General features: G+C 69.7%; 102 protein-coding genes and 1 riboswitch (1 of these 103 running past the window's edge). Of the genes, 34 read left to right on the forward strand and 68 right to left on the reverse strand.

The window, feature by feature from the left end; translation table 11 throughout:
- The coding region (locus tag Q9R47_RS12910) for a serine/threonine-protein kinase (RefSeq protein ID WP_311233603.1) at window positions 1-1286 on the reverse strand (1286 nt) is incomplete at its 3' end.
- A 165-nt stretch (window positions 1287-1451) separates the two neighbouring features.
- On the opposite strand from Q9R47_RS12910, the gene Q9R47_RS12915 reads away from it, so the two are divergent.
- Entirely contained in the window at window positions 1452-2351 is a 900-nt protein-coding gene (locus tag Q9R47_RS12915) for a 23S rRNA (adenine(2030)-N(6))-methyltransferase RlmJ (protein WP_311233604.1), read from the forward strand.
- A gap of 90 nt (window positions 2352-2441) precedes the next feature.
- On the opposite strand, the gene Q9R47_RS12920 is transcribed toward Q9R47_RS12915, so the two are convergent.
- The 4 genes from Q9R47_RS12920 to ahcY form a co-directional block, all read right to left on the reverse strand.
- On the reverse strand, window positions 2442-3146 hold the full coding sequence (locus tag Q9R47_RS12920; protein ID WP_311233605.1) for a septal ring lytic transglycosylase RlpA family protein: 705 nt from the start codon (window positions 3144-3146) through the stop codon (window positions 2442-2444).
- Window positions 3147-3344: 198 nt separating this feature from the next.
- On the reverse strand, window positions 3345-4193 hold the full coding sequence (gene metF / locus Q9R47_RS12925; RefSeq protein WP_311233606.1) for a methylenetetrahydrofolate reductase [NAD(P)H]: 849 nt from the start codon (window positions 4191-4193) through the stop codon (window positions 3345-3347).
- Window positions 4190-5191: a TlyA family RNA methyltransferase gene (locus Q9R47_RS12930; RefSeq protein WP_311233607.1), complete on the reverse strand. Its 1002-nt coding sequence runs from the start codon at window positions 5189-5191 to the stop codon at window positions 4190-4192. Before Q9R47_RS12930 ends, metF begins: the two co-directional genes overlap by 4 nt.
- A 356-nt stretch (window positions 5192-5547) precedes the next feature.
- Window positions 5548-6978, reverse strand: coding sequence for an adenosylhomocysteinase (ahcY, locus tag Q9R47_RS12935; RefSeq protein ID WP_311233608.1), 1431 nt, complete (start codon window positions 6976-6978; stop codon window positions 5548-5550).
- 69 nt (window positions 6979-7047) lie between these two features.
- A riboswitch (S-adenosyl-L-homocysteine riboswitch) is annotated at window positions 7048-7135 on the reverse strand.
- Window positions 7136-7396: 261 nt separating this feature from the next.
- Here ahcY and Q9R47_RS12940 point away from each other — a divergent pair.
- The 8 genes from Q9R47_RS12940 to Q9R47_RS12975 all read left to right on the forward strand — a co-directional run bounded on the left by Q9R47_RS12940 (window position 7397) and on the right by Q9R47_RS12975 (window position 17654).
- The gene (locus tag Q9R47_RS12940) at window positions 7397-8428 is read left to right on the forward strand and encodes an acyltransferase (protein WP_311233609.1); all 1032 of its coding nucleotides are present in this window, start codon (window positions 7397-7399) and stop codon (window positions 8426-8428) included.
- Window positions 8429-8589: 161 nt separating this feature from the next.
- Complete coding sequence (locus Q9R47_RS12945) at window positions 8590-10230, forward strand: peptide chain release factor 3 (protein ID WP_311233610.1); 1641 nt, start codon at window positions 8590-8592, stop codon at window positions 10228-10230.
- Between the two features lie 14 nt (window positions 10231-10244).
- Window positions 10245-11666 carry a hypothetical protein gene (locus tag Q9R47_RS12950; RefSeq protein WP_311233611.1) on the forward strand — a complete coding sequence of 474 codons (1422 nt, stop codon included), beginning with the start codon at window positions 10245-10247 and terminating at the stop codon, window positions 11664-11666.
- Window positions 11667-11695: 29 nt separating this feature from the next.
- Window positions 11696-12049, forward strand: coding sequence for an EamA family transporter (locus tag Q9R47_RS12955; RefSeq protein ID WP_311233612.1), 354 nt, complete (start codon window positions 11696-11698; stop codon window positions 12047-12049).
- Window positions 12046-13056: a glycosyltransferase family 2 protein gene (locus Q9R47_RS12960; protein WP_311233613.1), complete on the forward strand. Its 1011-nt coding sequence runs from the start codon at window positions 12046-12048 to the stop codon at window positions 13054-13056. Before Q9R47_RS12955 ends, Q9R47_RS12960 begins: the two co-directional genes overlap by 4 nt.
- Entirely contained in the window at window positions 13053-14843 is a 1791-nt protein-coding gene (locus tag Q9R47_RS12965) for a glycosyltransferase family 39 protein (protein WP_311233614.1), read from the forward strand. Before Q9R47_RS12960 ends, Q9R47_RS12965 begins: the two co-directional genes overlap by 4 nt.
- 46 nt (window positions 14844-14889) lie before the next feature.
- Complete coding sequence (locus Q9R47_RS12970; protein WP_311233615.1) at window positions 14890-16764, forward strand: hypothetical protein; 1875 nt, start codon at window positions 14890-14892, stop codon at window positions 16762-16764.
- Complete coding sequence (locus Q9R47_RS12975; RefSeq protein WP_311233616.1) at window positions 16764-17654, forward strand: HAD hydrolase family protein; 891 nt, start codon at window positions 16764-16766, stop codon at window positions 17652-17654. The genes Q9R47_RS12970 and Q9R47_RS12975 overlap by 1 nt, the downstream gene beginning before the upstream one ends.
- Before the next feature lie 66 nt (window positions 17655-17720).
- Here Q9R47_RS12975 and Q9R47_RS12980 read toward each other — a convergent pair whose 3' ends face one another.
- The 8 genes from Q9R47_RS12980 to Q9R47_RS13015 all read right to left on the reverse strand — a co-directional run bounded on the left by Q9R47_RS12980 (window position 17721) and on the right by Q9R47_RS13015 (window position 24838).
- Entirely contained in the window at window positions 17721-18689 is a 969-nt protein-coding gene (locus tag Q9R47_RS12980) for a tripartite tricarboxylate transporter substrate binding protein (protein WP_311233617.1), read from the reverse strand.
- A 109-nt stretch (window positions 18690-18798) separates the two neighbouring features.
- Window positions 18799-19200 (reverse strand): hypothetical protein, encoded by a 402-nt coding sequence (locus Q9R47_RS12985; protein ID WP_311233771.1) that lies wholly within the window; start codon window positions 19198-19200, stop codon window positions 18799-18801.
- A 309-nt stretch (window positions 19201-19509) separates the two neighbouring features.
- Window positions 19510-20247, reverse strand: coding sequence for an amino acid ABC transporter ATP-binding protein (locus Q9R47_RS12990; protein WP_311233618.1), 738 nt, complete (start codon window positions 20245-20247; stop codon window positions 19510-19512).
- Between the two features lie 33 nt (window positions 20248-20280).
- Window positions 20281-20949 (reverse strand): amino acid ABC transporter permease, encoded by a 669-nt coding sequence (locus Q9R47_RS12995; protein WP_311233619.1) that lies wholly within the window; start codon window positions 20947-20949, stop codon window positions 20281-20283.
- A gap of 1 nt (window position 20950) precedes the next feature.
- Window positions 20951-21679, reverse strand: a complete 729-nt coding sequence (locus Q9R47_RS13000) for an amino acid ABC transporter permease (RefSeq protein ID WP_311233620.1) — start codon at window positions 21677-21679, stop codon at window positions 20951-20953.
- Window positions 21680-21805: 126 nt separating this feature from the next.
- Window positions 21806-22708, reverse strand: a complete 903-nt coding sequence (locus tag Q9R47_RS13005; protein ID WP_311233621.1) for an amino acid ABC transporter substrate-binding protein — start codon at window positions 22706-22708, stop codon at window positions 21806-21808.
- A 119-nt stretch (window positions 22709-22827) separates the two neighbouring features.
- Complete coding sequence (locus Q9R47_RS13010) at window positions 22828-23718, reverse strand: amino acid ABC transporter substrate-binding protein (RefSeq protein ID WP_311233622.1); 891 nt, start codon at window positions 23716-23718, stop codon at window positions 22828-22830.
- Window positions 23719-23899: 181 nt separating this feature from the next.
- A complete protein-coding gene (locus Q9R47_RS13015; RefSeq protein ID WP_311233623.1) occupies window positions 23900-24838 on the reverse strand; it encodes a LysR substrate-binding domain-containing protein in 939 nt (312 codons plus the stop codon).
- Between the two features lie 203 nt (window positions 24839-25041).
- Here Q9R47_RS13015 and Q9R47_RS13020 point away from each other — a divergent pair, with 203 nt between their 5' ends.
- The 3 genes from Q9R47_RS13020 (at window position 25042) to Q9R47_RS13030 (ending at window position 28005) form a co-directional block, all read left to right on the forward strand.
- Window positions 25042-25614, forward strand: a complete 573-nt coding sequence (locus Q9R47_RS13020; RefSeq protein ID WP_311233772.1) for a TRAP transporter small permease — start codon at window positions 25042-25044, stop codon at window positions 25612-25614.
- Window positions 25611-26909, forward strand: a complete 1299-nt coding sequence (locus Q9R47_RS13025) for a TRAP transporter large permease (protein ID WP_311233624.1) — start codon at window positions 25611-25613, stop codon at window positions 26907-26909. Before Q9R47_RS13020 ends, Q9R47_RS13025 begins: the two co-directional genes overlap by 4 nt.
- Window positions 26910-26973: 64 nt before the next feature.
- Window positions 26974-28005 (forward strand): DctP family TRAP transporter solute-binding subunit, encoded by a 1032-nt coding sequence (locus Q9R47_RS13030; protein ID WP_311233625.1) that lies wholly within the window; start codon window positions 26974-26976, stop codon window positions 28003-28005.
- Between the two features lie 67 nt (window positions 28006-28072).
- Here the strand turns inward: Q9R47_RS13030 and Q9R47_RS13035 are convergent, their stop codons facing one another.
- Entirely contained in the window at window positions 28073-29893 is a 1821-nt protein-coding gene (locus tag Q9R47_RS13035; protein ID WP_311233626.1) for an ABC transporter ATP-binding protein/permease, read from the reverse strand.
- 41 nt (window positions 29894-29934) lie between these two features.
- On the opposite strand from Q9R47_RS13035, the gene Q9R47_RS13040 reads away from it, so the two are divergent.
- On the forward strand, window positions 29935-30381 hold the full coding sequence (locus tag Q9R47_RS13040; RefSeq protein ID WP_311233627.1) for an acyl-CoA thioesterase: 447 nt from the start codon (window positions 29935-29937) through the stop codon (window positions 30379-30381).
- Between the two features lie 91 nt (window positions 30382-30472).
- On the opposite strand, the gene Q9R47_RS13045 is transcribed toward Q9R47_RS13040, so the two are convergent.
- From Q9R47_RS13045 to Q9R47_RS13120, 16 genes are all read right to left on the reverse strand, one after another.
- Complete coding sequence (locus Q9R47_RS13045) at window positions 30473-31039, reverse strand: polymer-forming cytoskeletal protein (RefSeq protein ID WP_311233628.1); 567 nt, start codon at window positions 31037-31039, stop codon at window positions 30473-30475.
- A gap of 184 nt (window positions 31040-31223) precedes the next feature.
- Entirely contained in the window at window positions 31224-32237 is a 1014-nt protein-coding gene (locus Q9R47_RS13050) for a tripartite tricarboxylate transporter substrate-binding protein (RefSeq protein WP_311233629.1), read from the reverse strand.
- Window positions 32238-32439: 202 nt separating this feature from the next.
- Window positions 32440-33213, reverse strand: a complete 774-nt coding sequence (locus Q9R47_RS13055; protein WP_311233630.1) for an enoyl-CoA hydratase — start codon at window positions 33211-33213, stop codon at window positions 32440-32442.
- A 30-nt stretch (window positions 33214-33243) separates the two neighbouring features.
- Window positions 33244-34071 carry a thioesterase family protein gene (locus Q9R47_RS13060; RefSeq protein WP_311233631.1) on the reverse strand — a complete coding sequence of 276 codons (828 nt, stop codon included), beginning with the start codon at window positions 34069-34071 and terminating at the stop codon, window positions 33244-33246.
- 198 nt (window positions 34072-34269) lie between these two features.
- Window positions 34270-35469 (reverse strand): acetyl-CoA C-acyltransferase, encoded by a 1200-nt coding sequence (locus Q9R47_RS13065; protein ID WP_311233632.1) that lies wholly within the window; start codon window positions 35467-35469, stop codon window positions 34270-34272.
- 45 nt (window positions 35470-35514) lie between these two features.
- On the reverse strand, window positions 35515-36036 hold the full coding sequence (locus tag Q9R47_RS13070; protein ID WP_311233633.1) for a DUF4442 domain-containing protein: 522 nt from the start codon (window positions 36034-36036) through the stop codon (window positions 35515-35517).
- 8 nt (window positions 36037-36044) lie between these two features.
- Window positions 36045-38447, reverse strand: coding sequence for a 3-hydroxyacyl-CoA dehydrogenase NAD-binding domain-containing protein (locus Q9R47_RS13075; RefSeq protein WP_311233634.1), 2403 nt, complete (start codon window positions 38445-38447; stop codon window positions 36045-36047).
- 133 nt (window positions 38448-38580) lie between these two features.
- Window positions 38581-39015, reverse strand: coding sequence for a DUF2147 domain-containing protein (locus tag Q9R47_RS13080; RefSeq protein WP_311233635.1), 435 nt, complete (start codon window positions 39013-39015; stop codon window positions 38581-38583).
- 53 nt (window positions 39016-39068) lie between these two features.
- The gene (locus Q9R47_RS13085; RefSeq protein ID WP_311233636.1) at window positions 39069-40874 is read right to left on the reverse strand and encodes an acyl-CoA dehydrogenase C-terminal domain-containing protein; all 1806 of its coding nucleotides are present in this window, start codon (window positions 40872-40874) and stop codon (window positions 39069-39071) included.
- A gap of 70 nt (window positions 40875-40944) precedes the next feature.
- Window positions 40945-41595 carry a TetR/AcrR family transcriptional regulator gene (locus Q9R47_RS13090; RefSeq protein ID WP_311233637.1) on the reverse strand — a complete coding sequence of 217 codons (651 nt, stop codon included), beginning with the start codon at window positions 41593-41595 and terminating at the stop codon, window positions 40945-40947.
- A gap of 171 nt (window positions 41596-41766) precedes the next feature.
- Window positions 41767-42444 (reverse strand): nucleoid occlusion factor SlmA, encoded by a 678-nt coding sequence (gene slmA, locus Q9R47_RS13095; RefSeq protein WP_311233638.1) that lies wholly within the window; start codon window positions 42442-42444, stop codon window positions 41767-41769.
- 65 nt (window positions 42445-42509) lie between these two features.
- On the reverse strand, window positions 42510-43970 hold the full coding sequence (locus Q9R47_RS13100; RefSeq protein WP_311233639.1) for an ATP-binding protein: 1461 nt from the start codon (window positions 43968-43970) through the stop codon (window positions 42510-42512).
- Between the two features lie 85 nt (window positions 43971-44055).
- Window positions 44056-44778, reverse strand: a complete 723-nt coding sequence (locus Q9R47_RS13105; protein ID WP_311233640.1) for a response regulator transcription factor — start codon at window positions 44776-44778, stop codon at window positions 44056-44058.
- A 33-nt stretch (window positions 44779-44811) separates the two neighbouring features.
- On the reverse strand, window positions 44812-45702 hold the full coding sequence (gene argB, locus Q9R47_RS13110) for an acetylglutamate kinase (RefSeq protein WP_311233641.1): 891 nt from the start codon (window positions 45700-45702) through the stop codon (window positions 44812-44814).
- A 130-nt stretch (window positions 45703-45832) separates the two neighbouring features.
- A complete protein-coding gene (locus Q9R47_RS13115) occupies window positions 45833-46936 on the reverse strand; it encodes a glycosyltransferase (RefSeq protein WP_311233642.1) in 1104 nt (367 codons plus the stop codon).
- Window positions 46933-47640 carry a glycosyl transferase gene (locus tag Q9R47_RS13120; RefSeq protein WP_404977145.1) on the reverse strand — a complete coding sequence of 236 codons (708 nt, stop codon included), beginning with the start codon at window positions 47638-47640 and terminating at the stop codon, window positions 46933-46935. Before Q9R47_RS13120 ends, Q9R47_RS13115 begins: the two co-directional genes overlap by 4 nt.
- Window positions 47641-47815: 175 nt before the next feature.
- Between Q9R47_RS13120 and Q9R47_RS13125 the strand changes: the two genes are divergently transcribed.
- Window positions 47816-51667 (forward strand): methyltransferase domain-containing protein, encoded by a 3852-nt coding sequence (locus Q9R47_RS13125; protein WP_311233644.1) that lies wholly within the window; start codon window positions 47816-47818, stop codon window positions 51665-51667.
- A 57-nt stretch (window positions 51668-51724) separates the two neighbouring features.
- On the opposite strand, the gene Q9R47_RS13130 is transcribed toward Q9R47_RS13125, so the two are convergent.
- The 18 genes from Q9R47_RS13130 to gspE all read right to left on the reverse strand — a co-directional run bounded on the left by Q9R47_RS13130 (window position 51725) and on the right by gspE (window position 70290).
- Complete coding sequence (locus Q9R47_RS13130) at window positions 51725-52582, reverse strand: class I SAM-dependent methyltransferase (RefSeq protein ID WP_311233645.1); 858 nt, start codon at window positions 52580-52582, stop codon at window positions 51725-51727.
- 61 nt (window positions 52583-52643) lie between these two features.
- Entirely contained in the window at window positions 52644-53525 is an 882-nt protein-coding gene (locus Q9R47_RS13135; protein ID WP_311233646.1) for a class I SAM-dependent methyltransferase, read from the reverse strand.
- Window positions 53526-53625: 100 nt separating this feature from the next.
- Window positions 53626-54996, reverse strand: coding sequence for an ABC transporter ATP-binding protein (locus Q9R47_RS13140; RefSeq protein ID WP_311233647.1), 1371 nt, complete (start codon window positions 54994-54996; stop codon window positions 53626-53628).
- Window positions 54993-55793, reverse strand: coding sequence for an ABC transporter permease (locus Q9R47_RS13145; protein WP_311233648.1), 801 nt, complete (start codon window positions 55791-55793; stop codon window positions 54993-54995). The genes Q9R47_RS13140 and Q9R47_RS13145 overlap by 4 nt, the downstream gene beginning before the upstream one ends.
- Window positions 55794-55898: 105 nt before the next feature.
- Entirely contained in the window at window positions 55899-56798 is a 900-nt protein-coding gene (locus tag Q9R47_RS13150; protein WP_311233649.1) for a peptidylprolyl isomerase, read from the reverse strand.
- Between the two features lie 98 nt (window positions 56799-56896).
- The gene (locus Q9R47_RS13155; RefSeq protein ID WP_311233650.1) at window positions 56897-58501 is read right to left on the reverse strand and encodes a cell surface protein; all 1605 of its coding nucleotides are present in this window, start codon (window positions 58499-58501) and stop codon (window positions 56897-56899) included.
- A gap of 442 nt (window positions 58502-58943) precedes the next feature.
- Entirely contained in the window at window positions 58944-59363 is a 420-nt protein-coding gene (locus Q9R47_RS13160) for a hypothetical protein (protein ID WP_311233651.1), read from the reverse strand.
- Window positions 59364-59388: 25 nt separating this feature from the next.
- On the reverse strand, window positions 59389-61836 hold the full coding sequence (gspD, locus tag Q9R47_RS13165) for a type II secretion system secretin GspD (protein WP_311233652.1): 2448 nt from the start codon (window positions 61834-61836) through the stop codon (window positions 59389-59391).
- Between the two features lie 46 nt (window positions 61837-61882).
- The gene (locus Q9R47_RS13170) at window positions 61883-62500 is read right to left on the reverse strand and encodes a hypothetical protein (RefSeq protein ID WP_311233653.1); all 618 of its coding nucleotides are present in this window, start codon (window positions 62498-62500) and stop codon (window positions 61883-61885) included.
- A complete protein-coding gene (gene gspM, locus Q9R47_RS13175) occupies window positions 62497-63057 on the reverse strand; it encodes a type II secretion system protein GspM (RefSeq protein ID WP_311233654.1) in 561 nt (186 codons plus the stop codon). Before gspM ends, Q9R47_RS13170 begins: the two co-directional genes overlap by 4 nt.
- Complete coding sequence (locus Q9R47_RS13180) at window positions 63054-64367, reverse strand: PilN domain-containing protein (RefSeq protein ID WP_311233655.1); 1314 nt, start codon at window positions 64365-64367, stop codon at window positions 63054-63056. The genes gspM and Q9R47_RS13180 overlap by 4 nt, the downstream gene beginning before the upstream one ends.
- Window positions 64368-64373: 6 nt before the next feature.
- Complete coding sequence (locus Q9R47_RS13185) at window positions 64374-65237, reverse strand: type II secretion system protein GspK (protein ID WP_311233656.1); 864 nt, start codon at window positions 65235-65237, stop codon at window positions 64374-64376.
- A complete protein-coding gene (locus tag Q9R47_RS13190; RefSeq protein WP_311233657.1) occupies window positions 65234-65905 on the reverse strand; it encodes a prepilin-type N-terminal cleavage/methylation domain-containing protein in 672 nt (223 codons plus the stop codon). The genes Q9R47_RS13185 and Q9R47_RS13190 overlap by 4 nt, the downstream gene beginning before the upstream one ends.
- Window positions 65905-66312, reverse strand: coding sequence for a prepilin-type N-terminal cleavage/methylation domain-containing protein (locus tag Q9R47_RS13195; protein WP_311233658.1), 408 nt, complete (start codon window positions 66310-66312; stop codon window positions 65905-65907). The genes Q9R47_RS13190 and Q9R47_RS13195 overlap by 1 nt, the downstream gene beginning before the upstream one ends.
- Window positions 66309-66755: a GspH/FimT family pseudopilin gene (locus Q9R47_RS13200; RefSeq protein WP_311233659.1), complete on the reverse strand. Its 447-nt coding sequence runs from the start codon at window positions 66753-66755 to the stop codon at window positions 66309-66311. The genes Q9R47_RS13195 and Q9R47_RS13200 overlap by 4 nt, the downstream gene beginning before the upstream one ends.
- A 26-nt stretch (window positions 66756-66781) precedes the next feature.
- The gene (gspG, locus tag Q9R47_RS13205) at window positions 66782-67237 is read right to left on the reverse strand and encodes a type II secretion system major pseudopilin GspG (protein WP_311233660.1); all 456 of its coding nucleotides are present in this window, start codon (window positions 67235-67237) and stop codon (window positions 66782-66784) included.
- A 28-nt stretch (window positions 67238-67265) separates the two neighbouring features.
- Window positions 67266-68558 carry a type II secretion system F family protein gene (locus Q9R47_RS13210; protein WP_311233661.1) on the reverse strand — a complete coding sequence of 431 codons (1293 nt, stop codon included), beginning with the start codon at window positions 68556-68558 and terminating at the stop codon, window positions 67266-67268.
- Entirely contained in the window at window positions 68551-70290 is a 1740-nt protein-coding gene (gspE, locus tag Q9R47_RS13215; RefSeq protein WP_311233662.1) for a type II secretion system ATPase GspE, read from the reverse strand. Before gspE ends, Q9R47_RS13210 begins: the two co-directional genes overlap by 8 nt.
- Before the next feature lie 151 nt (window positions 70291-70441).
- Between gspE and Q9R47_RS13220 the strand changes: the two genes are divergently transcribed.
- A complete protein-coding gene (locus tag Q9R47_RS13220; protein ID WP_311233663.1) occupies window positions 70442-72334 on the forward strand; it encodes a hypothetical protein in 1893 nt (630 codons plus the stop codon).
- Window positions 72335-72356: 22 nt separating this feature from the next.
- On the opposite strand, the gene rfbC is transcribed toward Q9R47_RS13220, so the two are convergent.
- From rfbC to rfbB, 4 genes are read right to left on the reverse strand one after another with little or no spacing between them, the layout of a single operon-like run.
- Window positions 72357-72902 carry a dTDP-4-dehydrorhamnose 3,5-epimerase gene (gene rfbC, locus Q9R47_RS13225; protein ID WP_311233664.1) on the reverse strand — a complete coding sequence of 182 codons (546 nt, stop codon included), beginning with the start codon at window positions 72900-72902 and terminating at the stop codon, window positions 72357-72359.
- A 36-nt stretch (window positions 72903-72938) separates the two neighbouring features.
- Window positions 72939-73814: a glucose-1-phosphate thymidylyltransferase RfbA gene (rfbA, locus tag Q9R47_RS13230; protein ID WP_311233665.1), complete on the reverse strand. Its 876-nt coding sequence runs from the start codon at window positions 73812-73814 to the stop codon at window positions 72939-72941.
- Window positions 73815-73839: 25 nt separating this feature from the next.
- A complete protein-coding gene (gene rfbD, locus Q9R47_RS13235) occupies window positions 73840-74730 on the reverse strand; it encodes a dTDP-4-dehydrorhamnose reductase (protein ID WP_311233666.1) in 891 nt (296 codons plus the stop codon).
- Window positions 74727-75809, reverse strand: coding sequence for a dTDP-glucose 4,6-dehydratase (rfbB, locus tag Q9R47_RS13240; protein ID WP_311233667.1), 1083 nt, complete (start codon window positions 75807-75809; stop codon window positions 74727-74729). The genes rfbD and rfbB overlap by 4 nt, the downstream gene beginning before the upstream one ends.
- A gap of 305 nt (window positions 75810-76114) precedes the next feature.
- Here rfbB and Q9R47_RS13245 point away from each other — a divergent pair, with 305 nt between their 5' ends.
- Both Q9R47_RS13245 and Q9R47_RS13250 read left to right on the forward strand, forming a co-directional pair.
- On the forward strand, window positions 76115-76780 hold the full coding sequence (locus Q9R47_RS13245) for a TetR/AcrR family transcriptional regulator (protein ID WP_311233668.1): 666 nt from the start codon (window positions 76115-76117) through the stop codon (window positions 76778-76780).
- A 34-nt stretch (window positions 76781-76814) separates the two neighbouring features.
- Window positions 76815-77594: a hypothetical protein gene (locus Q9R47_RS13250; protein ID WP_311233773.1), complete on the forward strand. Its 780-nt coding sequence runs from the start codon at window positions 76815-76817 to the stop codon at window positions 77592-77594.
- 24 nt (window positions 77595-77618) lie between these two features.
- On the opposite strand, the gene Q9R47_RS13255 is transcribed toward Q9R47_RS13250, so the two are convergent.
- Entirely contained in the window at window positions 77619-78389 is a 771-nt protein-coding gene (locus tag Q9R47_RS13255) for a type III pantothenate kinase (protein WP_311233669.1), read from the reverse strand.
- A gap of 188 nt (window positions 78390-78577) precedes the next feature.
- Between Q9R47_RS13255 and lysM the strand changes: the two genes are divergently transcribed.
- Window positions 78578-79093: a peptidoglycan-binding protein LysM gene (gene lysM / locus Q9R47_RS13260; protein WP_311233670.1), complete on the forward strand. Its 516-nt coding sequence runs from the start codon at window positions 78578-78580 to the stop codon at window positions 79091-79093.
- A 107-nt stretch (window positions 79094-79200) separates the two neighbouring features.
- Here the strand turns inward: lysM and Q9R47_RS13265 are convergent, their stop codons facing one another.
- The 10 genes from Q9R47_RS13265 to Q9R47_RS13310 all read right to left on the reverse strand — a co-directional run bounded on the left by Q9R47_RS13265 (window position 79201) and on the right by Q9R47_RS13310 (window position 89316).
- A complete protein-coding gene (locus Q9R47_RS13265) occupies window positions 79201-79647 on the reverse strand; it encodes a rhodanese-like domain-containing protein (protein ID WP_404977141.1) in 447 nt (148 codons plus the stop codon).
- 61 nt (window positions 79648-79708) lie between these two features.
- On the reverse strand, window positions 79709-80680 hold the full coding sequence (locus Q9R47_RS13270) for a SprT family zinc-dependent metalloprotease (protein WP_311233671.1): 972 nt from the start codon (window positions 80678-80680) through the stop codon (window positions 79709-79711).
- On the reverse strand, window positions 80680-81435 hold the full coding sequence (locus tag Q9R47_RS13275) for a lysophospholipid acyltransferase family protein (protein WP_311233672.1): 756 nt from the start codon (window positions 81433-81435) through the stop codon (window positions 80680-80682). The genes Q9R47_RS13270 and Q9R47_RS13275 overlap by 1 nt, the downstream gene beginning before the upstream one ends.
- A 111-nt stretch (window positions 81436-81546) precedes the next feature.
- Window positions 81547-82107, reverse strand: a complete 561-nt coding sequence (gene gmhB / locus Q9R47_RS13280) for a D-glycero-beta-D-manno-heptose 1,7-bisphosphate 7-phosphatase (RefSeq protein ID WP_311233673.1) — start codon at window positions 82105-82107, stop codon at window positions 81547-81549.
- 8 nt (window positions 82108-82115) lie between these two features.
- Window positions 82116-82793, reverse strand: a complete 678-nt coding sequence (locus tag Q9R47_RS13285; RefSeq protein WP_311233674.1) for a hypothetical protein — start codon at window positions 82791-82793, stop codon at window positions 82116-82118.
- A gap of 49 nt (window positions 82794-82842) precedes the next feature.
- Window positions 82843-84969, reverse strand: a complete 2127-nt coding sequence (glyS, locus tag Q9R47_RS13290) for a glycine--tRNA ligase subunit beta (protein ID WP_311233675.1) — start codon at window positions 84967-84969, stop codon at window positions 82843-82845.
- Between the two features lie 35 nt (window positions 84970-85004).
- On the reverse strand, window positions 85005-85949 hold the full coding sequence (gene glyQ, locus Q9R47_RS13295) for a glycine--tRNA ligase subunit alpha (protein WP_311233676.1): 945 nt from the start codon (window positions 85947-85949) through the stop codon (window positions 85005-85007).
- 251 nt (window positions 85950-86200) lie between these two features.
- A complete protein-coding gene (gene fabB, locus Q9R47_RS13300; protein WP_311233677.1) occupies window positions 86201-87430 on the reverse strand; it encodes a beta-ketoacyl-ACP synthase I in 1230 nt (409 codons plus the stop codon).
- Window positions 87427-87969 (reverse strand): 3-hydroxyacyl-[acyl-carrier-protein] dehydratase FabA, encoded by a 543-nt coding sequence (fabA, locus tag Q9R47_RS13305; protein WP_311233678.1) that lies wholly within the window; start codon window positions 87967-87969, stop codon window positions 87427-87429. Before fabA ends, fabB begins: the two co-directional genes overlap by 4 nt.
- A 246-nt stretch (window positions 87970-88215) precedes the next feature.
- Window positions 88216-89316: a type II asparaginase gene (locus Q9R47_RS13310; RefSeq protein WP_311233679.1), complete on the reverse strand. Its 1101-nt coding sequence runs from the start codon at window positions 89314-89316 to the stop codon at window positions 88216-88218.
- Window positions 89317-89467: 151 nt separating this feature from the next.
- Here Q9R47_RS13310 and Q9R47_RS13315 point away from each other — a divergent pair, with 151 nt between their 5' ends.
- A complete protein-coding gene (locus Q9R47_RS13315; RefSeq protein WP_311233680.1) occupies window positions 89468-90400 on the forward strand; it encodes a LysR family transcriptional regulator in 933 nt (310 codons plus the stop codon).
- Between the two features lie 36 nt (window positions 90401-90436).
- On the opposite strand, the gene lnt is transcribed toward Q9R47_RS13315, so the two are convergent.
- The 4 genes from lnt to Q9R47_RS13335 all read right to left on the reverse strand — a co-directional run bounded on the left by lnt (window position 90437) and on the right by Q9R47_RS13335 (window position 94361).
- Window positions 90437-92095 (reverse strand): apolipoprotein N-acyltransferase, encoded by a 1659-nt coding sequence (gene lnt, locus Q9R47_RS13320; RefSeq protein ID WP_404977142.1) that lies wholly within the window; start codon window positions 92093-92095, stop codon window positions 90437-90439.
- Between the two features lie 2 nt (window positions 92096-92097).
- Window positions 92098-92982: a transporter associated domain-containing protein gene (locus tag Q9R47_RS13325; RefSeq protein ID WP_311233681.1), complete on the reverse strand. Its 885-nt coding sequence runs from the start codon at window positions 92980-92982 to the stop codon at window positions 92098-92100.
- A gap of 68 nt (window positions 92983-93050) precedes the next feature.
- The gene (locus Q9R47_RS13330; RefSeq protein WP_311233682.1) at window positions 93051-93719 is read right to left on the reverse strand and encodes a GNAT family N-acetyltransferase; all 669 of its coding nucleotides are present in this window, start codon (window positions 93717-93719) and stop codon (window positions 93051-93053) included.
- Between the two features lie 159 nt (window positions 93720-93878).
- Complete coding sequence (locus Q9R47_RS13335) at window positions 93879-94361, reverse strand: Lrp/AsnC family transcriptional regulator (protein ID WP_013596422.1); 483 nt, start codon at window positions 94359-94361, stop codon at window positions 93879-93881.
- 171 nt (window positions 94362-94532) lie between these two features.
- Between Q9R47_RS13335 and Q9R47_RS13340 the strand changes: the two genes are divergently transcribed.
- The 6 genes from Q9R47_RS13340 to Q9R47_RS13365 all read left to right on the forward strand — a co-directional run bounded on the left by Q9R47_RS13340 (window position 94533) and on the right by Q9R47_RS13365 (window position 100360).
- On the forward strand, window positions 94533-95504 hold the full coding sequence (locus Q9R47_RS13340; protein WP_311233683.1) for a triacylglycerol lipase: 972 nt from the start codon (window positions 94533-94535) through the stop codon (window positions 95502-95504).
- Between the two features lie 4 nt (window positions 95505-95508).
- On the forward strand, window positions 95509-96477 hold the full coding sequence (locus Q9R47_RS13345; RefSeq protein WP_311233684.1) for a lipase secretion chaperone: 969 nt from the start codon (window positions 95509-95511) through the stop codon (window positions 96475-96477).
- Window positions 96478-96684: 207 nt separating this feature from the next.
- Complete coding sequence (hppD, locus tag Q9R47_RS13350) at window positions 96685-97821, forward strand: 4-hydroxyphenylpyruvate dioxygenase (protein ID WP_311233685.1); 1137 nt, start codon at window positions 96685-96687, stop codon at window positions 97819-97821.
- A gap of 90 nt (window positions 97822-97911) precedes the next feature.
- The gene (locus Q9R47_RS13355) at window positions 97912-98880 is read left to right on the forward strand and encodes a tripartite tricarboxylate transporter substrate binding protein (RefSeq protein ID WP_311233686.1); all 969 of its coding nucleotides are present in this window, start codon (window positions 97912-97914) and stop codon (window positions 98878-98880) included.
- A gap of 57 nt (window positions 98881-98937) precedes the next feature.
- Window positions 98938-99777 (forward strand): phenylalanine 4-monooxygenase, encoded by an 840-nt coding sequence (gene phhA, locus Q9R47_RS13360; RefSeq protein WP_311233687.1) that lies wholly within the window; start codon window positions 98938-98940, stop codon window positions 99775-99777.
- Window positions 99778-99973: 196 nt separating this feature from the next.
- Window positions 99974-100360, forward strand: coding sequence for a hypothetical protein (locus Q9R47_RS13365; RefSeq protein ID WP_311233688.1), 387 nt, complete (start codon window positions 99974-99976; stop codon window positions 100358-100360).
- Between the two features lie 58 nt (window positions 100361-100418).
- Here the strand turns inward: Q9R47_RS13365 and Q9R47_RS13370 are convergent, their stop codons facing one another.
- A complete protein-coding gene (locus Q9R47_RS13370) occupies window positions 100419-101345 on the reverse strand; it encodes an alpha/beta fold hydrolase (RefSeq protein WP_311233689.1) in 927 nt (308 codons plus the stop codon).
- 219 nt (window positions 101346-101564) lie between these two features.
- Between Q9R47_RS13370 and Q9R47_RS13375 the strand changes: the two genes are divergently transcribed.
- The 9 genes from Q9R47_RS13375 to Q9R47_RS13415 all read left to right on the forward strand — a co-directional run.
- Complete coding sequence (locus tag Q9R47_RS13375; RefSeq protein WP_311233690.1) at window positions 101565-103253, forward strand: AMP-binding protein; 1689 nt, start codon at window positions 101565-101567, stop codon at window positions 103251-103253.
- Between the two features lie 77 nt (window positions 103254-103330).
- Complete coding sequence (locus Q9R47_RS13380) at window positions 103331-104239, forward strand: hypothetical protein (protein ID WP_311233691.1); 909 nt, start codon at window positions 103331-103333, stop codon at window positions 104237-104239.
- Between the two features lie 294 nt (window positions 104240-104533).
- On the forward strand, window positions 104534-105490 hold the full coding sequence (locus Q9R47_RS13385; protein WP_311233692.1) for a sugar ABC transporter substrate-binding protein: 957 nt from the start codon (window positions 104534-104536) through the stop codon (window positions 105488-105490).
- 281 nt (window positions 105491-105771) lie between these two features.
- Entirely contained in the window at window positions 105772-107358 is a 1587-nt protein-coding gene (locus tag Q9R47_RS13390) for a sugar ABC transporter ATP-binding protein (protein WP_311233775.1), read from the forward strand.
- A complete protein-coding gene (locus Q9R47_RS13395) occupies window positions 107355-108350 on the forward strand; it encodes an ABC transporter permease (protein ID WP_311233693.1) in 996 nt (331 codons plus the stop codon). Before Q9R47_RS13390 ends, Q9R47_RS13395 begins: the two co-directional genes overlap by 4 nt.
- 16 nt (window positions 108351-108366) lie before the next feature.
- Window positions 108367-109470 carry a LacI family DNA-binding transcriptional regulator gene (locus Q9R47_RS13400; RefSeq protein WP_311233694.1) on the forward strand — a complete coding sequence of 368 codons (1104 nt, stop codon included), beginning with the start codon at window positions 108367-108369 and terminating at the stop codon, window positions 109468-109470.
- Window positions 109467-110447: a ribokinase gene (rbsK, locus tag Q9R47_RS13405; RefSeq protein ID WP_311233695.1), complete on the forward strand. Its 981-nt coding sequence runs from the start codon at window positions 109467-109469 to the stop codon at window positions 110445-110447. The genes Q9R47_RS13400 and rbsK overlap by 4 nt, the downstream gene beginning before the upstream one ends.
- On the forward strand, window positions 110444-110836 hold the full coding sequence (gene rbsD, locus Q9R47_RS13410; protein WP_311233696.1) for a D-ribose pyranase: 393 nt from the start codon (window positions 110444-110446) through the stop codon (window positions 110834-110836). Before rbsK ends, rbsD begins: the two co-directional genes overlap by 4 nt.
- Window positions 110837-111014: 178 nt before the next feature.
- A protein-coding gene (locus Q9R47_RS13415) for an MBL fold metallo-hydrolase (protein WP_311233697.1) crosses the window boundary here: on the forward strand, window positions 111015-111587 show its 5' portion. Its footprint extends 378 nt past the window's final position; 573 of the gene's 951 nt are visible here — the first part of the coding sequence; its start codon is at window positions 111015-111017; its stop codon lies beyond the right edge, outside the window.

The following is a 111587-nucleotide window of genomic DNA, read 5'->3' on the forward strand; positions in this document are numbered from 1 at the left end:
GACTCGAACGCCGAATCGCCGGCGTCGGGCAGGCTGTCGAGGAACACCGTGGCTTCCGCGGCGGCCGTGGGGCCGGGCACCGGCGCGCGCGCGGGCGCCGGCGCCGGAACCGGCACGGGGGCCGGCGCGACGGTGCGGCGCGCCACGGTGGTGGGTGCCGGCGGTGCCTCCATCAGCGGCAGGGCCGCGGCCATCGGCTGCGGCATCGACAGGCCCGACATCGGCGCCGGAACGGACGTGATGTCGATCATCGGCACGGCGACGCCCGCACCGCGGCGGTCGGCGGGCTCCACCCAGTTGTCCCCCAGCTCGGCACGGAAGTCGAACTGCTCCATGCCTTCGGGCGGCACGGCCATTTCCATGACCGCCAGGAATTCGTCGATGCTCTGAGGCCGGTCCTGGGGCTGCAGGGCCAGTGCCTGCGAGATCGCGGCGATGAAGGGCGGCGAATACTCGACGCCGAACTGCTTGCGCACCGTGCGGGCCACCCGCGGGAACGGCACCATCCGGTCGCGGATCGCGCGCAGCGTCGCCGGCAGCGGGGTGTCGTTGCAGAGGCAGCCGTGCACCACCGCACCCACCGAGTACAGATCGCTCCACGGTCCCTGCCGCAGGTCGTTGCCTTCGTCGTTGTACTGCTCGATCGGGGCGTAGTTGACCTTGAGCACGGCCGTCAGCCGGTGCGAGTGGTCGGTGATGGCATGGCGGGCGGCGCCCAGGTCCAGCAGCACGGGGGCGCCCGTGTCCTGCAGGAAGATGTTGTCGGGCGAGATGTCGCGGTGCAGCGTGTGGCCGTCGTGCAGCACGCGCAGCGCCCCGAGGATGGACCAGAGCACCTTGCGCAGCCAGGCCTCCGGCGGCGGCGTGCGCATGTGGGCGCGCGCCTGCTTGAGCGTCATGCCGCCGTAGAGCGGCATGACCATGTAGGCGGTCTGGTTCGCCTCCCAGAAGCGGAACACCTTCACCAGGGAGGGATGGTCGAACTGCGCCAGCAGCCGCGCCTCGGCGACGAAGGATGCCAGCCCGGCCTGGAACGACTGCTCGTGCGACGAGGAGCGCACCCAGAGCGACTGGCCCTGCGCCCGGGCGGCGAGCGCCGTGGGCATGTATTCCTTGATCGCGACGAACCTGCGCAGCGAATGGTCGAACGCCTTGTAGACCATGCCGAAGCCACCGACGCCGAGCAGCGAGATCACCTCGAATTCGCCCAGGCGGGAGCCCGACGGCAGGGCGTCCACGTGGTGCGCGTCGCTCTGGATTTCGGTGGCGGAGGTGGGAACGGACATAGGAGGAGGCAAGAATCCAGGAGGCCGGCCGCCCGCGAGACAGGCGGCGCGAAGGCGGCAATGGCCGCCATCATGCAGCAAGCCGGCCCCGGACGGTGGACAAAGCGCGTTCCGGACGGCCCCGCGGGGTGGCATCGCCCGGCAGGCTGGTTACCATCGGGGCCTATGTTCAGCTATCGCCACGCCTTCCATGCGGGCAACCATGCCGACGTGCTCAAGCACACGGTATTGATCGCCATCCTGCAACACCTGACGCAGAAAGACGCCGCGCTCGCCGTATTGGACACCCATGCGGGTGCCGGTCTCTTCCGCCTGGACGGCGACTACGCGGCCACCAGCGGCGAGGCGGCCGACGGCATCCTGCGCCTGCTGCCCGCCGCGCTGCCGAAAGGCACCGAACTCGCGCCCGCGCTGCAGGCCTATGTCGATCTGGTGCAGGCATTCAACAGCGGCTCCACCGCCAAGGTGTACCCGGGCTCGCCGTTCATCGCCCACCGGCTGCTGCGCGGGCACGACCGGCTGAAGCTGTTCGAGCTGCATCCCACGGACATGCGTTCGCTGGCCGGCAACATCGCCCAGCTCGACGCGGGCCGCCAGGTGGCGGTGCTGCACGAGGACGGCTTCGAAGGCATCCGCAAGTTCCTGCCGCCGCCTTCGCGGCGCGGGCTGGTGCTGTGCGACCCGAGCTACGAGATCAAGACCGACTACGGCCGGGTGCTGGACATGCTCACGGAAGCGCTCAGGCGCTTCGCCACGGGCACCTACGCCGTGTGGTATCCCATCATTCCCCGGCCCGAGGCGCACGATCTGCCGCGGCGCATGAAGACGCTCGCCACCCGCGCGGGCAAGCCCTGGCTGCACGCCACGCTCACCGTGAAATCCAGCCGCATCACGACGGACACGGACGGCACGCAGCGGCGGCCGGGCCTGCCCGCCAGCGGCATGTTCGTGATCAACCCGCCCCACACGCTGAAGGCCGCGCTCAAGCCCGCCCTGCCCCAGATGGCGGAGCTGCTGGCGCAGGACCCGCAGCACGCGGCGCACAGCCTCGAATCGGGCGGCTGAGCCGCAGCGCCCTCACCCCCCCCGACGCACCGCCAAGGCAGTGCGTCTCACACGGAGCCGGCAAAAAGTCTTTTGAGGAGACGGCTTCGGTCAGTCTCCCGACGCCCTCATGGAATCCGCACCGGGGCACGGCACATCCGGGTCGGTGGGAGCCAGGGTGATGGCGACCGGCTTGATGCCCAGGCCCAGCAGGCCCAGGGACTGGGCGGCGGCCCGGCTCAGGTCCAGGATGCGGTTCTGGGAATGCGGGCCGCGGTCGTTGATGCGCACCTGCACCGCCCGGCCGGTGACGAGGCTGCGCACGCACACCCGGGTGCCGAAGGGCAGCGTGCGGTGCGCCGCCGTGAAATCGTTCATGTCGAAACGCTCGCCGCTCGCCGTGCGGCGGGCGTGGAAGCGCGCGCCGTACCAGGACGCCATGCCTTCCTCGCCGAAATCTCCGAGTTCGCTGCCGAGGTCCAGGCCCAGGCCCGAGGCGCGGCCGTCCTTCGCGCCCTTGGCCTCCTCCGGTTCCGTCTCCGGCGCAGGCGATGGCGACGGCATCGCCGGCGCGGGCTCGCGCAGCGCGGCCGGGGTGTCCGGATCGGTCAGGGGAACGGCGGGCCGGGGCGCCCGCAATGCCGGCCGGGGAGGCCGCGCGGGGGCGGGAGCGTGCGCCTGTCCGGGTGCGGAGGATGCGGCGGCCGGTGCATCGCCGCCGGCCTCGGAGGCGGAATCGGACGCCGGCGCGACCGCGCATGCAGCGATCGCCCCGCACAGCAGGACCGTCGACAGCCCCAGCAGGGCCCGGGGCATTTCAGCGCTGGCAGCGCGTTGCAGAAACCTCTTCAAAACGCTTCGAATCCTTTTTTTCGGCATCGGCGCAGGCCCGCCGGGGGGCTGCCGGCGGGTGGGCCGGCGGCAGCGCATGCCACGGCACGGCCGTGCAGGAAGGCGCCATGTTACCCAACCCGGCCGGCGCACCGCACGGCCCGTGCGGCGCGTTCCGGCCCGTCACAGGCCCAGGCGGCGGCAGAGTTCCAGGATCGTGGCGCTCTGGTTCATGGTGTAGAAGTGCAGTGACGGCACGCCGCCCGCGCGCAGGCGCTCGCACAGGTCCGCCACCACGTCGAGGCCGAAGGCCCGGATGCTCGCCGTGTCGTCCCCGAAGGCCTGCAGCCGCAGCCGGATCCAGCGCGGGATCTCCGCGCCGCAGGCATCGGAGAAGCGCATGAGCTGGGTCGATCCCATGATCGGCATGATGCCGGGAATGACCGGCACGTCCAGGCCCTGGGCGCGCACGTCGTCCAGGAAGCGCCAGTACGCATCGGCATTGAAGAAGTACTGCGTGATCGCCGAATCCGCCCCGGCGCGCACCTTGGCCGAGAAGGCCTGCAGGTCGGCGTCGGCGGAGCGGGCCTGGGGATGCACCTCGGGATAGGCCGCCACCTCGATGTGGAAATCCTGGCCCGTTTCCTCGCGGATGAAGGCCACCAGATCGCTCGCGTAATGGAACTCGCCGCCCGCGCCGTAGCCGCTCGGCAGGTCGCCCCGCAGCGCCACCAGGCGCGACACGCCCATGGCCTTGAGCTGCGCGAGCTGCGCGCGCACGCTCTCGCGCGTGGCGCCGATGCAGGAGAAGTGGCATGCGGCCTGCACGCCCTCGGCGAGGATCTCGCGCACCGTGCCGAACGTGCCCTCCTGGGTGGAGCCGCCCGCGCCGTAGGTGACCGAGCAGAACTCCGGCCGGCGCTCGTAGAGCTGCCGGCGCACGGCCCGCAGCTTCCCGGCGCCCTCGGGCGTCTTCGGCGGGAAGAATTCGAAGCTGACCGGAAGCGATCCCGTGTCCGTGGAAAGGCTCATGCCTTCCTCCTTGCATGAATGAAGAATTCGCGGTTGCCGTCGCCGCCGTCGATCGGGCTGTCGTGCCAGCCGGCCACGTCCAGGCCCAGCGCCGTGCAGCACTCGCGCAGGCGCTGTTCCACCTGGGCGTAGAGGGCCGGATCGCGCACGATGCCGCCCTTGCCCACCTGGCCGGGCTGCAGCTCGAATTGCGGTTTGACCAGCATCAGCAGCTCGCCATCCGCCTGGAGCAGCGGCACCACCGCCGGCAGGATCAGCGTGAGCGAGATGAAGGACACATCGCCGGTGACGAGGTCGAATTCAGGCGTGACGTCCACGTCCTCGCGCCCCGCGCGGCGGCGCAGCTCGGTGGGCAGCGCACCCTCGGCACGCGCGCGCGCCCTGGCCTCGCGCTCGGCCTTGAAGGCCTCCACCTCGTGCTCCTTGGCGTCGTCGCTGTCGTCGTATTCGTCGTCCACCTGGCCGCCGTTGCGCATCCAGGCATAGGGCGCCTCGGGCTGGGTCTCGTTGTCGTCCGGGTCGCGCTCCACGCGCTCGGACAGGGCTTCCTCGCAGGCCTCGCGCAGCGATTCGGCGGTCACGGAACGGGCGTTCAGCCCCTCCACGCCCACCACGCGCGGATCGTCCCGCAGCCGCTCGTGCAGCTGGCCATGGCCCACGTCCACGCCGATCACCTGCGCCGCACCGTGCTGCAGCAGGCAGTCGGTGAACCCGCCCGTGCTCTGCCCCACGTCGAGGCAGCGCAGACCGGCCACCTGCAGGCCGGTGGCACGCAGCGCGCCCTCCAGCTTCAGGCCGCCGCGCGACAGGTACCGCGCCTCGGCGCCGTCCAGCAGCTCGACCTCGGCGATCGCCGGAATGTCGTCGCCGTTCTTCGCCACCTTCGTCCACGGCAGGCTGGCCGCCAGCCGCCACTGCACGCCGGCCGCGATCAACCGCTGGGCCTGCGACCGCGTGGCCGCATGGCCGTGCTCCACCAAAAACACATCCGCGCGCATCAGCGCCTTCCTCTCCAACAGGGCGGGCCGCACACGCGGCCCGCCACATTTCCAATCGATTGCAGGGCGGCGGACAGACCCGCGCCGGCACCGTGGCCGCACCTTGCTGCACGGCCTGGCATGCGTTACCGCATCCGGTGACTGCGCCCAGACCCATTCTCCGAACGCTACCTGCCGCGCTCAACCGGCAGCCCACGCGGTCCTGAGCGCCTCGTCATTCGCCAGGGCACTCGCACGCCCCAAGCCAGCAGACGCCGCGGAACCGGCTCCGCCGGGCCGCTGGCGTCGTCCCCCCTCCAAGGCGCGAAGCGCCGCCAGAGAGGGGGGAAGGCGCGCAGCGCCTCAGGAGGGAGTGCTCAATACCGATACGTATCGGCCTTGTACGGGCCTTCCTTCTTCACGCCGATGTAGGCGGCCTGCGCGTCGGTCAGCTCGGTGAGCTGGGCGCCGACCTTCTTCAGGTGCAGGCGCGCGACCTTCTCGTCCAGCACCTTCGGCAGCACGTACACCTTGCCGGCCTGGTAGGCGTCGGGCTTGGTGAACAGTTCGATCTGCGCGATGGTCTGGTTGGCGAAGGAGCTGGACATCACGAAGCTCGGGTGGCCCGTGGCGCAGCCCAGGTTCACGAGGCGGCCCTTGGCCAGCAGGGTGATGCGCTTGCCGTCCGGGAAGATCACGTGATCGACCTGGGGCTTCACTTCCTCCCACTGGTACTTCTCGATCGAGGCGACGTCGATCTCGTTGTCGAAGTGGCCGATGTTGCAGACGATGGACTCGTTCTTCATCGCCACCATGTGCTCGTGGCGGATCACGTCCTTGTTGCCGGTGGTGGTCACGAAGATGTCGGCCTTGTCGGCGGCGTATTCCATGGTCACGACCTTGTAGCCTTCCATCGCGGCCTGCAGGGCGTTGATCGGATCGATCTCGGTCACCCACACCTGGGCGCGCAGGGCGGCCAGGGCCTGGGCGCAGCCCTTGCCCACGTCGCCGTAGCCGGCCACCAGGGCCACCTTGCCAGCGATCATCACGTCGGTCGCGCGCTTGATGCCGTCCACCAGCGACTCACGGCAGCCGTAGAGGTTGTCGAACTTCGACTTGGTGACCGAGTCGTTCACGTTGATCGCGCGGAACAGCAGCGTGCCCTTAGCGGACATCTCGTTCAGGCGGTGCACGCCGGTCGTCGTTTCTTCCGTCACGCCGATGATCTCGGCCGACTTGCGGCTGTACCAGGTCGGGTCTTCTGCCAGCTTCTTGCGGATGGCCGCGAACAGGATGCGCTCTTCCTCGCTGGCGCCGTTGCCGGCGACCAGGGAGGCGTCCTTCTCGGCGCGCTGGCCCAGGTGCATCAGCAGCGTGGCGTCGCCGCCGTCGTCCAGAATCATGTTCGGGCCTTCGCCCTTGGAGCCCTTGGGTCCGAAGTCGAAGATGCGGTGGGTGTAGTCCCAGTAGTCTTCCAGCGATTCGCCCTTGATGGCGAACACCGGCGTGCCGCCCGCGGCAATAGCTGCGGCGGCATGGTCCTGCGTGGAGAAGATGTTGCAGGAGGCCCAGCGCACGTCGGCGCCCAGTTCCTTCAGCGTCTCGATCAGCACGGCCGTCTGGATGGTCATGTGCAGCGAGCCAGTGATGCGCGCGCCCTTCAGGGGCTGCGCGGCCGCGAATTCCTCGCGGATGGCCATCAGGCCGGGCATTTCGGTCTCGGCGATCTTGATTTCCTTGCGGCCCCAGTCGGCCAGGGAAATGTCGGCGATGGCCAGATCGGCCGGGGTCTTGAGAACTGCGCTCATGGTTTTCTCCGTGAAGGGAAGCAAAAACCACGCGTTCGAGGGGAATGCATCACTCACCGCACCGGACAGCGTGGGTGAGCGTCGTTGCAATGGGATTATTCCGAGCCTCGCGCCCCCGCCCGGCGGGCGTGGGAACGCTGCAACGCTCCTCGGAAGGCGGCAATTATAAAACCAAGCAGCCAAAACCCGTGGGAGCGCCCATCCAGCGCCGGTCGGTTCCTTCCGCCCGTCCTTGGGGGGGTGCGACGCCCGCAAGCCAGGGCTGTAACTTTTCGTTGTAGGACGGCAGGACGGATTGAGGCAAGATAACGGCCTGCGCAAAGACCGGCAGCAGGCCGTGTCCCCCCGCCCCCTCCCGGGTTTCTCGCCCGGCAGGATTTCGTCCGCAGGCCCCGCGCCCCCGACGCCCGATCTCCCGATGCCCCACTCTTCCAGGACTTCCAACTTCGATACGCTGCGCATTGGCGCGGCCCTCGCCGTCATCTTCAGCCACCACTTCCACATCGCCCGCGCGGCTCCGCCGCACTGGCTCCATTCCGACATGGTGGGCGGCGTGGCCGTGATGACGTTCTTCACCATCAGCGGCTACCTCGTGACGCTGAGCTGGCTGCGCCATCCCGACACCGTGGCGTTTCTCTGGAAGCGCCTGCTGCGCATCTGGCCCGGCGTGCTGCTCGCGGTGATCACCAACATCTTCCTGTTCGGGCTCGCATTCACGTCGCTGGATGCCGCGGAGTTCCTCCGGCATCCGGAGACGCTCACCTACTACCAGAACCTGCTGCTCTACCGGGAGTACGTGAACCTGCCCGGCGTGTTCGAGGGCAACCCGGTGCGGCAGGTCATGAACGGGCCGTTGTGGACCATTCCCATGGAGACGCTCTGCTACGCCGTCCTGGCCGGACTCGGTGCCTTGGGCGTCCTGCGGTCCCGCGTTCTCGCGACCGTGGCATGCCTGGGCTACATCGCGTTCTTCCTGACCACCCAGAACGCCGACTTCACCGGCACCATGCGGCACTGGTTCGAATACCCCGCCTATTTCGCCTGCGGCGCACTGATCGCGCTGCACCGCGGCGTTTTCCTCGCCCGGGCGCAGCAGTGGCTGTGCATGCTCGCGCCCATCGGCGTGCTGCTGTTCTTCGGGCTCGAGCTCGAGCATTCGGCCGGCCTGCTCATCCTGCCCCCGCTGCTCATCTATCTGGGAACCCGGCAAGGCGGCGGCTTGCCCTTCCTGCGGCGTGCGGGAGACCCTTCCTTCGGCATCTACCTCTTCGGCTTTCCCATCGCCCAGGCCGTCGAGGCCACCTGGCCGGAACTGGACTTCACCACAAGCCTGCTGCTCACCTGCGCGCTTTCGATCGCGGCCGGATATGCATCGTGGCACCTGCTCGAATCCAGGGTATTGCGGCTCAAGAGCTGGCTCGGCGAAGGCAACGCGCTGCGCACGGCCTGACGCGGGCCTGTCCGTTCGGGATGGCGGCCATCTAGAATCGCGGGTTTGCCGCGCCGCGGGGCACGTCCCTGCCCGCGGCCGCGCCCCAGGCTTTCCGGCCGCATGCCGGCGCCCGGCACTCCCGCGGGAGCTGCCGCGTTTCCCGACAGGACTCAGACGACATGGCCACCGCCACCCCTTACGCCCCGCAAGTCGGGGTCCGCCGCACCTTCGCCATCATCTCCCACCCGGATGCGGGCAAGACCACGCTCACGGAAAAGCTGCTGCTGTTCTCGGGCGCGATCCAGATCGCCGGGGCCGTGAAGGGCCGCAAGGCGAGCCGCCACGCCACCTCCGACTGGATGGAGATCGAAAAGCAGCGCGGCATCTCGGTGGCTTCCTCGGTCATGCAGATGGCCTACCGCGACCACGTGGTGAACCTGCTCGACACCCCCGGCCACAAGGACTTCTCGGAAGACACCTACCGCGTGCTCACGGCCGTGGACTCCGCGCTCATGGTGATCGACGCGGCCAACGGCGTCGAATCGCAGACGCGGCGGCTGATCGAGGTCTGCCGCCAGCGCGACACCCCCATCATCACCTTCGTCAACAAGATGGACCGCGAAGTGCGCGAGCCCCTCGACATCCTCGACGAAGTGGAGCGCGAACTCGGCATGCCCTGCGTGCCCATGACCTGGCCCGTGGGCCAGGGCAAGAGCTTCGGCGGCATCATCAACCTGCGCACGCAGGCGATGACGGTGTTCGAATCGGGCAGCGAACGCCGTCCGCAGGACTTCGAGACCATCCCGCTCAGCGACGCCGACGCCCTGCGCGCGCGCTTCGGCGCCACCTTCGACGAAGCCATCGAGAGCATGGAACTGGCCGTGGGCGCCTCCCCGGCGTGGGACCACGAGGCCTTCCTCGCGGGCAAGCAGACGCCGGTGTTCTTCGGCTCCGGCGTGAACAACTTCGGCGTGATGGAAGTGCTCGATGCGCTGGTCGACCTGGCGCCCCCGCCGCGCCCGCGCACCAGCAGCCTCGTGGTCAACAAGCAGCCCGTCGAGAAGACCGTGCTGCCGGAAGAGTCCGGCTTCGCGGGCGTGGTGTTCAAGGTGCAGGCCAACATGGACGCCAACCACCGCGACCGCATCGCCTTCGTGCGCGTGGCGTCGGGCAAGTACACGCCGGGCATGAAGCTGCGCGTGCAGCGCACCGCCAAGGAGCTGCGCCCCACCAGCGTGGTGACCTTCATGAGCCAGCGGCGCGAGGCCGTGGAAGAGGCCTATGCGGGCGACATCATCGGCTTCACGACGCACGGCGGCGTGCAGCTGGGCGATACCATCACCGACGGCGCCAGCCTGCAGTTCACCGGCCTGCCCTTCTTCGCGCCCGAGATGTTCATGACGGTGGTGCTGAAGAACCCGCTGCGCACCAAGCAGCTGCAGCAGGGCCTCGCCCAGCTCGGCGAGGAAGGCGCGATCCAGGTCTTCAAGCCCGACGCCGGCGGCAACATGCTGCTGGGCGCCGTGGGCCAGCTGCAGTTCGAAGTGGTGCAGCACCGCCTGAAGGCCGAGTACGACTGCGACGTGCGCCTGGAGAACTGCCAGTACACCGGTGCGCGCTGGATCACGGCGGACACGCCGGCCGAGCTGCGCGCCTTCACCGACGCCTACCCGCTGCGCATGGCGCACGACGCGGCCGACACGCTGGCCTACCTGTGCACCAGCCCCTACGACGTGCGGCTGGCGCAGGAGCGGTTCCCGAAGATCCACTTCCATCCGCTGCGCGAGCACGCGGGACTGGCACTGCAGGCCGCCGGCTGAGCGGATTGCAGCCCATGGCCGCTCGCCCCATGCCCGCAGCGTGTGCCGCCCAAACGGTGCGCCCGCACGGGGCGTGGGCGCCGTTCCTGGCGATCGGGGGCGCCCTGGCCGCGGTCTACGGCCTGTGGCTGCTGGCCTTCTGGCCGGGCATCCTCGGCGAAGACAGTGTCGCGATCCTGCACGAAGTGGAGCAGGAGGGCCCGTTCCGCTCGGGCAAGACGGTGTTCTGGTACTACCTGGTGCGGTGGCTCTACGGCACCACGGGCCGGGTGGAAGTGCCGGTGGCGGTGCTGATGCTGCTGTGCGCGGTCATTTTCGCGCGCATGCTGGCATGGTGCTGGAGCGCGGGCCTGCGCAAGACCTGCCTCGCGGGGCTGGTCTTCGTGGCCCTGGCCCCGCACATGACCGCCTTCGCGGGCACCCTCTACCCCGACGCCGTCTTCGCCGTGGCCGCGTGCGGCCTGCTGTTCGAGCTGTGGCTGGCCGTGCGCCGGCGGCACATGGGCGGCGCGTCCCTCGCGATGGTGGCGCTCGCGCTGCCGTTCGCGGTGTTCACCCGGCCCAACGGGCTCGTGTTCCTGCTGCCGGCGCTCGCCGCGCTCGCATTCGTGCCCGGCCGCGCTCGCTGGCTGCTCGGCGCCGTGATCGCCCTCTGGTGCGCGCTGATGGCCGCGGCGCACCGCGCGCACCCGTCGCAGGCCCAGGAAGCCGTCTATCCCATGGTGGTGTTCGAGACGGTGAACTTCCTGCGCCCGCACGCGATGAACGATCTGTGGACACGGTTCGCGCACATGAACGACCCCTGGGTGCTGGACGAACCGAGGATCTCGGCAGCCACCCTGGACGCACTGCGCCGGCACCGGCCTGCCGAGTCGATGGTGGCCTATTCCGATCCGGCGTACTGGGACATGCTCGTCTTCCATCCCGACGGGCCGCAGGTGGGCGGCATACCGGAGGCCGACCGCCGCACGCTGGTGCGCGAATTCTTCCGCTACAACCTCTGGCACAACCTCCCCGAGTTCCTCGGCAGCCGCATGACGGTGTTCATGACGGCGGCGCTCGCCCAGGGGGGCTTTCCCGCCGTGACCTACGCCGCCCACGTGCTGCCCCGCACCCGGTCCGTCTCCACCTACCGGCGGTTCGACGTGCAGGAGCTGGAGCGCGGCTTCATCGGCGCGCAGAAGGCGAGCTACCGCTGGCGCTGGCTCCTCTGGACGCCCTGGGCGGGTTTCGCGCTGCTGGCCTGGGCCCTGGTGCGCGGCGTGCGGCGGCGCGAGGCCGCGCTGCTCATCGTGGCCCTGCCGATGGCGCTACAGTGCGGTGCGATCTTCCTGCTCTCCTCCGCGGGCGAGTACCGCTATTTGCTGCCCTTTTTCGTGCTGCCGCTGGTGCTGCTTCCCGCCCTGGCGCTGCGGCACGAAGCGCCAGCGCCCTGAATAGTTTTCCTGTTGCATCCCTTCGCCCCATGTCGCTGCTACTCACATCCCTCACGCTCCTGTGCGTGTTCGGCATCTCCGTCGGACAGCTGCTGTTCAAGAAGGCGGCCATGCAGCTGCCGCCGCAGCCCGTGCTCACCGACTGGCTGTTCAACGGCTGGCTCATCGTCGCGCTGGCGCTGTACGGCATCACCACGCTGCTGTGGATCTGGGTGCTGCGCAGCGCGCCGCTGCACCTGGCCTATCCCTTCATGGGCCTGGCCTTCCTGATCGTTCCGACCATGGGCTGGCTGTTCCTCGGCGAGCCACTGCATCTGCAGACCTTCATCGGCGGCGCGCTGATCCTGGCGGGCATCGCCGTGGCGGGGAGGGCCGCCGCATGACGCAGGCACGCCCCATGGCCATCGCGGTGGCGATCCCCTGCTACAAGGTGACCCAGCACGTGCTGGAAGTGATCCGCACGGTGCCGGCGTCCGTGGCCCGCATCTACGCGGTGGACGATGCCTGCCCCGAGGGCAGCGGGGCCTTCATCCAGGCGCACTGCACCGACCCCCGCGTGCGCGTGCTGTTCAATCCGGAGAACCGCGGCGTCGGCGGCGCCGTCGTCACGGCCTATCATCAGGCGATCGCCGACGGCATGGACATCGTCGTGAAGATCGACGGCGACGGGCAGATGAACCCCGCCCTGCTGCCGCACTTCGTGCGCCCGATCCTGGCCGGCCGTGCCGACTACACCAAGGGCAACCGCTTCTTCCGGCCCGAATCGGTGCGCGGCATGCCGCCGGTGCGCCTCTTCGGCAACGCGGTGCTGTCGTTCATGACCAAACTGAGCTGCGGCTACTGGACGATCATGGACCCGACCAATGGCTACACCGCCATCCACACCGCCGTGCTGCGCGAACTGCCGCTCGACAAGCTCGAGCGCCGCTACTTCTTCGAGACGGACGTGCTGTTCCGCCTCAACACGCTGCGCGCCGTGGTGCGCGACGTGCCGATGGACTCCGTCTACGCCGACGAGGAATCGAACCTCAAGATCGGCAAGGTGCTGCCCGAATTCCTGAAGAAGCACGCGTCGCGCCTGCTGCGCCGCTACGCCTACAGCTACTTCGTGCGCGACTTCAACGCGGGATCGATCTACAGCATCTTCGGCTTCCTGCTCCTGGCCTGGGGCGTGATCTTCGGCGCCGGCCATTGGATCACCAGCGTGCTGGGCGACCATCCCGCCACCAGCGGCACGGTCATGCTGGCCGCGCTGCCCGTGCTGATCGGCATCCAGTTCCTGGTGGCCTTCCTGCACCACGACGTGGGCAGCGTGCCGACCGAGCCGCTCAGCCCCCAGCTCGCCGACGACGGAGACCTGCCCGCCGCGGCCCCGGAGCTCCTGCGATGAGCGCGGGCACGGCAGGCACCCGCATACCGCAGCACGGCGCGCCCATGACGGCCCCCTGGGTGTTCTGGGGCCTGGTCGTACCGATGGTGATCTACGCGGTGCGCATGCTCGAAGTGCTGGTGCAGACCGCGATACCGTTCGACTCCGTCTACACCTACCTGCCGCTGGCCCGCCAGGTGATGGAAGACGCCTCGCGCGCCTTCTCCAGCCCCGACGCCTACAAGGTGGCGCCGGGCGCCGTCGTCTACATGGCCCTCGCGGGGGCGGACCCGGTCACCATCAAGATGGCGAACCTCGCCATCTCGCTGACGGCGCTGGCCCTGACGTTCGATGCCGCGCGCCGCATCGGCGGGCGGGTGGCGGCCGTGGCGGCCGGCTGGCTGTACGTCCTTCCCCACATGCTGGTGGAAGCCGGCGCGACGCTGCTGGGCGAATCGCCCTTCGTCTTCCTGGTCGCGCTCTGGCTGTGGGCATCGAGCTGCGCGGCGCAAGCCCGCACCGGGCCGCGTGCCCGCGCATGGCACGCAGGGGCGGTGGTGCTCGCCGGCCTGGCCCTGGCCGCCGCGACGCTCACCCGCGCCACCTACATGTACTGGCTGCCCTTCGCGGCCGTGGTGTTCTGCCTCGCCGCGTGGCGCCTCAAGGCACCTCACCGCGGGGCGGCGCTGCGCATCGCCGCGATCCACCTGATCGCGGTCGTGCTCGTGGGTGCCTACATCGTGCGGCAGAACGACACCTTCGGGCGGCCCATGGTCGCCACCGGCAGCGGCGCCGCCCTGTACTTCGGCAGCAATCCCGTCCTGTCCGGCTACGAGCCGCCCTTCTTCGGCCTGGCGCACGACGAAGGCACCGTGGTGGGCGGCCTGGGACACCTCTCGATGGAGGGCGACAAGCGGCTGATGGCGGTCGCCAAGACCATGCTGCGCGACCTCCCCACCGGCGAGCTGCTGCAGATGTACGTCCGCAAGCTGGGCGCCGTACTGTTCTTCAGCCGGGCGCATCTGGACCGGCACGTGCTGAACGACCGCGCCTGGCGGATCGCGCTGGTGCTGCTGGCGCTGCTGGGCGTGTGGGGCGCGCGGCGCCATCCCATGGGCTGGATGGTGGCCGGTGCCGCCGCCTACCAGTGCGCCGTGCACGTTCCGGTGCTCTACAACCCGCGCTACAGCATCAGCGCGCTGGACGTGCTGTTCGTGCTGCTGGCGGCGCAGGGCGTGGCCTGGGCATGGAGCCGCCCGCGGCGCGGCGCCGTGCTGGCCGGCACCGTGGCGGCCATCGTGGCCGGCATCGCCGTCGGCGTGTACCACCAGCGGCACAGCAGCGCCCTGCTGCCCGACTTCAGCCTGATCCCGCCCCAGGAGATCGCGGTGGCCGACAGCAGCCAGCTGCATGCCGAGGGCTGGGACGGCGATCCGCTGCAGGGCCCGGCCCGCATGACGGCGGACTCCGCCACCGTGGAATGGGACGCGGACAAGCCGCTGCCCCAGGACATCATCAGCATGGTGCACCTGGGCATGCCCCGCTTCGAAGGCAAGTGCAGCTACGCGTGGCTGATCCTGCGCGGAGCCGGGGGCGCCGAACGGTCCACGCGGATCCGCCTGGGCGGCCTGCAGCAGGGGCAAGACATCAACTGGGGCATGCACCACGTCATGCTGCCCGAGAGCGGCCCGCGCCAGATCCAGCTGCGCTTCGAGTGCGCGCCGGGCACGCTGATGCAGTTCAGCGGCATGGGCCTGTACCAGGCCAGCCCCGGCCGCCACTACCTGCAGCGGGCCCTGGCGCAGTAGGAAGCCGGCGGCGATGGCAGGCCTGTGGCCTCTCCCTCCCGGCGCCGTGGCGCCAGGCCCCTGGCCCCGCTTCCGCGCCGGCCTGCTGGCGGCCGCGGCGGCCCTGCCGGGACTGTCCCTGGCGGCCGATCCGCCGGCTGCGGGCGGCGGCCCGCCGGCGCGCCCGCCGCTGGTCGTGGCGCCCACCATCGTCGGCATGGAGGTCTGCGACGAGGCCGCGGCGGACCCCGCCGTCACCGACTTCGAAGCGGCGGCCGCACGCTGCCGGCAGCTCGGGCGCACCGGAGCGCGGGCCGTGCGCGACCTGCTGGACACGCTCGAACCCGGAGGCCCCGCCGGCGATGTGCAGGTCGGCTTCACGGCGACGCTGCAGCTGCTCGGCCTCCACCACCGCACGCCGCGGGGCTGGGAGATCGACCCGGCCCGCGTGGATGCCTTCCTGCGCCTGATCACCGACGTGCCCCGGCCGGTCGTCGTCTACCTCGCGGCCAACCATTTCGACGCCGTGGGTCCGCTCACCCGCGAACTGTCCGCAGACCCGCGCAATCTCCTGCAGCTGCCGGACGGGCGCTCGCCCGTCGTGGAGTATTTCGGCAACCGGGTCGTGCCCTATACGCTGCTGACGGACCCCTCCATTCCCGTCAACCGGTACCGGTTCGAAGCGCTGCGCTACGTGGCGCAGCGCCTGCAGGCACTGCCTGCCGCCGTGCGGAACCGCATCGTGGCGGTGACGCTGGCCGGCGAGGTGCACCAGATGTTCCCGGATTTCGAGAACGGCATGGGCGACCACGCGGCGCAGGTGACCACCGACTACAGCCCCGCATCGGTCGAAGGGTTCCGCGCCTTCCTGGCCAAGCGGTACGGAAGCCTGCAGGCCCTCAACGCGCAACTCGGATCGGCCTTCACCTCTTTTCCTGAAATTCAGGCCCCGGCCCGGGATGCGCGCAGCGATGCCGCCATCCCCGTGTTCCAGCACTACGACGCGTCGGCTGCCGGCTCGCTGGCGGTGTCGGGCTGGCTGTGGGACCCGGAGGGGCGCATCGACGGGCTGGACCTGTACCTCGATGCCCGCTACCTCGGCCCCATTCCGCGAGGGTTCAACCGCCTGGACGTCTACCGCACCGTGCAGGCCGTCGACTCGCCGAACGTGGGATTCCGCGCGGACCTCGATCACCATGCGCTGCCGCCGGGCAGGCACCTGGCGCAGATCGTGGCGCGCGTGGGCCCGGCGCGCCTGCGCATGTTCGACGTGCCGTTCACCGTGCTGCCGCGCGACCGCGGGCCGGTGGCATCGCGCCGCCCGCCGGCCGTCTTCGGCATGCAGGGCATGGAGGCGCTCCCCGGGGTGCAGATGAGCCTCGACCTGCCCACGGCCAGTGCATCCGGCACCGCCGTGCTGTTCAATCCGCTGGCCCGCGACTGGAACGATTACCGCGCCGCGCAGGTCGTGCAGTGGCTCAAGGCCTTCCATGCCATCGCGCGGGAAGCGGGGCTGCCGGCCGACAAACTCTATTCCCACCAGATCCTTCCCGGTGTGAATTCGTCCTGGAATCCGCAGCTGTTCGCGGCCGACGCCACCTTCGGGCGTTCCATGCCCTGGAAGCACGGCATCAACCTGTACGGCGGCGCCACGCAGAGCGGCTGGGTCCGGCAGTTCTTCGCCGCCGAGGGCATCCAGGCGTACGGTGTGCCCGAGTTCCACCCCCAGCAGTGGAAAAAGGACGGCGTCGCACTGTCCGCGCTGGAGTTCCAGCGCGCCCGCGGCGCCCGCTTCGTCAGCCCCTATTTCTTTTCCGTCATCCCCGAGCGCTTGAAGAAGAACACCGGGCAGGGCATCGACCGCATGGAGCTGTCGCCCGCCAATCCCCGGGACGGTTCCGACCGTTTCTACCGCGCCCTCATCGAGTTCGCCCGCCACTGATGCATCCCCTGCCCTCCCCTGCCGACACCGACCTGCTGCCGCTCACCCTCTGGCAACCGCCTGCCGACCTGGTCGGCGTGTTCACCGACATCGACGACACCCTCACCACCGACGGCGCCATCACTCCCGATGCGCTGGACGCCCTGCACGCGCTGCGGCGCGCAGGGCTGGCCGTGGTGCCCGTCACGGGGCGGCCCGCCGGCTGGAGCGAACCGTTCGCCGCCTCGTGGCCCGTGGACGCGATCGTGGCCGAGAACGGCGCCGTGGCGATGGTGCGGCAGCCCGAAGCGCCGCTGCAGCGCACGGGACCCGCGGCGCAATCCGACGCGGTGCGGGTGCACCCGATGGGCCCCGGAGGCCCCGTGCTGGCCAAGATCTACCAGCAGGACGCCGCCACGCGCGCCGCGCAGTACGCGCGCATGCAGGAGGTGCTCGCCGGCATCGAGCGGGACATTCCCGGCGCCCGCCGCGCCACGGACTCGGCCGGCCGCGAATGCGACATCGCCATCGACCACAGCGAATTCGTGCAATTGCCGCAGCCGGCCATCGACGCCGTCGTGCAGCGCATGCGCGCCGAAGGCATGCACGCCACCGTGAGCAGCATCCACGTCAACGGCTGGTACGGCGAGCACGACAAGCTCGCGGGCGCCCGCTGGATCGTGCGCGCCCTCTTCGGGCGCATGCTCGACGCGGAGATCGGCCGCTGGGTGTACGTGGGCGATTCCACCAACGACCAGAAGATGTTCGAAGCCTTCCCGCACAGCGTGGGCGTGGCCAATATCGCGCGCTTCGTGCCGCACCTCGCGCACCGGCCACGCTACGTCGCGCAGGGCGAGCGCGGGGCCGGCTTCGCCGAGGTGGCCCGGGCCATCCTGCAACGGCAGCGCTGACACACGGGCCGGCGGCGCACGCGGCCGCGCAGCGCCGCGGCACCACCGTGCCGCGGCGCTGCCGCTTCAGGACGGCTTGGCCAGGCCGAGCTTCTCGATGATCGCCTTCTCGCGCAAGTAGGTGTCCTGGGCGAACTGGCGGTAGGCGGCCGTGTCCATGTAGATCGGCACCATGTCGTAGCGCGCCAGCGCGGCGCGGTAGTTCTCCTGGTCCATCGCGGTCTTGAAGGCGTCGTGCAGCCGGCGGACCACGTCCGCGGGCGTGCCCTTCGGCGCGCCGATGCCGAACGGCGAGTTCTGCACGATGTCGACCCCCAGCTCCCGCAGCGTGGGCGCGTCGGGGAACTTGGCGAGCCGCTCGGCGCCCCAGGTGTTGAGCACGCGCAGCTTGCCGGCCTCCACCTGCGGGGCGAAACCCGTGGAGTCCGCCGCCGCCATGAGCTGCCCGCCCATGATCGCCTGCATCAGGTCCGCGCTGCCCTTGTAGGGCACGTGCAGCAGCTGCAGGCCCTGCTGCTGGGCCACGCGCTCCATCGTGAGGTGCGGGCTCGTCAGGGCGCCCGTGGAGCCGTAGCTGAGCTTGCCGGGGTTGGCCTTGGCGTAGGCGACGAAATCCGCCCAGGTCTTGAATGGCGAGTCGGCCGGAACCACCACGCCGAAGGCGTAGCCCGTCACGTTGATCACATAGCTGATGTCCTTGACCGGATCCCAGTTGATCTTGGTCGTATAGGGCATGCGGAACACGCCGAGCGGGATCTGCGCGACGGTGTAGCCGTCGGCCGGGGACGACTGCAGCATCTGCGCGGGCAGCGTGCCGCCCGCGCCGGGCTTGTTGTCGATGACCACCGGCTGGCCGAGCACGCGCGAGGCGTTCTCCGCCAGCACCCGCATCGTGATGTCGGTGGGGCCGCCGGCGGGGAAGGCGACGACCAGCTTGATCGGCCGGGACGGAAAGCCCTGGCCTTGTGCCCGGGCCGAGAGGGCGGGCGCCAGGGCGGCGGCTGCGCCCCACTGGATCCAACGACGTCGCTGCATGTACGGAACTCCTGGTGAAAACGAAAAGGAAAAGTTCTGTCCATTGCAACGCGATGCGGCGAACGTGACCACGCCGCAAACCCTGACGCGTTGTCGCACGCGCGTCACCTCACGAGCGGGCATCGCCGTCCTGCGTACCCTCGCGCAGCGCCGTCACCTGCAGCGGCGGTGCATCGCACCCCTGCCCGGCCGCGATCCAGCGCCGCGCCAGCCGCGCGAGCCCCCGCAGCAGCCAGCGGTTGCGCCAGCCCGTCACCCCGGCGGGGTCGGCGACCATGCCGCAGACGTAGCGGCCGGCCTGCGGGCCGGCCGCCGGGCGCGCAACCCCAGCCGCTTCGGGCGCCTCGGACCCTTCGCCAGCTCCATCGGCGGTCGCCCCACCCGCCCTGTCCGCACCCGGCAACCACCGCAGTGCCACGCAGGCACCATGGCGGCGCCGTGACACCAGCATGCCCAGGGGGCAGGGCTCGGCCAGGCAGCACAGCCCGCAGCCGTTGCAGGGCTGGCCCATGGCCGGTTGCGCCGGCGCGTCGCCATGCCAGAAGACCACGTGCTCCCGCGGACCCGGTCCTTCCTGTCGTGCTTCCGGAGCGCGCGGCAGGCGGTCTGGCGGTGATGGCGGTGCCGGCGTGGGCATGGGTGGCGAACAGCGGGAAACGGGATGGATGGAGAACGGCGTCTGGAGTCCAGGGCCAGGGGCCAACGAGGCAGGGTAATGCACCCCCAAAGAAAAAGGCGCCCGAAGGCGCCTTCCGTCGATGCGCCAGGAGGCGCCGTCCCGCGGCAGGAAGCCGATGCTCCCGCCACGGCGCCCCGCACCTCAGTGCTGCAGGATCTTGTTGAGGAAGTCCTTGGTGCGCGGCTGGCGTGCATCGGGGTTGCCGAAGAAGTCCTCCTTCGTGCAGTCCTCCAGGATCTTGCCGCCCACGTCCATGAAGATCACGCGGTGGCCCACCTTGCGGGCGAAGCCCATTTCGTGGGTCACGCACATCATGGTCATGCCCTCGTTGGCCAGGCTCACCATCACGTCCAGCACCTCGCCGACCATTTCCGGGTCGAGCGCCGAGGTGGGCTCGTCGAAGAGCATCACGATCGGGTCCATCGACAGCGCGCGCGCGATGGCCACGCGCTGCTGCTGGCCGCCGGAGAGCTGGCCCGGGAACTTGTCCTTGTGCGCCGACAGGCCCACGCGGTCGAGCATCTTCAGGCCGCGCTGCTTCGCCTCGTCGGCACGGCGGCCGAGCACCTTGACCTGCGCGATCGTAAGGTTCTCGGTCACCGACAGGTGCGGGAACAGCTCGAAGTGCTGGAACACCATGCCGACCTGGCTGCGCAGCTTCGGCAGGTTGGTCTTCGGGTCGTGGATGGCGACGCCGTTCACGTAGATCTCGCCCTTCTGGATCGGCTCCAGCGCATTGATGGTCTTGATCAGCGTGGACTTGCCCGAACCCGACGGGCCGCACACGACCACCACCTCGCCCTTGCGGATGCTGGTGGAGCAGTCGTTCAGCACCTGGAAGCTGCCGTACCACTTGGAAACGTTCTTGAGTTCAATCATTTGCTTTATTCCTCACTCACTTGCCGGCCCGGTTCAGCGGATGATGGCGATCTTGCGGTGCAGGCGCTTCACGAACCACGAAAGCGCGAAGCACATGATGAAGTACACCACCGCGGCCAGCAGGTAGGCCTCGATGGGACGGCCGTAGTTCTTGCCCGCGGTCTCGAAGCCCTTGAGCATGTCGTAGGCGCCGATGGCATACACGAGCGACGTGTCCTGGAACAGGATGATGGTCTGCGTGAGCAGCACCGGCAGCATGTTGCGGAAGGCCTGCGGCAGGATCACGAGCTTCATGTTCTGCCCGTAGGTCATGCCCAGCGCCTGCCCCGCGAACACCTGGCCGCGCGAGATCGACTGGATGCCCGCGCGCATGATTTCGCTGAAGTAGGCCGCCTCGAACGCGATGAAGGTGATCACCGCCGACATCTCGGCGCCGATCGGCTTGCCCACGATGAACGGCACCAGCAGGAAGAACCACAGGATCACCATCACCAGCGGAACGCTGCGCATGCCGTTGACGTAGATGGTGGCGGGCACGTCCAGCCACTTGCGGCCCGACAGGCGCATCAGCGCGAGCACGGTGCCGAACAGGATGCCGCCGATCGTCGCGACGATGGTGAGCGTGATGCTGAAGTAGAACCCCTTCAGCACGAACTTGCTGATGATGTCCCAGTTGTAGAAGGAAAAGTCGAGATTCATCATGTCAGTGGCCTCCCGAACCGCCGGTGGCGATGAAGCCCGGCACGCGTGAGCGCTTCTCGATGAAGGCCATGATGCGGTTGATGGCGAACGCCGAGATCACGTAGAGGCCCGTCACCGCCAGGTAGATCTCGATGCCGCGCGAGGTCTCTTCCTGCGCCTGCATCGCGAACATCGTGAGTTCCGTCACCGACACGGCGAAGGCCACGGACGAGTTCTTGAAGATGTTCATCGTCTCGCTCGTGAGCGGCGGGATGATGATGCGGAAGGCCATGGGCAGCAGCACGTAGCGGTAGTACTGCACCGTCGTGAAGCCCAGCGCCATGCCCGCATAGCGCTGCCCGCGCGGCAGCGCCTGGATGCCCGAGCGCACCTGCTCGGCGATCCGTGCGGACGTGAAGAACCCGAGCGCCAGCACCACCAGGATGAAGCCCGACACGCTCTTCAGTGCAGGGAAGATGGCCGGCACCACGTGGTACCACAGGAAGATCTGCACCAGCAGCGGGATGTTGCGGAACAGCTCCACCCATGCGTTGCCGAAGCCGACCAGAAACTTGTTGTCCGGCAGCGTGCGGATCGTGCCGATGACCGACCCCGCGACGAGCGCGATCACCAGCGCCAGCAGGGCCACCGACACGGTCCAGCCCCAGGCCGAGAGCATCCACTGCAGGTAGGTCGGGTATTCACCCCCCGGGTCCTGCAGGAAGACCTGCCAATCCCAATTCGATCCCATGGGAATTCCTTCTCAAATCGTCTTACGTCCTGAAATCCGGCGACGGTCCGCCCACCCTCGCGGGGCGACAAACAAACGCCCACCGGGGAGGTGGGCGTTCGCAGGGGGCGGACACGTCCGTGCGCATCAATCCTTCAGCGTGTACTCTTCCATGGGCTTGTCGTTGGGATTCGCCCAGGCGGCCTTGGTCGCGTCGCTGGCAGGCAGGCCGATCTTCACATTGTTCGGCGGGATGGGCTGCATGAACCACTTGTCGTAGAGCTTCGCCATCTCGCCCGACTTCATCATGCCCTTCAGGCTGTCGTCCACGGCCTTCTTGAAGGCCGGGTCGTCCTTGCGAATCATGATCGCGATCGGCTCGACGCTCAGCGTCTCGCCGACGATCTTGAAGTCGTTGGGGGCCTTGGACTTGGCGATGTTGGCGGCCAGGATGGAGCCATCCATGATGAAGGCGTCGGCGCGGCCGGACTCCAGCAGCAGGAAGCTGTCGGAGTGGTCCTTGCCGAAGACTTCCTTGAACGTCAGGCCGTCGGCGCGCTTGTTCTTGCGCAGGGTCTGCACCGAGGTGGTGCCCGTGGTCGTGGCGATGGTCTTGCCGTTCAGGTCCTTGATGCCGGTGATGCCGGAATTGGCCTTGGTGGCGATGCGCACTTCTTCCACATAGGTGGTCACGGCGAAGGCCACGTCCTTCTGGCGGGCCTGGTTGTTGGTAGTGGAGCCGCACTCGATGTCCACCGTGCCGTTCTGCACCAGCGGAATGCGGTTCTGCGACGTCACGGGCTGGTACTTGGTCTCCAGCTTGGCGAGGCCGAGCTGCTTTTGCACATCCGAGATCACGTGGGCGCACACGTCGTAGTGGAAGCCGGTGTACTTGCCGTCGCCCAGCGTGTAGGAGAGACCGGACGACTCGCGCACGCCTTCGGTGATGGTGCCGGACGCCTTGATCTTGGCGAGCGTGTCGTTCGCCTGGGCGCACGCGCCGCCTGCGGCGAGGGCCATCACGGCAACTGCCAACAATTGTTTCTTCATCACGATCTCCTTAGCTTATGGATACAGAGGGAAGGGGCCATTCTAGATAGACGCCTGCAAGGCAATCGCGGTTGCAGGGAATATCCCGGATGGGGGAAACGCGTGGGCCGCAGCCCGCATCAGAAAGGGACCTGGTCGGAGGGATACTTCCAGAACTCCCGCAGCAGGTAGCTCACCGGCAAATTCAGTGCCCGGTTCGACGGTGGGATCGGCTGGGTGAACCAGCGGTCGTAGATGGGATAGATGTCGCGGCTGGCGATGAGGCGGCGCATTTCGTCGTCCACCACCTTCTTGAATTCCGGATCGCCCTTGGGCAGCACGATCGCCAGCGCCTCCGCCGTGATGAACTTGCCGACCACCTTGAGCGCCTTCGGATCGGGCCGCTCGGCGGCGAACGCGTAGAGCAGCACATCGTCCGTGGCGAAGGCATCGGCCTCGCCCTTTTCCACCATCTCGACCGCGTGCGAATCGTCGGGCGACTCGAGAAGGACCAGCTGCAGCGCGCGCTCGCGGTTGAGCTGCTGCGCGGCACGCTGCGCGGTGGTGCCGCGGGTGGTGACGAGCCGGCGGCCCGCCATGTCCTCGATGCGCTCGATGGGGCTGGAGGCCTTGACCAGCAGGCGCGTGCCCGTGATGAAGTGGGGAATCGTGAACGCCACGGTCTGGCGGCGCTCGGCGTTGTTCGTGGTGGAGCCGCACTCCAGGTCGGCACGTCCCTGGGCGATGGTCTCGATGCGGTTGCCCACGGTCACGGGGACGTAGGTGACGTCCATGTCCTTGCGGCCGGTCTTGTGGCGCACCGCGTCCGCCACGTGCTGGCACAGCTCCACCGCATAGCCCGCGGGCCGGCCGGCGGCGTCCTTGAACGCGAAGGGAATGGCATCGCTGCGGTACGCCACCATCAGCTTGCCGCCCGCGGCGATGCGTTCGAGCACACCCGCATGGGCGGCCACGGCACAGCAGAGGGCGGCCGCCCCCAGGAGGGCCCGCCAGAGGCGAACAGGATGCATGGTTTGTCTCGTCATGGAATACGGACTGATGCAAAAACCGCGCCAGCCGGGCCCTCTTTTCAGCCGCAGTTCAGTGACTGTTGCTTGGAGCCGGACGGGACTGTACGTCGTGCCTCAGCCGCTTTCCAATGCCGATTGAAAAGCGACTTCATGCAATCCACGCATAAAGTGCGCGACAGCATCAGAGCGGCTTGTCGGTCCCGTGCGCCTGCAGGTACGCCCACAGGGATTCGGCTGTGCCCTTGGCCCGGTCCTTGGCGGAAGGCTTCTGGCGGTAGGCGCGCACTTCCATCGCCATCTGCATGTCCTGCACGCCGTCGCGCACCGCGCTCACCAGGCGGCGGGATCGCAGCTCCTTCTTGACGGCGCTGTGCGGCAGGAAGGCCACGCCGTGGCCTTCGAGGGCCATGGCCTTCAGACCCTCGGCCATGTCGGTCTCGTACACCCGGTCGAGGTGGATCGGCGTGCCGGACTGCTTGAGGATGAGCTCCGTCACGCGGCCCAGGTAGGCCCCCGGCGCGTAGCCGAGGTAGGGCAGCGGCTGTCCGGGCTCGCCCGGCAGCGCGTGGATCGGGCGCCCCTCGCCATCGGCGCGCGAATAGGGCGAGAGGATCTCCTGTCCGAGCGTGATCATCTCGTAGCGGTCGGAATCCAGCTGCAGCGGCTGCGAGGGATGGTGGTAGGCGATCAGCAGGTCGCAGCCGCCTTCCACGAGCCGCAGCACGGCGTCGTGCACGTTGAGCGCGATGAGGCGGCTCTTCACGGGCCCGAACCGCTCGCGCAGGCTGGAGAGCCACGCGGGGAAGAACGTGAACGCCAGCGTGTGGGGCACGGCGAACTCGACCATGTCCTTGTCGGCGCTGGTGTGTGCGCGCAGCATGGCGCGGGTGTTCTGCAGCGACTGCAGCACGTCGAGCGCCTCCTCGTAGAGCGTCTTGCCCGCTGGCGTGAGCCGGGTGGGGTAGGAGCTGCGGTCCACGAGGTCGGTCCCGGCCCAGGCCTCCAGCGCCTGGATGCGCCGCGAGAACGCGGGCTGGGTCACGTGCCGCAATTGCGCCGACCGGCTGAAGCTGCGCGTCTCCGCGAGGCTGACAAAGTCCTCGAGCCACTTGGTTTCCATGGCAGGCATTATCAGCCCGGCCGCAGGAGGCCGGCGCGCCGCGGGCAGCCGCGCGCCCCCGGGAAATCCTGCACCGGCCCGGTACATATCCGGTTGCACAATACCGGCTGCGCCCATCCGGCGCGCTGACCGTCCAGCCCGGGGTGCACCACGCCGCGGACACCGGACCGCCGATGTCCTTCTCGTCCGTCCGCTGCTACCCCATGCCCGCCTCCCTGCCCCCCGGCGCCGAAGCCGACGCTTCCGCCGCCGCATCCGCCGCTTCCGTGGCCTCCCCTCCCCCCGCGGACCCCGCGACCGAACGCTCGCTGCGCCTCGAAGACGGCCTGACCGTCGCCGTCATGGCGCTGCTGGCGCTCATCACGTTCGCCAACGTGCTGGTGCGCTACTTCACCAATTCGTCCTTCGCCTGGACGGAGGAAATCTCGGTCTTCCTGATGATCGTGCTCGCGCTCGTGGCCGGCTCGGCCGCGGTGGCGCGCGACGTACACATCCGCATCGAATACTTCGCCGAGGGCGGCTCGCCCGCGCGCCGCCGCCGCCTCGCCCTCTTCGGGGCGCTCGCGGTCGCGGTGCTGTTCGGCGGCATCGCGGTGTTGAGCGCGCGCGTGGCCTGGGACGACTGGCGTTTCGGCGAAACCTCGCCAGGCATCGGGGTGCCGCAGTGGTGGTACTCCGTCTGGCTGCCCGTGCTGTCGGCCCTGATCACCGTGCGTGCGATCGGGCTCTTCCGCCGCCAGGCCCGCCGGGCCGCCGCGCTGGAGGCGCAGCCATGATCGCCGCCCTGCTCTTCGCCATCTTCCTGGGGATGATGATCGTCGGCGTGCCGATCGGTGCCGCCCTGGGCCTGGCCGGCACCGCCGCCATCGCGATCGCGAATGCCGAGACGCCCTGGTTCGGCCTGCTGGCGGTGCCGCAGAACTTCTATGCCGGGCTCGGCAAGTACCCGCTGCTCGCGATCCCGATGTTCGTGCTGGTCGGCTCGATCTTCGACCGCTCCGGCGTGGCGCTGCGCCTCGTGAACTTCGCGGTGGCGATCGTCGGGCGCGGCCCGGGCATGCTGCCGCTGGTGGCCATCGCCGTGGCCATGTTCCTCGGCGGCATCTCGGGCTCTGGCCCGGCCAACGCGGCCGCCGTGGGCGGGGTGATGATCGCCGCGATGTCGCGCGCGGGCTACCCCGGCTCGTTCTCGGCCAGCGTGGTCGGTGCGGCCGCGGCCACCGACATCCTGATCCCTCCGTCGGTCGCCTTCATCATCTATTCGGTGCTGGTGCCCGGCGCCTCGGTGCCCGCGCTGTTCGCGGCGGGCATGGTGCCCGGCGTGCTGGCCGGCATCGCATTGATCGTGCCGGCCGTGTGGCTGGCGCGCCGCCACCAGATGGGCGCGCTGGAAGCCTCCATGCCCCGCCCGCCCTTCTGGAAGAGCCTGCGCGAGGCCTCCTGGGGCCTGGCCGCGCCGGTGCTGATCCTGGGCGGCATGCGCGCGGGCTGGTTCACGCCCACCGAAGCCGCCGTGGTGGCCGTGTTCTACGGCCTCTTCGTGGGCATGTGCATCCACCGCACCATCCGGTTCCGGGACCTCTACACCATCCTGCGCGAGGCGGGCGAACTCTCGGCCGTGATCCTGCTCGTGGTGTCGCTAGCGGGCATCTTCGCGTTCTCGCTTTCCACGCTCGGCGTGATCGACCCGATCGCCAATGCCATCGTGCACTCGGGGCTCGGCGAATACGGCGTCATGGCGCTGCTGATCCTGCTGCTGATCACCGTGGGCATGTTCCTGGACGGCATCTCGATCTTCCTGATCTTCGTGCCGCTGCTGCTGCCCATCATGCAGCACTACCAGTGGGACCCGGTGTGGTTCGGCGTGATCCTCACGCTCAAGGTGGCGCTCGGCCAGTTCACGCCGCCGCTGGCCGTGAACCTGATGGTGTCGTGCCGCATCGCGGGCGTGCGCATGGAATCCACCGTGCGCTGGGTGGGCCCGATGCTGCTGGCCATGTTCCTCGTGATGGTGGCCGTCATCGCCTTCCCGCAGCTGGCGCTCTGGCTGCCCGCGCGCCTGGGCTACTGAGAGTGGCCCACGCCGAAGCCCGGCATCTTTTTCCCGCAACCCGATAACGATCAGGAGACGATCCATGCAACTGCGCACCTTCCTCGCCACCGCCGTGGCGGCCGCCGCCGCCCTCGCCTTCACCGCCGCCCCGGCCGCAGCGCAGAACTACAAGAGCGAATACCGCATGTCGCTGGTGCTGGGCACCGCCTTTCCCTGGGGCAAGGGCGGCGAGCTCTGGGCGAACAAGGTGCGCGAACGCACCCAGGGCCGCATCAACATCAAGCTCTATCCGGGCGTCTCCCTCATCCAGGGCGACCAGACGCGCGAATTCAGCGCGCTGCGCCAGGGCGTGATCGACATGGCCGTGGGCTCGACGATCAACTGGTCGCCCCAGGTCAAGGCGCTGAACCTGTTCTCGCTGCCCTTCCTGTTCCCCGACTACGCGGCGGTGGACGCGGTCACGCAGGGCGAGGTCGGCAAGAGCCTCTTCCAGACGCTCGAGAAGGCCGGCGTCGTGCCGCTCGCCTGGGGCGAGAACGGCTACCGCGAGATCTCCAACTCCAAGCGACCCATCAAGAGCCCGGCGGACCTGAAGGGCATGAAGATCCGCGTGGTCGGCTCGCCGCTGTTCCTCGACACCTTCACCGCGCTGGGCGCCAACCCCACCCAGATGAGCTGGGCCGATGCCCAGCCCGCCATGGCCAGCGGCGCGGTGGACGGGCAGGAGAATCCGCTGTCGGTCTACATGGCCGCCAAGCTCTACACCGTGGCGCAGAAGCACGTCACGATGTGGAACTACATGAACGATCCGCTGGTGTTCGTGGTCAACAAGGACATCTGGAACAGCTGGACCCCGGCCGACCGCGAGATCGTCAAGCAGGCGGCCATCGAGGCGGGCAAGGAAGAGATCGCCATCGCCCGCAAGGGCCTGGAAGGCGCCGACAAGCCCCTGCTGAAGGAGATCGCCGGCCACGGCGTGACGGTGACCCAGCTCACGCCCGAAGAGCGCCAGGCCTTCGTGCAGGCCACGCGCCCGGTGGTGGAGAAGTGGAAGGGCCAGATCGGCGCGGACCTCGTGAACGCGGCGGAGAAGGCCGTGGCGGCCCGCAAGTGATGCCGCGCGGCGGCATACCTTCCGCCGCCGCCGCCACTGCCGCCGCCGCCGCCGCCGCACGGAAGGCTCATCCTTCGCGGGCCTGCTGGCGCCACATGTCCGCGTAGCGCCCCTCCAGCGCCAGCAGCTGCGCGTGGGTGCCGCGCTCCACGATGCGGCCCGTGTCCATCACCAGGATCTCGTGCGCATCCACCACCGTCGACAGGCGGTGGGCGATGACCAGCACCGTCTTGCCCTCGGCCGCGCTGCGCAGCTCGGCCTGGATGGCCCGCTCGTTCGCCGTGTCGAGCGCGGACGTGGCCTCGTCGAACACCAGGATCGGCGGGTTCTTGAGCAGCGTGCGGGCGATCGCCACGCGCTGCTTCTCGCCCCCCGAAAGCTTCAGACCCCGCTCGCCCACCTGGGTGGCGTAGCCCGCGGGCAGCGCGGCGATGAAGTCGTGGATGCGCGCGGCGCGGGCCGCGGCCTCGATCTCCTCCTGAGGCGCACCCGGCCGCCCGTAGGCGATGTTGTAGCCGATGCTCTCGTTGAACAGCACCGTGTCCTGCGGCACCGCTCCCACGCTGCGGCGCAGGCTTTCCTGCGCGACGCCGCGGATGTCCTGGCCATCCACCGTGATGCGGCCCTGCTGCACGTCGTAGAAGCGGAACATCAGCCGGGCGAGCGTGGATTTCCCCGAGCCCGAGGGGCCCACCACGGCCACCGTCCGGCCCGCGGGGATCTTGAAGTCCACGCCATGGAGGATCGGCCGGGCGGGCTCGTAGGCGAAATGCACGGCCTCGAAGCGCACTTCCGGGGCGCCATTCAGGTGCAGCGGCGGCGCCTGCGGCGCGTCCTGCACTTCCTGCGGCCGGTCCATCAGCGTGAACATCTTGTCCAGATCGGTCAGGCTCTGCTTGATCTCGCGGTAGATCACCCCCAGGAAGTTGAGCGGAATGTAGAGCTGGATCATGAACGCGTTGACCATGACCAGGTCGCCCAGCGTCATGCGGCCTTCGGCCACGCCATCCGCCGCGCGCCACAGCATGGCGACGAGGCCCGTGGCGATGATGAGCTGCTGCCCGGCGTTGAGCAGCGACAGCGAGGTCTGGCTCTTGAGCCGCGCGAGGCGCAGGCGCTCCAGGCTCTCGTCGTAGCGCCGCACCTCGAAGCCTTCGTTGTTGAAGTACTTCACGGTCTCGTAGTTCAGCAGCGAATCCACCGCCTTCGTGTGGGCCGCGGAATCGAAGGCATTGGCCTCGCGGCGGAAGCGCGTGCGCCACTCGGTGAGCAGCACGGTGAAGAGGATGTAGCACGCCAGCGCGCCGAGCGTGATCCAGGCGAAGACCGGGTCGAACTTGCCCCCGAGCACCGCGAGCACCAGGAACACCTCGAGCAGCGTGGCGCCGATGTTGAACAGCGTGAAAGAGATCAGCGATTCGATGCCGCGCACGCCGCGCTCGATGTCGCGCGTCATCCCGCCCGTCTGCCGCTCCAGGTGGAAGCGCAGGCTCAACGCGTGCAGGTGCTCGAAGGTTTCCAGCGCGATGCGCCGCGCGGCGCCCTGGGTGGCCTTGGCGAAGACGAGTTCACGCAGTTCGGTGAAGACCGAGGTGCTGAGCCGCAGCAGCCCGTACGCCGCGAGCAGCGCGACCGGCACCACCACGAGCGCGGTGGCGGCCCCGGGGGCGGGCGCCATGGCATCCACGATGCGCTTGAGCAGCAGCGGCACGCCCACGTTCGCGAGCTTGGCGCAGAGCACGAACACCAGCGCCGCGAGCACGCGCCAGCGGTAGTGCAGCAGGTAGGGAATCAGGCGGGCGAGGGTTGCACGGTCGCTGCGGACGGGGTCCGCGGCGGGCACTGCGGAGGGGGAAGGGGATGGGGCTACGTCGCCGTGGGGGCGCATGGGGGACAATCTGGGTCGTTGTTGTTACCTAGATTGTGCCCATGACCTCCCACCAGCCCACCCAGAGTGCCTTGCCCGTCGACAAGGAGCTGGTGCTCAAAGTGATCCCGATGCCGGCGGACTGCAACGCCAACGGCGACATCTTCGGGGGCTGGGTGATGGCGCAGGTGGACCTCGCGGGCTCGGTGCTGCCCGCGCGCCACGTCCAGGGCCGCATGGCCACGGTGGCCGTGAACGAGTTCGTCTTCAAGCAGCCCGTGCGCGTCGGGGACATCCTCTCGTTCTTTTCCACCATCACGCGCATCGGCCGCACGTCGGTGACCGTGGAGGTGGAGGTGTATGCCGAGCGCTTCGCCGCCCAGGGCCGCTACGTGAAGGTGACGGAAGCCCGCCTCACCTACGTGGCCATCGACGCATCGGGCCGGCCACGCGCCGTGCCGCGCCCTGCCGACGAGGCGGACGCACCTTCTCCCGAAGGCACGGCCTGAATGCGGACGGACCGTGCATGAAGGCACGGTCCGCGGGTGGAGCCCGGTGGCCGCCGCCCCCTGGGGCCTGCGGCGGACCAGGCGGGTCGCATCAGGCAGCGAGGGCCTGCGCCTCGGTGCGCGGGATGTTCGCGGCGCTGTGGGAGCGCGACGCACCCGACATGCCCGCCTCGATCTCGCCGGCCAGCTGGCCGCCCTCTTCGATCACCACCTTGCCATAGCGGATCTTGCCGTTCACCTTGCCGGTGCTGTAGATGACGAGCTTCTGGCGCACGATCAGCGTGCCGTTGAATTCCCCGTGGATCTCGGCGATGTCGATCTCTGCCGAGCCCCGGAACGCGCCCTGTTCCGCGATCTGGATGACGCGCGAATCCATGGTGGCCTCCACCGTGCCTTCCACCACGAGCGTGTCGCAGTCGGTGATCTCCACACCCTTGAGCTTGATGTTCGGGCCGACGGTGAGCTTGCTGCCCGCGCTTTCCGTGGCGGCAACCTCCACCGCCCGGGAAGCGCCGGCCGCGGGCACCGTTGCGGCGGGAGAGGTGGTGGCGGCGGCGGGCGTCACGGCGCTGCCGGCTCCGCCCAGCACGGACGAAGGCTGGCGGGGCTGGAACGACTCGGGTTCACGCTTGCCGAAGAAGGGGTTTTGCACGGCCATCAGATCTCCTTGGAAAAAGTTGGTCCGATGCTAGAAGGCCCCCTTTCCGGAAAATCCACGCGTTACGCAAGAACGGTAACGAAACCCTTCGACCGTTGCATGCACTTGCAGTGCTTGCAGCGTCATACAGGGGCGCCACCCCGCGTAGGCGGGCGCAGCGGCCGCGTGTCGGAAGCCCGCCTGCTCAGGGCTGGAAGCCCGAACGCCGCACCACGGGGGCCCATTGCGCCTTGTAGGCTGACAGCATCTGTGCCGTCTGATCGCGCGAACTCGCGACGGGCACCATGCGCGCGGCGGTGAACCGGGCCTGGACCGCTTTGTCCGCCATGGCCTCGGAGGTGGCCTCCGCGATGCGGCGCGTGCGCGTCCCCGGCATCCAGGCGGGTGCGTAGAGCACGTTCCAGCCCTGCGCCGACAGGACCAGGCCGGTTTCCTTGAACGTCGGCACCATGGGCAGCTCCGGCGCCCGGTGGTCGTCCGAAATCGCCAGGATGCGCAGTTTGCCCTCCTTGTGCAGGGGCTCCAGCGCATCGAGGGCATCGATGGCCAGCGGCACGTGGCCCCCGATCAGGTCGTCGAGCAGCGGCCCCGAGCCGCGGTAGCCGACCACCGGCAGCGTGAGGCCGAGCTGCTCGGCCAGCATGAGCGCGACGAAATGGGGAAGGCTGCCCGTGGCCGGCACGCCGGCAGAGAGCCGGTCCTTGTGCGCCAGCATCCAGGCGTGCAGTTGCGAGAACCCGCGCACCGGCACGCCCGTGCCCACGGCCACGCCGAAGGCATAACGCGTGATCTGCGACAGCGGCACATAGTCCCTGTCCGGTTCGTAGCCGTTGTCCTTGAACACCAGGGGAGCGATCAGCATGGTGGCCGGATTGGCCAGCAGTGCCACGTTCGTGCCGGTTTTCTCGCGATGCAACTGCTGGGCGGCCAGGCGGCCACCGGCCCCGGGGCGGTTGTCCACGGTCACCGGCACGCCGAGCCGTGGGGCCAGGGCTTCGGCCAGCAGGCGGGCGGCACCGTCGGACGAGCCGCCCGGCGCATAGGGCACCACGATGCGCAGGGCGCCACCGTCCAGCGCACTCCGGCCCTGCGATCGGGCCGCATGCGGCCACAGCAGCGGGGCTGCAGCCCCGGCCGCGGACCAGCGGAGCCAGTCCCGGCGGCGGAGGGGGTGGGCGGGGTCGGAGGAGCGGGTCATGCCGGCAGCATCGCGAGGGGATGTTGCCGAATGTAGCGCCGCTGGATTTCGGCGGAGGCTAGCGTTATCACGGAGGGCGTCCGAGGCCCGCGCCCACTGTCGAGCAAAAGGGGAATCAGCTGGCGCTGAAGTCCGGGCGCCTCTTTTGGCGAAAACTGCTGGGTCGCTTCGCAGCCCGTTCTCCTGCGGAGAACACCGGACTTCAGCTGGCGCTGAAGTCCGGGCGCCGTTTTTCCATGAACGCCGTGAAGGCTTCGCGGGCGGCGGGTTCCTGGAGCATGCGGCCGAAGGAGGCGCCCTCTTCCGCCATGCGCTCGAGCACGGCGGCGGTCTGGTCCTTCTTCATCAGGCGCTTGGTCTCGATCAGGGACGACAGCGGCTTGGACGCGAGCTTGCGGGCCTGGGTCTGGGCCACCATGTTGCATTCCGTGGGCGGCACGACGCGGTTGACGAGGCCGACTTCCAGCGCGGCTTCCGCCATGAACGGTTCGCCCAGCAGCAGGGCCTCCGCCGCGCGGTGGTAGCCCATCATGCGCGGCACGAGCAGGCTGGATGCGGCCTCGGGGCAGAGCCCCAGGTTGACGAAGGGCATGGAGAACGCCGCGTTGTCGCCCGCATAGACCAGGTCGCAGTGCATCAGCATCGTCGTGCCGATGCCCACGGCGGGGCCGCAGACGGCCGCGACGACGGGCTTGGGGAAGGTGGCGATCGCGCGCAGGAACCGGAACACCGGCGATTCCTGGGTGGAGGGCGGGTTGTTCAGGAAATCCCCGATGTCGTTGCCTGCGCTGAAGATCGCGACGTCGCCCTGCAGCACGATCACGCGCACGGCCGGATCCTGGGCCGCCGCCTCGAAGGCATCCGCCAGCGCCGCATACATGGCGCGCGTGATGGAATTCTTCTTGTCCACGCGGTTGAACGTGATGGTGGTCACGCCGGATTCGACGTGTGAGAGGATGTCCTGGGATGCGGTCATGGGCGGGGCTCCTGCGCTTTCTTTAGTCATTCATTCTTTGTAGTAGACGATCTGGTGGCTGCTCGCGAGCATGGTGCCGCCCTGGTTCCAGAGCTGCACCGTCTGGTCGAAGAAGCCGTTGCGGAATTCCTGCGCGCGGGCCTGTCCCAGCAGGTAGCCGGTGCCCGTATCCGCCAGTTGGTCGCGGCCGGCATGGAAGTACACGGTGAGCGACACCGTGCCAGCCGGCACCTGGCGCGCGCGGCGCAGCCACACGCGGGGAAAGAATACATCGGCCAGAGCGGCGAGCGCGCAGAAATCGAGCGGCCGCGCGGGCTCGTCGCGCATCCACAGCTGGCTCAGGCTGCTGTCGCCGCCGCCGTCCCAGCGCGACGGCAGGGCGCCGGTCACCGGCCGCAGGTCGTAGCGGTCGAGCCACTTCACCGGCATGCCGCGCAGGATGCGCTCCAGGCCGTCGGGCGGAGCCACCTCGGGCATGGGGGTGTCGGGCAGGCTCCAGGTCTCGCGCCGCACCGCGGTGACGGCCGTGGCCGTGGTGGTGACCACCGGCTCGCCGTCGGCCCCGGCCTGCAGCACCGACAGCGTCCAGTGCTGCGTGGACCGGTTGGTGCGCACGGGCACCGCCTGCACCGTGAACTCGCCCTCGGCGATGGCGCCGGCATAGTTCACCGTGAGCGACAGCGGATCGCCCAGGCGCTCCGGATGCTGCATCACGGCCTGCAGCAGCACCGCGGCCGTGATGCCGCCGAACGGCCCGACCATGTTCCAGTAGGCGGGCGACGTGCGCGCCGTGCAGAGGCCGGGCCCGGTTTCCGTAAGCGCCAGCGCGTCGTCCAGTGGGTGCAGTGAATCGGTCATGGTGAGCGAGTGTGCCGTGGTTGCAAACGGTTGGCCGTCGTACCGGTGACTGGACAAGGCAGAGCGCTACCCGCTCTTGCCAGCAGACGCCGTGGAACGGGCTTCGCCCGGCCACCGGCGTCGTCCCCCTTCCCGGTGTAGCCGAGAGGGGGGAAGGGGGGAAGCGGCGCAGCCGCGCAGCCGCTCAGGGGGATGTACTCACACCCTTTCGAAGATGCCCGCGGCGCCCTGCCCCATGCCCACGCACATCGTGACCATGCCGTACTTCAGGTTCTTGCGGCGCAGCGCATGCACGACCGTGGCCGAGCGGATGGCGCCCGTGGCACCCAGCGGATGGCCCAGCGCGATCGCGCCTCCCATCGGGTTCACCCTGGCCGGGTCCAGCCCCAGCTGGCGCAGCACGGCCAGCGACTGGGCGGCGAAGGCCTCGTTCAGCTCGAACCAGTCGATGTCCTGCTGCTGCAGGCCAGCGTAGCGCAGCGCGGCGGGAATCGCCTCGATCGGGCCGATGCCCATGATGCTCGGCGGCACGCCCTTGCTGGCGAAGCTGACGAAGCGTGCCAGGGGGGTGAGGCCGAAGCGCTTCACGGCGGATTCGCTCGCGAGGATCAGCGCGCCCGCGCCGTCGCTGGTCTGCGAGCTGTTGCCGGCCGTGACCGAGCCGCGTGCGGCGAACACCGTCTTGAGCTTCGCGAGTCCTTCCAGGCTGGTGTCGGGCCGGGCACCCTCGTCCAGCGCCACCGTGCGGGTTTTCGCGATGCTCTCGCCCGAATCCAGGTCCGCGGTGCGGTCCGTCACTTCGATCGGCGTGATCTCGTCCGTGAACTCACCCGCCTGCTGCGCGGCCAGCGCGCGCTGGTGCGACTGCAGCGCGAAGGCATCCTGGTCTTCGCGCGAGACCTTCCACTGCTGGGCGACCTTCTCGGCCGTGAGGCCCATGCCGTAGGCGATGCCCACGTCGCCGTCCCTGGCGAAGATGCTGGGCGAGAGCGAGGGCGTGTTGCCCATCATGGGCACCATGCTCATGCTCTCGACACCCGCGGCGATCATCACCTCGGCCTCGCCCACGCGGATGCGGTCGGCCGCCATCTGCACGGCCGAGAGGCCCGAAGCGCAGAAGCGGTTGACGGTGATGCCGCCCACGCTGGTGGGCAGGCCCGCCAGCACGGCGCCGATGCGCGCCACGTTCAGGCCCTGCGCGCCCTCGGGAATCGCGCAGCCGCAGATGATGTCCTCGATGGCGGCCGGGTCCAGCCCCGGCACCTGGGCCAGCGCGGCCTTCAGGGTCGTGGCCAGCAGGTCGTCGGGCCGGGTGTTGCGGAAGTAGCCGCGGTGCGACTTGCCGATGGGCGTGCGCGTGGCGGCGACGATGTAGGCGTCCTGCATTTGTTTTGCCATGGAGAAGGCTCCTTCAATCGATCCGTCGATCGGTCAGTCAATCGTTTACCTGGCGGGGCGGCTGGAGGGAACCCAGGCCCACGTGAATTCGCATTGCACCGGCTCGGCGCCGGACTCGTCCGTCACCGTGACCGGCACCCGCAGTTCGCCTTTGTCGGTGTCCTGCATCGCCTGGCGCTGCGCGTCGGTGAGCACCGCCACCGCGCGCAATGCGCCGTGGGCGCGCTGGCGGAAGGCCATCTTCATGTCCTTGGCGAGCGGAATGCAGTCGTCGCGCACGTTCAGCCCCATGGCCATGCCGGTGGCCGTCTCGGCCAGCAGATTCATGGCCGAGGCGTGGATGCCGCCGATGTGGTTGCGCACGCGGGGTTCGTTGCGCAGGCGCACTTCCACCCGGAGGGGCGACATCTCGATGAACTCCACGCGTGCGGTCTTCGTGAACGGCACGGCGCGGCGCAGCACCAGATTGCGCACCCACGGGCGCAGGAACGCCGGGAACTCGTCCACCTGCTGCAGCTGCAGTTGCAGGCGGTTCGGCGCGGGGAGCGGGGCAGGGGCGGTGGCCATGCGGGCGGTCAATTGCGCACCGGCTTGCCGGTGCTCAGCATGCCCAGGATGCGCTCCTGCGTCTTCGGATGCTGGATCAGCGCGCAGAACGCCTTGCGCTCGAGCGCCATCAGGTATTCCTCGCTCACCAGCGTGCCGGCATCCACGTCGCCGCCGCAGACGATCTCGGCGATCAGCGTGGCGATGTGCTGGTCGTGGTCGCTGATGAAGCCGCCATCGCGCATGTTGACCAGCGAGCCGCGGATCGTGGCGATGCCGCTGCGGCCGGCGACCGGGAACAGCCGCTTGTTCGGCGCACGCCAGCCGCTGGCGGCCATGGCCTTGGCTTCGTTGAGCGCGACGAACAGCACCTCGTCCTTGTGCGGCACGACGATGTCGCTCTCCAGCAGGTAGCCGAGCTTGCGCGATTCGAGCGCGCTCGTGCCCACCTTGGCCATGGCGGCGGCGGTGAAGCCTTCCGTGAGGAAGGGCAGCAGGTCCTTGCCGGTGGACGCGGCGGCGTTCTCGGCCGCGCGGCGCGCGATGTAGGTCAGGCCGCCCGCGCCGGGCACCAGGCCCACGCCCACTTCGACGAGGCCGATGTAGCTCTCCATGTGGGCGACGCGGCGCGACGAATAGACGGCCAGCTCGCAGCCACCGCCCAGCGCCATGCCGTGGATGGCGGACACCACCGGCACCTGGGCGTAGCGCAGCCGCAGCATCAGGTTCTGCAGCTCCTGCTCCACGCCTTCGATCGCCGAGACGCCGGCCACGACGAAGGCCGGCATGGTGGCCTGCAGGTCGGCACCCACGCTGAAGGGTGCGTCGCCGGACCAGATCACCAGGCCATCGTAGTCGCGCTCGGCGGTGTCGATGGCCTCCATCAGCCCTTCCATCACGTCGGGGCTGATCGCATGCATCTTGCTTCGGATGCTGGCGATGAGCACCTTGCCGTCCAGCGTCCAGGTGCGCAGCGCATCGGACTCGGACACCGTGGTGCCGGCCGTGCGCCAGTCCGGCAGGTGGGTCTCGCCCAGCAGCTTTTCGGGGAAGTGCTGGCGCTCGTAGACCGGCAGCTGGCGGCGCGGCACGAACTTCTGCTTCGACGCGCTCCACGAGCCCTCGGCCGTGTGCACGCCGCCGGCCTCGGCCACCGGGCCCTTGAAGACCCACTCGGGCAGCGGCGCCTTGGACAGTGCCTTGCCCGCGTCGATGTCTTCCTGGATCATCTTCGCCACGTCGAGCCAGCCGGCTTCCTGCCACAGCTCGAACGGGCCCTGCTTCATGCCGAAGCCCCAGCGCATGGCCTGGTCCACGTCACGGGCGTTGTCCGCGATGGTGGCCAGGTGCACGGCGGCATAGTGGAAGCTGTTGCGCAGGATGGCCCACAGGAACCGGCCCTGCGCGCCCTCGGCATTGCGCAGCAGTTTCAGGCGCTCGGCGGCCGGCTTCTTGAGCATGCGGCCGTACACCTCGTCGGCCTTCTGGCCGCCGGGCACGTACTCGCCTTCGGCCAGGTCGAAGCGCAGGATGTCGCGCCCCACCTTCTTGTAGAAGCCGGCCTTGGACTTCTGGCCCAGGTGCTTCATCTCGATGAGTTTGTTCAGCACCTCGGGCGTCCCGAAGCTGCCGTAGAACGGATCGGTGTCTTCCGTCAGGTTGTCCTGCAGCGTCTTGATGACGTGCGCCATCGTGTCCAGGCCCACCACGTCGGCGGTGCGGAAGGTGCCGCTGGAAGCGCGCCCCAGCTTCTTGCCCGTGAGGTCGTCCACCACGTCGTAGGTGAGGCCGAAGTTCTCCACCTCCTTCATCGTCGCCAGCATGCCGGCGATGCCGACGCGGTTGGCGATGAAGTTGGGCGTGTCGTGCGCGCGCACCACGCCCTTGCCCAGCCCGCTCGTGACGAAGGCTTCGAGCTGGTCCAGCACTTCCGGCCGGGTGGTGGGCGTGTCGATCAGCTCCACCAGCGTCATGTAGCGCGGCGGGTTGAAGAAGTGGATGCCGCAGAAGCGCGGCTTGATCGCATCGGGCAGCGCTTCGGAGAGCTTCGTGATCGACAGGCCGGACGTGTTCGACGCCACGATGGCGTTCGGCGCGACGAAGGGCGCGATCTTCCTGTAGAGATCGAGCTTCCAGTCCATGCGCTCGGCGATCGCCTCGATGATGAGGTCGCAGCCGCGCAGCTGCTCCAGGTGCTCTTCGTAGTTGGCCTGGCCGATCAGCGCGGCGTCGTCCGCCACGCCCAGCGGCGAAGGCTTGAGCTTTTTCAGGCCCTCGATGGCCTTGGCGACGATGCCGTTCTTCGGGCCTTCCTTGGCAGGAAGATCAAAGAGGACGACCGGCACCTTCACGTTGGCGAGGTGGGCCGCGATCTGCGCGCCCATCACGCCCGCGCCGAGCACGGCGACTTTCTTCACTTGGAATCGGGACATGGTGTTTCTTTAAATGATGTAGAGCGGGTGACACAACTCAGCGAAGCGGTTCTGGCGAGGCGCTGCGTCGCAGGCAGTACGGGTAGTACGACAAGACGCCGCAACGACGCCAGAAGAGTTTTGTCGGCCGCTCTTACTGCACGCGCTGCCAGGTTTGCGTGCGCCAGAAGGGCCCCAGGTAGCCGCGCACTTCCAGCTTGGCGCCGCCATCGATGGGCGTGAAGCTGGCGCGGTATTCCTTGCCGTTCTCGGGGTCGAGGATCCTGCCGCCTTCCCACACGTCCTTGCCCTCGGCCTTCCTGCCGCCGCGGATGATCTCCAGCCCGGCGATGGGCTGGCCCTTGCGGTCGTCGGTGCATTCCTGGCACGCGGCATCGGGCTGGGTGTCCTTCTTCAGCGACTTCTCGATGCGGCCCGTCAGCGCGCCGCCCGACTCGGTGATGCGGATCTCGGCCTTGGCCTCGCCGCTCTTGTCGTCGATGCTGCGCCACGTCCCCACGGGAGACATCTGGGCCCAGGAGGGCAGCGCGGCGGCTGCCAGTGCGATAGCCAACAAAGCGTTTTTCATGGCGGCATCCCTGTGGTGGGGTTGGATGGAATGGAAGGCCGGGGGCGGCCGGATCAGGCCAGTGCGGCGTCGGTGTCCATGAGCGGCTTGGAGCCTGCGCGCGCGGTGCGCATCAGCGTCGCCGTCTCGGGGAACAGCTTGGCGAAGTAGAAGCGCGCCGTCTGCAGCTTGGCCTGGTAGAAGGGATCGGTGTTGCCGGAGGCGATCTCCCGCACGGCCACCTGGGCCATGCGTGCGAACATGTAGCCGAACACCAGATGGCCCGCCACGCGCAGGTAGTCCACGGCCGCGGCGCCCACCTCGTCGGGGTTCTGGAAGCCCTTGAAGCCGATCTCGGTGGTGAACTTGGTCATCTGGTCGCCCAGGTAGGCGATCGGGTTGATGAACTCGGCCATCTTCTCGTTCACGCCCTCTTCCTCGACCAGCTTGCCCACGAGCTTGCCGAATTTCTTCAGCGTGGCGCCGTTGTTGCCCAGGATCTTGCGGCCCAGCAGGTCCAGCGACTGGATCGTGTTGGTGCCCTCGTAGATCATGTTGATGCGGTTGTCGCGCACGAACTGCTCCATGCCCCATTCCTTGATGAAGCCGTGGCCGCCGAAGACCTGCATGCACGCGTTCGTGGCGATGTGGCCGTTGTCGGTGATGAAGGCCTTCACGATGGGCGTGAGCAGCGCGACGAGTTCATCGCTGTCCTTGCGCACCTTCTCGTCGGGATGGCTGTGCGCCTTGTCCAGCAGCAGCGTGCAGTAGATCTGCAGCGCGCGGGCGCCCTCGGCGTAGGCCTTGGCCGTCAGCAGCATCTTGCGCACGTCGGGGTGCACGATGATCGGATCGGCTTCCTTGTCCTTGGCCTTGGTGCCCGAGAGGCTGCGCATCTGGATGCGGTCCTTGGCGTAGGCCAGCGCGTTCTGGAAGGCCACTTCGGTCAGGCCCAGCGACTGGTTGCCCACGCCCAGGCGCGCGGCGTTCATCATCACGAACATGGCGGCCAGGCCCTTGTGCGGCTGGCCCACCAGCGTGCCGATGGCGCCGTCGATCGAGATCTGCGCCGTGGCGTTGCCGTGGATGCCCATCTTGTGCTCCAGGCCGGTGCAGTAGATCGGGTTGCGCTCGCCCAGCGAGCCGTCGGCGTTGACTTGGTACTTGGGCACCACGAACAGGCTGATGCCCTTGCTGCCCTTGGGCGCGTCCGGCAGGCGGCCCAGCACCAGGTGCACGATGTTCTCGGTGAAATCGTGCTCGCCCGCGCTGATGAAGATCTTGTTGCCGGTGAGTTTGTAGGTGCCCTCGGGCGCGCCGGCCACGGGCTCGGCCCGGGTGCGCAGCAGGCCCAGGTCGGTGCCGCAATGGGGCTCGGTGAGGCACATCGTGCCGGTCCATTCGCCGCTGGTGAGCTTGGGCAGGTAGAGCTTCTTCTGCTCCTCGGTGCCGTGCGCATGCAGCGCCTCGTAGGCACCGTGCGACAGGCCCGGGTACATGGTCCAGGCCTGGTTCGCGCTGTTGAGCATCTCGTAGAGGCACTGGTTCAGCACGAACGGCAGGCCCTGGCCGCCGTACTCCGTCTCGCACGACAGCGCCGCCCAGCCGCCTTCCACATACTGCGCATAGGCTTCCTTGAAGCCCTTGGGCGTGGTCACTTCGTGCGTGGCCTTGTCCAGCGTGCAGCCCTCCTCGTCACCGCTCATGTTGAGCGGGAAGGCGACGCCCGCGGCGAACTTGCCGGCTTCCTCCAGCACCGCATTCACCGTGTCGGCATCCACATCCTCGTGGCGGGGAATCGCCTTGAATTCCTCCGTGACGCGGAAAACCTCGTGGAGGACGAATTGCATGTCGCGCAGGGGGGGCGTGTAGGTCGGCATGGGATGGGCTCCTTGTTCGGTGCGTTGGATGGTGGATGCGTAGGCGAAAAAGACGGAAAGCGGAAAACGTTCAGCCGGCCGGCCGGGCGGCATAGCGGGCGAGGATGTTGTCGAAGCCGGCGTTGGCGCGGTCGATGGAGCCGGGCGTGCGCAGGAAGCGCGCTTCGTAATGCAGCGCGAGGATGAGGCCGTGGATCTCGAACAGCATCTGCTCCGAATCCACGTCGGCATGCACCTCGCCCAGTTCCTTGCACTGGTCGATGGCGCGCTTCATGGCGGCATGCCAGGTCAGGACGGAATTCGCGAGCGCATCGCGCACGGGGCCGGTGCGGTCGTCGAACTCCACCGCGCCGCTGATGTAGATGCAGCCCGAATCGATCTCGATCGAGGTGCGCTTCATCCAGTTGTCGAAGAGCGCGCGCAGCCGCGGCAGGCCCCGCTCCGCCGACATGGCGGGGTAGAACACTTCCTGCTCGAACCGCGTGTGGTATTCGCGCACCACGGAAATCTGCAGTTCCTCGCGCGAACCGAAGTGCGCGAACACGCCCGACTTGCTCATGCCGGTCACGTCGGCCAGCGCGCCGATGGACAGGCCCTCCAGACCGATGTGCGTGGCCAGCCCGAGGGCCGCATCCACGATGGCCGCCTTGGTCTGCTGGCCCTTCTGCAGCGCGCGGCCCTCCCGCGAGGCGGCGGGGCGGGCGGATTTGGTGGAAGACATGGGCAGGACGGGCACGGAGGGCACGAAATAAAACGAACGATCGTGCTATTTTGCAGCAAAAGCGGGGCGGCACGCCAGTCCCGGCCGCGCCGGGCGCAGGGTTTCAGGGTAAACACCGAGATGGGCGCCGGCCGGCCGCGCAGGGGCCGTGGCGCGCAGGCCGGAAAGGCCTCAGAGCAGCAGCGCGAGCGTGGCGTCGAGGTGTTCGGTCGGCGGGCGGCGCAGGCCGCCGCGTGCGTAGCGCTGCAGCCGGCCGCGCACGAGATCGCACAGCGCCGCGGCGCGCACCTGGGCATCGGCCATGGGGGTGGCCGAACCGGCCGCCTCGGCCGCGGGCCGCAGGCATTGGCGCAGGGTGGATTCGATCTTGTCGAAGAACTGGCCCATGCGCTGCTGCAGGCGCTCGTGCTCGAACACGAGCGCATCGCCCACCATCACGCGCACCATGCCGGGGTTGCGCTCGCCGAACTGCAGCACCATGGCGACCACGCGGGCGGCCCGGTGCGCGCCGTCGGCGGGCGTACCCTCCCCGGCCTCGGGCGCGCCGCGCTCCATGATCTGCCCCACCAGCGAGAACACCGACTGCTCGATGAAGTCGATCAGCCCCTCGAACATCTGCGCCTTGCTCGCGAAATGCCGGTAGAGCGCCGCCTCGCTGACCTCCAGCCGCGCCGCCAGGGCCGCCGTGGTGATGCGCTCGGCACCCGGCTGCTCGAGCATCGAAGCCAGCGCCTGCAGGATCTGCGTGCGCCGCTCGCCCGGCTTGGGCCTGCGGCGCGCGGGCGGCGCGGCCGCAGCGTCGGCAGCTGCCGCGGCAGCGTCGGGAAGGGTCTGGGCGGACTCGGTCATGGCCATGAATGTATGCAAATGATTCTCGCACACTGACCTCCACGGACCCCTGGGCCACGCCCGCCTCAGGGCCGCCCTGCCGCCAGCAACACGCCGACCCGCAAACCCCGCCCTCCGGAGCCCGCCAGCAGGCGCAGGGAACCACCGTGCCGGCGGGCGATCTCGTCGGCGATGGCCAAACCCAGGCCCGTGCCCTCGCCTTCTGCGCCCGGAAGCCGGTAGAACCGCTGCAGCACCCGGGCGCGCTCCGATTCCGCGATGCCGGGACCGTCGTCCTCCACCTCCAGCAAGGCGCACGGCCCCGCGCCTCCCATGAAGACCATCCGGCAGCGCAGCGTCACGCTGCCGCCCTCCGGCGTGTACTTGATCGCGTTGTCCACGAGGTTGGAGAGCAGTTCGCGCAGCAGCCAGCCATGGCCCGTCGCCTCGGCGGGCGCGGCCTCCAGGCCCAGGTCCAGCCCCTTGGCCGTCGCGGCGTCCAGGAAATCCTCCAGGATGCCTTCGCAGAGCGCCTTCAGGTCCACCTGCTGCATCGGCTGCCCCTCCAGGCTGCCGGCGTCGGCCCGCGACAGCGCCAGCAACTGGTGCGCGAGCTTGGACGTCCGGCGGGCCGCCCGGCGCAACCCTTCGATCTCCTGCACGCCCAGCACGATGGAGCCCGGGGCGGCGCGCGCCTCGGCAGAGCCCGGGTCCGGCGGCAGCGGCTGCGCACCGGGCGTGCGCCGGCCGGCAGCCCGCGCCGCCAGCGCCCAGGCCTCCACCTGCGCCTGCAGGCCCGCGAGCGGGGTGCGCAATTGGTGCGCGGCGTCCGCCACGAAGCGGCGCTGGCCCTCGGTCTGCTCGTTCACCAACGCGAACAGGCGGTTGAGCGAATGCACCAGCGGCCGCACCTCGGCGGGCGACGTGCCCTCGGGAATCGGGCTCAGGTCGCGCGGGGAACGCCGCTCGACGGCCTCCGCCAGGTCGACCAGCGGCTTGAACGCCTGCCGCACCGCCCAGTGGATCGCCAGACCCGCCGCCGCGATGAGCACGAGGTTGGGCAGCAGCACGCGCAGCAGCACCTGCTGGCCCCACTGCTGCCGGGGATCGGAGCCGTCGGCCAATGCCACCACCAGCTCTCCGGCCCCCGTGCGCGTGCGCTGCACCGCCACGCGGTAGACGACGCTGTCGTGCTCGGTGCTGTGGAACTCGGGGTCATGGGTGAGCGGCACGGCGCTGTACACCCAGTGGTCGCCCAGCAGGATGCGGCCCGAGAGATCCTGCACGCTGTAGCCCGCGTAACCCGCGTTCTGCCGCAGGAACTCCTCCACCGGCGGCGCGAGCAGCAGCAGCGGCGGCTCGCCCTCGCGCCGCGGCGCGGCGACCACCGAATCGGCGAGTGCCGGCAGCAGGCGCAGCAGGCGCTGGTCGTGCCGGCCCGCGGCCTCGTCGGCGGAGCGGTAGTCCAGCCAGGCGCCCATCAGCGCGAGCACGCACAGCGGCAGCACCAGGAAGAGCAGCAGCCGGTTGCGCAGGGCGGACGTCATGGGCGGAGGGTTCGGATCGGCCGGGAGTGGATGGCTTGGCGGCCGGATGGCGAACGAACTGTGGGCGAGCGCCGCGCAATCCCGGTCAGGCGCCCGGCGCGGGAGCGCTCAGTTCGAGCCGGTAGCCGAAGCCCCGGATGGAACGCAGCGCCACGCCGCCGGGCTCGAGCTTGCCGCGCAGGCGCGACACGTACACCTCCACGGCATTGGGCGTGATCTCCTTGTCCCACCCGGTCAGCGCCTGCACCAGCTTGTCCTTGCTGGCGGGCTTGGGCGCGTGGATCAGCAGGTACTCCAGCACGGTCCATTCGCGCGGGCCCAGCTCGATCGTCTGCCGCACGTCCGGCCCGCCCGCCGCATCCGGCGTGCGCAGGCTCGCGCGCCGCGCGGCGGTGTCCAGCTCCAGCGGCCCGAAACTCAGCACCGCGGTGGTCGCGGCCTGGGACCGGCGCAGCAGCGCGCGCAGGCGCGCCAGCAGTTCGGGCAACTCGTACGGCTTCACCATGTAGTCGTCGGCCCCGAGGTCCAGCCCCTGCACGCGGTCGTGTAGCGCGTCGCGCGCGGTGAGGATCAGCACCGGCATCGACGGATGGGCCATGTCCGGCTGGCGCAGGCAGCGGGTCAGCTCGAGCCCGTCCATGCCCGGCAGGCCGATGTCGATGATGGCCGCGTCGAAGGTTTCGCTGCGCAGCACCTCTTCGGCCCGCTCGCCGCTGCCGACCCAGTCCACCGCGTAGCCGGCGTCGTTCAGCCCGAGCTTGATGCCGCTCGCGAGCATCACGTCGTCCTCGACCAGCAGCAGCCGCATGCTCTCTCTGCCCTTCGCGCGCCGGCCGGCGGATCAGTGGCTGCGGATCATCGTTCCGTAGGCCTGCTCGGTCAGGATCTCTAGCAGCATCGCGTGCGGCACGCGGCCGTCCACGATGTGGACCGAGTTCACCCCGCTCTTGGCCGCGTCGATCGCGCCCGCCAGCTTGGGCAGCATGCCGCCGGAGATCGTTCCGTCGTTCACGAGCTCGTCGATCTCCCGCGCGGTCAGCTCGGTGATGAGCTCGCCCGCCTTGTTCAGCACGCCGGGAATGTTGGTGAGCATCATGAGCTTCTCGGCCTTGAGCACCGAGGCCAGCTTGCTCGCCACCACGTCGGCGTTGATGTTGTAGCTCTCGTTCTCCTCGCCGAAGCCCAGCGGGCTGATCACGGGGATGAACGCGTCGTCCTGCAGCGCCTTCACCACGCTCGGGTCGATGGAGACGATGTCGCCCACCTGGCCGATGTCGTGCTCCTTGGCCGGATCGTCCTTGTCCGCCAGCTTCAGCTTGCGCGCCCGGATCAGGCCGCCGTCGCGCCCCGTCAGGCCCACGGCCTTGCCGCCGGCCTGGTTGATCAGGCCCACGATGTCCTGCTGCACCTCGCCGGCCAGCACCCATTCGACCACTTCCATCGTCTCGGCATCGGTCACCCGCATGCCCTGGACGAACTGCCCCTGCTTGCCGAGCCGCTTGAGCGCCGTCTCGATCTGCGGCCCGCCGCCGTGCACCACCACCGGATTCATGCCCACCAGCTTGAGCAGGACCACGTCCTCGGCGAAGTCGGCCTGCAGCGCCGGATCGGTCATGGCATTGCCGCCGTACTTGATGACGATGGTCTTGCCGTGGAACTTGCGGATGTAGGGCAGAGCCTGAGCCAGGATCTCGGCCTTGTCCCTGGGGGCGATGGATTGCAGATCGGTCATGGAGCGCTCGACGTGAAAGACAGGGGGCACGGAATGGAGAGATGCGCATTGTGCCCGCTCCGCGGGGCACTTCGGCGCGGCGGCGGCGCCCTTCCGTCTCCGGCGGCCTCTCAGGACGCGCCCGGGAAGTTCAGTGCTTCAGCCAGAGGGGCACCTTGAACCGCACGATCGCCAGGTAGGCGGTCACGTAGGTCAGGCCGAACAGGCCGCAGAACACCATCAGCACGGGCGTATTGCTCCAGAACAGCACCGCCGGCACCACGGTGAGCATGGTGAAGCCCCACAGATAGGGCGACGTGCGGTTGTTGCGCATCAGCACCCGCCGCGATTCGTCGTCGTGGAACACGCCGCGCACGATGCGCCGGTAGATCAGCTGGTGGAAGTGCAGCGCATCCGCCACGCCCGGCGACACGCCGCGCGCGAGTTTCCGGTAACTGGAAAACAGCGTTTCCCAGACCGGGTACATCAGCAGCAGCATCGGGAACCAGGGCGACACCTCGTGGTTGCGCTGCACCAGCGCGATGCTGCTGAGCGCGATCATCACGCCCCAGATATAGGCGCCGCTGTCGCCCGCGAACAGCATGCCGCGCGGGTAGTTCCACACCAGGAAACCCATGGTCGCGGCCGCGGTGCAGATCAGCAGCGACGCCAGCGCGCGGTCTCCCACCTGCAGGCTCACGTGCGCCAGCGCCAGGCAGACGATCAGCGCGACCATGCCGGCGAGGCCGTTGTAGCCGTCGATGATGTTGAAGGCATGCGGCAGGCCCGCGACGGCCAGCACCACGATGCACATGCCCAGCCACGGCATCTCGACCAGGTAGGCGTCCAGCCACGGGAGCCCGAGCCGCGATACGTTCATGTTCAGCACCATGAGCGCGATGCCGCCCGACAGCGCGGTGAGCATCAGCCGGAAACGCACGGGCAGGCGCTGCGTCATGTCCTCGGCCATGCCGCCGAGTGCCGCCGGAATCAGGCAGGCCATCCACCAGCCCACCCAGTTGCCGAGCCGCAGCGAGCCGGGATCGCCCCACAGCAGCGACTGCAGGGCCCCGAGCGCCCAGCTGGCCGCCATGCCCGCCAGCAGGGCCGCGCCCCCGAGCCGCGGCACGTCGCCCATGTGGAACCGCTGCGGCATGGCCGCGCTGTAGTTCGCGGCATGGCCTCGTCCCCATCGGACGATGCAGGCGGCGCACAGCGCCGTTGCCAGAAAGCTGACCAGAGACAACCAGATCATGGGGCGCCGATCCTACGCGGTTCGGCCGTATCCGAACGCAACAAAGACCGCGCCTGGTGATACGCGGGCGACGTCCACAGCGTCAGGAGGCTGCGCACGTGCCAAGCCAGGTGTGCCAGGCGGCGCCGGCTGGCGCGCTGCCCGACATGCGCGACGCGGACCGGCGCCTTGGCGAGCGTCCTGCCGCGCAGCCGCAGCCGCAGGCAGAGGTCCACGTCCTCGCAATACATGAAGTAGCGCTCGTCGAAGCCGCCCAGCGCGCTCCACACCGGCCCGGGAAAGAGGAGGAAAGCGGCATTCACCCAGTCGGTGCGGCGCTCCGCCTGCCGCAGGACCCGGCGGCGCCACAGGGCCGACGGCGTGGGCAGCTCCCGCTCGGCATCCTGCGGAACGCCGTGGCCGTCCACCTGCTCGGGGTAGGCGCAGCCGACGCCCCGCTCCGACGCGGCACGGCGCAGGGCCGGGAACGGGTCCGCGTCCAGGAATGCGATGTCGGGATTGACCACCGCGACGAACGGCTCCTGAGCCCCCGCGAGCGCGCGGTTGTGGTTGGCGCCGAAGCCCAGGGGCCGGGCGTTGCGCCGGATGTCCAGAACGAACGGCCAGCCGCCCGGAGGCTCGGGCGGTGGGGGTTCGGGGATGTTGAATGTCAGCACCACGCGGGTCACGCTGCCCCTGCAGAGGCGTGCCATGCCATGGAGCATGGCGTGCAGGAGCGGGCCATGGCCATGGCTGACGACGGATACCGCCAAGCCGTCCGCCGCGTGGGAAAGGGATGTCATCAACCGCGTATTGTCGTCTGTCCCGGCCGACACCCCTGTAGGAGGATGCTCACGCGACTCTCCGGGAGCGCTGTGACCGTCCCGTCATAATCCGTGGATGACCCAAACCATTGAGGATCTGCACGTCTATCTCCGCAGCATACGGCCCGACGAGCGCACCTCCCTTTCCGTTCTCGCAGACCAGATCCGGGAGGGCGCCACCCTGCTCGACCTGGGCTGCGGCAGTGGTGCGCTGGGCCAGTACCTGGCCGAAACCCGCGGTGCCGTCAGCGACGGCGTGACGTGGAGCGAGGCCGAAGCGGCCCATGCACGCCCCCATTACCGCCGCGTGGCGGTCGAGGACCTCGAGACCTGCGATCTCGTTACCCTTTTTACCGGCCAGCGCTACGACTATATCGTGTGCGCCGACGTGCTGGAGCATCTGCGCCGCCCGGAACAGATCCTGGACCAGTGCCGGGAGCTTCTCGCGCCCGAAGGCCGGCTGCTGATTTCCGTGCCGAATGCCGGCTACTGCGGCCTGGTGGCCGAACTGCTGCAGGGTGAATTCCGCTACCGCGAGGAAGGTCTGCTCGACCGCACCCACCTCCGGTTCTTCACGCGGCGATCGCTCGCCCGCTTCCTCGGCGAGCACCGCTGGAGCGTCGACGAGATCGACACCGTCCAGCGCGAAATCACCGAGTCCGAATTCGAGGACGCGTTCGACCGCCTGCCCCCCGCCGTGGCCCGGCACCTGCTGACCGCGCCGGACTCCCTGGCCTACCAGTTCATCGGCCGCGCCCGCCCCGCGGCGCAACCGGTGGCCAACGATCCGGGGCCGGAGACCGGCCCGGCGCGGGCGGCGTTCACCGCCCAGCTCTACTGCGGCACGGCACAGGGGTTCGCGGAAGACCGCAAGCTCACGGCCCGCGGCACGATCGGCGAACCGCACCAGACGATCCGTTTCGCACTGCCCTCTTCCGCCAGCGATCCCGTCACGCGCCTGCGCTTCGACCCGGCGGACCGGCCCGGCTTCCTGCACCTGCATGCCATCACCCTCCGGGCGCCGGACGGCAGCGCAGCATGGACCTGGCGGGCCGATGCGGCATCGCGCCCGCTGCTGGCGGACGTGCCGCAGCAGCAGATCGCCTGGAACGCCCAGGCCCTGCCCGCGGCGGCGGCGTCCAGCCTGCTGCTGCTCACGGGCGAGGACCCGTGGCTGGAATTGCCGGTCCCGCCGGAAGCCCTGGCCACGGCCACGGGCGGCACCGAGGGGGCCTGCCTGGAAGTGGAAATGGGCTGGCCGATGTCGGCCGACTACCTCGCCCTCTCGGGGGCCGTGCGGCCGTTGCAGGACCGGATCGCGCAATTGGGCGACGAGCACCACGCCACCCAGGTGCGGATGAATGCCGAGCTGGATGCCGCCCGCGCTGCCTGGGCGGCGGAGAGGGCGGCGATGGAGGGCTGGAACCGGACGCTCGAGCACGAACGCACGGCCCTGCAGCAGGACCACGACACCGTGCTGCGGCAACGCAACGAACTGCAGCAGCAGTCGTCCCACTCGCTGCGCGACATCGTCCGGCTGCAGCACGAACTGGGCTGCATGCGCCGCGACTTCAACTCCCTGTCCGATCACCTGCGGACCATCGAAAGCTCCACCGTGTTCCGAGCGACGCGCCCCATCGTCCACGCCAAGATGCGCATCGACCGCCTGCTGGGACGCGCCCCGCAACCCATCGCACAACCCGCCTACGTCCCGACGCCCGTGGCTCCGCCGTCGCACCCCGTCGACGTGATCGTCCCCGTGTACCGCGGCCTCGCCGACACGCAGCTCTGCATCGAATCGGTGCTGGCCAGCGGCTGCCGCACGCCCTGGCGCCTCGTCGTCATCAACGATTGCAGCCCCGAGCCCGAGGTCACGGCCTGGCTGCGGGAGCGCGCCGCGGGCGAAGACCACATCCTGCTGCTGGAGAACGCCGAGAACCTGGGCTTCGTCGGCACGGTGAACCGCGGCATGGCGCTCAGCGACAGCCACGACGTGCTGCTGCTCAACAGCGACACGGAAGTGGCCAACGACTGGCTCGACCGCATCCGCCAGGCGGCGTACGGCGATGAGAAGGTCGCGTCCGTCACGCCGTTTTCCAACAACGCCACGATCTGCAGCTACCCGCTCTTCTGCAAGGACAACGACCTGCCGGCCGGCTACGACACCGCGCGCCTGGATGCGCTGTGTGCCCGCACCAACCCCGGCGTGGTGGTCGACGTTCCGACGGGCGTGGGCTTTTGCATGTACATCCGCCGCGACTGCCTGCGGCAGGTCGGCCTGTTCGACACCGAGCACTTCGGCAAGGGCTACGGCGAAGAGAACGACTTCTGCCAGCGCGCCCAGGCCGCCGGCTGGCGCAACCTGCACCTGCTCGACACGTTCGTGCTGCACACGGGGGGCGTGAGCTTCGGCGACAGCAAGAGCCCGCGCGAACTGGCCGCCATGGAAACGCTGCGGCGCCTGCACCCGAGCTACGACCGCGACGTGCACGCATTCGTGCAGGCCGATCCGGCCCAGCCCTACCGCCTCGCGCTGGACGCCGCCCGCATCGCGGAAACCGGCACGCGCGTGGTGCTCGCGGTGCTGCACGACCGCGCCGGCGGCACGGTGCGGCACGTGCGCGAACTGGCGGCCCACCTGGCAGGCCAGGCGCAGTTCCTGACCCTCGCGCCCGCGCACGGACGCAGCGTGCGCTTGCGCATGGCGGGCGAAAACGAGGGCTTCGCCCTGACCTTCCGGCTGGACGACCAGTACGACGACCTCATCGAGACACTGCGCCGCCTGGGGGTCTGCCACGTGCACTACCACCATCTGCTGGGCCACGGGCAGGAGGTCCGCAACCTGCCCCACCTGCTGGGCGTGCCCTACGACTTCACCGCCCACGATTACTACAGCTACTGCACGCACATCACCCTGACCGGTACCGGCCACCGCTACGTCGGCGAAGCGGGCCCCGGCCAGTGCCAGTGCTGCCCGCCGCAGTCGCAGGCCCCGACGGGCGTGACCGTCGCGGAATGGCGGCAGGCCAATGCCCGCCTGCTGAGCGGAGCCCGCCACGTGCTCGCGCCCAGCCGGGATGCCGCTCAGCGCATCGCCGCCTTCGCTCCCCTGGCCCGCGTCCACGCCGTGCCGCACACCGACATGCCGGACTCCGCGGAGCTGCCGCTGCCCGCGCCTGCGCCGCTCGCCGCCGGCCGGCGCCTGAAAGTGGTGGTGATCGGCGCACTCAGCACCATCAAGGGCGCCGACGTGCTCGAAGCCGTCGCCGTCGAGGCGGCGCGGCGCAATGCGCCCGTCGACTTCCACCTCATCGGCTACGGCTACCGCAGCCTGCAGACGCAGCCGCGCGCGCGCCTCACGGTGCATGGCGAATACAGCGACAAGGACCTGCCGCAGCTGCTGCAGTGGCTCGAACCGGACCTGGTGTGGTTCCCCGCCCAGTGGCCCGAAACCTACAGCTACACGCTGAGCGCCGCCCTGCTCGCAGGCCTGCCGGTGGCCGTGCCCGACATTGGCGCGTTCCGCGAGCGGATCGCCGGCCGGCCGTGGAGCTGGGTGCTGCCGTGGGATGCCACGGCGGCCGGGTGGCTCGGCTGGTTCGATCAGGTGCGCACCGCGCACTTCGCCACGGGCGCAGCACCCGCGCTGGCGGAATCGCAGCCGGCGGCCCTGCCCGGCGACGTGCCGTCCGCTCCCTTCCGCTACGACGGCGACTACCTGGCGGACATTCCCGCGGCCGCACCGGCGCAGCCCCTGTCCGCACTGGAGCTGCAGCGCTATCTGCCGCAGGAGACGCCCGCGGCCGCCGCGAAATCGGGCCTGCTCTCGGCCGTGGTGTACCTGCGGTCCCTGCCGATGCTGCGCGGCGTCGCGCGCAGGATTCCCTCCCACTGGCAGCGCCGCGTCAAGAACTGGCTGCAGGCCTGACGCGACCGCCCGGGCGGCATCGGCCGACTGGCGGTCCGGCCTGGGCCGGGACCCGGCTCAACGCCCCAGCAGCAGGAAAATCTCGTTGTTGAGCAGCCAGTCCTGCGGGTACTTCCCGTGCAGTTCCGCAGGGATCTCCATCTGCACGTTGCGGCGCTCCTGCCGCACCACGTGGAACCCGGCCTCGGCGGTCAACGCCACCAGCTCGTCGGCCGTCAGGCGGTTCAGCGCCCGGTATTCGTTGAAGACGAAGCGCTTGTACCCCTCGGGACCGAAGTCGGCAAACCCGAAATCGGTCTCGGCGGCGTCGATCGGGCCCTCGTGCGTGCGCACGATCTCCCACAGTTCATCTTCGCTCACCAGCAGGTGGTGCCAAGGCACCTCGTCATAGCGGCGCAGGTGCGATCCGTAGGGCGAATAGAAGAGCGGCTCGATCTGGATGAAGAAGAAACCGCCCGGCCGCAGGCAGGCGTGGAGGTCCTTCAGGATGGGCAGCAACTGGTCGCGCTGCACGTGCTCGAAGGTGGACCAGCTCATGATGCCGTCCACCAGCGGCCGCCTGCCCGCCAGCGGCGTGCCGGGCGCGATGGTCTCGAACGTCAGCGCCGCGGGAATGCGCGACATGCCCAGCTGCTCGCGTGCGATCCGGGGCAGCTTGGCGTACTCCTGCCGGATGTCCACGCCATGGATCGCGGTGGCACCGTGCCGCAGCACCAGCGAGAGATCGGTGATGCCGTCACCGCAACCGAAATTCAGCAGCCGCGCCTTCGGCAGGTCGAGCACGCCGCCCACCCAATGGTGGACCACGTCGGACGCGTACTCGAAATGCGCGCGGAACCATTCGTCGGTGATCTGCCTGGCGTCCCAGGGGGCGATGCCCCAGAGCTTTTCCTGCAGGCGCAGCATCCAGTTCATGCGTGTTTCCTTGGTGGGTCGGTCAGCAGAGTGCTTGTTGCGGCATCACGGCGTGCCGCGTTCACGGCTTGCGCAGCACGTAGGCGTCCTGGTGGTTCCAGAAGTGCACGAGCGCATGGTGCGCGAGCGCATCCGGCCCCCAGATTTCCGCGATCTCCTTCAGCACGAACGCCTCGGACGTGAACGCCGTCCCGTACTCGTTCGCATCGATCGCGTTCGACTCGCTCGACGGGGCGAAGAAGAACCCTTCGCCATCGAGCGCCACGCTGTCGAAATCCGCCGCCTTGACGCCGTGCGTGCTGAACACCAGCAGCCCGCCCGGGGCCACGGCGTCCTGCAGCACGCGCAGCCAGCGCGACCAGGTGCTGCGCGGCAGGTGGCTGAACAGCGACAGCACGAAGACCAGATCGTATTGGCCGGGCCAGCGCACGTCTTCCGGACGGCTGGCAGACAGGAAGCCTTCGACGCCGAACGTCGCGCGCGAGAACTCCACCGCGCTCGGCACCACGTCAGAGACCGTCACGCGCCGCGCGCCCAGGGCCTTGACCAGGTGGCGCGTGAAGCGGCCGTGGCCGCTCGCGAACTCCAGCACCCGGGGCGTGCGCAGCAAGGGGCGGTCCACGGCTTCCAGCAGCAGCATCAGCTCGGCCAGCGTGCGCCAGCCGTCGGCGAAGTAGTCACGCAGCGGGTTCAGGCTGGAGGGGTGGCCCGCGAAGAAGTGGAAGATGTCGTCGCTGGGCGAGATGCGGCAATCCAGCCCGGTCATGTTGGTGAACGAACCCACCAGGCCGTTCTCTTCGATCAGGGCATGGGCCTGCAGCAGCACGTCGCGCTCCGCGCGCGCGCGGGTCAGCACCTGCGCGGCCCCGGCGCGGTCGCCGCGGGCCAGCAGCTGCCGCCCCTCTTCCAGCAATTGAACGCCCTGGCTGTGGTGAGATGTCATGGGAGAGATGAGAGAGAAAGAGAGAAGGTGGTGGCGCCGCAGCCCCTGAGCCGCACCCGACGCGGCAGCAGCGCTGCCGATCATGGCGGCCGGAGTAAGTTCAGGCCCAATGGTGCGGCAAACGCACCAGGCCCGGCAGCGGCTTGGGGAAAATGAAGCGGAAATGCCGGAACTGGAACCACTCGTCGTAGACGACCAGCCCGGTTTCGTCGAACAGGAAGGCGCTGATCACGTAATCGCCGCTGTGCAGCGGAAGATCCGGGAAGGTGAGCACGGACTTCCACGTCCCGTCGGGCAACTGCTGCGGGAACATGCCTTCCTCATGGGTCGCGAGCGACGTAATCCCGACACCCTTCGACTGCTCGATCATGAACCCGATGTGCGGGCGCTCGGCACCCCGGCCGCGCGCGACGATCGTCACCACCAGATCCTTGCTGTGCAGCACCGCAGGCTGCTCGCCCACCGGCTCGCCCAGGTTGTCCACCTCGACGGACAGCAGGCAGGCATCGCCCCGCTCGACGGCCACCACCGGCGCGGGCGGGTCGGCGGGCACCGCGAGAGCGGCTTCGTCCGCAGGGTGGGCATAGGGCGTCTCGGCCACGGAGGGCAAGGCGGCGACCGGCTCAGATGCCGCCTCGATCGCCTGCTGCTCGCGCTCCTGGCGCTCGCGCGTGTAGAGGTCATAGGCCGCGAGCACGGGCTCGGTGGGGCCGAACTGCTCCATGCGCCCGCCCTTGAGCCACATGGCCGCATCGCACAGGTGGCGGATGTGGTAGGGGCTGTGCGAGCAGAACAGGATGGTGCACCCGCTATTGCGGAACGCCATGATGCGCTCGATGCATTTCTTCTGGAAATGCTGGTCGCCCACGGCCAGCGCCTCGTCGATGATCAGCACGTCGGGCTGCACGGCCGTCACCAGCGCGAACGCGAGCCGCACGGCCATGCCGGACGAATAGGTCTTCACCGGCCGGTCGAGCGCCTCGCCCAGCTCGCAGAAGGCGATGATCTCCGGCTCCAGCCGCGCCATCTCCTCGTGCGTGATGCCGATCAGGCTGCCGCCGAAATACAGGTTGTCGCGTCCGCTGAAATCCGGGTGGAAGCCCGCACCCAGCTCCAGAATGGCCGTGACCCGCCCCACGCGCTGGATGGTCCCCATCGACGGCTGCAGCGTGCCCGCCAGCAGCTTGAGCAGCGAACTCTTGCCGGCGCCGTTGTCGCCGATCACGCCGATGCACTGGCCGCGCTGCAGCTCGAACGAGACATCGCGCAGCGCCCAGTGGCTGCGGTGCGTGGCCCGCCCCGTGAGCAGCGCGCGCAGCCGTGACCGCGGGGACGGATAGAGCTTGTATTCCTTGCTGACCCCGGCCACCTTCAGCACGGTCTCCGCTTCGCGGTGCGGGACGCTGCCCACCGGCAGTGTGGCCTCTGCGCCCCGGGCCAGGGAATTCGTCGGTGCTGCGTCGCTGCTCATAGCCAGTCCACCAGTTGGTCACGGCTGCGCGCCACGAGGACGTTCAGTGACAGAGCCACGGCGCCCATCCAGGCCGCGATCGCGATCCAGGCAGCCACCGGCGGCCAGATGCCCTGCAGCAGCACGTCCTGGTAGCCGATCACGAACGCCGTCATCGGGTTGAGCCACAGCACCCAGCGCCAGCCCTCGGGGAACATGGACAGCGGGAACAGGATCGGAGTGAGGTAGATGCCGACCGACAGCAGGAAGCCAACGATCTGCACCGTGTCGCGCAATGCCGCGGCCAAAATGGCCAGCAGGTAGCCGAGCAGGATGCTGAGCAGCACCTGGGCCGCCAGCAGCGGCAGCAGGCTCAGCACCGGCAGGCGGAAGCCATGCAGGGGGGTGTAGATCAGCGCCACCAGCACGATGAGCGGCCCGTAGATGACGGAACTCGCCAGCACGGCACGCGTGGTGAACAGCACCGGCGGCAGCGGATTCTTTTGCAGCATGCCGCCGGCCTCGATGAGGCTGTTCATGCCGCGGGACACCGCATCGCAGAACGCCATCCACGGCAATGCCCCGACGACGAGGAAGGTGCCCACCGCATGCGTGGGCGCACCGTTGCCGAGCCGCATCGAGAACACGACGTCGAACACCAGGTAATAGGCGGCCACCGTCAGGAGCGGCTGCAGGTAGGGCCACAGGATCCCGACGGCCGTGCCGGCGTGGCGGGCCGCCACCTCGCGCAGGGTCAGCACCCATACCAGGGAGCGGGCGTTCCACACGGCGCGCCACTCGTTCTGCAAAGTCTGCATGAAGGAAAGAGAAACCATCAGGGGCGGGCACGCCCGCCATTCGGTGGCGCAAGGGGAACACGACATGCCCCTTGCGCCGAGCAAGCACACGAAGAAGCTTACGCCTTACGGAGCGGTCTTGATCGGCTTGGGCGTGTAGCCAGCTGCAAAAGCTTCGATGGCTTCCTTGTTGATCTGCGCTTCCTTCTGCATGGCCTGCGCGTCGGCCACGCGGGCTTCCTGTTGCGCGTTGGCCTGGATCTCCTGGATCAGCTCGTTGCGCACTTCATCGAAGCTGCGCATTTTGGCAGGCTGCCGCGCTTCCAGTTGCAGGATGTGGTAGCCGAACTTGCTCTGGACGATGCCGCTGCGCTCGCCCGGCTTCGTCAGGGCAAATGCCGCCTTGTCGAACTCCGGCACCATCTTGCCGGCCTCGAAGGAGCCGAGATCGCCGCCCTTGGCAGCGCTGCCCTTGTCGTCGGAGCGCTCCTTGGCCAGTTGGGCGAAGTCTGCGCCGGCCTTCAGTTCCTGTTCGATCTTCTCGATCTTCGCGCGGGCCTCGGCATCCGTGCCGGAGACCAGGATGTGCCGCACCTGCACCTGCTCGGGCGACTTGAAACGCTCCGGCTTCGCCTTGTACAGATTGCGCGCGAGCCCCTCGGCCACGGAGTCCGAGAGCGCATGCTCCTTGTCGATCTTTGCCAGGTAGGCATCCGACAATACCTTGTCGCGGGCAATGCGCAGCGCAGCCACGACCTCAGGGTCCTTCTCCAGCCCGATGGACTCGGCACGCTGCGCCATCGCGCGACGGGCATACAGGTTGGACGCGATCTGCGTCACCGTCTGCGGACGCGACAGTACCGTATCGCGCATCTCCTGCGGCATGCGCAGCGAATCGGCACGCATGTCGCTGCTGTCGATGGCGATCTTCGGCCCCTGGATCAGGACGGGCTCTTGTGCATGGGCCGAAGCCAGCAGTACGGACAGCACGGCACCAGCGCAAAGACGGACGGGAAAGCGTTTCATGTGTGAGTCAACCATCAAATGAGAAATAAAAAAAAGGCGGGGAGACCCCGCCTTTTTTGGTTCACATTGCTGTGAAAAGTGCCGTAGCAATGCTCAGATTACTGAACGACAGGACGCGTGAAGCGGTGGGGCCACGTGATACCGTAGGTACCGGACGTGCCAGACGTAGCAGCGGGGTTCGACAGCTTGATGAACGAGGAACCCAGGACCGGCAGACCCAGGCCACGGTTCGTCACGTCCACACGGCTCCAGCCGTTCTGGAAGGAACCAGCCGCCAGGTTCTGACGGGCCACGGAAGCAGCCAGCACGGAGTTGCCTGCGTCAGCGAAGCTCAGCACGCTGGTTTCGCCGCAGAACAGGGTCTTCGTCACGGTACCAGGCGAGAACACTGCACCAGCCGTCACGCTCTTTTCTTCACGGTCGAAGAAGGCTTGGCCCGAAGCGGTCACGCAGATGGCGCCACCGGTGGCGGCCAGCGTCGTGTTGCTGGGGTTGAAGCGCTCGTCAGCCACGGAGCCGCTGGCGTTCAGGTCAGAGAACAGACGAACGTTGGCGGTTTGCACCGGGTTGGCATTGGCTGCAGCGTAGTTGGAAGCCACGTTGTAGCGACGGGTGGGCATGGAGAACACCCAGTCGGTCTTCGCCGTGATGGAAGCGTCGTTGGCGTACTGGTTGGTGATGGAGGTCACTGCCAGTGCGTTCGTCAGGTTCAGCGCTTGCGTCAGAGGAGCCGTTGCCGAAGGAGCCACGATGTAAGGCGTGGACATGTCGGGCAGGTCATAGTTCGCTGCGATGAGCGTGGGCGACGTGACAGCCTGATCAGCGCTGTTGTACACGTTGACCGAGCGGAACAGCGGGTCAGCCGTGTAGTTGTTAGGCGTAGGTGCGCCTTGGTCGTTCTGCGGGAAGTGCACGAAGTTGGCGAATGCGGGAGCACCGTTGGGCGCTTCTGCACGAACGGCCGTAGCGCCGCCCGAGAACGTCGTGGTTTGTGCCACGTTGATGATGTACCAGTCACCCACCAGGCCGGTCGAAGGCGTGTTGAAACCAGCGTTGGCCACGTCCGTGGGGGTCGTCAGGTTCACCAGCGTTGCGTCCAGCACGGCTTGCGTGCAAGGTGCCACGCCGTTCACGTGCTTGATGGCCGTGTACAGGGCGTTGGCGCCGCCGTTCATCTTGGTAGCAGGAATGTCGGCCATGTTGAAGATTTCAACGTAGCCTTCACGCGTGTTGTTGGCCTGGTCGGCAGCAGCGATGCCGGAGTTCAGACGGGCCTTCACGAACGGTTGTGCCACGCCCTTCGACAGGGTGGGCAGCGTGCAGGAGCCATCGTTCGTGGTCAGCTGGGCGGTGCCGTCGGCACCAGCGGTCACTGCGCCGGTCCACACGTCGCCAGGCGACATGAAGACTTGGAAGTCAAGAATGTCGTCAGAGTTCAGGGCGCCGCGGAAACGCACCTTCACGGCCTTGCCGTTGCTGGTGTCGGTGTTCACAACGTGCAGAACGGTCATGTTGCCGTTTTGTGCGTTGAAGTAGGGCACCAGCAGTGCATGGCCCACGCCGCCTTCGGCGAAGGACATCGACGTAGCGTTCGTTACCGTCAGCGGAGCAGCGCCCACGACCACATCCGCGGATGCAGCGCCGGCGAAGCCCAGGCCACCAATCATGGCAGCAATGCTCAGGGCCAGAACATTTTTCTTCATATCGAGAACTCCAGTTAAAAAGTTGGTAAGCGCAACTACCACGATTGATTACGCCAAAGAATGGTAGCACAGCGCATTCAAGGCCTGTACTGCGGAACCTCTGCCAATCCTTCGCCTGTTGATGAAATGCAACAGTGCCTGGACGGCAAGCCGTGTACGGCCTACCCGGGCACGGATGGGCGAGCCCGACCATTCCTTGGGGTAGGGCTTGCGGACGCGGAAGAGCCTGCGCTGCGCCAAATGCGCACAACGGGTCTGCACTCTCCAACCTCTACAAACCTTGGGGCCGAACCATACCAAAAGAACGGTTCATTCCCAAGCAAAAAAACCTAAATTCACACACTTTTGGCGATCCTATAAACGACAACGCCCGGCGCACATGGCGACCGGGCGTTGCGGGGGATGCACCGAGGGTGCTACGGCCCAGCGTTTTCAGCGACGCTCAGAGGTCCTGGAACCGCCACCAGTTCCCTTCCTCCAGAACCCAGGTCTCGTCGAGGTAGGTATCGATGCTGTCGAGCTTCACTCCGATGATGACCGGCTTGGCCGTGAGCTTGACCTTCGCCACGCACCTGTCTGCCTCGCACGTCACACCGGTCACTTCCGACGCCGTCACCGAAGCGCCGCTGCCGAACTGGCGGGCGAACTGCTCCTGAGTGAATGCTTTTCTATAAGAGGGGGGCGTCAGCGCATAGCTCTTGTCGGCCTGCCCAGCGATGCGCGCCTTCCAATAAGCTTCGGCACGCGCCTTCACAGCCTGCTCGGGAGTGGATGGCCCGAAGGATGCGCAACCGGCCAGGGCGAGCACGCCGGCAGCCACGGCGGCCGCAACGGCTTTCGAGGAAAGTTTTTTCATGTTCATAGGTCGGAAATGATACGTGAGCTGCTTATTGGGGCGGCAAGGGCTGGATGGTCGTGCCGGAGCCTGGCGGTACGGTCGTTTTCCGGCCGGACTCCTTCAGCTCGATGATCTGCAGCCCCTTGAGGCGGTCGCGCAGTTCGTCGCTGACCTCGCGGATGTCGATGTCCGTGCGCACCACCTTCGGGGTGATCACGACCAGCAACTCCGTGCGGATGCCCGTCTTGCCGTTGTTACCGAAGAGACTGCCCACCAGGGGAAGTTCCTGCAGCAGGGGAATGCCGGCCTTGGACGTGTTGTCGGTGTCCCGAATGAGACCACCGAGCACGATCGCTTCGCCCGAACGGACCGCCACCTTGCTGGTGATCTGGCGCTGCTGGAACACGGGCTGTAGGGAAATGTTTCCCGAGTTGTCCGCCACGGCGTCCGTCACGGCTTGGTCGATTTGCATGGTGACCAGATTGCCGGCATTGACGGAGGGCGTGACCGCAAGACTCACGCCGGTGTCCCGGTACTGGATCGTGGTGGTGGTCGAAGTCGAGTTGTCAAACCTGGTGGCTGCCGTTTGCACAGGTTGCTGATTGCCCACGCTCATCATGGCCGTGTGATTGTCCAGCACCATCAGCGAAGGGCTGGAGATCACTTTCAGCAACCGCTTCGTAGCCAGGGCATTCAAGACCACCCGGACGCTGCCCAGCGAGTTCGACAGCGCATAGGAGAAGCCGGAAGTAGTGGGCGATGGAATGGAGCTTCCAACCGGCGTAGTGTCGCTGCGGCCGCTTGCCAGCAACTGCCCCGCGCCATTCAGGCCCGAAGGGCCGCTATTGCTAAAAGCCCACTGGAGACCGTACTGGAGAGAGTCGTCCAGAGTGACTTCCACGATCGACGCTTCGATCAGCACCTGAGTCGGGGGAACGTCGAGCCGCTTCAGGGTGGCTTCGATTTTGCTGTACTCGGACTTAGTCCCCCAGACCAGGACCGAATTGTTCAGCTCGTCGGCCATCAGACGGATCGTGCCGATATTGGCGCTGGTGGCCCCTTGGTTCTGCGTGCCTCGGTTACCCTGCGCAGAGGAGCCGAAGCCGCCACGGCTACCGAAACCGCCGGAAGATCCGAAACTGTTGCCGACGCCTGAGCTGCCGAAACCCGAAGATCCGAAGCCGGATGAGCCAAACCCGGATGACCCGAACCCGGTGTTGCTGAACGCATTGCCCTGCCCGAACGAGTTCGACGACACGCCGCCCAGCCCCGGCGCCACGCCGCTGTTCGCCACGGCCCCGCCACTGCTCTGCCCGCCGAAGATGCCGCTCAGCACGCCGGCCAGATGCTTGGCGTTGCCGTTCTGCACGTGGTAGATGAAGAGTTGCGGCTCCGAGCCGTTGTCGCTGGGCTGGTCGAGTTTCTCGATCCAGCGGCGCGCTTCTTCGAGGTAGGCGGCGCGGGGCGTCACGACGAGGATGCTGTTGATCCGGTCGATGGGCATGATGCGCAGGGCGCCGAACAGGGGGTTGCCCTCGCCCAGGGTCGCCGGCGCGGCATTCGCCTGGTTGGCGGCCGCAGCCGCCGTGGCGGCGGCCGCAGCGCCGCCCGGCACACCCGAGGGCGCTCCCGGCGCCGCGCCGCCTCCGCCGCTCACCAGCCTCAGTGCGGCCTCGACCTCCTTCACGGAAGCGTATTTGAGCGGGAAGACACCCACCGACATGCCTTTGAGCAGGTCCACGTCGAAGGTGTTCACCAGGTCCATCCAGGCTTCCGCCTGCGTGCGGGTACCGGACATGACCAGCAGGTTGCGGAGGTTGTCCACCCGGATGATCGCATCGGGCGTCACCATGGGACGCAGGATGGCGGCCATTTCGCCCGCGCCGATGTACTGCAGCGGGATGATGACGGCGCCGTTGCCGGGCGGCAGGGGCTCGCCGCTGCGGAACTGGCGCAGCGTGCCGCCGATGGCGCGCAATGCGTCCGGGCGGCCGACGTGGTAGGTGCCTCGCGCATCGCGGATCATCGACAGGCCGTTGGCCTGGAGCGCGCTCTCCAGCAGGAACATGGCCTGGTCCGGAGGGATCGGGTTGCGCGTGGACAGCGTCACCGTGCCGTTCAGGGGCGGATGCAGGACGTAGTTCGCCTTGGCGATGTCGCCCAGCACGGTGCGCACCACTTCCGCGACCGGCGCTTCCTCGAAGCTGAAGGTCATGGCGGGGCCGGCGATGGGCGCAACGGGGGCCGGAGCGGCGATCACCCGGTCGTCGCCGCGCAGGATGCGGGGCTGGACGGCCTTCTCGTCGCTCGCCGTGCCGGCGGCAGGCGTGGCGGCCGATCCGGTGGCAGCAGTGCCGGTTCCGACGGCTGCCGGGCTGCCCGCCGATTCGGTCACCAGATTGGTGGCCGGTGCGCCCCCGACTGTGGAGGTCTGTGCTGCCGCCAGCTGGCAAACGGCCATGGCGATGGAGGTCAGTGCGTATCGATAGAAAATCATGACTACGTGCCCAGGAAATGGGAAGGCGCGCCTGCGCGCTTGGAATTCAGGACCGGCTTCCACCGAAAACGGCGCGGGGCGGAGGAGACGGCGGCGCTGCGGCACCTCCCGGAAGCTGGGGCATCGCCCGCTGGCCCGCCGCCGACGAAGGCAGCGGTGCGCCCGAGTAGACGGTGACCGCAGCCCGCGGCAACAGCAACGTGCGCGTCTCGCCACCGCGGGTGAAGGAGACGACACGGTCCTGGATGGAGCTCAGCACCCAGCCTTCGACGTTGTCGTTCATGCGCAGGCGCCGCTGCTTGCCGGCGATGAACATGATGATGCCGCCCTGCCCTCCGCCTGCGTAGACGCCCGAGATGGTGGCCGTGGCCAGGTTGTCCGGCGGCGGCGGCGGGGCGCTGGCGGGCGGAGGGGGCGGCGGCGGCGGCGGCCGGCGGGTGGAGGAGAAGACCGGGCGGTCCAGCATGGCGACGAACCTGCTGGTATCCGCGGAACCGACGGTGGGCAGCCCGGGCAGCAGGCCGTCGACGTCCGAACGGCGGGGCTCCGGCGGTTGCCAGTGCACGTTGCGCACGGTGCCGTCCGTGCCAATCCACATCCACAGCAGCACCAGCGCCAGCGCGGCGTTCACGAAGAGCAGGATGTGCAACGCGTACCGCTTCATGACCGCTCCCGCAGGATGCTCAGGCCGAAGGCCACCGACAGGCGGGGTACGGCCTTCGGGTCCAGGTTGCCGAAGGCTCCGATCACCTGGATGTCCAGATCGTCGAGGAGCAGCAGCGGCATCTGGCTGCCCAGCACCGCCAGCGCGCTCTGCACCGCCAGCATGTCGCCTTCGGCACGAACGCTCAGGGGAATGCGGTCGAAACCCTTGTCTTCCTTCGCGGGCAGCACCTGGCTGCTGCTGACCTGCAGGCCAGCGACCCCGAGGATGTCGCGGATCTTCTGCTGCGCGGTGTTTCCGGTCTGGCTGGCATCCTGGCCCGCAGGATAGATGTATTGCGCGCGGGCCTCGCCGGCACGCGCCAGCGCGGCATCGATGTCGGCCTTCTGGGCTTCCAGGCCCAGGAGGCGGGCGTAGCGGGGCTCCAGCTCTTCCAGCCGCTGTTCTGCATACGCGTGCCGTTGGGCGATGTACCAGCCCCCGAGGGCCAGAGGCACAAGGGCCAGAAGCAACGTGGCGGCGAGGACCGTTCGCTCGCGTGGGGTCATGCTTTTCATGGTTTACGCGCTCCCGGCACGGAAGGGGCAGAGGCGCTGCCGGATGCAGGAACTGCAGGGCGGGTGGGGGTACCTCCGAAGGTGGCCCCGCCGCCGAACGTGGCGCCCCCTCCGAACGTGGCGCCTCCACCGGGAGGCGCGGCAGGCGCCGCCACGGCTGCGGCACCCGGGGAAGCCGCCGTGCCCGAAGCGGGTGCTGCGGGCGCAGCTGCAGGGCCGCCTGCGGCGGGCGCCGAAGGGGCGGAGGCAACGGCCACCGGGGCCGGCGGGCTCACCGGCGCGCCATATACGTGGGGGTCGAGCATGAACTCGATCGAGAACGATTCCTTGCCGGTGTTTCCCATGCGCGTCGCGGCAGAGGGTGCCCGGACTTCCTTGAAACCCGCTTCGTTGCCCAGCAACTGCATCAGCGCCGAGGAGTTGTTCGTCAGGCCTGCAATGGTGACCTTCACGCCCTGCAGACGGAAGCTCTGCAGGGACGTGTCGTCGGGCAGCAGTTGCGTAAGCCGGTCCAGCACCTTGAGCGGTTCGATGCGGTTCGACACCAGCTCGGACAGCTGCGTCAGCTTGTCCGCCGACTGCATGAGCAATTCACGCTGGCGCACGACCGGGGCCGTGCGTTGCGCCGCCTCGCCGTAGGCCTGCGCAGCCTCCAGGGCGCGCTCGCGCAATTGCAGGGTGGGGGTGATCGCGATGGCCAGCAGCAGCAGTGCGATGAGGCACATCAGCGCGTAGCCCGTACGGCGCCAGCGCGCCGCATGGACCCGGCGCAGGCCCTCGCCGTATCCTTCCAGGACGACGGGCATGCCGTCGCCGGTGCGCACCCAGATCTCCGGCTCCACGCCGGCCAGGGCGTCGGCGCGCGTCGCAAGGTACTGCGCGATCTGCCGGCGCGACGACAGCACCAGATCCACCCGCGCGCCGCCATGGGCCTGCCAGTGCGGGCGATGTCCCCAGGCCAGATCGTCCGCCGGGAACGGGCTCACCGAACGCGCCTCGAGCGCGGACGCATTGGCGACGTCGGCGGCTCCCATGGGCGGAAGCGGCATGGAACGCCGCAGCACGAGGTCTTCGGGCAGCTCCACCGCGGCGAAGGGCGGCCTGGCCTTGCCGGCGAGGTCGCCTTCGCGGCCGTCCCCCAGCCAGAGGCTCTGCCGTCCGTCTGGATGGAGCACGCGCACCGGCGCCGCCGGGGTCAGCCATGCGAAGACGGGCCAGTCGTGCATGCGCAGCCACGGCTGGCGGATTTCATGCCAGAGCACGCGCAGGTCGACGCCCAGGAAACGGGCTTCGGAAGAAAGAGAGGGCATCGCTTTTCAGGGATTGCGGACCACCGGCTCCACGCTGGATCCGGTTCGGAAGGAATACCACGGCGCTCCATCGCGCGAGCGTGCGGTCAAATCGACGCTGCGCGACACGCGCATCCAGATGCCGTCCGCCATGGGCACGCGGGCCTCCATGCGGATGCGCCGTACCGCGGAGCTGTCGAGGAACGCCCCGTCGAGCGCGGTCATGTCCACACCGGGTTCGCCCGCATCGCGCTTGGCAGCGATGGCCGATGCGGCCGCGGCGTTTCCGCCCGCCAGTATCGTCAGCACTTCGACGGGAGCGGCCAGGGGATTCACCAGCCCCCGACCCCGCAGGTCGGCCGTGACGAAGGGGAAAAGTCTAGCATAGAGGTCGTAACTGATACCCGGCACCTTGAGCAGGTCCTCCTCGGCCTCGAAGCGCTCCTGCAGGCCGGTAGGCCCCCGCTGCTCGCGCAACTGCACGGTCGCCTGCGCCAGCGCTTCCGCCTGGGCCGCTGGCAGCCCGCCCGCCACCGCATAGGCCTTCGTAAGCAGCGGCACCGAGGCGCTGTTGATGTCGATGAGGCCGTTCAGCGGCATGGCCCGGACCTGCATGACGACACCCCGGTACTGGATCTCGGATTGCAGCATGTGGTTGATGGGCGTGTTGTTGGCGACGATGGTCTGCAGCGCCACCTGGATGGCGGCGTCGCCCAGGGCCTGCGCCTGGACGTCCTGCCGGGCGAGCGCCATCATGCGCGCTTCCTCCCGGATGGTGCGGGTAACTCCAGTAACGATGATGGCGAGGGACGCCACGATCCAGAGGACGGCGATCAGGACCATGCCGCGCGCCGGGCGGCCGGCACGGGGGTGCGCCAGGGCGGATCTCATTGGCTGCCTCCGAACACCGCGCCGCCCATGGACGAGTCGCTGCCTGGCAATGTGCGCATCGGCACGACGATGTCGGGCCACACGTCCGTGGCGCTGCGGATCTGGAAGGAGACACGCTGCGGCAGCCGGTCGGTCAGCGTCCAGGGCGCACCCCACTGCGGAGGTTCCGGGACCGCATCCTCGAAGCGGATCTCGAAGCCGGTGACGGCGGGCACGAGCACGTAGCTCTCCGCCCTGCTCCAGTCCGGCGAACCCCCATCCTGCGTGAAGGGCAGATAACGCAGCACCAGGGCCTGTCCGCCCGTCGCGTCCTCCAGGCCGAGATGGAACAGGTAGCGGCCGCCCGCGCCGTAGCGCGCCGGCATCACACCGAGCCACACCATTTCCTGCGGCCGGCCCAGGAAGTAGTACGGGCTCTCGTCGATCGCGATCGTGCCCAGGCGCTTGCGCAGGGAGACGCGGCCCAGCACCGAGCGCAGGAAGTTGTCCGCCACGCGCAGCTCGTCCACCTTGCGCAGCCGGGCGTCCACGCGCTCTTCCGTCTGCGCGGTGGTGCGCAGGGCGGAGCCCATGGCCAGCATGACGAGCGACAGCAGCGAGATCACGACCAGCAGCTCCACCAGGGTGAAGCCTGCCGCGGCGGGCCGGGCACGGGATGCGCGTGCCATCAGCTGCGCCCCGCTTCCGGCGGCCTGCGCTGGGGGCGCAGGGTGCTGACTTCGAAACTGCGGGTGCGCGTTCCGTCCGACCAGGTGATCAGGATGTTCACCTCGTGCAGCGGAGGAATGTTCGGCCCCTTCACGTCGGTGGCGAAGGGGGCGCTGGCGATCTGCCATTGGTAGCCGCCGGACTCGCCGGACTGGTTCCAGCCCTGTTCGGGCACGGCGTCGCGCAGGGACAGGAGGGACTGGGCCAGCACGACGGCGCGCTGGTAGCGGTCCACGTCGGCCACGCTGCGGGCGGAGCCGCCCATGGCGCGGTAGAGCATGCCCAGCGACAGCGCCATGATGGCGAACGCCACCAGCAGCTCCAGCAGGGTGAGGCCCCGCTGGCCACGTGGCCTGCGCGGGCTCATCGGGTGAGCGCCTCTTGCGTGACCCGGCCGGAGAGCCAGTCCACCCGCAGCCGGGTGCCCACGCCGGGTGCGCGCAGGATCTCGATGCTGCCGCCCGTGGCGCCGCCGCTGGGCAGGAAGCGGATGGAGGCGCGGCTTTGCGGGTCCATTTCCGTGCTCGCGACGATGGCGCGCAGTTCCAGCGGCGGGGGGAGCGGTTTCATCGCGGCGCCCACGCCGTAGGCGCGGTTGCGCAGGTCCACCGAGAAGCGGACCTCTCGCCCTTCGGCCATCGCCGTGAAACGGGCGGAGCGCATCTGGCTGGAGATGGTGCGGACGGCATCGCGGTAGGCCGCCGCTTCGCGCAGGCGCTCGAAGGCGACGGGCGCGAGGCCCACCACGAGCGCCATGATGGCGAAGACGACCAGCAATTCAACCAGCGTGAAGCCGCGCTCGCGCCGCATGGCAGAACCGCAGGAGACCGGAAGGATCAGGGCTTGTTGCGGATGTCCGCAGCCTCGCCCTCGCCGCCGGGCGCACCGTCGGAGCCCAGCGACAGGATCTCGATGCCGCCGTTCGGGCCGGGGCTGGTGTAGCGGTAGGGGTGGCCCCAGGGGTCGGACGGCACGCCGCCCTTGAGGTAGGGACCGGCCCAGCCGTTCACGGAGCCGGGACGCTTGACCAGCGCCTCCAGGCCTTCTTCCGTGGTGGGGTAGCGGCCCACGTCGAGCTTGAAGAGTTCGAGGGATTTGTCCAGGTCGGCGATCTGCACGCCGGCCGTCTTGGCCTTGGCGCCGCCGAGCTGGCCCAGCACGCGGGGACCGACCAGGCCGGCCAGCAGCGTCAGGATGGCCAGCACGACCAGCAGTTCGATCAGCGTGAAACCGCGGGAGGATTTGCGTTGCATGGACGTGCCGGGAAGGCGGCGGGCAGGAAGGTGCGCCATGGAAGAGGGTTCCTTGGACAAACGAAAATTATACGGCGAGGTCATTGATGGACAGGATCCCGAGGAGGATGGAGACGATGATGGCGGCGATCAGCACGCCCAGCACGAGGATGAGCACAGGCTCGACCAGCGTGAGCAGGCGTTTGATACCGGTTTCCACCTCCCGGTTCAATATGTTGGACAACTCCAGCATCATCTGGCCGATGCGCCCGGTTTCCTCGCCCACCCGGATCAGGTTGACCGCGATGGGCTCGAAGATGCCGGTGGCCGTGATGGCCTGGACCACCTTGCCGCCCTCCTTCACGATGGGCGCCACTTTGGAGAGTGCCTGCTGGAGCAGGGTGTTGTTCACCGTCTCGGTGGCGATGTGCAGGGCCGTGAGCATCGGCACCCCGTTGCCGAGCAGCGTGCCCAGGGAGCGCGAGAACAGCGTCAGCTGGTACTTGAGCGCGAGCGGCCCCACGAGGGGCATCTTCAGCAGGCGCGACTGCCACCAGAGGCGCCCTGCCGGGGACCGGGCCCAGCGCCGCACGAGCAGCCCCAGCCCGAGCACCACGATGCCGATGAAGAGGCCGTAGCGCGTGAAGGCGTGGCCCAGGCCCATCACCAGTTGCGTGGGCAGGGGCAGCGCGTCGCCCATGTCGGTGAAGAGCTTCTCGAACTGCGGCACGACGAAACCGAGCATGGCGATCAGCGACAGCACCGCCACGCCCAGCAGGATCGCCGGGTAGATGGTGGCCGAGATGACGCTGTCGCGCAGGGCCCGCTGGCGCTCCATGTGGGCGACGAGGCGCTCGAGCACGGCGGACATCTGGCCGCTCGCCTCGCCGGAGCGGATCATGTTGATATAGAAGTCGCCGAACAGGTCCCGGTGCTGCGCGAGCGCCCGGCTGAGCGGCGTGCCGCCCTTCACGGCGTCGAGCACGCCCTGCAGCAGCGCGGCCATGCTGGGCTTGTGGCTCATGTCGATGAGCACCCGCAGGGCGTTGTCGAGCGCCAGGCCGGCGCGCAGCATGATGGAGAGTTCCGTGGTGAGCGCGAGCACGTCCGCCTGCTTGACCGGGCCCTTGCTGCCGCGTCCGCGGGGCGCGGGGACGACGCCGGCGGCAGCAGCCGGTGCCGCGGCGCCTTTGCCCACGCTGCCCGCGCCGCGCGCGGGGGCCGCGGCAACCGGAGGCGCTCCCGCGGCATCGCTGATGCCCAGGGGCGTGAGGCCCTGGTCGCGCAATTGCTTGAGCACCTGCGCCTCGCTCGGCGCGGTCTGCCGGCCCTCGACGACCTTGCCGGATGCGGCGACGGCGCGCCAGGCGTAATCAGGCATCGCCCTGGTCCTGCGTCACGCGGCCGAGTTCGTCCAGCGAGGTCACGCCGGCCGCGACCTTGCGCAGGCCGTCCTCGTAGAGGTTGAGCATGCCGCCCTGCGCCGCGAGCGCGTTGAGGGCATTGGCGTCCTTGCCGTCGATGATCGCGCGGCGCATGGGCTCGTCGAGCACGAAGAGTTCGTGGATGCCCGTGCGCCCGCGGTAGCCCGAGCCGCGGCAATGCTCGCAGCCGACGGCGCGGTAGATCGCCTGGCCGAAGCTGCTGAACCGCCCCAGGCCGGTGCTGCGCCGCACCTCGTCGCCGGGTTCGTAGGGCTCCTTGCAGTGGCCGCAGAGCGAGCGCACCAGCCGCTGGGCCAGCACGCCGTTGACGGACGAGGTGATCAGGTAGCCCTCGACGCCCATGTCCTTCATCCGGATCACGGCGCCCGCGGCGGTGTTGGTGTGCAGCGTGGAGAGCACCAGGTGGCCGGTGAGCGCGGACTGCACGGCGATCTGCGCGGTCTCGCCGTCCCGCATTTCGCCGATCATGATGATGTCCGGATCCTGCCGCAGGATGGAGCGCAGCGCGTTGGCGAAGGTCAGGTTGATCTGCGGATGGACCTGGATCTGGTTGATGCCTTCCAGCTGGTACTCCACCGGGTCTTCCACGGTGATGATCTTGTTGGATTCCGCATCGATCTTGGACAGCGCCGCGTACAGCGTGGTCGTCTTGCCGGAGCCCGTGGGCCCGGTGACCAGCAGGATGCCGTGCGGCTTGGCGAGCAGCATGTTGAAGCGCTCGAGCGTGTCCTTCTCGAAGCCCATGGTCTCCAGTTGCAGGCGCACGCTCGCGCGGTCCAGCACCCGCATGACGACGCTCTCGCCGTGCACGGTGGGCACGGTGGAGACCCGCAGGTCGAGTTCACGCCCTTTGACGCGCGTCTTGATGCGCCCGTCCTGCGGCAGCCGCCGCTCGGCGATGTCGAGGTGGGCGAGCAGCTTGACGCGCGAATTCACGGCCGCGCTCAGGCGCGGCGGCACCAGCTCGCCCATCTGGATCACGCCGTCCACCCGGTAGCGCACGTGCAGGCCGTCGTCGAACGGCTCCAGGTGGATATCCGAGGCGCGCAGATCGATCACTCGGCCGATGATGGCGTTCACCAGGCGGATGACCGGCGCCTCGCTGGCGAGGTCCTTCAGGTGCTCGACGAAATCGCCGCCGTCGGCACCGTCGCCGAAGCCATCGTCGCCGTCCGCCTCGTCGCCGCCCTGCTCCTGCGGTTCGGCCAGGGCCTTTTCGATGTCGCTTTCGAGCGCGAGGTGCGGCACGATGGCCATGCCCGTCGCGAGGTGCAGCGCCTTGACGACGAAGGCATCCTGGGGAACGGCCATCGCCACGCGCAGGCGGCCGTCGTCCGCCGACAGCGGATAGACGTGGTTCGCCTGCAGGAACTCCGGCAGCATGCCTTCCACTTCGGGCATGAGGCTCGGGAAATCGGCCGCGGCGATGATCGGGATGTCCATCTGCCGGGACAGCGCCTGGAGCACGTCCGATTCGGACACGAGCCCCAGCCGCACCAGCACGCGGCCCAGCAGCCCGCCCATTTCCTGCTGCGCCGACAGCGCACGCTCGAGGTCGCGCGCGCTGAGCTTGCCCGACTGCACCAGCAGGTCGCCGATCAGCGGACGCTGCACGGCGACCTCGTCGGCGGTCGGTTCGGTACGTTCGGGAAGGATGGTGGTCGTCATGGAGATGCTGGAAAAGCCCTGCTCGCGGGCAGGCGCCCCGAGGCATGGAAGCCGGGCGCGAATCCCTTAAGTGTAGCCTTCCGGTCCGCACCGCCGGCACGGGCGGCCAGTGACGTACAGTCGCAGGGCCCGCGACCTGCCGACCCTTCGAATGCCTCCACAGAACGCTTCCTTCCGCCCCACTCTCCTGCATGCCGCGGTGGCCCTGTCGGCGGCGGGCGTGATCGTCGCGGGCATGGCGGGAGTGCGGATGTGGCGCGTTCTGGTGCCTGCACAGCCGCCATCGCACCCGGAGCGCATGCTGCTCGCTCCCATGATCGGCATCCAGGAGCCCTGCATCTGGGCCACGCCGGCCCTGCCCGGTTTCGAAGACCTGCAGGCGCAGTGCAGCGGCGCCCAGGGTTCGGCGGCGGCGCTGGTGGAGTCCACGCTGCAGCCGCTGCAGCCTGCCGCGGCGGCGGGCACCCCGGTGGAACTCGGCTACACGCTGCCCGTACCGCTGCTGAAGCTGTTTCGGCAGGAGGCGGGCGGGGAATGGAAGATCGACACGGAGATCGTGAACCGCCTGGTGCGGACGCTCCGGGATTCACCGCGCCCGGCCATCCTCTATCTGTTCTCGACGCACTTCTCGTCCCAGGCGCCCATCGAGACCGCGCTGGCGGCGGACCCGTCGAACATGGCCCAGACGCGGGACGGCCCGCTCGGCATGGACGACTACTACGACTCGAAGGTGTTCAACTGGTCGTTCGCCACCACCGGCAACGGCCTGACCCGGCGCAGGACGCAGGCGATCGGCGCCGTGCTGGACGCGGCATGCCGGCTCGGACCGCAGGACCGCGCCAAGATCCGCGGCGTCACGCTGCTGGGTGAACTCCACCACCTGTTTCCCAACTTCCAGGCGGGCATGGGCTTCGACGGCGCCTACCGCATCACCGACTACAGCCGCGCGTCCGTCGAGGGCTTCCGGCGCTACCTGCAGACCGAGTTCGGCAGCGTGGACCGCCTCAACCGCGCGGTGGGCGCCGACTACGCGTCGTTCGGCGCGGTGGACCCGCCCTCGCGCGACATCCGGACCGAGCCCCTGCGCAGGTTCACGGAGCATATCGACGCGTTCGCGCACGGAACGCTGCCTATCTCGGGATGGGCGTACGTGCCCGGCCAGCGCCCGGACCGCCCCGCCCGCGTGCAGGTGTACCGCAATGGCGAGTTCGCCGGGCAGACCACCGTCCACTGGGGCCGGCAGGACGTGCTGGCGGCCAAGCCCGAATTCGGCGACGCGAACACCGGCTGGCGGCTGGACCTGGACTTCCGCCGCCTTCCGCCCGGCATCCACCGGCTGGACATCTTCCTGGAACGCCGGCCCGGCCAGCTGACCCCGCTGGGTACGCGCGACATCGCGGTCATGGACCGCGCGCAGAGCACGCCGCGGCTGTTGCCCCAGAAGCCCCTGCCCGCTTCAACGCCCGATGCCTCGGTGCAGGCCCACGTGGATTTCCCCCTGCCGTCCTCGTCGTACTACTACAACCCCCTGGTGCCGCTGTGGCACGCCTTCCGCGCACGGCAGGTGGTCGACTATCTGCGGTACTTCGACGGCGTGGTCGCCCGGTCGTGCCTGTCCGCCGTGCCGAGGTACACGCACCAGATCGTCCCGTTCTCCAACCCGAGCTGGGACGAGAACAAGTTCGCGATCCAGTCGTCATTGCGCCCACTCGGCGGGATCCGCCTGGGAGTGAGCCTGTACGGCGAGCCGACCTACGGGCATTCGTATTCCGACTGGCTGGCCCGGCGCGGCCCGGCGCGCTACGGGGTGACGGAGTTCCATCCCCTCAAGGCGCTGGACGCGGCCGCGATGGGCTCGGTGCTGCGCGAGCATGCCGGCCACGGCGCGGACTTCCTGTCGTTCTTCCTGGAGCCGCGCTGGCACGGCCGGCTGGTGCCCCGCGGGCACAACATCTTCTCGTTCGACCCGGACAACGCCCTGTTCGCCTCGGACCGCCTCTACCGGGCCACGCAGGAGACCCTGCAGCAGCCCGCCCCGCGCTGAGGCGCGCCGGTACCGGCCTGGCTCAGTCGAACACTTCGGCCTCGCGCAGCGCCACGCCCTGCCGGTCCTTCGCGGACAGGCTGGGCTCGCCGCCATAGCGCCAGTCGATGGCGAGGTCGGGATCGTTCCAGGCGATGCTGCGCTCGTGCTCGGGCGCGTAGTAGTCGGTGGTCTTGTAGAGGAAGTCGGCGCTCTCGCTCAGCACGACGAAGCCGTGGCCGAAGCCCGGAGGCACCCACAGCTGGCGCTGGTTGTCCTCGCTCAGTTCCTCGCCCACCCACTGGCCGAAGGTGGGGGAGCTGCGGCGCAGGTCCACCGCGACGTCGAAGACGGTGCCGCGCACGACGCGCACGAGTTTGCCCTGCGGCTGCCGGATCTGGTAGTGCAGGCCGCGCAGCACGCCGCGCGCGCTGCGGCTGTGGTTGTCCTGCACGAAGGCGTGGCGGCTGCCGGTGGCCTCTTCGAAGGCACGCTGGTTGAAGCTCTCGAAGAAGAAGCCGCGGGCGTCGCCGAAGACCTTGGGCTCGATGACGACGACGTCGGGGATGCGGGTGGGGATGGCGTTCATGGTGCGGTGGGTCGCGAGATGGGCCGACGGCGTATTTCAGCCGCCCAGCAGGCGGAGCAGGTAGGCGCCGTAGCCGCTCTTGGCCAGCGGCGTGGCGAGCCGCCGGAGCTGGTCGTCGTCGATGAGCCCGTGCCGCCAGGCGATCTCTTCCGGGCAGGCGATCTTCAGCCCCTGGCGGTGCTCCAGCGTGGCGATGAACTGCCCGGCTTCGAGCAGGCTCTCGTGGGTGCCGGTATCGAGCCAGGCGTAGCCGCGCCCCATGATCTCGACGTGCAGCGCTTCGCGCTCGAGGTAGACGCGGTTCAGGTCGGTGATCTCCAGTTCGCCGCGCGCGGACGGCTTGAGGCCGGCGGCACGCTCGACCACGTGCCGGTCGTAGAAATACAGGCCCGTGACGGCATAGCTCGATTTGGGTGCCTTCGGCTTTTCCTCGATGGAGAGCACTTTGCCGCTCTTGTCGAACTCGGCCACGCCGTAGCGCTCGGGATCGTGCACGTGGTAGGCGAACACGCTCGCGCCCTCCTCCCGCGCCATCGCGCTGCGCAGCAGGTCCTCGAAATCGTGCCCGTGGAAGATGTTGTCGCCGAGCACGAGTGCGCTCGGGCTGCCGTCCAGGAACTTCTCGCCGATGAGGAAGGCCTGCGCCAGGCCGTCGGGGCTGGGCTGCACGGCATAGCGCAGGCGGATGCCCCATTGGCTGCCGTCGCCCAGCAGCTGCTCGAAGCGCGGCGTGTCCTGCGGGGTGCTGATGACGAGGATGTCGCGGATGCCGGCGAGCATGAGGGTGCTCAGCGGGTAGTAGATCATCGGCTTGTCGTACACCGGCAGCAATTGCTTGCTGATGGCGAGCGTGGCGGGGTGCAGGCGCGTGCCCGAGCCTCCGGCGAGGATGATGCCCTTGCGTGCGGTCATGGTGCTGTGCAAATGGGTGAACGTCTCAGAGGATTTCCGCGAGCATGCGGGCGATGCCGTCCTGCCAGTGCGGCAGCGCGAGGCCGAAGGTGCTCTGGAACCTGCGGGTGTCGAGCCGCGAATTGTGCGGACGCACGGCGGGCGTGGGGAAGGCGCTGGTCGGCACCGCCGCGACTTCGCGCGCGGTGATTTTCAACTCGGGCCGGAGGCGCTGCGCCTGCTCGATCACGCAGCGCGCGTAGGCATGCCAGTTCGTTTCGCCGGCGGCCACCAGGTGGTAGAGGCCGGCGTCTTCGGGCCGCCGCTGCAGGTGGCGGACCGCATGGGCCGTGGCGTCGGCGAGCAGGTCGGCGCCCGTCGGGGCGCCCCACTGGTCGTCGATGACGGTCAGGCGATCGCGCTCCTGCGCGAGGCGCAGCATGGTCTTGGCGAAATTGCCGCCGCGCGCGGCGTACACCCAGCTGGTGCGCAGGATGAGGTGGCGCGCGCCGCTCGCCTGGATGCGCTGCTCGCCTTCGAGCTTGGTGCGGCCATAGACGGACAGGGGCGCGGGCGCGTCGGTCTCCACCCAGGGGCGGGTGCCGCTGCCGTCGAACACGTAGTCGGTGCTGTAGTGCACCAGCAGGGCCCCCAGGCGGGCGGCCTCTTCGGCCAGCAGGCCCGGCGTGGTGGCGTTGAGGGTGCGCGCGAATTCCGGCTCGCTCTCGGCCTTGTCCACCGCGGTGTGGGCGGCGGCGTTCACGATGACGTCGGGCCGCAGGGCGCGCACGGTGTCCGCGACGGACTGCGGCCGGGAGAAGTCTCCACAGTGCTCCGTGCTGTCGAAATCCAGGGCCGTCACCGTGCCCAGCACGGACAGGCTGCGCTGCAGTTCCCAGCCGACCTGCCCGCCCTTGCCGAAGAGAAGGATGTTCATGCGGCGGCAGCCTCCGCGGCGGGCGTGCGGTACTGGCGGTCGATCCAGTCGCGGTAGGCGCCGCTGGTCACGGCGCCCACCCAGTCGGCATGGGCGAGATACCACTCCACCGTCTTGCGGATGCCGGTCTCGAAGGTTTCCGCGGGCTTCCAGCCGAGTTCGCGCTCGATCTTGCGCGCATCGATCGCATAGCGGCGGTCGTGGCCCGGGCGATCCTGCACGTAGGCGATCTGGGCGGCGTACCGCTGGCCGTCCGCGCGCGGGCGCAGCTCGTCCAGCAGGGCGCAGATGGTCTGCACGATCTCGATGTTGGGCTTCTCGTTCCAGCCGCCCACGTTGTAGGTCTCGCCGGGCCGGCCGGCCTCCAGCACGCGCCGGATCGCGCTGCAGTGGTCGCGCACGTAGAGCCAGTCGCGGATCTGCATGCCGTCGCCGTAGACGGGCAGCGGCTTGCCGGCCAGCGCGTTCACGATCATCAGGGGGATGAGCTTCTCGGGGAAGTGGAACGGCCCGTAGTTGTTGCTGCAGTTGGTGGTGAGCACCGGCAGGCCGTAGGTGTGGTGCCAGGCGCGCACGAGGTGGTCGCTCGCGGCCTTGCTGGCGGAGTACGGGCTGTTGGGTTCGAACGCATGGGTTTCGGCGAAGGCCGGGTCCTGGGCGCCGAGCGTTCCGTAGACCTCGTCGGTGGACACGTGCAGGAAGCGGAACGCGGCGCGCTCGCCCTCGGGCAGCGACTGCCAGTGCTGCCGCACGGCTTCGAGCAGGCGGAAGGTGCCCACCACGTTGGTCTGGATGAAGTCTTCGGGGCCGTGGATGGAGCGGTCCACGTGCGATTCGGCCGCGAAGTTCACGACGGCACGGGGACGGTGCTCCGCCAGCAGGCGCCCGGCGAGATCGCGGTCGCCGATGTCGCCCTGCACGAAGACGTGGCGCGCATCGCCCTGCAGGGACTCGAGGTTCTGCAGATTGCCCGCGTAGGTGAGCTTGTCGAGGTTGAGGACGGGCTCGTCGCAGCCCGCCAGCCAGTCGAGGACGAAGTTGGCGCCGATGAAGCCCGCGCCGCCAGTGACCAGAATCATGGGATCGATTTCGAGTAGACGCCTTGCAGCGAAGCGCGGGATTATCCCATCGCGCCACCCGTCACCGTCACCAGGCGCACTGCCGAGCACCGCGGCGCGAAGGCCGGCGCTCTGGAATTACGCGCTCCGGGCCGCGCCGCGTAAGCCGTGAAGACCCCGCATGGTGCACTGCAAAAAGCCGTGGCGGCGCCGGCAGGTTAGAGTGGGTCGACGGAGTGGGGAAACCGCAGCGACCGGAGCCGCGCCAGGCAGGCGTTCCGGCGCGAGAACAAACAAATTCCGCCCACGGTACAAGGGAGGCAGAGATGGCAAAAAAAGCGCCGCGCCGCACAGCGGAGCGCATCCTGGAGACAACGCTGGAGCTGTTCAACCGCTTCGGAGAGCCCAATGTATCGACCACGGCCATCTCGGCGGAGCTGCGCATCAGCCCCGGAAACCTCTACTACCACTACCCCGCCAAGGATGAGCTCGTCACCGCGCTCTATGCGCGCTACGAGGCGGAGATGTCCGAACTGCTGGACGCGGCCGCGGACGTGCGCGACGTGGACGACGCGCGGGCACTGCTGCATTCGGTGCTGGAGCGCATCTGGCATTACCGCTTCCTCTACCGGGACCTGAACGATCTGCTGTCGCGCAACCGGCACGTGGAGACGCATTTCGGCCCGCTGCTGGCCCGCAAATCCCGCGCCGTGCGCACCATGCTGTGCGGCATGGAGCGCTCGGGCGCGCTGCGCATTCCGGCGGGCGACCTCCCCACGGTGGCCGAGCATTGCATGATGGCGGTGACCTACTGGCTGAGCTTCGAGTACGTGCGCGATCCGCGGCATGCCCTGGAGCCGGACAACGCCCAGGCCGCACTGCTGCGCGGCGTGCAGCAGGTGCTGGGCCTGCTGCATCCCTACCTCTGCGGCGGCCAGCGGGCCCAGCTGCAGGCGCTGGGCGAGAGCCACGCCCCGGCCGACGCCGCATGAACACGGATCCCGCATGAATACGAAGACGCACACCATGGAATCCTGGACGCCTTTCCCGTACGCCCAGGACTACGCCTTCACGGCCGGCGACGTCGCGCGCCGCTGGGAACGCCTGCACCAGGGGGACGCGGAGCCCTTGCCGCACGACCCCGCCGTGCTGGAGGCCTGGGCGCTGTTCCACGGCGGCCGCTTCGCGGAGGCCGCGCGCGCCGGCATGGCGGCCGGTGGCGCGGGCATCACCGTGGCGAACAAGGCGACGATCGTCTATGCGACCTACCTGGAGCCGAGCGAGGCACGGCGGCTGGAACTCTTCAGCCAGGCGGCCGAATGCGCCCGGCAGCAGGCGGCTGCCGAACCCGACAATCCGAACGCCTGGTTCTGGCACGCCTATGCGCTCGGGCGCTATGCCCAGGGCATCAGCGTGGCCCGGGCGCTCGCGCAGGGGCTCACCGGCCAGGTGCGCGCGGGGCTGGACCGCACCATCGCCTTGAATGCGCGGCACGCCGATGCGAGACTGGCGCTGGCGGTGTTCCATGCCGAGGTGATCGACAAGGTGGGGGAGATGGTGGGCAGCATCACCCACGGCGCGCGCCGCGAGGACAGCCTGCGGCTGTTCGACGAGTCGTTCGCGCTGCACCCGCATTCGGTGATCGGCCGCATCGAGCACGCCAACGCACTGCTCATGCTCGGAGGCGCGGCGCATGCCGCGCGCGCGACCGAACTCTACGAACAGGCGGCGCACGCCGACGCGGCGGATGCGGCGGAGCGCCTGGCCGTGGAGCTGGCGCGCATGGAACTCGACGACGGCGCCTAGGCCACGGCCCGGCGGCGTGGCGTGTCAGCTGCCGCCGAAGCGCTCCTCGGCGATGGCGAGGAGGCCTTCGAAGATCAGGTTCTCGATCAGGTCGAACGGGCGCGTCATGCTGGGCGCCATCTTCCAGCCCGCGCCGCCGGTCATCATGCAGGCAGGCTCTTCGCCGCAGTGCGCGGCGACGTGCTGCACCATGCGCTCCACGGCCCCGGCGATGGCATAGGTGCCGCCGCTCGTGAGCGCATCGCTGGTGTTGGTGGGAAAGGGCGTGACCTCGCCGGTGGGCACGTGCAGCCCCGCCGTGCCCGACTCCAGCGCGCGCAGCATGATGCCGTGCCCCGGCAGGATGAGGCCGCCGAGGAAGCGCCCTTCGGCATCGATCGCCTCGACCGTCACGGCCGTGCCGACCATCACCACCACCAGCGGGCGCGCGGCGCCCTGGCGCAGCAGCCGGTGGCGCGCGCCGATCATCGCCACCCAGCGGTCGGAACCCAGGCGGGTCGGGTGGTCGTAGCCGTTGACGAGGCCGGCCTCCTGCGTGGAGGGGACGACCCAGTGGGCCGGCACGTCCCACCACTCCATCTGCTCCATCACGCGCCGCCGCACGGCGTCCCCCGCCACCACGCAGCCCAGCATGTGCGTGGGCGCCGGCAACCCGGCCCAGGCGCTGTCCGCGAGGCGCTCGATGTGGTCGAGGAATTCGGCGCCATGGGCCAGGACGGCGGCGCCTGGCTTGGGAGCGTCGTACATCGCCCACTTGAGGCGGGTGTTGCCGACGTCGATGGCCAGAAAAGTCATGCGACGGATTATCACGAGTTTTACCGGCCAGCCGGCCCGGGGGCGGACGCCGTGGAGACATGCGGTGCGGCGCCCGCCCGCACCGGGATCGGGCCGCCGTCCGACACCGCGCGCGCGGACGGAAGCGCTACAGTGGTTCGCGCCGGCCCTGGCCGGTCGTTTTCCACACCACAACAAGGAGCCATGACATGGGACTTTTCAGCTTCGTGAAGGAAGCCGGGGAAAAATTGTTCGGAGGCAAGGACGCGCATGCCGCGCCCGCACCGGCGCCCGCCGCCGCCGCGCCAGCGGCCCCCGCCGCACCGAGCCAGGACCAGCTCAACGCCACGGCCGGCAAGGCGATCGAGACGTACATCGCGTCGCAGAACCTGGGCGTCGGCAACGTCAAGGTGGCATTCGCCGGCCCCGAGGGCAAGGTGACCGTGCAGGGCGAGGCACCGTCCCAGGCGGCCAAGGAGAAGGTCACGCTGTGCTGCGGCAACGTCTCGGGCGTGACGAGCGTGGACAACCAGATGACCGTGCAGAACGCCGAGCCCGAAGCGCAGTACCACGACGTGGTGCGCGGCGACACGCTCTCGGCCATCGCCAAGAAGTACTACGGCGACGCCAACAAGTACCCCCGCATCTTCGAGGCCAACCAGCCCATGCTGACGCATCCGGACAAGATCTATCCGGGCCAGAAGCTGCGCATTCCTCCGCTGTGATCGCGACGGACGGTGCCTGACCGGAAGGCGGTCGCGCCCCGCCCTTCCCTTGCTTCCCCTTGTTCCCGGTGGGCAAGGGCGGCGTGGCGCGGGACCCCGGTGCTCCCTCAGCCCTGCCGCCAGGGTAGCCCGCGGAACCGCCAGCCGCCCGTGCGGTTGCGGTGCCCGTCCGCATCCGCATCGCCCTCGAAGCCTTCGAGGATGTTGTAGGCCGTGATGCCCAGCTCGGTGGCGCGCCGCGCGGCCGCCACCGAACGCACCCCGCTGCGGCACAGCAGCACGGCCTGTCCGCCCTCGGGGACGGCGGCGCGCAGGGCGTCGTCGAAACCGGGGTTCACGGCCATGCCGGGATAGGTCTTCCAGGGAATGGCCACGGCGCCCGGCACGAAGCCGACCCAGTCGCGTTCGGCATCGGTGCGCACGTCCACGAGCACGGCGCGGCCGCCCTGCACCCATTCCCAGGCGAGCTGCGGCGACACGTCGCCTGCATAGCCTTCGGCAGGGATGGCGGCGGAAGAGGACGGAGAAGCATTCGAAGCGGTCATGGCCCGCATTCTGTTCCAGACCGCGGGGCAGGTCGAGGCCCTGCGGCGCCACGCCTGCATCAGCACCGGATCACCACCGGGGAGCGGGCTCGTCGCGCAGCCGGTCGCGCAGCGCGGCATAGTCCGGCATGACGGTGGCCACCGTGTCCCAGAAGCGGGGGCTGTGGTCCATGTGGCGCAGGTGGGAGAGTTCGTGCGCGACGACGTAGTCGATGACGGCCGGCCGGTAGTGCAGCAGCCGCCAGTTGAGGCGAATGGAGCCGTCGGCGCGTGCGCTGCCCCAGCGCGTCTGGGCGCTCGACAGCCGCAGGGTGCGCCACTGCACGCCCAGCAGCGGCGCGAAATGGTCCAGCCGGGCGGTGAAGTGGCGGCGCGCGTCGCGCATCAGCCAGGCCTGCACGGCATCCCGCACCTGCGCGGGGGTGGCCGCGCGCGGCAGTCCGACGTGCAGGCAGCGCCCGCCGTCCGGCCCCGGCACCAGTGCCCCGCCCTGCCCGCGGAAGCCGTGCGTCGGGTCCAGCACCACGGTGAGCGGCTCGCCGAGGTAGGGCAGCACGGCACCGTCGCCCCAATCGATCTGCGCATCCTCCTGGCGGCGCTGGCGCTCGCGCGCTTCCCCGAGCTTGCGCAGGATCCAGGCGGATTTCTCGCGCACGGCGGCATCCACGTTCGCCAACGACACCCAGCCGGGCGCACGCACCGCGAGCCCGTCCGGCCCGACCGTGAAGCCGATGGTGCGCCGCCGCGAGCGCTGCAGCGCATAGGCGACGAGCGCATCGCCCAGCACCACTTCGCGGCTCGCGGCGGGATGGCGGAATTCGACGGGGACGGGCCGCGCGTCCGGCGCCGGCGCCGGCGCCGGCGCCGGCGTCCGCATGTCCGGCCCGGCGCTGCGGCTTCCGGGACGGGCCGGCGCGGGCCCGCCCTGCGGAGCCGCGGGCGGCGCGGCGAAAGGCGCACGTGGTGCCTGTGGCTCCGCGGGCCCGGACGGCACGCCGCCGCCACCGAAGAAGTCCAGCGCGAGCTGCACCAGCCGCTGCATCACGGCTCCGTGCGGGCGGCTCCGTAGGCTTCGGGATCGAGGCGGCGCATCTCGGCCTCGATCCAGGCCTCGACCTCGGCCATCAGTTCATCGGGCTTGCGCCCGGCGGAGGGAATCGGGCGGCCGATGGACACGTCCACCGTGCCGGGCCGCTTGACGAAGGCCTTGCGCGGCCAGACCTTGGCCGAAGTGACGGCCACCGGCACCACGGGCACGCCGGCCTCGATCGCGAGCCGGGTTCCGCCGCTCTTGTACTCGCCTTTCTCGCCGCGGGCCGTGCGGGTGCCCTCGGGGAACATGATGACCCAGGTGCCCCGGGCCAGGAGGGCGCGGCCCTGCTGCAGCACCTTCACGAAGGCGCGCGCGCGCTGGGTGCGGTCGATGTGGATCATGTCCAGGCTGCCGATGGACCAGCCGAAGAACGGGATCTGCAACAGCTCCTTCTTGAACACGTAGGCCAGGGGGCGCGGCATGATCGCCGGCATCAGGAAGGTCTCGTAGGTGGACTGGTGCTTCACCAGCAGCACCACGCCCTGACCCGGGTCCCGCGGCAGGTGCTCCATGCCGGTGATGCGGGTGCGGATGCCCATGATGACGCGGGCCGCGTCGGTGCTGAGCTTGAGCCAGGCGCGCGCGATGCGGTAGCGCACGTGCGTGGGCGCACCGAACAGCCGGACCACGAGGATGGCGAGGGTGTAGGGGACCACGGTGAGGGCCATCCAGAGCAGATGGAGAACGGAGCGGATGAAGGCCATGCGATGCGGAGTGAGGGAAGGAGGGATGCCGGGAGTGTCGGGCCGCGGGCCGGAAGCGCCCGGAGCCGCGGGGTGGTGGAAGGAAGGCCGGGCATCGGCCCGGCGCGTGCGTCAGCCTCCGCCGGACGGCGGCTTCGCGGGGGCGGCCAGGACGTGGTCCGCGAAGGCCGCGAGGCCCGCATGGTGCAGCGTGCCCGGCGGCCAGGCGCCGGTCGCGCCGGCACCCGCTCCGTGCACGCCCACGGCATGCAGGCGCGCGCCGATGGCCGCACCGGCCTGCAGGTGCTCGGGGCAGCTGCCCACCACGACCACGTCGCCGCCCTCCACGCCGTAGCGTTCGCGGATCTGCTCCATCAGCCCCGGTGCGGGCTTGCGGCAGGCGCAGCCCTCGTCGGGGGCGTGCGGACAGTAGAAGATGGCCTCGATGCGCCCGCCCGCGGCGGCGAGCATCCGGTGCATGCGCGCATGGATGGCATTGAGCGCGAGCACGTCGAACAGGCCGCGTCCCAGGCCCGGCTGGTTGGTGGCCACGGCCAGGTGCCAGCCCGCATGGCTGAGGCGCGCCACGGCTTCAAGGGCACCCGGCACGGGCACCCATTCGTCGGGCGAGGAAATGAAGCCCTCGCCGGGAGCGTTCAGCGTGCCGTCGCGGTCGAGGATGGCGAGTTTCATGCGCGCGATTATGGAAGATGCGGCGCCGTGCCGCCGGGGCCGGCGGGCACGGTGGCGCTCCAGCCCGTGGCATAGAGGCCGCCGAAGCGGCCCCGCGCCCACTGCAGGCGCAGTGCCTGGCCCGGCTGCCAGCCTGCGGCGGCGTCCGGCGGTAGCGTCGCCTGCCGCAGCAGCAGCGGCGGCGGCGCGTCGGCCCCCCCGCCCTGCCCCGCGCCGCCTCGGGCGCCTTCACCGGCCGCCCAGCGCAGCACCACCTGGGTGCCTCCGGGCCCGCGCAGGCTGGCCGGCTGGGGACGCGTGCCGGCGACGGTCACGCGGGCCTCGGGCAGCGGCTGCAGCAGGCGGGCGTCCCAGTGGCGCAGGGCGAGCGCCATGGCGCCGGCGGCGCAGGCCAGCACCCACAGCCCCAGGGCGATGCGGCGTGCGGCCGGGCGGCCCCAGTGGCGCGCCGCGCGGCGCAGCAGCCAGCCGGTGGCGGCCAGGACGGCCGCACCGGCACCGAAGGCGGTGAGCGCCCATGCCGGGTCGCGGGTGCCGTCGAAGGGCGCGAGCGGCCACACGGCGGGACCGGGCCAGCGGTCGGCGTGCCACTCCAGCAGCCAGCGCAGGCCCACGACCGCCGCGGGCGGCGCGAACAGCCACCACGCGGTGCGGGTGGCCCCGTCCGGGGCGGCGGTGGGAGGCATGGCCGGAGTCCGTGGTCGCTCGCTCTGCGCGGGGAACGCCGCCGTGCGCTCAGGCGACGGCCAGGCGCGAGAGGTCGGCCACGCGGTTCATCGCCACGTGCAGGCTCTGCAGCAGGCCCTGGCGGTTGAGGCGCAGGTCCAGTTCCTCGGCATTGACCATCACGTCGTCGAAGAACGCATCCACCGGCGCGCGCAGCACGGCCAGCGTCTGCAGGCTGCCCGTGTAGTCGCCGCGGTCATAGAGCGCGTCGGCCTCGGGCACGAAGCGCTGCAGCGCGGCGTACAGGTCCTTTTCGGCCTGCTCGCGCAGCAGCTCGGGGTTGACGTGCGCATCCACGTCGCCGGCCTTCTTGAGGATGTTGGTGACGCGCTTGTTGGCCGCGGCGAGCGCCGGGGCCTCGGGCAGCGCGGCGAACGCGCGCACGGCGGCGAGCTGCTTGCCGACCAGGGCCAGGCGCTGCGGGCGCAGGGCCAGCACGGCATCGACTTCCTGGGCGCTGTAGCCCTGCTCGCGCAGGCTGCCGGCCAGGCGGTCGTAGATGAAGTCGGCCAGCGGCGCGGTGGCGTCCTGGATCTTGTCGCCGAAGGCGGGCAGCGCGCTGTGCAGCAGGGTTTCCAGATCGAGCGGAAGTTCCTTCTCGACCAGCATGCGGATCACGCCCAGCGCATGGCGGCGCAGCGCGAACGGATCGCGGTCGCCCGTGGGCAGGTTGCCGATGCCGAACATGCCCACCAGGGTTTCGAGCTTGTCGGCCAGCGCCACCACCACGCCCACGTCGCCGCGCGGCAGCGTGTCGCCCGCGAAGCGCGGCTTGTAGTGGTCTTCGATGGCATCGGCCACGGCCGCGGGCAGGCCATCGGCCTGGGCGTAGTAGCGGCCCATGGTGCCCTGCAGTTCGGGGAATTCGCCCACCATGTCGGTCACGAGGTCGGCCTTGGCCAGCTGCGCCGCCTGGTCGGCGTGGCGGGCCAGCTCCACGTCGCCGATCTGCTGCGCGATGGCACGGGCGATGGCGCGCACGCGGTCCACGCGCTCGCCCTGGGTGCCGAGCTGGTTGTGGTAGACCACCTTGGCGAGCGAGGCGACGCGGGATTCGAGCGTCTTCTTGCGGTCCTGGTCGAAGAAGAACTTGGCGTCGGCCAGGCGCGGGCGCACCACGCGCTCGTTGCCGCCGACCACGGCGCTCGCGTCATCCGGGCGGATGTTGCTCACCACCAGGAAGCGGTGCGTGAGCCGGCCTTCGGCGTCGAGCAGCGGGAAGTATTTCTGGTTGGCCTTCATCGTGAGGATGAGGCATTCCTGCGGCACTTCGAGAAATTCCTTCTCGAATTCGCAGACGAGCACGTTCGGGCGTTCGACCAGGGCGGTCACCTCGTCGAGCAGCGCATCGTCCTGGATGGGGTGCACGCCGCCACCCACCTGCGCGGCGGCGGCCTGCAGCTGGCGGACGATCTCGGCGCGGCGCTCGGCGAAGCCGGCGATCACGGCGCCCTCTTCGGCCAGCTGCCCGGCATAGCTGTCGGCGCTGCGCAGCACCACCGGGTCCACGGCCGCCTCGAAGCGGTGGCCGTGGGTGGCATTGCCGGCCGTGAGGCCCAGCACCGAGACGGACAGCAGCACCTCGGTGCCGTGCAGCGCCACGAGGCCGTGCGCGGGCCGCACGAAGCTCACGCTCGTCCAGCCCGGCTGCTCGCAGCCCGATTCGAGCTGGTAGCGCATCACCTTGGGGATGGGCAGCCTGGCGACGGATTCCTGCAGCGCCTTCTGCAGCCCCTCGGACAGCGTGGCGCCGCGCGCGGTGCTGTCGAGGAACAGCGCCTCGGCCTTGCCGTCGGGTGCGCGGCGCAGGCCGGCCACGGCGGAAGCGTCGGCGCCCAGGGCGGCGAGCTTCTTGAGCAGCGCGGGCGTGGCGTTGCCGGAGGCGTCCAGGCCCACCGTGACGGGCATGAGCTTCTGCGAGACGGCCTTGTCGGCCGCCTGCGGCGCGACTTCGGTGATGTGGGCGGCCAGGCGCCGCGGCGAGGCATAGGCCGTCAGGCGCGAGGCGGCGGAGGCGAGGCCCTGGGCCTGCAGCTGCGCCAGCAGTACCTGGGCGAAGGCGTCGCCGAGCTTCTGCAGGGCTTTCGGGGGCAGCTCTTCGACGAACAGTTCGACGAGAAGGTTCGGATGGGTCATGGTGGTGTGTCTCTCGGTCCGCAGGGCCCGCCGCTTCAGGCGGCTTCCTTCTTCTGCTGCTGTTGCTGGCCGGCCTTGGCGATGTCGGCCAGCACTTCGTCGGCCCAGGCGCGGGGCGCCATGGGGAAGCCCAGGCGGGCGCGGCTGTCGAGGTAGCTGCGGGCCACGGCCCGGGCCAGGTTGCGGATGCGGCCGATGTAGGCGGCCCGTTCGGTCACGGAGATCGCGCCGCGCGCATCCAGCAGGTTGAAGCTGTGCGCGGCCTTGAGCACCTGCTCGTAGGCGGGCAGCGCCAGCTGCTGCTCCATCAGGTACTGGGCCTGCTTCTCGTGCGCCGCGAAGGCGGTGAAGAGGAAGTCGGCGTCGGAGTGCTCGAAGTTGTAGGTGGACTGCTCCACCTCGTTCTGGTGGTAGACGTCGCCGTACTTGAGCGTGTCGGTCCAGGCGAGGTTGTAGACGTTGTCCACGCCCTGCAGGTACATGGCCAGGCGCTCCAGGCCGTAGGTGATCTCGCCCGTGGCGGGCTTGCAGTCGATGCCGCCGACCTGCTGGAAGTAGGTGAACTGGGTCACTTCCATGCCGTTGAGCCAGACTTCCCACCCCAGGCCCCAGGCGCCGAGCGTGGGGTTCTCCCAGTCGTCTTCCACGAAGCGGATGTCGTTCTTCTTCAGGTCGAAGCCGAGGGCCTCCAGCGAGCCGAGGTACAGCTCCAGGATGTTGGCCGGCGCGGGCTTCAGGACCACCTGGTACTGGTAGTAGTGCTGCAGCCGGTTGGGGTTCTCGCCGTAGCGGCCGTCCTTGGGGCGGCGGCTGGGCTGCACGTAGGCGGCCTTCCAGGGCTCCGGGCCCAGGGCGCGCAGGAAGGTGGCCGTGTGCGAGGTGCCCGCGCCCACTTCCATGTCGTAGGGCTGCAGGAGCGCGCAGCCCTGGGCGTCCCAGTACGACTGCAGCTTCAGGATGATTTGCTGGAAGGTCAACATGCGTGTGTGTCCTGGCGGCCGGGGGCGGCAGGCAGCAGGCGAGCCGCCATCCCGGGCGCGGTCTGGAAGATGGCCGCGCAGCGCGCGGAACCGGGGATTCTACGGGGCCGCGCGGCGGAGCCCGGCGCACGGCGGGCACGGACGGCCGCGGCGCCCTGCGCCGCAGGCCCCGGGCGGATGGACCGGTGCGTGCCGGCCGGCGCGCAGCCGGCCCCGGGGCGCCGGGGCGTGGCCCTGCGCCGGCAGCCCGCTTACCGGCCGTCCCAGCGCCGCAGCACCAGGCTGGCGTTGGTGCCGCCGAAGCCGAAGCTGTTGGAGAGCACCGTGCGCAGCGGCGCGTCGCGCGTGGTGGTGACGAGCGGCAGGTCGCCCACGGCGGGATCGGGCGTCTCGACGTTGACCGAGCCCGCGATGAAACCGTCCTGCAGCATGTAGAGGCAGTAGATCGCCTCCTGCACGCCGGTCGCGCCCTGCGAATGGCCGGTGAGCGACTTGGTGCTGGAGAACGGCGGCACGGCATCGCCGAACACCTCGCGCAGCGCCCGCAGTTCGGGCAGGTCGCCCACGGGGGTCGAGGTGCCGTGCGTGTTCACGTAGTCGATCGGGCCGCCGCCGGCCTCCTCGATGGCCTGCCGCATGCAGGCGATGGCCCCGTCGCCCGAGGGCGCGACCATGTCCTCGCCGTCCGACGACAGGCCGAAGCCGACGATCTCGGCCAGGATGGTGGCGCCGCGGGCCTGCGCATGCTCGAGGCTCTCGAGCACCAGCGCGCCGCCGCCGCCGGCGATCACGAAGCCGTCGCGGTCCGCGTCGTAGGGGCGCGAGGCCTTCCCGGGCGTGTCGTTGAACTTGGACGACATGGCGCCCATGCCGTCGAACAGCGTGGCCAGGCCCCAGGACAGCTCTTCGCCGCCGCCCGCGAACATCACGTCCTGCAGGCCGAAGGCGATCTGCTGCGCCGCCATGCCGACGCAGTGCGCGGAGGTGCTGCAGGCCGAGGTGATGGAGAAGTTGATGCCCTTGATGGCGAACGCGGTGGACAGGTTGGCCGACACGGTCGAGCCCATGCAGCGCGTCACCTGGTAGGGGCCGACGCGGCGGATGCCCTTGGAGCGCAGCGTGTCCGCCGCCTCGATCTGGTGGGCCGGCGAGCCGCCGCCCGATCCCATGATGAGGCCGGTGCGCGGGTGCGAGATCTGCTCGGGCGCAAGGCCCGACTGTGCGATGGCGTCCTTCAGCGAGAGGTAGGCATACGCGGCCGCGTCGCCCATGAAGCGGCGCTGCTTGCGGTCGATGGCCGCGTCCAGGTCGATCTGGGGTGCGCCCGCCACCTGGCTGCGCAGGCCGAGTTCGGCGAACTCGGGCATGGCGCGGATGCCGGAGGTGCCCTCGCGCAGCGACGCGGTCACGGTCTGCCGGTCATTGCCGATGCACGAGACGATGCCCGCTCCCGTGATGACGACGCGCTTCTTCGTGGTCATGCCGATGCTCCCGCTGCGGGTGCGCCGTCCTTCCCGCCGTCTTCGCGCTTGAACAGGCCCACGCGCAGGTCGGAGGCCACGTAGATTTCCTGGCCGTCGGCCAGCAGGCGGGCGTCGCCGATGGCCATGACCAGCTTGCGCTTGATGACGCGCTTGATGTCGATTTCGTAGGTGACGAGCTTGACGTTCGGGCCCACCTCGCCGGTGAACTTGACCTCGCCCGCGCCCAGCGCCCGGCCCCGGCCCGGCAGCTGCAGCCAGGTCAGGTAGAAACCGATGAGCTGCCACATGGCGTCCAGCCCCAGGCAGCCCGGCATCACCGGGTCGCCCTGGAAGTGGCAGTCGAAGAACCAGAGGTCGGGGCGCACGTCCAGCTCGGCGCGAATCTTTCCCAGCCCGTGCGCGCCGCCGTCGGCGTCGATGTGCGTGATGCGGTCGAACATCAGCATGGGCGGCAGCGGGAGTCGTCCGCTGTCGGGGGTGAACAGCCTGCCTTCGCCCGAGGCGATCAGTTGTTCATAGGAAAAGGATTCAGCCATTGTCAGTCGTGCTCCAGGTCGGCGCGCGGCGCCGCGTTTCGTGTGCGCACACCCCGGCATCGCCGGCGGTCGCGAACGCGCATTATCCAGTCTGCGGGGGGCATCCACCCAGCCGGGGGGCGACAGACCCCACGGCGCCATGCGGCGGCGGCTTGACGCCGCGCAAGGAAAAGGGCCGCACGGGGCGGCCCTGGTCGGTCGGCCGACCGGCGCGGAGCGCCGGAACGGCCCGGGCGGCTTGCCCGCTCAATACTGCCAGAAGATGCGCTGCAGGTCTTTGCTGGTCTGGGGCTTCGTCAGGGCGACGGCAGCCAGGATGCGTGCCTTCTGGGGGTTCAGGTCGTGCGCCACCACCCAGTCGTACTTGTCGTCGGGCTGCTCGGCATTGCGCAGCACGAAGCCGTCGGCCACGCGCGAGGAGCGCACGATCTGCACGCCCTTGCCGCGCAGTTCCTGCAGGGCGGGCACGACGCGGTCGGCCACCGAGCCGTTGCCCGTGCCGGCATGGATCAGCGCCTTCACGCCCGAGTTGCCCACCGCGTCGGCGATGGAGCGGGGCACGTTGCCGTAGCCGTAGACGATGTCCACGGGCGCCAGGGCGGTGATCTCGTCGATGTTGAACTCCGACTGCATCGTGTGGCGCTTGACGGGCGCGCGGAACCAGTAGGTCTGGCCTTCCACCACCATGCCCAGCGGGCCCCACTGGCTGCGGAACGCCTGGGTCTTGACGTTCACGCCCTTGGTGACGTCGCGGCCGCTCTGGATCTCGTCGCTCATGGTGACGAGCACGCCCTTGCCGGCGGATTCCTTGCTCGCGGCCACCGTGACGGCCTCCAGCAGGTTCAGCGCGCCGTCGGCCGAGAGGGCCGTGCCCGGGCGCATGGAGCCCACGACCACGATGGGCTTGTCGGTGTGGACGACCAGGTTCAGGAAGTAGGCGGTTTCTTCCAGCGTGTCGGTGCCGTGGGTGACGACGATGCCGTCCACGTCGGGCTGCTTGGAGAGCGCGGACACGCGCTTGCCCAGCTGCAGCAGCTGGTCGTTGGTGAAGCTCTCGGAAGCGATCTGGAAGACCTGCTCCCCCTTCACGGACGCGACGTTGGCGAGTTCGGGCAGGCCGGCGAGCAGCTTGTCGACCGGCACCTTGGCGGCGGCGTACGAGGCGCTGTTGGCGGCCGTCGCGCCGGCACCGGCGATCGTGCCGCCCGTGGCGAGCACGACGACATTGGGCTTGGCGGCCGGCTGGGCGGGTGCTGCGGACTGCGTCTGCGCGCCGGCCACGAGGCCCCAGGCGGCGAAGGCGGCGCCGGCCAGCAGGCGCTTGAATTGCATGTGCGGGAAAGCCATCACTCGTTCATCTCCTTGGTTGTTTGATTCGTTGTCACGGGCCCGTCGTGCGGGTGCCGTATGTTAGGAATGACGTAACCCGGCTGTGGGGAATAATCCAGGTCGGGGTGTGAATGGAATTCATACCCCCCGATCCGCTCCCTCTCCAGCCATGAACCTCCGGCAACTCGAAGTCTTCCAGGCCGTCATGCAGGCGGGCAACATGAGTGCCGCCGCCCGCCTCGTCAGCATCACGCCCTCGGCCGTCAGCAAGACGATCGCGCACGCCGAGCTGCAGCTCGGCTACCCGCTGTTCAGCCGGGTGCGCGGCGCGCTCGTGCCCACGCCGGAGGCGCAGGCGCTGTTCGCGGCCTCCGGGCAGATCTACCGCCAGCTGGACGAACTGCGCCGTACCGCGCTCAACCTGCGCCAGCCGGAAGGCGGCCAGGTGCGGCTGGGGGCCATCCCCTCGGTGACGCACACCTTCCTGCCGACGGTGCTGGAGCTGCATGTGCGCCAGTCGCCCCGCGTGAAGGTGGAGGTGCGCACGCTGCACCCCGACCAGATGGCGCAGGCGCTGACCACGCGCACGGTGGATTTCGCGCTGGGCTTCTATCCGCACCCCCATCCGCAGGTGCGCAGCAGCATGCTGGTGAGCGGTCCGCTGTCGATCGCCGTCGGCCGCGACATCTGGCAGCGGGCCGTGCGCCTGAACCGCAACGACCCGATCTCGTTCCTCGCGAACACGCCCATGATCCCGCTGCTGGGCGACGACCCGATGCGCGCGCCCGTGGCCGCGCTGGCCCGCGAGCTGGGCGTGCACACCGAGCTGGGCATCCAGGTGCAGACCTCGCAGCTGGCGGTGGAGCTGGTGCGGCGCGGCCTGGGATGGACGGTGGTGGACTTCCTCACGGCCGGCAACCTGGACCCGGCCACGGTGGTGGCCGTGCCGCTGCGCGACCGCGAGCCGATTCCGCTCTACGCCTACCATGCGGAACACCGCCCGCCGGACCGCCATGCGGCGCGCATGCTCGACCTGCTGCCGGGCCTGCTGCACGCGGTGCTGGCGCGCCCGCACCATGCGGAAGGCAGCCCTGCCGGCTGAACGGCCGCCGGGCCTCTCGCCTGCGAAGCGGCCTGGTCAGCGCCGCAGGGGCCGCACCATGAAGGCCGCGGCCACGACCAGCGCGCCCAGCAGCCAGAGCGGCCACAGCCCGGCCCGCGCGGCCCACCAGGCGAACGGAGTGGCGGCGCCGCCGCGGCCCTCCACCTCGCCCCGCAGGATGCCGCGCTGCGCGGACGGCAGGCGCGCGGTGACCACGCCGCGGTGGTCGATCAGTGCCGTCGCGCCCGTGTTGGTGGCGCGCACCATGGGGCGCTCGAACTCCAGGGCGCGCATCCGGCTGATCGCAAGATGCTGGTCGATGGCGACGGAATCGCCGAACCAGGCGATGTTGCTCACGTTCACGAACACCGTCGGGGCCGACGCCGGATCGGCGAAGCGCGCCGCCAGTTCCTCGCCGAACAGATCCTCGTAGCAGATGTTGGGCGCGATCCGCTGCCCGGCCCACGCGAACGAAGGCTGCCCGACGCCGCCGCGGTTGAAGTCGCCCAGCGGGATGTTCATGAGTTCGGTGAACCAGCGGAACAGCGGCGGCACGAACTCGCCGAACGGCACCAGGTGGTGCTTGTCGTACCGGTAGGTGGCGGGCAGGCCGGGGGCGAAGCCGATCACGGAATTGGTGTAGCCCTGCCCGGCATCGCCCAATGGGATGCCCAGCAGCGCGGCGCGGGGCGCGGCGGTGGGCGCCGTGGAAGTGCCCTGCGGCGATCCGCCCGCGTAGTGCGCCTGGATCGATTCGAGATAGCCCGGCATGAGCTGCTGCGGCAGCAGCGGAATGGCGGTCTCGGGCGCGACGACCAGCGCGGCATCGGCGGTGCGCAGCGCATCGCCGTACCAGCGCAGGGCCTGCGGAATGCCGCTGCCGGCCTGGAATTTCTCGTCCTGGGGGATGTTGCCCTGCAGCAGCGCCACGGACAGCGGCGCGGGCGCCTTCGCCTCCTGCGCTCCCTGCGCGCCGCAGCCGTCCACCGCGCAGTGGCGCTGTGCCGCCAGCCCCGCCCAGGCGATGGCGAACGCGGCGGCGACGGCCCAGCACGTCGGCCGGCGCAGATCGGATCCGCGCAGCTGCGCGGCCAGCATCGCCAGCCCGGCCGCCACGGCGCCGATGCCGTACACGCCGACCCAGCGCGCCAGCACCGCCAGGGGGCCCTCCACGTGCGCGTAGCCGCCGGCCCCCCACGGGAACCCGGTCCACAGCACGCCGCGCGCCAGCTCGGCCAGCAGCCAGAGCGCGCCGAAGGCGACGGCCAGCACGCCGCGCCGCCCGGCGATGCGGACCTTGACGCGCGCGAACACCGCTGCGGCCACCGCGTAGTAGCTGCCCAGGAACGCCGCCAGCCCCACCACCGCGAGCACGGCGAGCGGCGCGGCGAGGCCGCCGTAGGTGTGCATGGAGATGAACAGCCACCAGAACGTGCCCGTGAGCCACGCCGTGGCGAAGGCGGCGCCCAGGCCCGCCGCCTGCCATGCGCCGCGCGCGCCGAACAGCAGGCGCGCCAGCGCCGCGAGGGAGGCGAGCTGCAGCCACCAGAGCGGCTGCCCGCCCCAGGGCCAGGCGATGGATGCGGCCTGCGCGAGGCCGGCCAGCCCGGCCAGCGCCGCGCGGGCCATGCCGGCCGCGGCTGCCGTGGGCGCGGGCGCGCCGAAGCGGCGGCCGCCGGAGACATCGCGCGGCATGTTCAGCCGGCGTCCGGCCCGTCGCCCGCGGGCACGGGCGAGACCTTGAACCAGCGCACCGCCCCGCCCTTCGTGTGCAGCACGACGAAGCGCAGGCCGGCCAGGTCGAGCGATTCGCCGCGGCGCGGCGCATGGCCGAGTTCGTGCGCGATCAGGCCGCCGATGGTGTCGAACTCCTCGTCCCGGTCGCTGCCTTCGATCGCGGGCAGGTCGAACGCCTCGGCCACGCGCTCCACGGGGGTGTCGCCGCTCACGCGGTAGGTGCGGTCGGCCAGCGCGAAGATGTCGCCTTCGTCTTCGGGAATGTCGAATTCGTCTTCGATCTCGCCCACGATCTGCTCCAGCACGTCCTCGATGGTGACGAGGCCGGCCACGCGGCCGAACTCGTCGATCACCACCGCCATGTGGATGCGGTTCGCGCGGAATTCGCGCAGCAGGTCGTTCAGCCCCTTGCTCTCGGGCACGTACACCACGGAGCGCAGCAGCGCGCGGAGGTTCAGCTCGGGCGCCCGCTGCAGCTTCAGCAGGTCCTTGGCCATCAGGATGCCGATGATGTTCTCGCGCTCGCCCTGGTAGACGGGAAAGCGCGAGTGCGCCGTGTCGATCACCTGGTGGAGCAGCGGCTCGTAGGGCGAATCGATGTCGATCAGGTCCATGCGCGGGGCGGGCACCATCACGTCGCTGGCCGTCATCTCGGCCATGCGCAGCACGCGTTCCAGCATCACGCGGGCGTCGCCGTTGATGACGTCGTTGTCCTCCGCCTCGGCCAGGGTGGCGATCAGTTCGTCCTTGGAGTCCGGGCCGGGATGGATGAATTCGAGGAAGCGCTGCAGGAGCGTGCGCTTGTCTTCACGGTCGGACGGGCGCGCGGGGTGGGGGTCGGACACGGTCTCGGGGTGCAGGACGTGCGGTGGTTGCGAGGGCTCCAAGGATAGCGGATGCCCGTGACGCGGCCTCAGGCGGCCGGCGGCCCGCCGCTGCGCGCGGCCTGCATGCCCGCGAGGAAGGCGCGGAACTGGCGCGCCTGGCGCTTGAGCTGGTAGTCCATCTCCGCCAGGCCGTGCACCACTTTCTGGGCCATGCGCGAGTGCAGGCCCGCGGGCGGGATCTCGAGATAGGCCTCGGATTCGGAGCCGTCGCGGCGCACCACGGCGCCGGCATTGCGCGCGATGCGCAGCATGGCGGTGTTCTCGCTCAGCGCGTGGATGAACACCATGCGCACGTCGCGGTTGCGCGCGTGCATCACGGCACGCTCGAAAAGCCGCGCGCCGAAACGGCGGCCGCGGGCCTGGGCCAGCACGGAGACGCCGAACTCGGCGCAGCTGCGGTGCTCGGCCTCGTCGCCGTAGGCGAGGTGGGCGACGGCGATGAGTTCGAGCCGCCGGTTGTAGATGCCGAAGACTTCGTCGCGCACGAAATCGAGCTGCTGCACGTAGCGCAGCACCTGCTCGTCCGATGCCGCATAGCCGAACCGCAGGTAGCGGTCGCCGGGCTCCAGCCGCAGCAGGTGCGCGGCGATCCGGCCCCGGTGCTCCGGCCCCAGCGAGCGGATGGGCACCACGACGGGCACGCCTCGCGGCGCGGCGCGGCGGGGGGCGTGGGACTCGGCGGGTGGGGCGGACATGCCGCGATTTTAGGGTTTTCCCCTAAGAATCACGCCACCGTGGGGCGAATGCGACGTCCCGCTCGGCCACCACGAAGGCCCGCTCCGAACCGCCACAAGACGCCACGGAGCCTCACCCTTCCACTATGCATTCCATAGCATCCCGCTGTCGCCAAGGTGTCACACCGGCACGGCGGTGGTGCTCTTCACCCGGTCCAGCACGAAGCTGGTCTTGCAATCCTGCACGCTGGGGTGCTTGAGCAGCGTGTCCATGATGAAGCGGCTGTAGTGCGCCATGTCGGCCACCACCACGCGCAGCAGGTAATCCATCTCGCCCGTGAGCGCGGAGCATTCCACCACCTCCGGCCAGGTCTGCACGCTGGCGCGGAAGAGGTCCATGGGATTGCGCTTGTGGCTCTCGGTGTGCTTTTCGAGCCGCACGTTCAGGTAGGCGGTGAGGCCCAGGCCGACGGCCTCGGGCCGCACCAGGGCGACGTAGCGGTCGATCACCCCCGCGTCCTCCAGGCGCTTGGCGCGCCGCAGCACGGCACTGGGCGACAGGCCGACCTGCTCGCCGATGACGTCGTAGGTTTCGCGGCCATTGTCTTGAAGGCAGCGCAGGATGGCCCGATCGAGCCGGTCCAGTGCGTGGGAAGCGCTCATGGCACAGGATTCTACGAAGCCTCGGCATCGATGCCCCAGCCCTACGGGTTTGTCCGGGTGAACTCGACCGTAAGCGGGCGAATAATGGAATCCTTGAAATAGAACGATCGTTCTTTTTTATCGCGTCTGCTCTTTCTGGTCCTGCCCGTCACGCAACCCACGGAGATATCCATGCACGCAATCCTTCGCCGCCTCGGGCGGCTCAGCCAATTCGCTGCCGGCGCCACGCTCGCCCTGGCCCTGGTCGCACCGGCCGCCCACGCACAGCCGGTGTCGTTGAACCAGGCCAGCCAGCCGGGCTATACGCAGACGCGCTACCCGATCGTGCTGGTGCATGGCCTGCTGGGCTTCAAGACCCTGCTCGGCGTGGACATGTTCTACGGCATTCCCGAGGCCCTGCAGCGCGATGGCGCCCAGGTGTTCGTGGCACAGGTGTCGGGCGCCAACAGCTCCGAAGTGCGGGGGGAGCAATTGCTCGCGCAGGTCAAGGACATCCTGGCGATCACCGGCGCGGCCAAGGTGAACCTGATCGGCCATTCGCATGGCGGCCCCACCGTCCGCTACGTGGCCGGCGTGGCACCGCAGCTGGTGGCCTCGGTGACCTCGGTCGGGGGCGTCAACCGGGGTTCGCGCGTGGCCGATCTGGTGCGCGGCGGCCTGCCGCCCGGCTCGGTGCAGGAATCCGTGGCCAACGAAGCCGTCAAGGGGCTCGCCCAGTTGATGGGCGTGCTCTCGGGCGCGCCGGATTACCCGCAGGTCCCCAAGGCCGCGCTCGATTCGCTGAGCACGGCCGGTGCGGCCGACTTCAACCGCCGCTTCCCGCAGGGGCTGGCGGACGGCTGCGGAGATGGCCCGTCGGCGGTCAATGGGGTGCGCTACTACTCCTGGACCGGCAACCGTGTTCTCACCAACCCCCTGGACCCGAGCGACGCTCCCCTGGCCCTGCTCTGGCCGGTGCACGGTGAAGCCAACGACGGCCTGGTGGCCGTCTGCTCGGCGCGCCTGGGCAGGCATCTGGGCGACTACCGCCAGAACCACCTGGACGAAATCAACCATTTCGTGGGCCTGCGCGATCTGTTCTCCGTCGATCCGGTCACGCTCTACCGCCAGCACGCCAACCGCCTGAAGCAGCAGGGGCTCTGATCCCATGGCAGGCACCCGCGGGCGAGGGGCCGCCGCGGCGCTCCTGGCGGCGCTGCTGGTACTGGGCGTGAGCGGATGGTTCGCCATGCGCTCCCCGGAGGCGGGCGGCGGCGCAGGCACCCGCCCGTCCGTGGCCGGGAACGACGGCGCCGCGGGCCGGGCAGGCAGGGCGGAAGCGGCAGGCACCTCCTTCCTGGCGCCGCGCCCGCCGGGGCCGCTTGCCGATCCGCTGCTGGTTCCCGGGCTGCGCTATGCGATCGACGCGTTCCTGAACGATGCGCTGGAAGCCGGCGCCACGGAGGATCCGCAAGAGATCAAGCGCCGCCTGCGGGTATTGGCGGACCGGCATTTCGCCGCCGATGTGCGGGAGCGGGCCCTGGCCCTGGCGCTGCGCTACGTCGATTACCGCGCCGCGCTGGGCAGCGTGCCGCCGCCGGCCGACATGTCGGATGCGAAGGCGGTGCGCACGGCCATGCAGGCGCGCGACAGCCTGCGCCAGCAGTTCTTCGAGCCGGCGGAGTACGAGGCGCTGTTCGCGGAGGAAGCCGCGCTCGACCGCCACACCCTGGCCCGGATGGAGATCGCCGGTGACCGTACGCTCACCGCATCCCAGCGGGCCGACGCGATGCGCGCCGCCGAAGCCGCCCTGCCCGAGCCGCTGCGCGCGGCACGCCAGGCGTCCGTCGCGCACCTGGCCGCGGCCGATCAGACGGCCGACCTGAACGCGCGCCACGCCGACGATGCCACCCGCCACGCGGAGCGCAGCGCACGGTATGGCGAGGCCGCGGCCCAGGCACTCGCCCGGCGCGACGAGGAAGACCGCCAGTGGCAGCGGCGCCTGGACCAGTACCAGCAGGCCCGGGCCGCCACGGGCGAAGGCCCGGCGCTGCAACAGCTGCGGCAGCAGCTCTTCACGCCCGAGGAGCGGCTGCGCGTGGACGCGGCGCTCGCACTGCGCGGCGCCGGCGGCTGAACCACCGCTGGGGCGCCGTGCCTGCCGGCCGGGGCGCGCCGCCGCCTCGGTGTCGGTCCGCGACGGCCCTGCGGCGCAGTTCCAAGGAAACCTGCAGTTTTCCTGCGCGGATGAGCGGCGACCGCGATGCTTTCGCCAGAAACATGAGCATGCGAGCCCCTACAGTGGCATGACGCAGATCAATGCGCCAACCCCCGGAGACAACGCATGAACACCCCCCTGCCCCAGCACGCAGCCCAGGAGACCGCCGCCTGGGAGAACCCCATGGGCACCGACGGCTTCGAATTCATCGAGTACGCCGCTCCCGATCCGCAGGCCATGGGCCGCGTGTTCGAGGGCATGGGCTTCAAGCCCGTGGCACGCCACCGCCACAAGAACGTGACGCTCTACCGCCAGGGCGAGATCAACTTCATCATCAACGCCGAGCCCGACAGCTTCGCGCAGCGCTTCGCGCGCCTGCACGGCCCGAGCGTCTGCGCCATCGCCTTCCGCGTGCACGACGCCAAGGCCGCCTACGAGCGCGCGCTGAACCTCGGCGCCTGGGGCTATGCCGGCCAGGCCGGCCCGGGCGAGCTGAACATCCCGGCCATCAAGGGCATCGGCGACAGCCTGATCTACCTCGTGGACCGCTGGCGCGGCAAGAACGGCGCGCAGCCGGGCGACATCGGCAACATCGGCTTCTTCGACGTCGACTTCGAGCCGCTGCCGGGCGTGACCGCCGAGGAGGCGCTGAACCCCAAGGGCCACGGCCTGACCTACATCGACCACCTGACGCACAACGTGCACCGCGGCCGGATGATCGAATGGGCGAACTTCTACGAGCGCCTGTTCAACTTCCGCGAGATCCGCTACTTCGACATCGAAGGCCAGGTGACCGGCGTCAAGAGCAAGGCCATGACCAGCCCCTGCGGCAAGATCCGCATCCCGATCAACGAAGAGGGCAAGGAAAAGGCCGGCCAGATCCAGGAATACCTGGACATGTACAACGGCGAGGGCATCCAGCACATCGCCATGGGCTCGGACGACCTCTACAAGACGGTGGATGCGCTGCGCGCCTCGGGCGTGCGCCTGCTCGACACCATCGACACCTACTACGAGCTGGTGGACAAGCGCATTCCCGGCCATGGCGAGGACGTGGCGGAACTGCACAAGCGCAAGATCCTGGTGGACGGCAAGAAGGACGCGATCCTGCTGCAGATCTTCAGCGAGAACCAGCTCGGGCCGATCTTCTTCGAGTTCATCCAGCGCAAGGGCGACGACGGCTTCGGCAACGGCAATTTCAAGGCACTGTTCGAGAGCATCGAGCTCGACCAGATGCGCCGCGGCGTGTTGAAGGACGGCTAAACACATCGCCCGTCCGATTGATGTAACCAACTGCGCCGGCAGCGGACCCGTCTCTATACTGCGCCCTCCTAAGAGCACGGAGAGAGACCCATGTTGCGCCGTAGTTACATCCTGGCCGCCATCCTGGCGGGCGCCGCCTGCGCAGTGCATGCGCAGAACGCATCCGCACCGCTGACCATCGTGGTTCCCTACCCGGCGGGAGGCCCGCTGGACACGTCCGCGCGCATCCTCGCCGAGGGCGTGCGCGGCACGCTGGGGGCCGTGGAGGTGGTGAACAAGCCGGGGGCCGGCGGCAACACCGGCGCGGACATGGTGGCGAAGGCGCCGAAGGACGCGAACCTGCTGGTGATGGGCGCGGTGGCGACGCACGCGGTGAATCCGTGGCTCTACAAGGGCTTCCCGTACGACCCGCTGCGCGACTTCAAGCCGATCGCCCTGGTGGCGCGCACGCCCAACGTGCTGGTGATGGGCGCGGAGCAGGCGAAGTCGCTGAACATCGGGACGACGGCCGATCTGGTGCAGTACCTGAAGAAGCACCCGGACCAGCTCAAGTACGGCTCGGGGGGCAACGGCAGCATCGGCCACATCGCGGCCGAGATGCTGAAATCGCTCACCAACACGCGCGTGGCGCATGTGCCCTTCCAGGGCGCCGCTCCGGCACTGAAGGCGCTGCAGGCGGGCGAGGTGTCGTTCGTGTTCGACAACCTCGCGTCGTCGCTGCCGCTCATCCAGGCCGGCAAGTTGAAGGCGCTGGGCGTCACCACGCTCGGCCGCGACGACGAGCTGCCCGACGTGCGCAGCATCAACGACGAGGTGCCGGGCTTCAACGTGGTCACGTGGTTCGGGCTGTTCGCCCCGGCATCGCTGCCGGACGACGCGGCCCGCAAGTACGCGACCGCCTTCACCACGGCGATGCACGCGCCCGCGAGCGCCGCGAAGCTGAAGAAGATGGGCCTGGATGCGGAAGACCTCACGCTGGCGTCGTTCGGCCAGTTCGTGCGTTCCGAGCACGCCAAGTACGGCTTTTTGATCAAGGCCGCGAAGATCAAGCTGGATTGAAGCGCGGGGCGGCCCGGGCGTGGGCGGTCCTGCTTTTGACAAAAAAGGAGACATGCCATGGGACAAGCCCCCGTCGTCTACGGTCAATCCGACCGTCCCCCGCGCGGCGATTACGCACGCGCCGGCAGCGACTACACCTGCGCGCAGGACTATGCCGCCTACACGCCGCAGGACCACGACACCTACCGGCGGCTCTACGCGCGCCAGTCGGCGCTGCTGCCGGGCCGGGCGAGCGAGGCCTTCATCGCCGCGCTGCCCTCGCTGGGCGCGAGCGACCGCATCCCGCGCTTCGACGAGATCAACGAGCGGCTGCAGCGCGCCACCGGCTGGGAGATCGTGGGCGTGCCGGGACTGATCCCCGAGGTGCCGTTCTTCACGCTGCTCGCGAACCGCAAGTTCCCGGTGACGGACTGGATCCGCACGCCCGAGGAATTCGACTACATCGTCGAGCCGGACATCTTCCATGACCTGTTCGGCCACGTGCCGCTGCTCTTCAATCCGGTGTTCGCCGATTACGTGCAGCGCTACGGCCAGGGCGGCCTGAAGGCGCACGGCCTGGGCGCCTGCGAGATGCTCTCGCGCCTCTACTGGTACACGATCGAATTCGGCCTGATCCGCGAACGCGGCGCCCTGCGCGCGTACGGGGCGGGCATCCTCAGTTCCTCGGGCGAGCTGGAATATTCGGTGAACAGCCCCGAGCCGCAGCGCCTGCCGCTGCAGCTGGAGCGCACCATGCGCACCCGCTACAAGATCGACACCTACCAGCAGACCTACTTCGTGATCGACAGCTTCGACGAGCTGTTCCACATGACCGAGCCGGACTTCGCGCCGGTCTACGACCGCCTGCGCGGGCAGGCCGAGTTCGCCGCGGACGAGCGCGACGCCGTGGCCGCCTGACGGTCCATCCACCGCGCGGCGCGGGGCCGGAGGGGATGGCGCCCCATGGGCCCTTCGCGCGCATGGCGGCGGCTTCGCATGCCCGCCGCGGCGGCGCCGCGCCGCGGCGACCATGGCGGCCTCCCTCCCCATTGCCCGCCGCCAGGGGCCGCCGCGCACGGTGCGCGGGCGTCCCGCGGCGCGAGAAAGCCGCCCCATGCCGCGTGTCACCGGCGTTTCCTCACTGCTTCTGCGCCCTCCGTCCGGTCTGTCGCCGCAATCGCTGGCGGGCGGCGTCGCCCCCGTGGCGCCGGTCGTGCGGCGCCTGCCCTCCGCCGCGCCGGAGCCCACGGTGGCCGGCATCGCCCGCCGCACGGCTGCGGCGGCCTCGCTGCCGCCACGGACCGCGGCCGGCCGGCTGGCGGGACCGGAGGGCTTCGCCCGGCACGGCCGGCTGCCGCGGGAATTCCAGGCCCCGGGGCCGATGCGGGGCCCGCGCCAGGCGACCCACGCGGCACCCCTCTGGAGCCCGCGCCCCGCGGCCGAAGCGCTGCTGGCGGCGCGCTCGGGCGCACTCCTGCAGCGGCGGCCCGCGGCGGACTGACGGCGCACCCCAACGACCTGCCCGCCGGGGCGCGGCCCTCCCTCACGGCTTCACAGCTTCACGGCTGCGCGGCGATCTCCAGGCAGGCGCGCACCACGTCCGGGTGGAAGGCCATGTGCACGTGGGCGGCGCCGGTCACCAGGCGGTTGTCCGCGCCCGCCAGCGTGGCGGTCGCGGCGGGATACACCACGTTGTCGCAGTCGGAATAGAAGCAGGTGAAGCGCGCGCGGGCGCCGGGCGTCTCGGACGCGGCCAGGGCCTCGAGCCACGGATGGCCGGGCACCATCTGCCGGCCGTTGTCCGAGCGGCTGAAGCGCGCCGCCTCGGTGCCGGCATGCGGCGCGCCCAGGGTGACCACGCGGTGCACGCGGCCGATGCCCGATGCGCCGCACTGGCGCAGCCAGGCGCGCACGGCCAGGCCGCCCATGCTGTGGCCGATCACGACCGGGGGGCGGCCCGTGGCATCCGCCACCCGCTGCACGGCGGCGTCGATGGTGGCGGCGTAGCCGTCGATCGCGCCGAACGGCGGCTCCAGCGTGACGGCCGCGAAGGCGTGGCCACGGCGGCGCAGCAGCGCGAACCAGGGCATCCAGAAACCGCGGTTGCACAGAAAACCGTGCACCAGCACCACGCCACGCGGCGCCGGGTCCGGGTCCGCGCCCTTCGCCGGGGCCGGCGGCAGCCAGTCGGGCACCGCGGCATGGCGGAACGGCTGCCACCAGCCGAACACCCGGCCGGCCCATTGCGTTTCCGCCCACCAGGCGCGCAGCACGCGCGCGGCCGGCGGCGCCGGCACCGGGCCGCCCCGGTTGGCGCGCAGCATCAGCACGAACTGCAGGCCGAGCCAGAGCCGGGGGCCGAGCAGCCACAGCCCGGCCCCCACGATCGCCCAGGCCGGCGAATGCGGCCAGAGCCAGACCGCCCATCCCGCCGCGCCGGCGAGCTGCGCCGCCACCAACCACCGCTGCCATCCTGCATTCGTCACGTCGCGTCCTCCGCTGCCGGGGTCGATGGTCCCCGGCGTACGGGGCCGATCATGTCACGCAGGAGACCCGCGGCCGGGTGCGCCCACGCGACCCTGGGGCTGACCCGATGGACAGCCGCCCGGCGGTTTCCACAATCGATGGCGGCCTGCGCCCAAGGGCGTGCCCGCACTCCCGCATCCACCCGCCACCGCCCGGCAGAACACGAAGGAAAGACATCCATGGAACGGATCTGGCTGAAGAACTACCCGCCCGGCGTGCCGCACGAGGTCGATCCCGCGCGCTACCGCTCGGTGGCGCACCTGCTGGAGGAATCGCTGGAGCGCCATGCCGCCCATCCGTTCTCGGTCTGCATGGAGCAATGGATGGACTATGCGGAGCTCGGCCGGTTGAGCACGCGGCTGGGCGCCTGGCTGCAGGCCCAGGGGCTGGCGCAGGGCGCGCGCGTGGCGATCATGCTGCCCAACGTGCCGCAGTTCGCCGTGGCGATGGCCGCGGTGCTGCGCGCCGGCTACACCTGCGTGAACGTGAACCCCCTCTACACGCCGCGCGAGCTGGAGCACCAGTTGCGCGACTCCGGCGCGGAGGCGATCGTCATCCTCGAGAACTTCGCGCGCACGCTCTCCGAGGTGGTGGAGCGCACGACCGTGAAGCACGTGGTGATCACGGCGCTGGGCGACCTGCTCGGGCCCGTGCGCGGACGCTGGCTCACCTTCGCGGTGCGGCACCTCGCGCGCATGGTGCCGGCGTTCGATCTGCCGCTGTCGGGCGGCCGGCGCGTGACGCCGCTGCCCGCGGCCCTGGCCGACGGTGCGCGGCACACGCTGGCGCCGAGCACCGCGACGCTCGACTCCGCCGCGTTCCTGCAGTACACGGGCGGCACCACGGGTCTCTCGAAGGGCGCGGTGCTCACGCACCGCAACATCGTGGCGGCCACGCTGCAGGCCGAGGCCTGGTTCACGCCCGCGCTGGCCCGCATCGGCGACGTGCGCCAGGCCAACAGCATCGCCGCGCTGCCGCTCTACCACATCTTCGCGCTGACGCTGTGCCTGCTGGCCATCCGCCAGGGCTCGCACCTCACGCTGATCCCGAACCCGCGCGACATCCCGAAGTTCGTGGCGGTGCTGAAGAAGCGCCCCTTCCACATGATGCCCGCGGTGAACACGCTCTTCAACGCGCTGCTGCAGAACGCGGAGTTCCGCGCGCTCGATTTCTCGCACCTGTGCGTGTCGCAGGCCGGCGGCATGGCCGCATCGGAGAGCACCGCGCTGCAGTGGCAGAAGGTCACGGGCAACACCATGATCGAAGGCTGGGGCATGAGCGAGACCTGCGCCATCGGCACCAACAATCCCGTGGACAACACGGAGTTCACCGGCACCATCGGCCTGCCGCTGCCGGGCATCGACATCGCGATCAAGGACGATGCGGGCGAGAGCCTGCCCGTCGGGCAGTCGGGAGAGATCTGCATCCGCGGCCCCAACGTGATGTCCGGCTACTACCAGCAGCCCGAGGAGAACGCCCGCGCCTTCACGGCCGACGGCTTCCTGCGCACGGGCGACATCGGCGTGATGGATGCGCAGGGCCGCACGCGCATCATCGACCGCAAGAAGGACATGATCCTCGTCTCCGGCTTCAACGTGTTCCCCAACGAACTGGAGCAGGTGATCGCGCTGTGCCCGGGCGTCCTGGAATGCGCCGCCGTCGGGGTGCCGGACGAGAAGCAGGGGGAGGCGATCAAGGTCTTCGTCGTGCGCAGCGATCCCGCGCTCACCGAAGAGGCGGTGATGCGCTACTGCCACGAGCAGCTCACGGGCTACAAGCGGCCGCGCCACATCGAGTTCCGCGACGCGCTGCCCAAGACCAACGTAGGCAAGATCCTGCGGCGCGAGCTGCGCGGCCCGGCGGCCTGACCCCTTCCCCGGAAGGCTTGACAGGCGGTGGGGCCGGTAGCGACAGTGGTGGCCCATTTGAAAATCAGGGAGATTCCATGGACAGCCCCCGTATCCGCCACCGCTTTCGTTCCCACGCGCTCGGCCCGCTGACGGCGGCCTGCACCCTCTTCGCCGCGGCCGTGCCCACGCTCGCGCAGACGGCGAACACACCGCCGGTCGAACCCGAGCCCGGCATGTGGGCCTTCGACGGCGAGCTGAACGGCAAGCCGGGCCGCAGCCTGCAGATCGACATGCAGAACGGCCGGGCGATGATCGTGTCGTACCTGGGCTACCGCGGCGACGGAAGCGCCGTGTTCCTGCAGGCCAGCGGGCTGCGCGCCACCGATTCCTCGGCCTTCCAGGGCACGCTGCAGGAGTTCCGCAACGGCCCCGCCATCGGCGCGGGCGGCACCGCCAGCGCTGGGGAACTGGCGGCCAACACCGGGCCGATCCAGATCACGTTCGATTCGGCCACCACCGGCACCGTGACGCTGCCCGGCGACGTGCCGCGCCGCATTTCGCGCTTCCACTACGAGGAGTACCCGATCCGCTTCAGCAACCAGTTCGCGGTGTACGGGAACTTCGACCGCTTCGTGGGCGCCATCGTGCCGGTCACGCTAGACATCAAGGCGGAGAACGGCGTGTTCACGATGCAATACATCCACACCGGAACGGCGCAGTGCAATTTCAACGGCACCTATCGCCTGGTGGGCGGCGGCCTGCAATCCGAGGGCAAGGTCGCCTGCAACAGCAGCCTGGCAGGTCCGGCCGACGGCACCTACCGGATCGAGAGCCTCACCGTCGGCCGCACCGGCATGATCACGGGCCGGCTGTATGTGTTGCGTGACCTGCAGCTATACGCACGGGTGGACTTCGCGGGTGCCTGCCTCAACAGCCGGGGGGCGGTTTTCGCGGCGGGTGGCCGCCCGGGTTGCGGTGCCGCGGACCTGGGTCTGCAACCCTGAACGGGGAAGGCCCGGCTCCTGGGCACCATCCCAGGCCGTGAGGCCCGCTGCGCAGGATTGCGGCGCCCCGGGGCGCGGTCCATGGCCGCGCCCTTTTTTTTGCGTCCATATGTAAGCGCCACCCCGCTCTCCGCGGGAAATGGGCAAGTAACTCGCTGCCCGACGAAAGTGCGCAAACGTTTGCGCAAACGTTTTCTTTGATTACCATAGCGGCCGCGCACGCACTGCCCCCCGATGCAGGGAGCGCCTGCTGCCGACTTATTCTCTTTTTTCGACCACAACCCGGAGACATCCATGCCCTTGAACCGCCGCACCCTCCAGACCGCCGCCGTGCTGGCCCTCGCCGGTGGCCTGCTCGCGCAGCCCGCCTTCGCGCAGGACAAGCCGAAGGTCGCGCTGGTGATGAAGTCGCTCGCCAACGAGTTCTTCCGCACCATGGAGGACGGCGCCAAGGCGCACCAGAAGGCGCATGCCGGCGAGTACACGCTGCTCGCCAACGGCATCAAGAACGAGACCGACACCGCCGCGCAGATCAAGATGATCGAGCAGGCCGTGGCGCAGAAGGTGAGCGCGATCGTGCTGGCGCCCGCCGATTCCAAGGCCCTGGTGCCCGCCGTCAAGGCCGCCGTGGACAAGGGCATCCTCGTGGTCAACATCGACAACCGCCTGGACACCGACGCGCTCAAGGAAAAGAGCCTGAACGTGCCGTTCGTCGGCCCCGACAACCGTGCGGGCGCCAAGCTGGTGGGCGACTACCTGGCCAAGCAGCTGAAGGCCGGCGAGAAGGTCGGCATCATCGAAGGCGTCTCGACCACCTTCAACGCGCAGCAGCGCACGCTGGGCTTCCAGGACGCAATGAAGGCCGCCAACATCACCGTGGTGGGCGTGCAGTCCGGCCAGTGGGAGATCGAGAAGGGCAACACCGTGGCCGCGGGCATGCTGCGCGAGCACCCCGACCTCGTCGCCCTGCTCGCCGGCAACGACAGCATGGCGCTGGGCGCCGTGGCCGCCGTGAAGGCCGCCGGCAAGACCGGCAAGGTGCAGGTGGTGGGCTACGACAACATCAACGCCATCAAGCCGATGCTGGCCGACGGCCGCGTGCTCGCCACGGCCGACCAGTACGCCGCCAAGCAGGCCGTGTTCGGCATCGAGATGGCACTGAAGGCGCTCGCCGCCAAGACGCCGCAGGCCCAGCTGCCCGCCGAGGTGAAGACCGAAGTGGTGCTGGTGACCAAGGGCTCCGGCAAGTAAACCGGCTCCGCGCGGCGCCCGCCGCGCGCGGTGGTTTCGCCTGCCGGCACTGCACCGGCGCGCCCGTGCCCGCTGCTGCCGCCGCCGCTGCCGCCGCCGCGCCGCTTTCCGCCCGCACCGCACGGCGCGGCGCGGAGGCGCAATGCCCTGCCGCCCGTCCGGCACCCGCGCTGGTGCGTGCGGCTTTCATTTTCTTTTCGGGATCGCTCACCGTGGCCGATCACACTCCAGACACCGCCGCTCCGCCGGCCCCATCGCCCGCATCCGCGCCGCTGCTCGAAATGCTCGGCGTGGGCAAGGACTACCACACCACCACCGTGCTGCACGGGGTCACGCTGTCGCTGCATGCCGGCGAAGTGCTGGCGCTGACCGGCGAGAACGGCGCGGGCAAGAGCACGCTGTCGAAGATCCTCTGCGGGCTGGAGCCCGCGACGCGCGGCAGCCTGCGCCTGGCGGGCGAGCCCTACGCCCCGGCCTCGCGCCGCGACGCCGAGCGCCAGGGCGTGCGCATGGTGATGCAGGAGCTGGGCCTGGTGCCCACGCTGACCGTCGCGGAGAACCTGCTCATGGGCCGCCTGCCGCACCGCATGGGCTGGCTGCGCCGGGGCGCGATGCACGACGCGGCCCGCCGCCAGCTCGCCAAGATCGGCCTCACCGGCATCGATCCGGCCACGCCGGTGTCGCGCTTAGGGATAGGCCAGCAGCAGATGGTGGAGATCGCCCGCAACCTGCAGGACGACACCCGCATCCTGGTGCTCGACGAGCCCACGGCGATGCTCACGCCGCGCGAGACCAACTACCTGTTCGAGCAGATCGCGCGCCTCACGGCCCGCGGCGTGGCCATCATCTACGTCTCCCACCGGCTGGAGGAGCTGCGCCGCATCGCCGACCGCGTGGCGGTGCTGCGCGACGGCGCGCTGGTGGACGCCCGCCCGATGGCGGGCCTCTCCGAAGCCGACCTCGTGCAGCGCATGGTGGGGCGCGCGGTGAACGACCTGGAGCACCGCCCGCGCCGCGCGGCCGGCCCGGTGGCGATGCGCGTGGACGGCATCGGCCGCGGCACGGCGGTGCAGGACGTGAGCCTCACGCTGCATACCGGCGAGGTGTTCGGCATCGCCGGCCTCGTGGGTTCGGGCCGCACCGAGCTGCTGCGCCTGCTCTTCGGTGCCGACCGGGCGGACCGCGGCAGCGTCACGCTGGCGGCGGGCCCCGCTTCCCCATCCACCGGCGGTTCGCCCGTCGCGGAGCGCACCTACGAACGCGGCTTCCGCTCGCCGCTGGCCGCCATCGCGGCCGGCATCGGCCTGGTGAGCGAGGACCGCAAGTCGCAGGGCCTGCTGCTCACGCAGCCGATCCGCGTGAACGCCACGCTGTCGGACCTGTCCGCCGTGTCGCGCGCGGGCTGGCTGCGGCGCGCGCACGAAAGCGCCGTGGTGCAGGGCTTCATCCGCACGCTGCGCGTGCGCTGCCGCGGGCCGGAACAGCCGGTGGGGCAGCTCTCGGGCGGCAACCAGCAGAAGGTGGTGTTCGCGCGCTGGCTGCACCGCGACGGCCGGGTGCTTCTGCTCGACGAGCCCACGCGCGGCGTGGACGTGGGCGCGCGCGCCGACCTGTACGCCGAGCTCGACCGCATGGCCACCGAGGGCCGCGCACTGCTGATGGTGTCGTCCGACCTGCGCGAGCTGATGGCCATGGCCGACCGCATCGGCGTGATGAGCGGCGGCCGGCTGGTCGCCGTGTTCGAGCGCGGCGAATGGACCGAGCAGTCGCTGCTGGCCGCCGCGTTCTCCGACGCCGAAGACCGTCCGCGCGCCGAAGGCGCCGCTTCCGCATCCCCCACCTCCCCTGCTTCTCCCGCTTCCGCATGACCGCCACCACGTCCCCCTCTTCCGCTCCCGCCGCCGCCGCGCCGTCCGTGCCGCTCTGGCGCACGCAGCTGGGCACCTACCTGGGCCTCGCGATCGTGCTGGCCGGCATGGTCGGACTCTTCTCCTGGCTCTCTGAATACTTCTGGAGCGCCGAGACCTTCGTCACCATCGCCAACGAGATTCCCGCGCTCGCGGTGATGGCCGTGGGCATGACCTTCGTGCTCATCATCGCGGGCATCGACCTGTCGGTCGGCTCGGTGATGGCGCTGTCGGCCGCCACCTCGGCCGCGGCCATCCTGCAATGGGGCTGGAGCGTGCCGGCCGCGGCGGCGCTGGCGCTCGCCACCGGCCTGGTGTGCGGCACCATCACCGGCGCCGTGTCGGTGGCCTGGCGGCTACCGTCCTTCATCGTGTCGCTGGGCATGCTGGAGGCGGTGCGCGGCAGCGCCTACCTGGTGACGGATTCGCGCACGCAGTACGTGGGCGATGCGATCTCCTGGCTCGCCGCGCCCGTGGTGGCGGGCATCTCGACGGCCTTCGGCATCGCGCTGCTGATCGTGGTGGTGGCGCAGCTGGTGCTGTCGCGCACCGTGTTCGGCCGCTGCATGGTGGGCATCGGCACCAACGAAGAGGCCATGCGCCTGGCCGGCGTCGACCCGCGGCCGATCCGCATCGCGGTGTTCGCGCTCACCGGCCTGCTGGCGGGCCTGGCCGGCCTGATGCAGTCGGCGCGCCTGGAGGCCGCCGACCCGAACGCCGGCGCCGGCATGGAGCTGCAGGTGATCGCGGCCGTCGTGATCGGCGGCACCAGCCTCATGGGCGGGCGCGGCTCGGTGGTGACCACGGCCTTCGGCGTGCTCATCATCGCGGTGCTGGAGGCCGGCCTCGCGCAGATCGGCGCGAGCGAGCCCAGCAAGCGCATCATCACCGGCTGCGTGATCGTGGCCGCCGTCATCATCGACACGCTGCGGCAGCGCCGCGCGGCCGTCTGACGCAGCGCGCACGCACATGGCGACCATCAAGGACGTGGCGCGGCGGGCGGGCGTCTCCGTCACCACGGTATCGCACGTGGTGAACAGCACGCGGCACGTGAGCGCCGAGGGACGCAACCGCGTGGAGGCCGCGATCCGCGACCTGGGCTACGTGCCCAGCGCGATCGCGCGCAGCCTCAAGAGCAACCACACGCGCACGCTCGGGATGCTGATCCCCAACAGCTCCAACCCGTATTTCGCGGAGGTGGTGCACAGCGTGGAGAACCACTGCTTCGGCGCGGGCTACAACCTCATCCTCTGCAACACGCACGACGACGCGCACCGGCAGGCCTCCTACCTGCAGGTGCTGGCCGAGCGGCGCGTGGACGGGCTGATCGTGGTCTCCACGGGGCAGGACGCCACGCTTGCGCGCCAGCTCGAAGGGCTGAGCATTCCCACCGTGCTCGTCGACCGCGAGATCGAAGTGCCCGAGCAGCCCTGCGACCTCGTGGAGACCGCCCACCGCGACGGCGGCCTGCTGGCCACCCGCCACCTGCTGTGGCTCGGCCACCGGCGAATCGCCTGCATCGGCGGGCCCCAGGGCCTGGCGCCGAGCGAGCAGCGCATCGCGGGCTGGCGGGATGCGCTCGCCGAAGCCGGCATCGACGCCGGCGGCCTGCTGTGGCACGGCGACTTCACCAGCCAGGGCGGCTACGAGGCCATGCAGGCCGTGCTGTCGTCCCCGCAGCCGCCCACCGCCGCCTTCGTCGGCAACGACCTCATGGCCATCGGCGCCCTGTGCGCCGCCCACGAACGCGGCCTGCGCGTGCCCGAGAACCTCTCCATCGTGGGCTTCGACGACATCGCGCTCGCCGCCTTCACCAGCCCGCCGCTCACCACGGTCGTCCAGCCCAAGCGGCAGATCGGCACGGCCGCGGTGGACATGCTGCTCGAACGCATCGACAACGCGCGGCAGGACCGCCGCCAGATGCTGCTGCAGCCCGAGCTGCGCCTGCGCGCCTCCACCGCTGCGGTATCCGCGGCCGCCGCGCGGCCCGGCCCGGAGCGTGCGTCTTCTGCGCCATCCGCTTCGCCGCCTTCTCCGCCGTCACCCTCGACTTCGCCTTCGCCTTCCGCATGACCGCTCCGCATCCTTCCGCCACGGGCACCGAATCCCGCCCCGCCCTGCCGCGCATCGCCGTGGTGGGCAGCCTCAACATGGACATCGTGCTGCGCGTGCCGCGCGCTCCCGGCGGCGGCGAGACCGTGATGGCCGAATCGCTGCACCACATTCCCGGCGGCAAGGGCGGCAACCAGGCCGTGGCCTGCGCCCGGCAGGGCGCCCGGGTGCACCTGCTCGGCCGCGTGGGCGACGACGCGCACGGCGCCGCGCTGCGCGCGGCCCTGGACGCCGACGGCATCGACCATGCCGGCGTGCAGACCGACACGGAAGCGCCCACCGGCGTCGCCTGCATCACGGTGGAATCCACCGGGGAAAACCGGATCGTCGTGGTCGGCGGGGCGAACGCCCGCTTCGCGATCGATGCCGACGCGCTGGACACGGCCCTGCGCGGCGCCGACGGCCTGCTGCTGCAGTTCGAAGTGCCGCTGCCGCAGGTGCAGGCCGCCGCCGCGCGCGCCCGCCAGGCCGGATGCCCCGTGGTGCTCAATCCGTCGCCGATGCAGCCCATTCCCGATACGCTCTGGCGGCTGGTGGACACGCTCGTGGCCAACGAGGTGGAGGCCGCGCTGTTCGCCGACTGCGAGGTGCGCACGCCCGAGGACGCGGCCCATGCCGCACGGCTGCTGCGCGCGCTGGGCCCGGAGCGCGTGGTGGTCACGCTCGGCGCTGCGGGCGCCGTGGCCTGCGACGGCAGCGGCTGCCGGCACCACCCGGGCCTGCGCGTGCAGGCAGTGGACACCACCGCGGCGGGCGACACCTTCCTGGGCGCCCTGACCGTCGCGCTCGCGCGCGGCGAATCGCTCGACCTGGCGGTGCAGACGGGCGTGCGCGCCGCCGCGCTGTGCGTCACCCGCCCGGGCGCGCAACCGTCGATCCCCACGCGTGCCGAAACGGCCGCATCGCCCCTGCCCCCCGACTGGAGCCGCATCGCATGAAGCGCACCACCCTGCTGCACGCCGAACTCTCCCACGCCATCGCCCAGCTCGGCCACGGCGACATGATCGCCATCGGCGACGCCGGCCTGCCGATCCCCGACGGCCCGCGCCGCATCGACCTGGCCGTCTGCCCGGGCCTGCCCGCGGTGGCCGACGTGCTGCGCGCCGTGCTCTCCGAGATGCAGGTGGAGCGCGCGGTGATCGCCACCGAGGCCGTCGCCCGCGCCGACGGCGCCCTGCCCGCCTGGGCGGGCGCGCTTCCCGTGGCGCCGCAGACCCTTTCGCACGAGGAATTCAAGCGCCTGCTGCGCGATGCGCGCGCCGTGGTGCGCACGGGCGAGTGCACGCCCTATGCGAACGTGATCCTCTGCGCGGGCGTGACCTTCTGACAGGCCGCTGGGCCGGCGCGACCTGACGGATTGCGCCGCAGGGCGCGAAGGGTTGCCCCGGATGGATGAACGGCGGCCGCCGGTGCCATACTGGCCCGCGGACACGGCGCGCGGAACCCCTCCGGCGTGCCCGGGGCCGCTCCGCCGCGGTCCGCACCGCGGCGCCGAAAGATCCCCCATGCCATCCGTCCCACTCCCCGCGCCCTCCAGTGCTCCCCCGATCCTGCCGCCCGGCACCACCGTGCTGGAGCGCGGCTGGCTTTCCGCCAACAACATCGTCTGCGTGGGCGAGGACGCGGCCGCGGTGGTGGACACCGGCTACTGCACCCATGCGGCGCAGACGGTGGCCCTGGTGGGTGCCGCGCTGCAGGACCGGCCGCTCGCGCTGATCGCCAACACCCATCTGCACAGCGACCACTGCGGCGGCAATGCGGCCCTGCAGCAGGCCTGGCCCGCCGCGCGCACCCTGGTGCCGCCCGGCCAGGCAGCGCACGTGCGCGACTGGGACCCGCAGGCCCTCAGCTACACGCCCACGGGCCAGGAGTGCCCGCCCTTCCGCCTGGACGGCCTGCTGGAGCCGGGGCGCACGGTGCGCCTGGGCGCGCACGACTGGCAGATCCATGCCGCGCCCGGGCACGACACCCATTCGGTGGTGCTGTTCGAGCCCCGCTGCCGGGTGCTGCTGTCGGCCGACGCGCTCTGGCAGAACGGTTTCGGCGTGGTCTTCCCCGAGCTGGAGGGCACGCATGCC

This window comes from Acidovorax sp. PRC11 (assembly GCF_031844105.1).
Taxonomy (GTDB): domain Bacteria; phylum Pseudomonadota; class Gammaproteobacteria; order Burkholderiales; family Burkholderiaceae_C; genus Paracidovorax.

What these genes read in the sequence shown, in the direction of transcription:
- Q9R47_RS12915 (WP_311233604.1), top strand. Translation starts at nt 1,452, where the DNA reads ATGTTCAGCTATCGCCACGCCTTCCATGCGGGCAACCATGCCGACGTG.
- Q9R47_RS12920 (WP_311233605.1), bottom strand. Translation starts at nt 3,146, where the DNA reads ATGCCCCGGGCCCTGCTGGGGCTGTCGACGGTCCTGCTGTGCGGGGCG.
- metF (WP_311233606.1), bottom strand. Translation starts at nt 4,193, where the DNA reads ATGAGCCTTTCCACGGACACGGGATCGCTTCCGGTCAGCTTCGAATTC.
- Q9R47_RS12930 (WP_311233607.1), bottom strand. Translation starts at nt 5,191, where the DNA reads ATGCGCGCGGATGTGTTTTTGGTGGAGCACGGCCATGCGGCCACGCGG.
- ahcY (WP_311233608.1), bottom strand. Translation starts at nt 6,978, where the DNA reads ATGAGCGCAGTTCTCAAGACCCCGGCCGATCTGGCCATCGCCGACATT.
- Q9R47_RS12940 (WP_311233609.1), top strand. Translation starts at nt 7,397, where the DNA reads ATGCCCCACTCTTCCAGGACTTCCAACTTCGATACGCTGCGCATTGGC.
- Q9R47_RS12945 (WP_311233610.1), top strand. Translation starts at nt 8,590, where the DNA reads ATGGCCACCGCCACCCCTTACGCCCCGCAAGTCGGGGTCCGCCGCACC.
- Q9R47_RS12950 (WP_311233611.1), top strand. Translation starts at nt 10,245, where the DNA reads ATGGCCGCTCGCCCCATGCCCGCAGCGTGTGCCGCCCAAACGGTGCGC.
- Q9R47_RS12955 (WP_311233612.1), top strand. Translation starts at nt 11,696, where the DNA reads ATGTCGCTGCTACTCACATCCCTCACGCTCCTGTGCGTGTTCGGCATC.
- Q9R47_RS12960 (WP_311233613.1), top strand. Translation starts at nt 12,046, where the DNA reads ATGACGCAGGCACGCCCCATGGCCATCGCGGTGGCGATCCCCTGCTAC.
- Q9R47_RS12965 (WP_311233614.1), top strand. Translation starts at nt 13,053, where the DNA reads ATGAGCGCGGGCACGGCAGGCACCCGCATACCGCAGCACGGCGCGCCC.
- Q9R47_RS12975 (WP_311233616.1), top strand. Translation starts at nt 16,764, where the DNA reads ATGCATCCCCTGCCCTCCCCTGCCGACACCGACCTGCTGCCGCTCACC.
- Q9R47_RS12980 (WP_311233617.1), bottom strand. Translation starts at nt 18,689, where the DNA reads ATGCAGCGACGTCGTTGGATCCAGTGGGGCGCAGCCGCCGCCCTGGCG.
- Q9R47_RS12985 (WP_311233771.1), bottom strand. Translation starts at nt 19,200, where the DNA reads ATGGGCCAGCCCTGCAACGGCTGCGGGCTGTGCTGCCTGGCCGAGCCC.
- Q9R47_RS12990 (WP_311233618.1), bottom strand. Translation starts at nt 20,247, where the DNA reads ATGATTGAACTCAAGAACGTTTCCAAGTGGTACGGCAGCTTCCAGGTG.
- Q9R47_RS12995 (WP_311233619.1), bottom strand. Translation starts at nt 20,949, where the DNA reads ATGATGAATCTCGACTTTTCCTTCTACAACTGGGACATCATCAGCAAG.
- Q9R47_RS13000 (WP_311233620.1), bottom strand. Translation starts at nt 21,679, where the DNA reads ATGGGATCGAATTGGGATTGGCAGGTCTTCCTGCAGGACCCGGGGGGT.
- Q9R47_RS13005 (WP_311233621.1), bottom strand. Translation starts at nt 22,708, where the DNA reads ATGAAGAAACAATTGTTGGCAGTTGCCGTGATGGCCCTCGCCGCAGGC.
- Q9R47_RS13010 (WP_311233622.1), bottom strand. Translation starts at nt 23,718, where the DNA reads ATGCATCCTGTTCGCCTCTGGCGGGCCCTCCTGGGGGCGGCCGCCCTC.
- Q9R47_RS13015 (WP_311233623.1), bottom strand. Translation starts at nt 24,838, where the DNA reads ATGGAAACCAAGTGGCTCGAGGACTTTGTCAGCCTCGCGGAGACGCGC.
- Q9R47_RS13020 (WP_311233772.1), top strand. Translation starts at nt 25,042, where the DNA reads ATGCCCGCCTCCCTGCCCCCCGGCGCCGAAGCCGACGCTTCCGCCGCC.
- Q9R47_RS13025 (WP_311233624.1), top strand. Translation starts at nt 25,611, where the DNA reads ATGATCGCCGCCCTGCTCTTCGCCATCTTCCTGGGGATGATGATCGTC.
- Q9R47_RS13030 (WP_311233625.1), top strand. Translation starts at nt 26,974, where the DNA reads ATGCAACTGCGCACCTTCCTCGCCACCGCCGTGGCGGCCGCCGCCGCC.
- Q9R47_RS13035 (WP_311233626.1), bottom strand. Translation starts at nt 29,893, where the DNA reads ATGCGCCCCCACGGCGACGTAGCCCCATCCCCTTCCCCCTCCGCAGTG.
- Q9R47_RS13040 (WP_311233627.1), top strand. Translation starts at nt 29,935, where the DNA reads ATGACCTCCCACCAGCCCACCCAGAGTGCCTTGCCCGTCGACAAGGAG.
- Q9R47_RS13045 (WP_311233628.1), bottom strand. Translation starts at nt 31,039, where the DNA reads ATGGCCGTGCAAAACCCCTTCTTCGGCAAGCGTGAACCCGAGTCGTTC.
- Q9R47_RS13050 (WP_311233629.1), bottom strand. Translation starts at nt 32,237, where the DNA reads ATGACCCGCTCCTCCGACCCCGCCCACCCCCTCCGCCGCCGGGACTGG.
- Q9R47_RS13055 (WP_311233630.1), bottom strand. Translation starts at nt 33,213, where the DNA reads ATGACCGCATCCCAGGACATCCTCTCACACGTCGAATCCGGCGTGACC.
- Q9R47_RS13060 (WP_311233631.1), bottom strand. Translation starts at nt 34,071, where the DNA reads ATGACCGATTCACTGCACCCACTGGACGACGCGCTGGCGCTTACGGAA.
- Q9R47_RS13065 (WP_311233632.1), bottom strand. Translation starts at nt 35,469, where the DNA reads ATGGCAAAACAAATGCAGGACGCCTACATCGTCGCCGCCACGCGCACG.
- Q9R47_RS13070 (WP_311233633.1), bottom strand. Translation starts at nt 36,036, where the DNA reads ATGGCCACCGCCCCTGCCCCGCTCCCCGCGCCGAACCGCCTGCAACTG.
- Q9R47_RS13075 (WP_311233634.1), bottom strand. Translation starts at nt 38,447, where the DNA reads ATGTCCCGATTCCAAGTGAAGAAAGTCGCCGTGCTCGGCGCGGGCGTG.
- Q9R47_RS13080 (WP_311233635.1), bottom strand. Translation starts at nt 39,015, where the DNA reads ATGAAAAACGCTTTGTTGGCTATCGCACTGGCAGCCGCCGCGCTGCCC.
- Q9R47_RS13085 (WP_311233636.1), bottom strand. Translation starts at nt 40,874, where the DNA reads ATGCCGACCTACACGCCCCCCCTGCGCGACATGCAATTCGTCCTCCAC.
- Q9R47_RS13090 (WP_311233637.1), bottom strand. Translation starts at nt 41,595, where the DNA reads ATGTCTTCCACCAAATCCGCCCGCCCCGCCGCCTCGCGGGAGGGCCGC.
- slmA (WP_311233638.1), bottom strand. Translation starts at nt 42,444, where the DNA reads ATGACCGAGTCCGCCCAGACCCTTCCCGACGCTGCCGCGGCAGCTGCC.
- Q9R47_RS13100 (WP_311233639.1), bottom strand. Translation starts at nt 43,970, where the DNA reads ATGACGTCCGCCCTGCGCAACCGGCTGCTGCTCTTCCTGGTGCTGCCG.
- Q9R47_RS13105 (WP_311233640.1), bottom strand. Translation starts at nt 44,778, where the DNA reads ATGCGGCTGCTGCTGGTCGAGGACGACGTGATGCTCGCGAGCGGCATC.
- argB (WP_311233641.1), bottom strand. Translation starts at nt 45,702, where the DNA reads ATGACCGATCTGCAATCCATCGCCCCCAGGGACAAGGCCGAGATCCTG.
- Q9R47_RS13115 (WP_311233642.1), bottom strand. Translation starts at nt 46,936, where the DNA reads ATGATCTGGTTGTCTCTGGTCAGCTTTCTGGCAACGGCGCTGTGCGCC.
- Q9R47_RS13120 (WP_404977145.1), bottom strand. Translation starts at nt 47,640, where the DNA reads ATGCTCCATGGCATGGCACGCCTCTGCAGGGGCAGCGTGACCCGCGTG.
- Q9R47_RS13125 (WP_311233644.1), top strand. Translation starts at nt 47,816, where the DNA reads ATGACCCAAACCATTGAGGATCTGCACGTCTATCTCCGCAGCATACGG.
- Q9R47_RS13130 (WP_311233645.1), bottom strand. Translation starts at nt 52,582, where the DNA reads ATGAACTGGATGCTGCGCCTGCAGGAAAAGCTCTGGGGCATCGCCCCC.
- Q9R47_RS13135 (WP_311233646.1), bottom strand. Translation starts at nt 53,525, where the DNA reads ATGACATCTCACCACAGCCAGGGCGTTCAATTGCTGGAAGAGGGGCGG.
- Q9R47_RS13140 (WP_311233647.1), bottom strand. Translation starts at nt 54,996, where the DNA reads ATGAGCAGCGACGCAGCACCGACGAATTCCCTGGCCCGGGGCGCAGAG.
- Q9R47_RS13145 (WP_311233648.1), bottom strand. Translation starts at nt 55,793, where the DNA reads ATGCAGACTTTGCAGAACGAGTGGCGCGCCGTGTGGAACGCCCGCTCC.
- Q9R47_RS13150 (WP_311233649.1), bottom strand. Translation starts at nt 56,798, where the DNA reads ATGAAACGCTTTCCCGTCCGTCTTTGCGCTGGTGCCGTGCTGTCCGTA.
- Q9R47_RS13155 (WP_311233650.1), bottom strand. Translation starts at nt 58,501, where the DNA reads ATGAAGAAAAATGTTCTGGCCCTGAGCATTGCTGCCATGATTGGTGGC.
- Q9R47_RS13160 (WP_311233651.1), bottom strand. Translation starts at nt 59,363, where the DNA reads ATGAACATGAAAAAACTTTCCTCGAAAGCCGTTGCGGCCGCCGTGGCT.
- gspD (WP_311233652.1), bottom strand. Translation starts at nt 61,836, where the DNA reads ATGATTTTCTATCGATACGCACTGACCTCCATCGCCATGGCCGTTTGC.
- Q9R47_RS13170 (WP_311233653.1), bottom strand. Translation starts at nt 62,500, where the DNA reads ATGAAGCGGTACGCGTTGCACATCCTGCTCTTCGTGAACGCCGCGCTG.
- gspM (WP_311233654.1), bottom strand. Translation starts at nt 63,057, where the DNA reads ATGAAAAGCATGACCCCACGCGAGCGAACGGTCCTCGCCGCCACGTTG.
- Q9R47_RS13180 (WP_311233655.1), bottom strand. Translation starts at nt 64,367, where the DNA reads ATGCCCTCTCTTTCTTCCGAAGCCCGTTTCCTGGGCGTCGACCTGCGC.
- Q9R47_RS13185 (WP_311233656.1), bottom strand. Translation starts at nt 65,237, where the DNA reads ATGAGATCCGCCCTGGCGCACCCCCGTGCCGGCCGCCCGGCGCGCGGC.
- Q9R47_RS13190 (WP_311233657.1), bottom strand. Translation starts at nt 65,905, where the DNA reads ATGGCACGCGCATCCCGTGCCCGGCCCGCCGCGGCAGGCTTCACCCTG.
- Q9R47_RS13195 (WP_311233658.1), bottom strand. Translation starts at nt 66,312, where the DNA reads ATGAGCCCGCGCAGGCCACGTGGCCAGCGGGGCCTCACCCTGCTGGAG.
- Q9R47_RS13200 (WP_311233659.1), bottom strand. Translation starts at nt 66,755, where the DNA reads ATGCGGCGCGAGCGCGGCTTCACGCTGGTTGAATTGCTGGTCGTCTTC.
- gspG (WP_311233660.1), bottom strand. Translation starts at nt 67,237, where the DNA reads ATGGCGCACCTTCCTGCCCGCCGCCTTCCCGGCACGTCCATGCAACGC.
- Q9R47_RS13210 (WP_311233661.1), bottom strand. Translation starts at nt 68,558, where the DNA reads ATGCCTGATTACGCCTGGCGCGCCGTCGCCGCATCCGGCAAGGTCGTC.
- gspE (WP_311233662.1), bottom strand. Translation starts at nt 70,290, where the DNA reads ATGACGACCACCATCCTTCCCGAACGTACCGAACCGACCGCCGACGAG.
- Q9R47_RS13220 (WP_311233663.1), top strand. Translation starts at nt 70,442, where the DNA reads ATGCCTCCACAGAACGCTTCCTTCCGCCCCACTCTCCTGCATGCCGCG.
- rfbC (WP_311233664.1), bottom strand. Translation starts at nt 72,902, where the DNA reads ATGAACGCCATCCCCACCCGCATCCCCGACGTCGTCGTCATCGAGCCC.
- rfbA (WP_311233665.1), bottom strand. Translation starts at nt 73,814, where the DNA reads ATGACCGCACGCAAGGGCATCATCCTCGCCGGAGGCTCGGGCACGCGC.
- rfbD (WP_311233666.1), bottom strand. Translation starts at nt 74,730, where the DNA reads ATGAACATCCTTCTCTTCGGCAAGGGCGGGCAGGTCGGCTGGGAACTG.
- rfbB (WP_311233667.1), bottom strand. Translation starts at nt 75,809, where the DNA reads ATGATTCTGGTCACTGGCGGCGCGGGCTTCATCGGCGCCAACTTCGTC.
- Q9R47_RS13245 (WP_311233668.1), top strand. Translation starts at nt 76,115, where the DNA reads ATGGCAAAAAAAGCGCCGCGCCGCACAGCGGAGCGCATCCTGGAGACA.
- Q9R47_RS13250 (WP_311233773.1), top strand. Translation starts at nt 76,815, where the DNA reads ATGGAATCCTGGACGCCTTTCCCGTACGCCCAGGACTACGCCTTCACG.
- Q9R47_RS13255 (WP_311233669.1), bottom strand. Translation starts at nt 78,389, where the DNA reads ATGACTTTTCTGGCCATCGACGTCGGCAACACCCGCCTCAAGTGGGCG.
- lysM (WP_311233670.1), top strand. Translation starts at nt 78,578, where the DNA reads ATGGGACTTTTCAGCTTCGTGAAGGAAGCCGGGGAAAAATTGTTCGGA.
- Q9R47_RS13265 (WP_404977141.1), bottom strand. Translation starts at nt 79,647, where the DNA reads ATGCGGGCCATGACCGCTTCGAATGCTTCTCCGTCCTCTTCCGCCGCC.
- Q9R47_RS13270 (WP_311233671.1), bottom strand. Translation starts at nt 80,680, where the DNA reads ATGCAGCGGCTGGTGCAGCTCGCGCTGGACTTCTTCGGTGGCGGCGGC.
- Q9R47_RS13275 (WP_311233672.1), bottom strand. Translation starts at nt 81,435, where the DNA reads ATGGCCTTCATCCGCTCCGTTCTCCATCTGCTCTGGATGGCCCTCACC.
- gmhB (WP_311233673.1), bottom strand. Translation starts at nt 82,107, where the DNA reads ATGAAACTCGCCATCCTCGACCGCGACGGCACGCTGAACGCTCCCGGC.
- Q9R47_RS13285 (WP_311233674.1), bottom strand. Translation starts at nt 82,793, where the DNA reads ATGCCTCCCACCGCCGCCCCGGACGGGGCCACCCGCACCGCGTGGTGG.
- glyS (WP_311233675.1), bottom strand. Translation starts at nt 84,969, where the DNA reads ATGACCCATCCGAACCTTCTCGTCGAACTGTTCGTCGAAGAGCTGCCC.
- glyQ (WP_311233676.1), bottom strand. Translation starts at nt 85,949, where the DNA reads ATGTTGACCTTCCAGCAAATCATCCTGAAGCTGCAGTCGTACTGGGAC.
- fabB (WP_311233677.1), bottom strand. Translation starts at nt 87,430, where the DNA reads ATGACCACGAAGAAGCGCGTCGTCATCACGGGAGCGGGCATCGTCTCG.
- fabA (WP_311233678.1), bottom strand. Translation starts at nt 87,969, where the DNA reads ATGGCTGAATCCTTTTCCTATGAACAACTGATCGCCTCGGGCGAAGGC.
- Q9R47_RS13310 (WP_311233679.1), bottom strand. Translation starts at nt 89,316, where the DNA reads ATGGCTTTCCCGCACATGCAATTCAAGCGCCTGCTGGCCGGCGCCGCC.
- Q9R47_RS13315 (WP_311233680.1), top strand. Translation starts at nt 89,468, where the DNA reads ATGAACCTCCGGCAACTCGAAGTCTTCCAGGCCGTCATGCAGGCGGGC.
- lnt (WP_404977142.1), bottom strand. Translation starts at nt 92,095, where the DNA reads ATGCCGCGCGATGTCTCCGGCGGCCGCCGCTTCGGCGCGCCCGCGCCC.
- Q9R47_RS13330 (WP_311233682.1), bottom strand. Translation starts at nt 93,719, where the DNA reads ATGTCCGCCCCACCCGCCGAGTCCCACGCCCCCCGCCGCGCCGCGCCG.
- Q9R47_RS13335 (WP_013596422.1), bottom strand. Translation starts at nt 94,361, where the DNA reads ATGAGCGCTTCCCACGCACTGGACCGGCTCGATCGGGCCATCCTGCGC.
- Q9R47_RS13340 (WP_311233683.1), top strand. Translation starts at nt 94,533, where the DNA reads ATGCACGCAATCCTTCGCCGCCTCGGGCGGCTCAGCCAATTCGCTGCC.
- Q9R47_RS13345 (WP_311233684.1), top strand. Translation starts at nt 95,509, where the DNA reads ATGGCAGGCACCCGCGGGCGAGGGGCCGCCGCGGCGCTCCTGGCGGCG.
- hppD (WP_311233685.1), top strand. Translation starts at nt 96,685, where the DNA reads ATGAACACCCCCCTGCCCCAGCACGCAGCCCAGGAGACCGCCGCCTGG.
- Q9R47_RS13355 (WP_311233686.1), top strand. Translation starts at nt 97,912, where the DNA reads ATGTTGCGCCGTAGTTACATCCTGGCCGCCATCCTGGCGGGCGCCGCC.
- phhA (WP_311233687.1), top strand. Translation starts at nt 98,938, where the DNA reads ATGGGACAAGCCCCCGTCGTCTACGGTCAATCCGACCGTCCCCCGCGC.
- Q9R47_RS13365 (WP_311233688.1), top strand. Translation starts at nt 99,974, where the DNA reads ATGCCGCGTGTCACCGGCGTTTCCTCACTGCTTCTGCGCCCTCCGTCC.
- Q9R47_RS13375 (WP_311233690.1), top strand. Translation starts at nt 101,565, where the DNA reads ATGGAACGGATCTGGCTGAAGAACTACCCGCCCGGCGTGCCGCACGAG.
- Q9R47_RS13380 (WP_311233691.1), top strand. Translation starts at nt 103,331, where the DNA reads ATGGACAGCCCCCGTATCCGCCACCGCTTTCGTTCCCACGCGCTCGGC.
- Q9R47_RS13385 (WP_311233692.1), top strand. Translation starts at nt 104,534, where the DNA reads ATGCCCTTGAACCGCCGCACCCTCCAGACCGCCGCCGTGCTGGCCCTC.
- Q9R47_RS13390 (WP_311233775.1), top strand. Translation starts at nt 105,772, where the DNA reads ATGCTCGGCGTGGGCAAGGACTACCACACCACCACCGTGCTGCACGGG.
- Q9R47_RS13395 (WP_311233693.1), top strand. Translation starts at nt 107,355, where the DNA reads ATGACCGCCACCACGTCCCCCTCTTCCGCTCCCGCCGCCGCCGCGCCG.
- Q9R47_RS13400 (WP_311233694.1), top strand. Translation starts at nt 108,367, where the DNA reads ATGGCGACCATCAAGGACGTGGCGCGGCGGGCGGGCGTCTCCGTCACC.
- rbsK (WP_311233695.1), top strand. Translation starts at nt 109,467, where the DNA reads ATGACCGCTCCGCATCCTTCCGCCACGGGCACCGAATCCCGCCCCGCC.
- rbsD (WP_311233696.1), top strand. Translation starts at nt 110,444, where the DNA reads ATGAAGCGCACCACCCTGCTGCACGCCGAACTCTCCCACGCCATCGCC.